Annotated in this window: 85 protein-coding genes and 2 tRNA genes (2 of these 87 running past the window's edge); 40 read left to right on the forward strand and 47 right to left on the reverse strand. The window is 52.3% G+C overall.

Annotated elements, in window-relative coordinates:
• Positions 1-249 carry the final stretch of an ATP/GTP-binding protein gene (locus ABDW36_RS00640; RefSeq protein ID WP_343699950.1) on the forward strand. 609 nt of this gene lie to the left of the window's left edge, so only the last 249 of its 858 coding nucleotides appear in the window; its start codon lies off the left edge, out of view; the stop codon is at positions 247-249.
• A 194-nt stretch (positions 250-443) separates the two neighbouring features.
• Complete coding sequence (locus ABDW36_RS00645; RefSeq protein WP_343699951.1) at positions 444-3,458, forward strand: two-component regulator propeller domain-containing protein; 3,015 nt, start codon at positions 444-446, stop codon at positions 3,456-3,458.
• Here the strand turns inward: ABDW36_RS00645 and ABDW36_RS00650 are convergent.
• From ABDW36_RS00650 to ABDW36_RS00665, 4 genes are read right to left on the reverse strand one after another with little or no spacing between them, the layout of a single operon-like run.
• Positions 3,455-4,858 (reverse strand): MBL fold metallo-hydrolase, encoded by a 1,404-nt coding sequence (locus ABDW36_RS00650; protein WP_343699952.1) that lies wholly within the window; start codon positions 4,856-4,858, stop codon positions 3,455-3,457. The genes ABDW36_RS00645 and ABDW36_RS00650 overlap by 4 nt on opposite strands.
• Positions 4,859-4,860: 2 nt before the next feature.
• Positions 4,861-5,349, reverse strand: a complete 489-nt coding sequence (locus tag ABDW36_RS00655) for a DUF4442 domain-containing protein (RefSeq protein WP_343699953.1) — start codon at positions 5,347-5,349, stop codon at positions 4,861-4,863.
• Between the two features lie 10 nt (positions 5,350-5,359).
• Complete coding sequence (gene ppk1 / locus ABDW36_RS00660; protein WP_343699954.1) at positions 5,360-7,342, reverse strand: polyphosphate kinase 1; 1,983 nt, start codon at positions 7,340-7,342, stop codon at positions 5,360-5,362.
• Between the two features lie 12 nt (positions 7,343-7,354).
• Complete coding sequence (locus ABDW36_RS00665; RefSeq protein ID WP_343699955.1) at positions 7,355-8,590, reverse strand: Pycsar system effector family protein; 1,236 nt, start codon at positions 8,588-8,590, stop codon at positions 7,355-7,357.
• A gap of 83 nt (positions 8,591-8,673) precedes the next feature.
• Between ABDW36_RS00665 and ABDW36_RS00670 the strand changes: the two genes are divergently transcribed.
• Together ABDW36_RS00670 and ABDW36_RS00675 are read left to right on the forward strand one after the other, a co-directional pair.
• Positions 8,674-9,531 (forward strand): hypothetical protein, encoded by an 858-nt coding sequence (locus tag ABDW36_RS00670; protein ID WP_343699956.1) that lies wholly within the window; start codon positions 8,674-8,676, stop codon positions 9,529-9,531.
• A 2-nt stretch (positions 9,532-9,533) separates the two neighbouring features.
• On the forward strand, positions 9,534-13,163 hold the full coding sequence (locus tag ABDW36_RS00675; protein WP_343699957.1) for a BamA/TamA family outer membrane protein: 3,630 nt from the start codon (positions 9,534-9,536) through the stop codon (positions 13,161-13,163).
• An 82-nt stretch (positions 13,164-13,245) separates the two neighbouring features.
• Here ABDW36_RS00675 and ABDW36_RS00680 read toward each other — a convergent pair whose 3' ends face one another.
• The 4 genes from ABDW36_RS00680 to ABDW36_RS00695 all read right to left on the reverse strand — a co-directional run bounded on the left by ABDW36_RS00680 (position 13,246) and on the right by ABDW36_RS00695 (position 17,999).
• The gene (locus tag ABDW36_RS00680) at positions 13,246-15,618 is read right to left on the reverse strand and encodes a hypothetical protein (RefSeq protein ID WP_343699958.1); all 2,373 of its coding nucleotides are present in this window, start codon (positions 15,616-15,618) and stop codon (positions 13,246-13,248) included.
• 79 nt (positions 15,619-15,697) lie between these two features.
• Positions 15,698-16,342, reverse strand: a complete 645-nt coding sequence (locus ABDW36_RS00685; RefSeq protein WP_343701693.1) for a DUF3267 domain-containing protein — start codon at positions 16,340-16,342, stop codon at positions 15,698-15,700.
• A 4-nt stretch (positions 16,343-16,346) separates the two neighbouring features.
• The gene (gene lysA / locus ABDW36_RS00690) at positions 16,347-17,573 is read right to left on the reverse strand and encodes a diaminopimelate decarboxylase (RefSeq protein ID WP_343699959.1); all 1,227 of its coding nucleotides are present in this window, start codon (positions 17,571-17,573) and stop codon (positions 16,347-16,349) included.
• A gap of 39 nt (positions 17,574-17,612) precedes the next feature.
• Positions 17,613-17,999, reverse strand: coding sequence for an RNA-binding S4 domain-containing protein (locus ABDW36_RS00695; RefSeq protein ID WP_343699960.1), 387 nt, complete (start codon positions 17,997-17,999; stop codon positions 17,613-17,615).
• A 125-nt stretch (positions 18,000-18,124) separates the two neighbouring features.
• Between ABDW36_RS00695 and ABDW36_RS00700 the strand changes: the two genes are divergently transcribed.
• Positions 18,125-18,541 (forward strand): DoxX family protein, encoded by a 417-nt coding sequence (locus ABDW36_RS00700; RefSeq protein ID WP_343699961.1) that lies wholly within the window; start codon positions 18,125-18,127, stop codon positions 18,539-18,541.
• 231 nt (positions 18,542-18,772) lie between these two features.
• Positions 18,773-20,182 (forward strand): cation:proton antiporter, encoded by a 1,410-nt coding sequence (locus ABDW36_RS00705; protein WP_343699962.1) that lies wholly within the window; start codon positions 18,773-18,775, stop codon positions 20,180-20,182.
• Positions 20,183-20,277: 95 nt separating this feature from the next.
• Here the strand turns inward: ABDW36_RS00705 and ABDW36_RS00710 are convergent, their stop codons facing one another.
• The 9 genes from ABDW36_RS00710 to ABDW36_RS00750 form a co-directional block, all read right to left on the reverse strand.
• The gene (locus tag ABDW36_RS00710) at positions 20,278-21,501 is read right to left on the reverse strand and encodes a lytic transglycosylase domain-containing protein (protein WP_343699963.1); all 1,224 of its coding nucleotides are present in this window, start codon (positions 21,499-21,501) and stop codon (positions 20,278-20,280) included.
• A gap of 16 nt (positions 21,502-21,517) precedes the next feature.
• The gene (gene gatA, locus ABDW36_RS00715) at positions 21,518-22,963 is read right to left on the reverse strand and encodes an Asp-tRNA(Asn)/Glu-tRNA(Gln) amidotransferase subunit GatA (RefSeq protein ID WP_343699964.1); all 1,446 of its coding nucleotides are present in this window, start codon (positions 22,961-22,963) and stop codon (positions 21,518-21,520) included.
• 97 nt (positions 22,964-23,060) lie between these two features.
• On the reverse strand, positions 23,061-23,285 hold the full coding sequence (locus ABDW36_RS00720) for a twin-arginine translocase TatA/TatE family subunit (protein WP_343699965.1): 225 nt from the start codon (positions 23,283-23,285) through the stop codon (positions 23,061-23,063).
• Positions 23,286-23,949: 664 nt separating this feature from the next.
• Positions 23,950-24,297 (reverse strand): 50S ribosomal protein L19, encoded by a 348-nt coding sequence (gene rplS, locus ABDW36_RS00725; RefSeq protein ID WP_343699966.1) that lies wholly within the window; start codon positions 24,295-24,297, stop codon positions 23,950-23,952.
• Between the two features lie 87 nt (positions 24,298-24,384).
• Positions 24,385-25,065 carry a tRNA (guanosine(37)-N1)-methyltransferase TrmD gene (gene trmD, locus ABDW36_RS00730; protein WP_343699967.1) on the reverse strand — a complete coding sequence of 227 codons (681 nt, stop codon included), beginning with the start codon at positions 25,063-25,065 and terminating at the stop codon, positions 24,385-24,387.
• Between the two features lie 12 nt (positions 25,066-25,077).
• Entirely contained in the window at positions 25,078-25,599 is a 522-nt protein-coding gene (gene rimM / locus ABDW36_RS00735; protein WP_343699968.1) for a ribosome maturation factor RimM, read from the reverse strand.
• A 73-nt stretch (positions 25,600-25,672) separates the two neighbouring features.
• Entirely contained in the window at positions 25,673-26,137 is a 465-nt protein-coding gene (gene rpsP / locus ABDW36_RS00740; RefSeq protein ID WP_343699969.1) for a 30S ribosomal protein S16, read from the reverse strand.
• Positions 26,138-26,311: 174 nt separating this feature from the next.
• Entirely contained in the window at positions 26,312-27,631 is a 1,320-nt protein-coding gene (ffh, locus tag ABDW36_RS00745) for a signal recognition particle protein (protein ID WP_343699970.1), read from the reverse strand.
• A gap of 131 nt (positions 27,632-27,762) precedes the next feature.
• Positions 27,763-28,632 carry an RNA polymerase sigma factor RpoD/SigA gene (locus ABDW36_RS00750; protein ID WP_074240841.1) on the reverse strand — a complete coding sequence of 290 codons (870 nt, stop codon included), beginning with the start codon at positions 28,630-28,632 and terminating at the stop codon, positions 27,763-27,765.
• Between the two features lie 398 nt (positions 28,633-29,030).
• Between ABDW36_RS00750 and ABDW36_RS00755 the strand changes: the two genes are divergently transcribed.
• Positions 29,031-29,411, forward strand: coding sequence for an START-like domain-containing protein (locus ABDW36_RS00755; protein WP_343699971.1), 381 nt, complete (start codon positions 29,031-29,033; stop codon positions 29,409-29,411).
• 34 nt (positions 29,412-29,445) lie between these two features.
• On the opposite strand, the gene ABDW36_RS00760 is transcribed toward ABDW36_RS00755, so the two are convergent.
• Positions 29,446-30,039, reverse strand: coding sequence for a hypothetical protein (locus ABDW36_RS00760; RefSeq protein ID WP_343699972.1), 594 nt, complete (start codon positions 30,037-30,039; stop codon positions 29,446-29,448).
• A 176-nt stretch (positions 30,040-30,215) separates the two neighbouring features.
• Between ABDW36_RS00760 and ABDW36_RS00765 the strand changes: the two genes are divergently transcribed.
• From ABDW36_RS00765 to ABDW36_RS00775, 3 genes are all read left to right on the forward strand, one after another.
• A complete protein-coding gene (locus ABDW36_RS00765; RefSeq protein ID WP_343699973.1) occupies positions 30,216-31,664 on the forward strand; it encodes an LptF/LptG family permease in 1,449 nt (482 codons plus the stop codon).
• A gap of 42 nt (positions 31,665-31,706) precedes the next feature.
• Positions 31,707-32,384, forward strand: a complete 678-nt coding sequence (locus ABDW36_RS00770; RefSeq protein WP_343699974.1) for a phosphatase PAP2 family protein — start codon at positions 31,707-31,709, stop codon at positions 32,382-32,384.
• Between the two features lie 68 nt (positions 32,385-32,452).
• Positions 32,453-34,081 (forward strand): glycosyltransferase family 39 protein, encoded by a 1,629-nt coding sequence (locus tag ABDW36_RS00775; RefSeq protein ID WP_343699975.1) that lies wholly within the window; start codon positions 32,453-32,455, stop codon positions 34,079-34,081.
• A 54-nt stretch (positions 34,082-34,135) separates the two neighbouring features.
• Here the strand turns inward: ABDW36_RS00775 and ABDW36_RS00780 are convergent, their stop codons facing one another.
• On the reverse strand, positions 34,136-34,858 hold the full coding sequence (locus tag ABDW36_RS00780; protein WP_343699976.1) for a superoxide dismutase: 723 nt from the start codon (positions 34,856-34,858) through the stop codon (positions 34,136-34,138).
• 676 nt (positions 34,859-35,534) lie between these two features.
• Between ABDW36_RS00780 and ABDW36_RS00785 the strand changes: the two genes are divergently transcribed.
• Genes ABDW36_RS00785 through ABDW36_RS00805 form a run of 5 tightly spaced genes read left to right on the forward strand, consistent with a single transcriptional unit; the run spans position 35,535 to position 41,130 of the window.
• Positions 35,535-36,638: a ThiF family adenylyltransferase gene (locus ABDW36_RS00785; protein ID WP_343699977.1), complete on the forward strand. Its 1,104-nt coding sequence runs from the start codon at positions 35,535-35,537 to the stop codon at positions 36,636-36,638.
• Between the two features lie 27 nt (positions 36,639-36,665).
• A complete protein-coding gene (locus tag ABDW36_RS00790; RefSeq protein ID WP_343699978.1) occupies positions 36,666-37,382 on the forward strand; it encodes a hypothetical protein in 717 nt (238 codons plus the stop codon).
• Positions 37,383-37,439: 57 nt separating this feature from the next.
• Entirely contained in the window at positions 37,440-39,617 is a 2,178-nt protein-coding gene (locus ABDW36_RS00795; RefSeq protein ID WP_343699979.1) for a 7TM diverse intracellular signaling domain-containing protein, read from the forward strand.
• A gap of 15 nt (positions 39,618-39,632) precedes the next feature.
• On the forward strand, positions 39,633-40,730 hold the full coding sequence (locus ABDW36_RS00800) for a hybrid sensor histidine kinase/response regulator (RefSeq protein WP_343699980.1): 1,098 nt from the start codon (positions 39,633-39,635) through the stop codon (positions 40,728-40,730).
• Complete coding sequence (locus ABDW36_RS00805) at positions 40,714-41,130, forward strand: response regulator (protein WP_343699981.1); 417 nt, start codon at positions 40,714-40,716, stop codon at positions 41,128-41,130. Before ABDW36_RS00800 ends, ABDW36_RS00805 begins: the two co-directional genes overlap by 17 nt.
• 74 nt (positions 41,131-41,204) lie before the next feature.
• On the opposite strand, the gene ABDW36_RS00810 is transcribed toward ABDW36_RS00805, so the two are convergent.
• The 3 genes from ABDW36_RS00810 to ABDW36_RS00820 form a co-directional block, all read right to left on the reverse strand.
• Positions 41,205-42,689 carry a trypsin-like peptidase domain-containing protein gene (locus tag ABDW36_RS00810; protein WP_343699982.1) on the reverse strand — a complete coding sequence of 495 codons (1,485 nt, stop codon included), beginning with the start codon at positions 42,687-42,689 and terminating at the stop codon, positions 41,205-41,207.
• Positions 42,690-42,768: 79 nt separating this feature from the next.
• Positions 42,769-43,998, reverse strand: coding sequence for a HAMP domain-containing sensor histidine kinase (locus tag ABDW36_RS00815; RefSeq protein ID WP_343699983.1), 1,230 nt, complete (start codon positions 43,996-43,998; stop codon positions 42,769-42,771).
• Between the two features lie 10 nt (positions 43,999-44,008).
• The gene (locus tag ABDW36_RS00820) at positions 44,009-44,686 is read right to left on the reverse strand and encodes a response regulator transcription factor (RefSeq protein WP_343699984.1); all 678 of its coding nucleotides are present in this window, start codon (positions 44,684-44,686) and stop codon (positions 44,009-44,011) included.
• Between the two features lie 160 nt (positions 44,687-44,846).
• On the opposite strand from ABDW36_RS00820, the gene ABDW36_RS00825 reads away from it, so the two are divergent.
• From ABDW36_RS00825 to ABDW36_RS00840, 4 genes are all read left to right on the forward strand, one after another.
• Positions 44,847-44,920: transfer RNA gene (locus tag ABDW36_RS00825), tRNA-Ala, on the forward strand.
• 102 nt (positions 44,921-45,022) lie between these two features.
• Positions 45,023-45,649 (forward strand): endonuclease III, encoded by a 627-nt coding sequence (nth, locus tag ABDW36_RS00830; RefSeq protein ID WP_343699985.1) that lies wholly within the window; start codon positions 45,023-45,025, stop codon positions 45,647-45,649.
• A 62-nt stretch (positions 45,650-45,711) separates the two neighbouring features.
• Complete coding sequence (locus tag ABDW36_RS00835; protein WP_343699986.1) at positions 45,712-46,119, forward strand: hypothetical protein; 408 nt, start codon at positions 45,712-45,714, stop codon at positions 46,117-46,119.
• A gap of 174 nt (positions 46,120-46,293) precedes the next feature.
• Positions 46,294-46,689: a response regulator gene (locus ABDW36_RS00840; RefSeq protein WP_343699987.1), complete on the forward strand. Its 396-nt coding sequence runs from the start codon at positions 46,294-46,296 to the stop codon at positions 46,687-46,689.
• A 67-nt stretch (positions 46,690-46,756) separates the two neighbouring features.
• Here ABDW36_RS00840 and ABDW36_RS00845 read toward each other — a convergent pair whose 3' ends face one another.
• The 5 genes from ABDW36_RS00845 to ABDW36_RS00865 are packed head-to-tail and all read right to left on the reverse strand — an operon-like array spanning position 46,757 to position 54,597.
• Positions 46,757-47,866 carry an efflux RND transporter periplasmic adaptor subunit gene (locus tag ABDW36_RS00845; RefSeq protein WP_343699988.1) on the reverse strand — a complete coding sequence of 370 codons (1,110 nt, stop codon included), beginning with the start codon at positions 47,864-47,866 and terminating at the stop codon, positions 46,757-46,759.
• Complete coding sequence (locus tag ABDW36_RS00850; protein WP_343699989.1) at positions 47,847-51,092, reverse strand: efflux RND transporter permease subunit; 3,246 nt, start codon at positions 51,090-51,092, stop codon at positions 47,847-47,849. Before ABDW36_RS00850 ends, ABDW36_RS00845 begins: the two co-directional genes overlap by 20 nt.
• Before the next feature lie 12 nt (positions 51,093-51,104).
• Positions 51,105-52,502, reverse strand: a complete 1,398-nt coding sequence (locus tag ABDW36_RS00855) for a TolC family protein (RefSeq protein WP_343699990.1) — start codon at positions 52,500-52,502, stop codon at positions 51,105-51,107.
• A gap of 38 nt (positions 52,503-52,540) precedes the next feature.
• The gene (locus ABDW36_RS00860) at positions 52,541-53,866 is read right to left on the reverse strand and encodes a HAMP domain-containing sensor histidine kinase (RefSeq protein ID WP_343699991.1); all 1,326 of its coding nucleotides are present in this window, start codon (positions 53,864-53,866) and stop codon (positions 52,541-52,543) included.
• Between the two features lie 47 nt (positions 53,867-53,913).
• Entirely contained in the window at positions 53,914-54,597 is a 684-nt protein-coding gene (locus ABDW36_RS00865) for a response regulator transcription factor (RefSeq protein ID WP_343699992.1), read from the reverse strand.
• Between the two features lie 160 nt (positions 54,598-54,757).
• On the opposite strand from ABDW36_RS00865, the gene ABDW36_RS00870 reads away from it, so the two are divergent.
• Positions 54,758-55,678, forward strand: a complete 921-nt coding sequence (locus ABDW36_RS00870; RefSeq protein ID WP_343699993.1) for a hypothetical protein — start codon at positions 54,758-54,760, stop codon at positions 55,676-55,678.
• Between the two features lie 53 nt (positions 55,679-55,731).
• Here ABDW36_RS00870 and ABDW36_RS00875 read toward each other — a convergent pair whose 3' ends face one another.
• From ABDW36_RS00875 to ABDW36_RS00895, 5 genes are all read right to left on the reverse strand, one after another.
• On the reverse strand, positions 55,732-57,735 hold the full coding sequence (locus tag ABDW36_RS00875; RefSeq protein WP_343699994.1) for a thioredoxin family protein: 2,004 nt from the start codon (positions 57,733-57,735) through the stop codon (positions 55,732-55,734).
• Between the two features lie 162 nt (positions 57,736-57,897).
• A complete protein-coding gene (locus tag ABDW36_RS00880) occupies positions 57,898-58,353 on the reverse strand; it encodes a protein-disulfide reductase DsbD domain-containing protein (protein WP_343699995.1) in 456 nt (151 codons plus the stop codon).
• Between the two features lie 44 nt (positions 58,354-58,397).
• Positions 58,398-59,090, reverse strand: a complete 693-nt coding sequence (gene purQ, locus ABDW36_RS00885; RefSeq protein WP_343699996.1) for a phosphoribosylformylglycinamidine synthase subunit PurQ — start codon at positions 59,088-59,090, stop codon at positions 58,398-58,400.
• 113 nt (positions 59,091-59,203) lie between these two features.
• Positions 59,204-60,184, reverse strand: coding sequence for a hypothetical protein (locus tag ABDW36_RS00890; protein ID WP_343699997.1), 981 nt, complete (start codon positions 60,182-60,184; stop codon positions 59,204-59,206).
• A gap of 15 nt (positions 60,185-60,199) precedes the next feature.
• Entirely contained in the window at positions 60,200-61,714 is a 1,515-nt protein-coding gene (locus ABDW36_RS00895) for a hypothetical protein (protein ID WP_343699998.1), read from the reverse strand.
• 215 nt (positions 61,715-61,929) lie between these two features.
• Here ABDW36_RS00895 and ABDW36_RS00900 point away from each other — a divergent pair, with 215 nt between their 5' ends.
• Positions 61,930-62,853 (forward strand): TIGR01777 family oxidoreductase, encoded by a 924-nt coding sequence (locus ABDW36_RS00900; RefSeq protein ID WP_343699999.1) that lies wholly within the window; start codon positions 61,930-61,932, stop codon positions 62,851-62,853.
• Here the strand turns inward: ABDW36_RS00900 and ABDW36_RS00905 are convergent.
• The 4 genes from ABDW36_RS00905 to ABDW36_RS00920 form a co-directional block, all read right to left on the reverse strand.
• Positions 62,850-64,055: an anthranilate synthase component I family protein gene (locus ABDW36_RS00905; protein WP_343700000.1), complete on the reverse strand. Its 1,206-nt coding sequence runs from the start codon at positions 64,053-64,055 to the stop codon at positions 62,850-62,852. The genes ABDW36_RS00900 and ABDW36_RS00905 overlap by 4 nt on opposite strands.
• Positions 64,056-64,154: 99 nt before the next feature.
• A complete protein-coding gene (locus ABDW36_RS00910) occupies positions 64,155-64,691 on the reverse strand; it encodes a hypothetical protein (RefSeq protein WP_343700001.1) in 537 nt (178 codons plus the stop codon).
• Positions 64,692-64,787: 96 nt separating this feature from the next.
• Positions 64,788-66,050 (reverse strand): adenylosuccinate synthase, encoded by a 1,263-nt coding sequence (locus tag ABDW36_RS00915; protein ID WP_343700002.1) that lies wholly within the window; start codon positions 66,048-66,050, stop codon positions 64,788-64,790.
• A 75-nt stretch (positions 66,051-66,125) separates the two neighbouring features.
• Entirely contained in the window at positions 66,126-68,360 is a 2,235-nt protein-coding gene (locus tag ABDW36_RS00920; protein WP_343700003.1) for a bifunctional (p)ppGpp synthetase/guanosine-3',5'-bis(diphosphate) 3'-pyrophosphohydrolase, read from the reverse strand.
• A 509-nt stretch (positions 68,361-68,869) separates the two neighbouring features.
• Between ABDW36_RS00920 and ABDW36_RS00925 the strand changes: the two genes are divergently transcribed.
• From ABDW36_RS00925 to ABDW36_RS00945, 5 genes are all read left to right on the forward strand, one after another.
• Positions 68,870-68,951, forward strand: a tRNA-Leu gene (locus tag ABDW36_RS00925).
• A gap of 613 nt (positions 68,952-69,564) precedes the next feature.
• The gene (locus ABDW36_RS00930; RefSeq protein WP_343700004.1) at positions 69,565-70,932 is read left to right on the forward strand and encodes a hypothetical protein; all 1,368 of its coding nucleotides are present in this window, start codon (positions 69,565-69,567) and stop codon (positions 70,930-70,932) included.
• On the forward strand, positions 70,890-71,552 hold the full coding sequence (locus ABDW36_RS00935) for a hypothetical protein (RefSeq protein ID WP_343700005.1): 663 nt from the start codon (positions 70,890-70,892) through the stop codon (positions 71,550-71,552). The genes ABDW36_RS00930 and ABDW36_RS00935 overlap by 43 nt, the downstream gene beginning before the upstream one ends.
• Positions 71,549-74,701: a hypothetical protein gene (locus ABDW36_RS00940; protein ID WP_343700006.1), complete on the forward strand. Its 3,153-nt coding sequence runs from the start codon at positions 71,549-71,551 to the stop codon at positions 74,699-74,701. The genes ABDW36_RS00935 and ABDW36_RS00940 overlap by 4 nt, the downstream gene beginning before the upstream one ends.
• A complete protein-coding gene (locus tag ABDW36_RS00945) occupies positions 74,698-75,624 on the forward strand; it encodes a hypothetical protein (RefSeq protein WP_343700007.1) in 927 nt (308 codons plus the stop codon). Before ABDW36_RS00940 ends, ABDW36_RS00945 begins: the two co-directional genes overlap by 4 nt.
• Before the next feature lie 136 nt (positions 75,625-75,760).
• On the opposite strand, the gene ABDW36_RS00950 is transcribed toward ABDW36_RS00945, so the two are convergent.
• From ABDW36_RS00950 to ABDW36_RS00960, 3 genes are all read right to left on the reverse strand, one after another.
• Positions 75,761-76,816, reverse strand: coding sequence for an NAD(P)-dependent alcohol dehydrogenase (locus ABDW36_RS00950; RefSeq protein WP_343700008.1), 1,056 nt, complete (start codon positions 76,814-76,816; stop codon positions 75,761-75,763).
• A gap of 164 nt (positions 76,817-76,980) precedes the next feature.
• The gene (locus ABDW36_RS00955; protein WP_343700009.1) at positions 76,981-77,346 is read right to left on the reverse strand and encodes a VOC family protein; all 366 of its coding nucleotides are present in this window, start codon (positions 77,344-77,346) and stop codon (positions 76,981-76,983) included.
• Positions 77,347-77,422: 76 nt separating this feature from the next.
• Positions 77,423-78,238: a helix-turn-helix domain-containing protein gene (locus ABDW36_RS00960; RefSeq protein ID WP_343700010.1), complete on the reverse strand. Its 816-nt coding sequence runs from the start codon at positions 78,236-78,238 to the stop codon at positions 77,423-77,425.
• Between the two features lie 120 nt (positions 78,239-78,358).
• On the opposite strand from ABDW36_RS00960, the gene ABDW36_RS00965 reads away from it, so the two are divergent.
• The 7 genes from ABDW36_RS00965 to ABDW36_RS00995 all read left to right on the forward strand — a co-directional run bounded on the left by ABDW36_RS00965 (position 78,359) and on the right by ABDW36_RS00995 (position 92,752).
• Positions 78,359-81,331 (forward strand): glycosyl hydrolase, encoded by a 2,973-nt coding sequence (locus ABDW36_RS00965; protein ID WP_343700011.1) that lies wholly within the window; start codon positions 78,359-78,361, stop codon positions 81,329-81,331.
• 42 nt (positions 81,332-81,373) lie between these two features.
• The gene (locus ABDW36_RS00970) at positions 81,374-81,964 is read left to right on the forward strand and encodes an RNA polymerase sigma-70 factor (protein ID WP_343700012.1); all 591 of its coding nucleotides are present in this window, start codon (positions 81,374-81,376) and stop codon (positions 81,962-81,964) included.
• A gap of 73 nt (positions 81,965-82,037) precedes the next feature.
• The gene (locus tag ABDW36_RS00975; RefSeq protein WP_343700013.1) at positions 82,038-83,192 is read left to right on the forward strand and encodes a FecR domain-containing protein; all 1,155 of its coding nucleotides are present in this window, start codon (positions 82,038-82,040) and stop codon (positions 83,190-83,192) included.
• Positions 83,193-83,395: 203 nt separating this feature from the next.
• Positions 83,396-86,725 (forward strand): TonB-dependent receptor, encoded by a 3,330-nt coding sequence (locus ABDW36_RS00980; protein ID WP_343700014.1) that lies wholly within the window; start codon positions 83,396-83,398, stop codon positions 86,723-86,725.
• Positions 86,726-86,770: 45 nt separating this feature from the next.
• Positions 86,771-88,354 carry a RagB/SusD family nutrient uptake outer membrane protein gene (locus ABDW36_RS00985; RefSeq protein WP_343700015.1) on the forward strand — a complete coding sequence of 528 codons (1,584 nt, stop codon included), beginning with the start codon at positions 86,771-86,773 and terminating at the stop codon, positions 88,352-88,354.
• A gap of 29 nt (positions 88,355-88,383) precedes the next feature.
• On the forward strand, positions 88,384-91,263 hold the full coding sequence (locus ABDW36_RS00990; RefSeq protein ID WP_343700016.1) for a glycosyl hydrolase: 2,880 nt from the start codon (positions 88,384-88,386) through the stop codon (positions 91,261-91,263).
• Between the two features lie 10 nt (positions 91,264-91,273).
• Positions 91,274-92,752 (forward strand): glycosyl hydrolase family 28 protein, encoded by a 1,479-nt coding sequence (locus tag ABDW36_RS00995; RefSeq protein ID WP_343700017.1) that lies wholly within the window; start codon positions 91,274-91,276, stop codon positions 92,750-92,752.
• A gap of 120 nt (positions 92,753-92,872) precedes the next feature.
• Here the strand turns inward: ABDW36_RS00995 and ABDW36_RS01000 are convergent, their stop codons facing one another.
• A complete protein-coding gene (locus ABDW36_RS01000) occupies positions 92,873-95,887 on the reverse strand; it encodes a glycosyl hydrolase (protein WP_343700018.1) in 3,015 nt (1,004 codons plus the stop codon).
• Positions 95,888-96,219: 332 nt separating this feature from the next.
• Positions 96,220-97,956, reverse strand: coding sequence for a glycoside hydrolase family 9 protein (locus tag ABDW36_RS01005; protein WP_343700019.1), 1,737 nt, complete (start codon positions 97,954-97,956; stop codon positions 96,220-96,222).
• A gap of 146 nt (positions 97,957-98,102) precedes the next feature.
• On the opposite strand from ABDW36_RS01005, the gene ABDW36_RS01010 reads away from it, so the two are divergent.
• A complete protein-coding gene (locus ABDW36_RS01010; RefSeq protein WP_343700020.1) occupies positions 98,103-99,515 on the forward strand; it encodes an arabinose isomerase in 1,413 nt (470 codons plus the stop codon).
• On the opposite strand, the gene ABDW36_RS01015 is transcribed toward ABDW36_RS01010, so the two are convergent.
• Positions 99,512-100,420, reverse strand: a complete 909-nt coding sequence (locus ABDW36_RS01015) for an AraC family transcriptional regulator (protein WP_343700021.1) — start codon at positions 100,418-100,420, stop codon at positions 99,512-99,514. The genes ABDW36_RS01010 and ABDW36_RS01015 overlap by 4 nt on opposite strands.
• Before the next feature lie 119 nt (positions 100,421-100,539).
• Here ABDW36_RS01015 and ABDW36_RS01020 point away from each other — a divergent pair, with 119 nt between their 5' ends.
• Entirely contained in the window at positions 100,540-103,266 is a 2,727-nt protein-coding gene (locus tag ABDW36_RS01020; RefSeq protein WP_343700022.1) for a family 78 glycoside hydrolase catalytic domain, read from the forward strand.
• On the opposite strand, the gene ABDW36_RS01025 is transcribed toward ABDW36_RS01020, so the two are convergent.
• From ABDW36_RS01025 to rhaT, 4 genes are read right to left on the reverse strand one after another with little or no spacing between them, the layout of a single operon-like run.
• Positions 103,253-104,599, reverse strand: coding sequence for an FGGY family carbohydrate kinase (locus ABDW36_RS01025; RefSeq protein ID WP_343700023.1), 1,347 nt, complete (start codon positions 104,597-104,599; stop codon positions 103,253-103,255). The two genes, ABDW36_RS01020 and ABDW36_RS01025, sit on opposite strands and share 14 nt — an antisense overlap.
• Positions 104,600-104,602: 3 nt before the next feature.
• Positions 104,603-105,877 carry a sugar isomerase gene (locus ABDW36_RS01030; protein WP_343700024.1) on the reverse strand — a complete coding sequence of 425 codons (1,275 nt, stop codon included), beginning with the start codon at positions 105,875-105,877 and terminating at the stop codon, positions 104,603-104,605.
• A gap of 11 nt (positions 105,878-105,888) precedes the next feature.
• A complete protein-coding gene (locus tag ABDW36_RS01035; protein ID WP_343700025.1) occupies positions 105,889-107,964 on the reverse strand; it encodes a bifunctional aldolase/short-chain dehydrogenase in 2,076 nt (691 codons plus the stop codon).
• A gap of 9 nt (positions 107,965-107,973) precedes the next feature.
• Positions 107,974-109,029 carry an L-rhamnose/proton symporter RhaT gene (rhaT, locus tag ABDW36_RS01040; protein ID WP_343700026.1) on the reverse strand — a complete coding sequence of 352 codons (1,056 nt, stop codon included), beginning with the start codon at positions 109,027-109,029 and terminating at the stop codon, positions 107,974-107,976.
• Between the two features lie 127 nt (positions 109,030-109,156).
• On the opposite strand from rhaT, the gene ABDW36_RS01045 reads away from it, so the two are divergent.
• The 5 genes from ABDW36_RS01045 (at position 109,157) to ABDW36_RS01065 (ending at position 114,224) form a co-directional block, all read left to right on the forward strand.
• Entirely contained in the window at positions 109,157-110,188 is a 1,032-nt protein-coding gene (locus ABDW36_RS01045) for a GntR family transcriptional regulator (RefSeq protein WP_343700027.1), read from the forward strand.
• 309 nt (positions 110,189-110,497) lie between these two features.
• On the forward strand, positions 110,498-111,871 hold the full coding sequence (gene tig / locus ABDW36_RS01050) for a trigger factor (RefSeq protein WP_343700028.1): 1,374 nt from the start codon (positions 110,498-110,500) through the stop codon (positions 111,869-111,871).
• A complete protein-coding gene (clpP, locus tag ABDW36_RS01055; protein WP_343700029.1) occupies positions 111,861-112,565 on the forward strand; it encodes an ATP-dependent Clp endopeptidase proteolytic subunit ClpP in 705 nt (234 codons plus the stop codon). Before tig ends, clpP begins: the two co-directional genes overlap by 11 nt.
• Before the next feature lie 206 nt (positions 112,566-112,771).
• Complete coding sequence (gene clpX, locus ABDW36_RS01060; RefSeq protein ID WP_343700030.1) at positions 112,772-114,016, forward strand: ATP-dependent Clp protease ATP-binding subunit ClpX; 1,245 nt, start codon at positions 112,772-112,774, stop codon at positions 114,014-114,016.
• A 10-nt stretch (positions 114,017-114,026) separates the two neighbouring features.
• Positions 114,027-114,224: a hypothetical protein gene (locus tag ABDW36_RS01065; protein ID WP_343700031.1), complete on the forward strand. Its 198-nt coding sequence runs from the start codon at positions 114,027-114,029 to the stop codon at positions 114,222-114,224.
• A gap of 249 nt (positions 114,225-114,473) precedes the next feature.
• Here the strand turns inward: ABDW36_RS01065 and ABDW36_RS01070 are convergent, their stop codons facing one another.
• Positions 114,474-115,343, reverse strand: partial view of a c-type cytochrome gene (locus tag ABDW36_RS01070; protein ID WP_343700032.1) — the 3' portion only. The gene runs 6 nt beyond the window's last position; 870 of the gene's 876 nt are visible here — the last part of the coding sequence; its start codon lies beyond the right edge, outside the window; it ends in the stop codon at positions 114,474-114,476.

The raw sequence follows: 115,343 nt of genomic DNA on the forward strand, positions 1-115,343 counted from the left end.
CTGGCAGACGTAGCCAAGGGAACAGATGGCATTGAACATGTGAGGGGCAATGAATACATCGTGTCTTGCTGGCAGGGCGAAATATTTTATGTAGACATCAAGGCCGGCACCGCCATCAAAATGCTGGACACGCAGGGCGAAAAGCTGCAAACGGCAGACATCGGGTATGATGCGCAGAAACGCATTGTATACGTGCCTACCTTTTTCGGCAACAAAGTGACCGCCTACCAGCTCAAACCGGTTAACTAACCGGCTGCATACGCTTTTTTGCGGGGCTGCCGCTTTACCGGCGCCCCCGCAAAAGGGCATCCGCCGTATCGCGGCCGCTTCGTACCTTTGCGCCAATGCGTTTCATCCGGATACTTATCTTACTGGCCTTATGGCTGCCCTGCCTCCGTGCGGGGGCGCAACAGCCTGATACCTATACCTTCTCTCACCTTTGCATGGAGGATGGATTGGCCGGGAATCATATTTCCGGCATCCTGCAAGACAAAAAAGGCTTTATCTGGATTGCCGGTACCGCCCTGCAGCGGTATGACGGGGAACACTTTCTCACCATCACCAATTTTGACCGCCTGCCAGGCTCCATGTACTATGAAGATATCGCCCTGTTTGAAGACAGGCTGGGGCGCATCTGGATAGGCACGCCTGACAATATCCGCATGTATGACCCTGTTACCGCCAGTGTACGCGCGGTGCCCATTGAAGAGGGGTTGCTTTTTGCCGGCAACGTGGGCTGCCACGCCATTTTGCAAGACCGTAACGGCGTTATATGGACCACCACCCGTGCCGGCCTGCTCATGCTTGACAGCAACACCAACAAGTTCCGCAAGGCGCCGGGCATACCAGACAGCATCCGCTCCCAGCTTAACAGCGCCATACTGGAAGACCATGAGGGCCGCCTGTGGCTGAGCGGCGCCAACAGCCTGTACCTGTACAGCGCCAACCGGAAAGAGGTGTACAGCGCGCATCACAACCCCGCAAGGCTTACGGCGCTCAACGTACGCCAGAGCATAAAAAAGCTGTACCAGGACTCCCGCCACCGCATCTGGATGGCCAGCCGCGGCAGCAAAGAGCTGTTTGCCTGGCACCCTGACAACAATTTCCTGCGCTCCTATCATTTCAAGGGCCAGGAGAATGACAGCGACCAGGTGTATGATATCAGCGAAGACCTGCAGGGCCGCATCTGGACGGCCATGCGGGAAAAGGGACTGTACCGCCACAACGACGCGCGCGATACCTTTGACCTCAACATACCCGGCAACAATGCAGACCCCCTGGGCCTGCATTTCAATTACGAGTCCAACTGCCTGCTGCATGACCGGGACGGCCACCTATGGGTGGGCACAGACAGGGGTATCAATATGATGAGCCTGCACAACCAGAGCTTTACCCGGCTGGACTACCGGCGGGGCTTCCCCGATTCGGAGGTAACAGGCATATACCGCGCCGCCAACGGGGATGCCTACATTGGCTATTGGGGCAAGGGTTTTGTATGGCTGCGCCCCAACCTCCAGCTGCAGCAGCATTTCACCTACCAGCCCGGTGGCCGCGGCGGCATCCCGGAGGCACGCGGGCAGGTGTGGAGCTTTGCCGGGCTCCGCAACGGGCGCATACTGATAGGGCAGGAAAATGGCTTCATCTCCGAGTTTGACCCTTCCACCCGCCGCTTCCGCCATTTTCAGCCCAAAGGGCTCTTTGACCAGACGGTGCTGACCATAGCCCCGGAAAAAGATTCCGTGATATGGCTGGGCATTTACAAACACGGCCTTGCCCGCTGGGACCCGCAGCAAAACACGGTGGAGAACTACCCGCAGCTGCTGCAGTTCATACAGCGCAATACATCTGTGATGGCCGTGGTGCCACAGGCAGATTCCGTTCTGTGGCTGGCCTCTACCAGCGGAGGTTTGCTGCGCTTCCATAAAAAAAGCGGGCTGGTGAAAAAACAGGTGATGTTCCGCCATCATAATGATACGGTACGCAACATCACCAGCTTGCTGCGGTATAATGACAGCCTGCTGGTAGCCGGAACAGACCATGGCATATTTTTCTACAACCTGCGCAGCGATACCTGGGAGGCCCAGGACATCAACGGGGAGCACTTTGACGAATGGATACTGAGCATGCACAGGGCCGCGGAAGGTGAAGCCATCTGGTTCACCACGCCCTATGGCTTTTACCGCCTGAACGGGAAAAACCGCACCTTTTCCGCCTTTGTGCAGAATGATGATATTATTGACAACCACCGCCGCGTACGCCGCAACATTGCCATCCTGGAAAACGGCCACCTGCTGGTGGGCGCATCAGACCACGCCGTATCGTTTTCCCCCCTGCACCTGCAGGAAAAACCTGCGCCGCCTGATGTAACCATTGTGGAAATGCGGGTCATGAACCAGCTGGTGAACACAGATTCCGTAGTGGGCAGCCAGCGCGCTATTGTGCTGCCGCACGACAGGAATTTCATCAGCATCTCCTTCAAATCCCTGCAATACCACAATGAAAATGCACGGTATTATTACAAGCTGGAAGGGGTAGACGCAGACTGGCTGCCGGCGGAAAGCCTGCTGATAGCGCGGTATACAGACCTCTCGCCCGGCAGGTATACCTTCAGGGTGAAAAGCATGAACACGGCCGGCATCTTTTCCCGCAATACCACTTTTGTAAACATTGTGATACAACCGGCCTTCTGGCAAACATGGTGGTTCAGGGCGCTGTGCATCCTGCTGCTGCTGGGCCTCATTTATGCCTACTTCCGTTTCCGCCTGTACCTCGTGAAAAAAGAGGCCAAAAACCGCGCTGCCTTCCGGGAAGAGCTGGCGCAGCTGGAAATGAAAGCCCTGCGGGCGCAAATGAACCCGCACTTTATTTTCAACGCCCTCAACTCCATCCAGACGTTCATGATGAAAAACCAGACGGAGCAGGCGCTGGCCTACCTCAGCCGCTTTGCCCGCCTCATCCGCAACGTGCTGGACACTTCGCAGCTCAACAATATTTCCATTACGCGGGAGTGCAGCATGCTGGAGAATTACCTGGAGCTGGAGAAACTGCGGCTGGACAATAAATTTGATTATACCATTACGGTAGACCCGCAGCTGGACAGTGACTTTGTAGAAATACCGGCCATGGTGCTGCAGCCCTTTGTGGAAAACGCCATCTGGCACGGCCTGCTGCATATGGAAGACCGCGGTCTGCTGAACATTGCTTTCATCAAGGAAAACGGGCGCATTCATGTAACGGTAACAGACAATGGCATTGGCCGCGATGCTGCTACCAGCATCAAGCAGTTCAGCCACCCCACGCACGTTTCCCGCGGGTTGCAGATAACAAAAGACCGGCTGCAGATATACAACAGCCGGTTCAATCTGGATGCTTCGTTTGACATTGAGGACCTGCAGAACGGAACGGGCAAGGCTGCCGGCACACGCGTCAACCTTTGGTTCCCGCTGCAGGAAGATTAACCCAGGCCAATTTCTTCATGCCGTTCGGGTATCTCCACATCACCATACCCTTTTTTGTGCAGCCAGTCTTTGAATACCGTTTGCACTTCATACTCCCCATGTACCAGGAACAGCTTTCTTACATCGCGCGGGTTCTGGCAAGCCAGCCACTGGCTCATATCCTCATAATCCCCATGCGCGCTCATGGAGCGGATCACGCCAACTTCCGCCTTCACTTCATGGCGCTCCCCGTAAATAGACACCTCCGTGGCGCCGCGCATCAGCCGCCCGCCCAGCGATTGCGGTTCGCAATAGCCTACAATAAGAATAGTATTTTTCCACTGTTCTATATTGTTGGCAATGTGGTGCTTCACACGCCCGGCCTCCGCCATGCCTGATGCGGAAATGATCACGCAGGGCTCCTTGCGGAAGTTGAGCATTTTTGATTCCTCTACGGTTTTGATATACCGCAGGCCGGGGAAGCTGAACGGATCATCGTCTACCTCCAGCATTTTGGCCACCTTGCGGTTAAAACACTCCGGGTGCATGCGGGTTACCTGCGTGGCTTCCAGGGAAAGCGGGCTGTCTACGAACAGGTCTACCGCCGGCAATTTACCTGCCAGCTGCGCGCGGTTGAGCGCGTACAATATTTCCTGGGTGCGGCCTACGCTGAAGGCAGGAATGATCAGCTTGCCTTTTTTAACTACGCAGGTTTCGTGTATGAAACGCAGCAGCTCATCATCTGCGGGCTCTACTTTGGCATGCAGCGTGCTGCCGTAGGTAGATTCCATGATGATGTAGTCTGCCTGCGGGAATACTTCCGGAGATTTGAGGATGGGGTCTCCATAACGGCCAATGTCTCCGCTGAAAGTAACCTGCCGCGTGGTACCACCTTCCGTGATACGCAGGTGAACGCAGGCGCTGCCTATGATGTGGCCCGCGTCTGTAAAGAGCACTTCCACGTCTTCATCTATCCGCCGCCATTCACCGTACGGCACAGGCGTTAGCTGGTCTACGGCCCGCTTGGCATCCTGCACGGTGTAAAGCGGCTGGATGTAAGGCTTGCCTTCCCTTGCGTTCTTTTTGTTCACGAACTTGATATCATCTTCCTGTATCTCCGCAGAATCCAGCAGCAATATTTCAGACAGGTCCCGGGAGGCGGGTGTACAATAAATGTTCCCTTTGTAACCCAGCTTGCAGAGGCGCGGCACCAGGCCGGAGTGGTCTATGTGCGCGTGAGACAATATCATGATGTCTACTTCCTGCGGATCAAATCCAAAATCGTGGTTGAGCGGCACCGTTTCCCGGCCCATGCCCTGGTACATACCACAGTCCAGCAAAATTTTCTTCCCGTTCTTCAGGGTGATCAGGTGCTTGGAACCGGTGACGGTCCTTGCGGCCCCATGAAATGCAATCTTCATAGTTATACTTTTTTAAAGCTCCAGGTGATCTGGAACCTGGCAATTTCTGTACCGTCTTCTGACTGCCCGGTAACCGAAATGGTAAGGGCGGCGGCCTCTCCCGTTTCTACGGTTTGCAGTACGGCCTGGCGGATGGCAGCGCCGGCATCACAGGTAAACCAGGTACGGGATTTGGCTTTTTTCAGAAAAATTCCTTCCATGCCGGTTACCAGCATGGATACACGTAAACCTTCCCCCTGCGTGTGGGCCAGGCCCAGCACGCCGGAGCTCATTTCTGCCGCCATGGCCAGGCAGGCAAAATAGGTGGAGTTGAAGGGGTTTTGTGACAGCCAGCGGTAGGGTACTACCGTGGTGCAGCTGTCTGCGTCCAGACGGGTAACCCGCACGCCGGCCAGCCATGCGCTGGGCAGCTTGTACAGCAGAAACAGGGAAAACCGGAAGCGGTTGTTCACCAGCCTGATAAAATGATTGTTGGTAACCGTTTGGGCCATATAAACATCATTACAGGTTATGTACATACGCCGCAATGGCTTGCTGCGCATTCACGTCCGGCTGGCCGGGCTGCTTTTCTACCGGCAGGTTATTGACTTGCCTGTCCAATATTACGGCATTTGTATTATCTACCAGTTGAATATCCAATATATCTTTTACCTGCCGGAAATATTCCCGGTCATAAACGGGAAAGCATACCTCTATGCGCCGGTGCAGGTTGCGGTTCATCCAGTCTGCAGATCCCATGTAAATTTCTTCGTTGCCCCCGTTGTGGAAACAGAAGATACGCGCGTGCTCCAGGTAACGGTCTACTATTCTGCGCACCCTGATGCGCGGCTGCGGTACAATGCAGCAGATGCTGCGCACTATCAGGTCTATTTCCACGCCTGCTTCCGCGGCCGCGTAGAGGGCCTCTATCATCTGTTTTTCCTGCAGGTTGTTGAGCTTGATCACAATGCGCGCAGGGCGGCCGGCACGGGCATTGTCTGCCTCACGGGCAATCAGCTCCAGGAAGCGGCCCATGAGGTTGAACTGCGCCACCAGCAGGTGCTTGAACGGAATAAACTGGTACCGCGCCGGGGCAATGCCGGTTTGCATGTACAGGAACAGCAGCTCCAGCTCCTGGGTCATTTCCCGGTGGGCGGTGAGCAATACATGGTCTGTATAAAAGCGGGCGGTGCTCTCATTGAAGTTGCCGGTGGCCATGAGGCCCACATGGTCCCAGACGTGGCCGCGCTGCCGTTTCACCAGCGCTACCTTGGCATGCACCTTCAGGTTGGGTATGCTGTACAGGATGCGGATGCCGGCCTCTTTCATCCTTTTGGCCCAGCGTACGTTGTTGGCCTCATCAAAGCGGGCCTTCAGCTCCACCATTACCGTTACCTGCTTGCCGTTTTGCGCCGCGCTGATGAGCGCATGCACTATCTGCGAGCCGGAGGCTACGCGGTAGAGGGTTACGTATATTTCTTTCACATCCGGGTCAAGCGCGGCCTCATTGAAATAGCGGAGTATATAGTCATAGTTCTGGTAAGGCACATGCAGCAATACATCCCGCTGCAACACTGCATCCAGCAGGCTCTCCGCCCCGTCAAGCAGCTTTACGCGGGCCGGGGTAGCGGGCGGGTAGAACAGCGAAGGGTCTTTGGCGGGCAGCGGCAGGTCTGCCAGGTGGCGCAGGTGATGATAGCGGCCTCCGGCCACCATTTCCTGCGGGGCTATACGAAAATATCTGGCCAGCGCAGCCTGCAGGCTTTCCGGCATGGCCGCATCAAACAGGAAACGCGTGGGTATGCCCAGCTCCCGCCTGATGAGCATGCTTTCTACTTTTTGCAGCAGGTGGCCGCTGAACTCGTCTACGTCAATTTCCGCATCGCGGGTGAGCTTGATGCTGTAGGCGCCTTGTATGGAACGCCCCGGAAACACCAGGTGCAGGTGGGCGCGCAACACATCGTCCAGGAACGCAATGCCGCCGCCTGACAGCTTCAGGAAACGGGGCAGCAGACCGGCAGGGATGTTCACAATGCCCGCGCCGCCGCCTTCAAAGCTGGCTACAAGGTATAGCGCATTGTTCTCCAGGAAAAGGTCTTCCGGCTTTTCCCACTGCAGCACTGCGGGCTGCAGCAGGCCCATGACGGTGGAGAGGAAGTAGTCTCTCACGGCTACATCTTCCGGCAACGGCGTACCGTAGTAGAGATGTATGCCCCGCTGCTGCAGATCTGCCAACACACCTTGCAAAAGGCGGCCAAAGAGGTTGAGTTGCCGCCCTATTTCCGCCTGCACGGCGGGCAACAGGCGGTTACTCGTTTCTTCCAGCTGCTGAAGGGCCAGCAGGGCGGGCATGCGCACGCGGAAAAACTCGTCCAGGTTGGAGGAAAATATAGAAAGGAAGCGGACGCGCTCAAACAAAGGCACCGCTTTATTATCAGCCATCGTCAGCACCCGGCAATTAAAGGACAGCCAGCTCAGGTCCCGGTCATTCAGTGATGTGTCCATCTTGTACAAATCCTATCCTTTTGTTGGGAAAAACAGCGCCGCTATGGTAAAAGCCAGCACGGAGGCAATGATGCCGAACATAAATGTATTGTAGGCAAAGCGGAGCAGCTTGTATTTGCGGCCCAGCACCACGCCCAGGTTGTAAATATCATGTATCATGTTGCTGTAGAGGTACTCGCCGTTGTTCATGATGGTTTCCATACCGTCTTCATATTCCTGGTAAGTCATCTGGTGGAAATTGCCGAAAAAGAGCAGGTTGGCTTTTTTGCTGCGGATATCCAGATCTGTGAAGCGGCCCGTAGTTACATTGGGCCGAGTGGCCAGCACGGAAAATACAATAGTGGTAACGCTGGTGGTCAGGAAGAGGATGGCGGGCAGAATGAAGTTCGGGTAGTCTTCCAGCTTGCGCAGCAGTACGCTGAGCAGCACGGAAATTATAATGGCATTGACCGATATCATGATGTTGGCCTTGGAGTCTGCCATGGAGCTGAGGCGGATGTGGTTGGTGGAAGTGGTGCGGAACATGGTTTCCACGCCGCGGTTGGAACGCTTATCTTTATCCGCTTTCTCTTTCTCCGTTTTATCTCCCTTCTGCTGCTTTCTTTCCTTTTCCCTTTCCTTTTCCTGCTCTTTCAGCACCTCGCTCTGCTTCTGCTCCAGCTTGCTGCGCAGCTTTTCAAGGTTCTCTTCTTTCTGTTGCTTCAGCAGCGTCTGGCAGTAAGCGGTATGGTACTTGTGAGATTCCAGGAAAAGGATGCTTGTTTTGGCCCAGTCCGTTCCGGAAATCTTGCGGCCCGTTGCCAGCTCTGTTTCCGCGCGCAGCAGTTTGTTGCGTTTGCTGAAGTCTTTGGTGCCCAGGTGGAACAGATCAGCGTCACACACTATCTGCTCCAGCAGGTTGTGCGGCTCCTGCGGCATGCGCGTGGCCAATATGCAATCAGCGATGGCCGCTGCAGTACTTTCCGGCAGGCCCTGCGCCAGCGCAAATGCGCGTGCCGCGTCTGCCCCGGCCTGTTCATGCTGCTGCCTGTCTCCCAGCAAATACCCCATGTCATGAAACCATACGGCCAGCATCACTATCATCAGCTCCTCTTCAGAAAGCCGGTAATAAGCCGTGATCTGCTCCGCCGCATGCACTACCTGCAGCGTATGTGCTTTGTTGTGGTATACCAGCACGGGTTCTGTATGCTGCTCGAACTGCCGGGTTACATGGGCTTGCGCTGCGGCTATCACTGAACTAATTTCCATTGGATATTGTATTTACAGAAGAAGAATTCTATTCCAAATTACGTCATTTTTTGCGTTAATTTTATTGTCTAAAGCCCGGTTTTATGAAGGTAATCAAGTACTACGCCCTGTTGTTGCTCTTTTTTTCCTGCCAGGCACTGGGGGAAAAACAGGATAAAACATACAGTTCTCCCCGTGGTTACCAGCTCACCAAGCCTGAACGCTTCAAGGTGCGGGAGTCTCTGCAGGAGATCTCCGGCCTGGTGTATAATGGCGATGAGAGCAACTTCATTGCCAATAATGACGAGCAGGGCAAACTCTTCCGTGTAGGGCTGCGCACTACCAGCCCTTACCCCTCCTGGAAGTTCGGCAAAGGCGGGGATTATGAAGAAGTGATACATACAGGGAAAGACTGGCTGGTGCTGAAAAGCAATGGTACGCTGTACCAGGTGCTCCACCTCTTTACAGACACCACGGAGTCTGCAACCTATCACCTGCCGGTACATGGCAAGAAGGAATTTGAAGCGGCGTATTACGATGCCGGCAAAAACACCACCTTCGTGATCTGCAAGAACTGTGAGGAAGACAAGGGGCAGAAAGCCACCAGCGTATATGCGTTCCGGATGGACAGCATGCGGTATGACTCAACGGCCGCTTTCCGCTTCATGCACAGTGACATCCCGGGCCTGAAAGAGTCTCCCTCCAAACACTTCAGGCCCTCTGCCGCCGCCGTTCACCCGCTGGAGAACAGGGTGTACATAGTGGCAGCCATCAACCGGCTGCTGGTGATCACAGACCTTTCCGGCAAAGTGCTGGAAACCCACCCCCTGCAGCGCAAACACTTTAACCAGCCGGAAGGCATTACCTTTGCACCTAACGGGGATATGTATATTTCAAATGAAGGAGATGAGGAGAATACGGCAGATATCCTCAAATTTAAGTACAACCCGCATTCCAAGTAATTATGCACACCAGCTTCCGTGTATTGCTCACCATATCCCTGCTGCTGACAGCAGGCGCTTACGCCCAGTCAGACAGCGTACAGCAGCGCATCATCCTCATCGGCGACGCGGGGGAAATGCATGACGGCAAAATTCCCGTGGTAGACGCCGTGAAGCGGAACATCAACCTGCAGCAGGGCAAGAACACCGTGCTCTTCCTCGGAGACAACGTGTACCCCCTGGGCCTGCCAGACCCCGCTGCCGGCAACCGCCGGGAAAAAGAGCAGATACTGGACTACCAGGCCTCCCTGGTGAAAGGCACGGCGGCACAGGGCATATTTGTACCCGGCAACCACGACTGGTCAAAGCACCGCCCTTACGGCTGGCGCAGCATAGTGCAGCAGCAGCTCTACGTAGACTCCATGCTGCAGCCCAACATACTCTTCCTGCCCAAAGAAGGCTGCCCCGGCCCGGAAGCGGTACCCCTGGGCAATAACGTGATGCTGATAGTGATGGACACGGAATGGTGGCTGTACCCGGGCAAAAAGCCCGGTATAGAATCCGGCTGCGAATGTAAAACCGAAGATGAGGTACTGACCGCCATAGCAGACATTGCCGCCCGCAACCCCGGCAAGCTGCTGGTTTTTGCCGGGCATCACCCCTTGCGCAGCCACGGCCCCCATGGCGGCTACTACACCCTCAAACAGCACATTTTCCCTTTAACCGATGCCAAACGCTGGCTGTACGTGCCGCTGCCGGTAATAGGCTCTGTATACCCGCTGGTACGGGGCGTGTTCGGCACGCGGGAAGACCTGCCGCACCCGCTCTACCGCAGAATGATCAGGGGCATTGAAGCCGCCATACCGGCCGACGCACCGGCCGTATTCGTATCCGGCCACGACCATACCCTGCAGCTCATACGCGAAGGCAGCCGCAACTTCATTGTGAGCGGCGCCGGCGCCAAGGAGAACCAGGTAAAAGAAGGCAAGAACACGCTCTATGCTACTAACCTCAATGGCTACACGGTACTGGAAGTATTGAACAACGGGAAAGTGTATGCCAAAATTTACGGAGACCAGGATGCCGCGCCGCTGTATACCAGCCTGCTGCTTGATATTGCGGCCTACCGCCGGCATGAGGAGGCCATAGCCGCCACCCCGCTGCCGGAACGCGTTACCGTGGCGGCAGACTCGCAGTACATCCATGCCAATGGCTTTCACCGGCTGATGCTGGGTAACAACTACCGCTCCGTATGGGCTACGCCCCTCACCTTCCCCGTAATGCGCTTTGATACCCTCAAAATACTGAAGCGCGGCGGCGGCCAGCAAACCCGCAGCCTGCGGCTGGAAGACCCTTCAGGCCGGGAATGGGTGCTCCGCTCCCTGAAAAAAGACCCGCTCAGCGCCATTCCCGAACCACTGCGGGAAACCTTTGCCCGCCAGGTGGTGCAAGACCAGATATCCGCCTCCAACCCCTACGCCCCGCTGGTGATTTCACCGCTGGCCGAAGCGGCGGGCGTACCCCATACCAACCCCCGCTTTGTATATGTAGCCAATGATACCGCCCTTCATATTTACCGGAAAGACTTTGCCAATGGCGTATACCTGTTTGAAGAGCGGGAGCCCGTGACGGCCTCCAAAACCTACAACACGCTGAAGGTGCTGGAAGAACTGGCCGGAGATAATGACAACAATGTAAACCAGCGCGCCTTTCTGCAGGCCCGCCTGCTGGATATTTTTATTGCAGACTGGGACAGGCATGAAGACCAGTGGAGGTGGTACGCGGAAAAAGATAAAAAGACGAAAACATTTTACCCCATTCCCCGTGACCGCGACCAGGCTTTTTTTGTGAACCAGGGCGTGATACCCCGCATTGCGGATGCCCGTTACATACTGCCCGCGGTACAGGGCTTCCGTAAAAAGATACCGGACGTTGCGGCCTGGAACTTCAACCCCCGTTTCCTTGACCGCAATATGCTCAACAACCTGGAAGACAGTACCTGGGAGCGCATGTCCCGCAACTTTGCGGCTATCATGACAGACAGCCTCATTGTAACCGCCGTGAACCAGCTGCAGCCCGCCATCCGCAAACAGGTAGACAGCATGATGATCTCTACGCTGCAGGCGCGGAGAAGCATCCTGCACAAAGAGGCCATGAAGTACTACCGCGCGCTGGCCAGGGGGGTGGACATCACCGGCTCCGTTAAAAACGAGCAGTTCACCATTACCCGCCAGCCCAACGGCTTCGTGAACGTTACGTCTGAAAAGATCAGCAAAAAAGGCGAGCTGGAACAAACACTGTACAGCCGCACCTTCAACCCCGCGCACACCAAAGAAGTAGCGCTGTACGGCCTCGGCGGGGAAGACCGGTTTGTGGTGCGCGGCAATGAAAAAAGCCCCATCCGCATCCGCATCATCGGCGGGCGGGAAAAAGACACTTACATAGACAGCAGCGGCCGCACCGGCGGCAAACGCATCCTGATATATGACCTGGCCAAAGGGGAAGACAGCTTTGCCGTAAACCGCAACGAGCGCCTGCGCCTTTCTTCAGACCCGGCCGTGATACACTACAACCGCCGCGCGTTCCAGTACAACACCCTGATGCCGCGCATAGCCGGCGGCTATAACCTGGATGACGGCATACTGCTGGGCCTGGGCCTGGAGTACAAAGGGCACGGCTTCCGGAAAGATTCCTTTGCCGTAAAGCATACCTTCTCCGGCATGCACGCCGTGGCTACAGAAGCCTACCAGTTCAAGTACCAGGGCCAGTTCAATGACGTGATAGGCAAGGCAGACCTCATACTTGGCGCGCTGGTACGCGCCCCGCACAACACGGCCAACTTCTTCGGCTTCGGGAATGAAACGGCATACAACAAGGAGATAACAGACCCGGCCATCCGCTACTACCGCGCCCGTTTCAACATCTATATGGGTGAAGTAACGCTGCGGAACAACTTTTCTCCCAACATCAGCGCCACCGTTACGCCTTCCATCACGGCGGTAACCCTGGAGCCGGAGCATAACGCCGGCCGCTTCCTCACCAATTATGACGCCAACAAGCTGGATTCTGCCCACCTGTTTGCCAATAAATACCATGCGGGGCTGCGCCTGGGTGTCAACTTCGATACGCGTGACAATGACCTGGTGGCCAGCCGCGGCCTGCTGTGGACCACCACCCTGCAGGGCAACACCGGCCTGAATGCGGCCAGCAACAATTACGCGCAACTGCGGTCAGACATGAGCATCTACGCCTCTACCGGCCTGCCGCCCAGCGTGGTGTTTGTAGTACGTGTAGGCGGCGGCGTTACCTGGGGCAAGCCGGAGTTTTTCCAGGCCCTTTCACTGGGCGGCTCTACCAACCTGCGCGGTTTCAGGAACAACCGCTTCACCGGCACCAGCATGCTGTACAACAACCTGGAGCTGCGCATCAAGCTGTTTGACTTTACGTCTTACATCCTTCCCGGCTCTGTGGGCCTCATTGCTTTTAACGACGTGGGGCGTGTGTGGGTGAAAGAAGAAACCTCCGGCCAGTGGCACAACGGCTTTGGCGGCGGGCTGTACCTGTCTCCCGTCAACATGTTCATTGTAACTGCCACTCTGGGGCATTCAAGAGAAGGCACCTTGCCGTATGTTACGTTCGGGTTCAAGTTCTAGGCAGCGTCTCTTCCGGACGGTCATCAATAAAACAGGGCTGACCATTGTGTTTGGCCAGCCCTTGCATATATCAAGCTTCCTTTTATTTCGCTTTGAGGCTTTCCGCTTTCACCAACCCTTCCATATTCACTGTTACCCGCAGGGCGCGCAGGCCGCTGATGCCCTGCACCTCTTCCAGGTCAAGCATTTCCAGCTCGGAAGTGAGTATGTTCTTGTTCTGCAGGAACTCAATGTATTTCCTGTACTCGTCCGCCTCACGAACGTAGGCGTATACAATGGCTATTTTGCCCGGCTGGGTGAGCCTTTCATTGGTACCGCGCACGCGCACCTTGTCAATCCGTTTTTTCATGATCTCGTACCGGATGTTGTAAGCCCCTTCCACATCAAAACGCCGTTCGTCTTTCCGGAAGCTGATGGTAATGGGGTTGCTGTGGGCCAGCACCAGCTGCGTGGTTTGCAGCGGAATGCGCAGCCTTGGCTCCAGCGCATGGGTGATGCGGGAAATGTGGGCCATGGACGATAGCTGCCACAGGCGCAGGTTGCGCAGGTAGATCATGTCAAACTTCTTCTCCGGCGCTATAGACTGGCCGATGTAAATGTTGTACTCCACACCGTCTGTTCTGTATTTTTCAAAATAGCAGGGAAAAGACCGCTGCAGCTCGTCCTTCTCCTTGTCCAGGTAACGGTTGATGGCCGTATTGATCTCCTGCAGGCTTTCTTCGTACTCCCGGCGGTGGTGGTAAATGTGGCCGCTGCTTTTGTCTATTTTTGCAAAGTACTCGTTCAGGATGGGTTTGAGGTTCTCTTCGCTTTCGTAGAGGTGGCGGAAGGTGGGCGCAATCTCGTAGTCAAGAAATTCATTGATGCGCACTTCATCTTCGGCAAACAGGGTTTCACGCATGTTGTTCAGCATGCGGTTGTTCTTGTACTGCAGCTCTTCCAGCAGGGGCAGATGCAGGCCGCCGTCAACCTGCCTGAACGTATCCTGTATGAGCAGCAGCTGCTCCCGCAGGTCGTTACGGATGGCGGAGCCTCTTTCTACGGAAGAGTTGCGGATGTCTACCGCGCCGTACAGCGGGTATACATCTTCAAACTGTATGTTGCCGATGGCTTTTTTATTTTCTTTCGGCAGGTGCAGGTATTCCCACGCTGCGTCTGTAAACTTCCATTCCACCGCGGGTTGCAGGGCGGTAAACTGTTCCTTGATCACTTCATTGATCCTTTCATTGGCCAGCTCCATACTGCGGCGCAGCAGCAGCGAGCCTACGGCGTAGCTGGGTTGCAGGCGGGCCATTATTTCCCAGTCAAGCGGCTCCCCTGCGGTAGCCGCCAGCTCCAGCATGCCCAGCATGCTCTTTTCATGGGTGATGGGAACCAGGATGAAACTTTTAACACCATGCAGGGGCAGGTATTTCAGGAAGGGGTACAGCGATACCGTTTGCCGGCTTACCTCCGGGATGACCAGCGGCTGCGGGTTCTTTGCCAGGTGCTCCAGCAGCTGTTCATGTATGGCGATGCGCTCCGCATCGTTACGGGCACTGGAAAAAATAATGCTCTGTGACACGTACACGTTTTCCATCACGCTCCTGTTGTTCACCTTCAGGAAAGGTGTGAGGTGCACGCTCATATCTGCCCGGCCGGCCAGCGTTTTCAGGTACTCGCGGGCCTGGGCGTAGGTTTTCAGCTCATTGTCTTTCCGGATGTTCAGCACCAGGTTTTTCATGCCGGCCACTACCCGGTCTTTCGTCACGTCCTGGATGGTCCAGATCACGAACCCTTCCAGCGCAAAATTCTCCAGCGGCAGCAGGCGCTTCAGGTCTTCTATGTTCTGCAGCTTGAAATCACCGGCGCAGATGTTGCCGCAATCCAGCGCAGGCAGGGTACCTTTCACCTTTACGTCTACAAAACGCGGGTCTATGTTCACCTTGATGTACTTCTGCAGGCCTGTTTCCGGGTGAATGATGTTGTGGATGATCTCCGCATCGTAATTGATGGGCAGGTCATACAGCCGCTCCAGGATGAGCTTGTACATCCATATCAGCTTGTCGTTCTTCACCTTTTCTTCCGAAATGCCCTTGGGCACGGCCTTCAGCTCGCCGCCTTCTTCCGCGAATATCTGCCGGAAACGTTCCGAGTAGTAGAATATAGAGAAGCGGTAGGGTACGCCGATGCCGAAAATGTCCCGCTTTTCGTCCATTGTAAGGGGAAATACGGTAGCCGTCAGCAGGTCAAGGTACTCCTGGTAGTCTGCCAGGTTCACATCTTCCTTCAAGGGCTGCTGCAGGGCGGGGTTGCTTTCAAAATGGCGCACAATTTCCCGGAAGTACGCCGCGCGGGCGCCTTCGGCATGTTCCACCTTTTCCTTCATAAACCGGATGAAGGGTACGAAAGATATATGGCTGTCAATCAACTCATCATCTTTAAACAAACGCGGGTGTGCAGTGAGTATCTTCATAAAAAAGTCATAAAAAGATCATCAGCGAACAGGAGACAGTGTGCAGGATAACGGCGTTGCCAGGGGAATTTCTGCAAAGTTACGCGTTTTCCGGATGCCGTGGTCCAGGAAGGGCATAAAAATAGGAAATGCGGTTGTCTGCATCGTCAAAGCTAACCGGGTTGCGGCGGCGGTACTTGTAAAAATAGGCGCACAGCCCGAAATCTCCCGCGCAGCAGAGCGTGTGGAAACAATACAGCCCCAGGAGCAAAGCCTGCCAGTTAACGGGTACAAAAGGAAAAACGGCCGCGCAAAGCAGGGAAATGACCACAAAGGGGGCCAGGGCAATGTAGCGGAACTGCCTGTATCCCACCACATAGGCATGGGCCACAGCGTAAAACATGAGGTACCGCCAGATAACGCCGTACCGCACGTCGCGGGCGCCGAACAGGCGGAACATCAGCCCGTGCAGCAATTCATGGAGGGGTATCAGTAAAAAGGTGGCGGGAATGCCCAGCAGCAGCCAGCCGCAAAGGGCACCGACAGACAGGGAGCCGGCCCCTATGGCAAAACCGGTGAACAGGCCGGCAAGGCCGCAGCCCAGGAAGAAGAACAGCCAGAACAGGAGGGTATAGATATTGCCGGTTTGCAAACCTTCCCGCAGGGGGATCACCAGTTCCCGGAAGCCGTACTGCGCCAGGGGCTCGTACCCCTTTTCCTTCAAGGTCCGTACCAGCGCCTCCATCACGTTACACGGGTATTTCCACCTGGTTTTTGAGCAGGTCTTCCAGCGTGTCACGCCGGCGTATCAGGTGCGCTTTACCGTCTTTCACCAGCACTTCAGCCGGTTTCAGGCGGGAGTTAAAGTTGCTGGACATTTCAAAGCCATAGGCCCCGGCATTGTAGAATACCAGGTAATCTCCCTCCCGCACTTCATTGATCTTGCGGTCCCAGCCGAAAGTGTCCGTTTCACAGATGTTGCCCACCACCGTGTAGATGCGGTCAATCCCCTTGGGGTTGGATATATTTTTGATGAGATGGAAAGCGTCATAGAACATGGGGCGGATCAGGTGGTTGAAACCCGAATTGACGCCCACAAACACCGTGGCCGTGGTCTGCTTGATCACATTGGCCTTTACCACAAAGTAGCCGCACTGGCTTACGAGGAACTTGCCCGGCTCAAACCAGAGCTGCAGCGGGCGTTTGTAAGATTTGGCAAAACCGTTGAAAGCATCGGTGAGCTTTTTGCCCAGCAGGTCTATATCCGTTTCAGGGTCTCCCTGCTGGTAGGCCACTTTAAAGCCGCTGCCCAGGTCAATGAACTCCAGGTCAGGGAAGTGCTCCGTCATTTCAAACATGATCTCCACCCCGCGCAGGAACACGTCTACGTCCTTGATCTCCGAGCCGGTATGCATGTGGAGGCCGGTTACCCTGAGTTTGGTAGATTTCACAATGCGCTCTATATGCCGCATCTGGTGAATGGAGATGCCGAACTTGCTGTCTACGTGACCGGTAGATATTTTGAAGTTGCCGCCGGCCATGATATGCGGGTTCAGGCGGATGCAGATGGGATAGCTGTCTCCGAACCTGTTGCCGAACTGCTCCAGGATGGAAATATTGTCTATGTTGATGTTCACGCCCAGCTCCTTGGCAGCCACAATTTCACTGAGGTCTACACAGTTGGGGGTGAAAATGATGTTTTTCGGGTCAAAACCGGCTTTGAGGCCCAGCTGCACTTCCTGGATAGACACTGTGTCCAGCCCGCAGCCAATGGAGTTGATATAGCGCAGCACGTTGATGTTGGTGAGCGCTTTACAGGCGTAAAAAAAGCGTGCGTCCGCCTTGCTGAAGGCGTTCTTTAACTTCTCGTACTGGATCTTGATCTTTTCCGCATGGTACACATATACCGGGGTACCAAACTCTTCCGCCACTTTCACCAGGAAATCGGCGCTGAGAACATCGCTTTGTTTAGCCATTGTATCGAATAAATTGAATGTGCGAAAATAATAAGAATATTAATCTTCCCGCATAAAATCGTCCAGGTCACGGCGCTCCTTTTTGGTGGGCCGGCCTATTTTGCTGGGGCGCTTGCCGGTGTGGAAGCTGCTGGCTATACGCTGGTTGAACTGTTTATCTTCTTCGGGCGTAATGTCCAGATAATACTTGATGGCTTCCGAATACTGCACGCGGTTGGCCAGCAGCCCGGTCACTTCTATCTTCCAGCGTTTTGCCTCCGTTTTCACCTCGTACTGGTCTCCGATGTTCACGGTCCTGGCCGCTTTCACGGCGGCGCCGTTCATTTTTACCTTGCCGGCTTCGCATGCAGCGGCGGCCTGGGTGCGGGTTTTGAAGATGCGGATGGACCAGAGGTACTTGTCAAGACGGAGTTTTTCTGCACTCATGGCGCAAAATTACGCAATCATTCCATCAAAATGTCGCATTCCCCCCTATAGAATGTCACGTTCAGGGCGCATGCCCCATGAGGCTTTCCGTTACTTTTGCTGCATCACCTTCAACTTGTAACACTATGAAAAAGATCAAGATCATTTACTGGATATTCACCGGCCTGATGGCCGCAGGCCTGGGCGTGGGCGCCATTTTTGACGCTATCGGCGTACCGGAGGCCATGGCCTATGTTACCAACCTCGGTTACCCGGCCTATATTGTGCCTTTCCTGGGCGTGGCTAAAATACTGGGCATTGTTGCCATACTGGTACCCGGCTACCCCCGCCTGAAAGAATGGGCATATGCCGGCCTCGTATTTGACCTGGTGGGCGCTACCTACTCGCATATCATGCACGGAGACCCCGCGGGCACCTGGGCGCCCATGTTCGTGTTCATTGCCCTGGTGTTCGGCTCTTACGTCTATCACCACAAGCTGCGCCGGCTGAAAGCGGCCGATAAAGCGTGGCAGGCCAGCCCCGAGGAGTCTTTCAGCTATTAGGCGCCTGCAAGGGCAAAATATAGCTGCCGCAAAGGTGTTGCAAACGGGCTGCGCCGGTTGCATCAGGGTAACAAAAGTCCCCCGGAATTTTATTCCCGGCAAGGGCTCTTGCACCACAACCGCGGGGACTTCCGTTGCATACCGGTGTAAAGAAGAAATATTTTTCCCGGCAAGGGTTCTTGCAACAACTACCACGGGGAGTTTCGTATATTTCGTGCATTGCATACCTGTATGAAAAAAAAGAACTACCTCCTCTACCCCGTTATCATCGGCATATTTGCGGCGCTCATCTGGTTCATTATTGCGCTGGGCCAGCGTTTGCAGGTACCGCAACACCAGCCCGCACAGGCCGCCGCTCCGGCCGCGCCTGCCAGCCTGCTGCCGGCTTTGCTGGAACATGCAAGGCATCCCCTGAGCCTGCTCCTGCTGCAAATCATTGTTATTCTCTGCGTATCCCGCCTGTTCGGCTATGCGGCCCGTAAAGTGCGGCAACCTGCCGTAGTGGGAGAGATAGTGGCTGGTATTGTATTGGGCCCCTCCCTGCTGGGCTGGTGCTGGCCGGAAGGCATGCAGGCCATTTTTCCCGCTCATGCTTTAAGCAGCCTGCAGTTCCTGAGCCAGATAGGGCTGGCCTTCTTCATGTTCATTGTGGGCATGGAGCTGGACATCCATAAAATACGCCAGAAGGCGCACGATGCGGTCATGATCAGCCATGCCAGCATTATTATCCCGTTTTTCCTGGGGGTATGCCTGGCCTATTTCACCTATGCCCAATATGCACCGGCGGCAGTCAGCTTCCTCTCCTTTGCGCTTTTTATGGGCATTGCCATGAGCATCACGGCTTTCCCGGTACTGGCCAGAATAGTGCAGGAGCGCGGACTTTCGGGCACCCCGCTGGGCAATATGTCTATCACCTGCGCAGCGGCGGACGATATTACCGCCTGGGGCATACTGGCCGTTGTAGTGGCCACCGTAAAAGCCACCGGCTTGCTGAGCGCCCTGTTCACCATACTGCTGGCCCTGGTTTTTGTGCTGGCCATGCTGCTGTTGGTACGGCCCTGGCTACAACGGCGGATGACGCGCCTCAAGGGCGTCAAAACCAAGGTGGCCCTGGGCTTTTTTGTATTGCTCATAGCCGGTTACCTGGCGGAAGTAATAGGTATTCACCTGCTGTTCGGGGCTTTCCTTGCCGGGGTGATCATGCCGGCGGAAGCCAATATCAAGGAGGTGTTGCGGGACAAGCTGGAAGACGTGAGCGTGGTGATCCTCCTGCCGGTATTTTTTGCCTTTACCGGCCTGCGCACACAAATTGGCCTGTTGAATGAAGGCAGCCTCTGGCTGGGCTTTGCGGCCATAATGCTGGTGGCCGTGAGCGGCAAGTTTGCCGGCTCCGCGCTGACGGCACGGCTGGTGGGCCAGCCCTGGCGGGAGGCGCTTTCCATTGGGGCGCTCATGAATACGCGGGGACTGATGGAGCTGGTGGTGCTCAACATCGGCTTTGACCTGGGCATTCTCAGCCCGCAGGTATTTGCCATGATGGTGCTGATGGCCCTGGCCACCACCTGCATGACGGGGCCGCTGCTGGATGTGATCAACCATTGGTACGGGTGGAAGGAACAAGGTTACCACAAGGCCGTTTAAGCCCTGCCATCACTCCGGGACCGGTAAGCCCGGCTTCAAAAAGAGAAGGCATGCTTTTACAGCATGCCTTCTCTTTTTCTATCTGTCGAAATAAGCTATTTCTTTCTTACCGTTTTTTTGGCCGGGGCTTTTTTAGCTACCGGTTTTTTCGGGTTGGCGTTCACCTCCGGTTTTTTAACCGGTGCGGGGAAGCGGGCCCTGTCTACCGTAGCGGCCTTGTCATCCAGCGTCATTTGCAGAGACTCTTTCAGTATCTCGTCTTTTTCTGCCTGGAATACCTTCATTTTTTCTTTCGGGATGCGCAGGTCATAGCTGTTAGACTCTCCTGCCAATACCTGTGCAAAGTCAGGGTTGAGGCGTTCCAGCTCTTCTTTTTCAATGTCCAGCTTTTTGGCAATAGCCTCCAGGCGGTATTTACCGGTAATATTGAACTCTACGGTGTTGAACATGTCATCATCCGTGAGGGGGGCCGGTTTCCTGAACTCAGGCGCTGCGCTCATTCTTGCGCCGGGAGCGGCCGCATAGCTGGAGCCTACGCCGAAGAAGGTGTTGAACCGGTCCAGTATATAACCGGTGGCAATGAATTTATACACATGGTTGCGTGATTCCGCCGGCAGAAAATACTGGATGCCCCAGAAATCGCTCCTGCCGCTGATACGCTGTGCGCGCTGCACGCCGCCGGCGCCGCAGTTATAGGCCGCCACCACCAGTAACCAGTTGTCAAACTGTTCGTACAGCTCGTTCAGGTATTTGGCGGCTGCCACGGTAGATTTATAAAAGTCTTTCCGTTCGTCTACTTTCCGGCCTACGTTCAGCCCGAAGATGCGGGCTGTGCTGCTCATGAACTGCCACATGCCCACGGCGCCTACGCGGGAGCGGGCGTTATAGGACATGCCGGATTCGATCACGGCCAGGTATTTCATTTCTTCGGGAATGCCATGATCCGAAAATATCTTTTCTATCATGGTAAAATAAGGCGCCGAACGCTCCACCATGGTAGCCAGGTGCTGGCTGTAGCGGGTAGCGTAATCATTCACATATCCTTTGATATAGTGATTGGTCATCTGCTCTTCATACACCTTGGGGGTGCGTACAATGGGCTGCATGGTTTGAGCGGCGCGCTTCACGGCCTGTGAGGCGGGCGCACCATGCACCACGGTATCTTTGGGCAGATGTGCAGACTTTTTTAAGGTGACGGAGGTGTCGGCGTGCAGGCCCTGCATAACAGGTACTGCCATCTCCTTAGGGCTCTCATCGGCGGCCGCCGCAACAGTGGTCATTCCCACGGCCGACAAGAGTAGTAAAAAGATTTTCGTCATACACGTTGTTTGTTAATTATCCTATGTTTACGGGCTGCTCATGCAGCACGCTATTGGCTATCTGTAACAAGTTCTCTTCGTCAAACTCCCTGGTGATGATCTGCAGGCCGTACGGCATCCCGTTTGAATGCCGGAACAAAGGTACCGAAATTGCCGGTACGCCGGTCAGGTTGGCCAGCACCGTGTAAATATCCGCCAGGTACATGGCTATCGGGTCATCTGTTTTTTCCCCGATCCTGAAGGCGGTGGCCGGTACGGTAGGCAGCAAAACGGCGTCATAACCGGCCAGTATCTGCTGCATCTTCTCCACGCACAGCCTTCTCACCTGCTGGGCCTTTGTGAAATAGGCGTCGTAATAACCGGCGCTCAGCACAAAGGTGCCTAATAAGATACGGCGTTTTACCTCTTTTCCAAACCCTTCTGACCGGCTTTTTTTATAAAAATCCGTCAGGTCCAGGTCTTTTCCGGGGGTACGGTAGCCGTATTTCACCCCGTCAAACCGGCTGAGGTTGCTGGACGCTTCGGCCGTTGTCAACACGTAATAGGCCGCCACTACATAGTCAAGGTAATTGAAATTGACCCCTTCCACGGTATGGCCCTCTGATTTCAGTTGCTCAAAAAAACTTTCGTATCCCTTCCTCATTTCAGGGTCGAGGCCTTCGTGGTGCAGGGCGTCTTTTAAATACGCAAATTTCCGGTTTTTATTGTGCCGGAGACCCGCCTGATAATCAGGTACTTCACGCTGGGAGGCCGTACTGTCGTATGCATCCGGCCCCGCTATAACTTGTAGAACCAAGGCCACATCCGCAATATTCGAGCCAAAAATGCCTATCTGGTCAAAAGAAGAGGCATAGGCAATAAGCCCGTGGCGGGAAATACGCCCGTAAGTGGGTTTCAGCCCCACAATTCCGCAAAAATCCGCCGGCTGGCGTACGGAGCCGCCTGTATCGCTGCCCAGGCTTACCTGGCAGAGACCGGCCTGCACGGCTACGGCGGAGCCCCCGGAAGAGCCTCCCGGCACGCGGGTATTGTCTAGCGCGTTGAGCACTTTCCCATAGGCCGAATTTTCGTTAGTGGAACCCATGGCAAACTCGTCACAATTAAGGCGCCCGATGATGATGGCGCCTTCAGCTAATAACCGCTCTACCGCGGTGGCAGAGAACAGGGAGGTGAACCCCTCCAGTATTTTTGATGCGGCCGTTACCTCATGGCCTTTATAGCAGATCACATCCTTGATGCCTACTACCACCCCGGCCAGTTGGCCGGGCCGCTCCCCGGCACGGATACGCCCGTCCAGGGCCCTGGCCTGCTCCAATGCATCTGCCCCAAATACTTCCAGGTAGGCATTGAGATGCCGCTGCTGCTCAATACGGTCCAGGTACGCACGTACGGTGGCCTCGCAGGTCGTTTTTCCGGCATACAACGCCTCATGAAAAGACGATATACTGCTGTATTCAGTCAAACCCAAACCAGTTTAAATCTTACAATGGGAGATCTCTATAATAAAAAAAACCGTAACTCCGCTACCCCCAGTAGTGTGAGTGGATGATCAGTTTTGCTTATTTCTGTTTTACTTCCGTTTCTTTCATGCCTTCTTCCATCTCGCGGCGCACGTTGTCTTTGGCATCTTTGAATTCGCGGATACCTTTACCAAGGCCGCGCATCAGTTCGGGAATTTTTTTGCCGCCGAACAACAGCAGCACTACGGCAGCAATAAGGATCAGTTCTGTCATACCCAGTTCCTGGAAAAGTAAAAGCGGTGATTTAATGAAAATAGCGGTCATCTCTGATTTTTTAAAATGTTCAGCTAACAAAGATAGGTTTTAATTTGGGGTTTTTCAATGCATGCGGGGCACTTTAATTAACTTTTAAGAATCATCTAATGCCCCGCCACCAGGGCGGATGATACGGTTGTTGAAGGGGTTTGAAGGCGATAACGTTATCACCGCCAGCCGGCTGCTTTCAGGCATCGCCTTTCTCCGGCCCTGGCCGTCCCCCTGTTCTCACCCTGCTTTGACCCTGTTTACACAGATGAAAGCAGGGTGAGAACAGGGTCAAAACAGGGTCAAGAGAGGGTGTAAACCCGGAGGCAGGGGGCACCCGGCGGGCAGGGTGGCATCTGACCCGGATCAGAGAAAAGCTATACCTGGCCAATACCTATGTTAGACCTAGTTCCTACCTATATCAGACCTATGTTAGACCTATGTTAGACCTATGTTAGACCTATGTTAGACCTATATCACACCTATATCAGACCTATGTTAGACCTATGTTAGACCTATATCAGCCCTGGTTCCTGCTTATATCGCACCTGGATCAGCGCAGCGGCCTGCCGCTGCTTTACCCCCTTGAAAGGCCGAATGCGACAAACCATTGGCGGGCTACCACAAAAAGAAAACGGAAGCCCAAAACCGGACTTCCGTTTCACTAATTTCCCTGTATAGTATACTAAACCCTTTTTTCCTTGATACGGGCAGCTTTACCCTGGCGGTCACGCAGGTAGTACAGCTTGGCCCTTCTTACTTTACCCACTTTATTGAGCACAACAGACTCAACGTTAGGAGAATAGAAAGGGAACAGCCTTTCCACGCCCACGCCGTCAGAGATCTTGCGTACGGTGAAAGAAGCGGTAAACCCGGTGCCCTGGATTTTCACCACGTCACCTTTGAAGGACTGGATACGCTCCTTGTTACCTTCAACGATCTTATAGTTAACGGTGACATTATCACCGGCTTTAAACTTCGGAAATTGCTTGCCAGCAGTCAACTGCTCGTGAACAAAAGAAATTGCGTTCATCTTTCAATTATTTATAGGACGGCAAAGGTAAGGAAGAATATCCAATAACCAAGCCCTTTTTCCCGGTTTTAATAAAATATCTTTTTGTCAGTCGTGCTGCAGCAGGTCCGGCCGGCGCTCCCGTGTGCGTTTCAGGGCCTCTTCATGCCGCCACTCCTCTATTTTCCGGTGATCCCCGCTCATCAGCACGGGCGGTACCTTCCAGCCGCGGAACTCCTCCGGCCGGGTGTACACGGGCGGGGCCAGCAGATTGTCCTGGAAGGAATCGAACAGTGCGGAGGTTTCGTCATTGAGCACCCCGGGCAGCAGGCGGCCTATGGCGTCTACCAGTACGGCGGCAGCCAGCTCCCCGCCGGAGAGCACAAAATCCCCGATGGAAATTTCCATGGTCACAAAATGTTCCCGCACCCTTTCGTCTATCCCCTTGTAGTGCCCGCAAATGAGCAGCAGGTTGCCTTTCAGGGAAAGGCGGTTGGCCATCTGCTGGTTGAAGGTATGCCCGTCAGGCGTGAGGTAGATCACCTCATCGTAGGTCACTTCCTTTTGCAGGGCCTCTATGGCATTCACCAGGGGCTCAATCATCATCACCATGCCGGCACCGCCGCCAAACTGGTAATCGTCCACCTGGTTTTGCCGGAAACTGGAGTATTGCCGCAGGTGATGCACGTTTACCTCCAGCAGTCCCTTGTTGCGGGCGCGCTTCATGATGGAGTGCGCAAAGGGGCTCTCCAGCAGTTCCGGTAATACGGTAATGATATCTATGCGCATTGATGGTATTTTTTATCCTAAATATACGTCCAGCAAGCCTTCCGGCAGATCGAGGTGCACCACCTGCTGTTTTTTGTCTACTTTCAGGAGGGTCTGCTCATTGAGGGGCAGCAGCATTTCCTTTTCCCGGTAGGTAACGCGGGCCAGCACCTGCTGCGGCATTTCAATGATCTCCTCAATTTTGCCCAGTTCCCCTTCATGTTTGTCTGTAGCCGTAAAGCCCAGCAGGGAAAGGGGCGCGGAGGCGGAGGCCAGGCCTTTGAAATCTGCCTCTTCCAGGTAAATGCCTTTTTGCAGCAGTTTGCGGGCTTCTTCCCGGGTGTGGATGCCTTCCAGCTTGAGGTAAACGTTTTCCGCATCCTTGGGCCTGGCCTTTTCTATAAAATAAGGCAGGAAGCTGTCTTTCCGCTCTTCTATGAACACGGCGGAAATGTCTTTCAGCGCCGTTTTCCTGCCCAGGCTGTGGCGGAGGATAAATTCCCCTTCCGTGCCGTATACGGCGGCCAGCTTGCCGATATTGAAATAATTAGCCATGCGGTAGTTATAAAAGCAAAAAGGGAATCTTTGCGAACAAATCTTCCCTTTTTGAAATATGATTTCCGGTGAATTATGCTTCAGCTTCAGGAGCTTCGCCTTCAGAAGCAGCGGGAGCAGCAGGTGCTTCCTCTACTTTCCTCACTACCGGTTGAGCGGCGCGTACAGCCCTTTTCTGGCTTTCGCGGCGTGCGGATACTTTTTCTTCGTGATCTGCCTGCCATTGCTCGAATTTGGTGTAAGCCGTAGGCTCATCGAACAGGCCCAGTTTCACGCCTCTGAGGAGGTGTTTCAGGTAAAGTACGCCTTTGAATGACAGGATCCTTCTAACGGTATCGGTAGGTTGTGCACCTTTCTGCAGCCAGCGGAGCGCTTTCTGCGTATCGATATTGATAGAAGCCGGTACGGTCAAAGGATTGTAGGTACCGATTTTCTGGATGAATTTACCATCCCTGGGGGCGCGGGCATCTGCCACAACAATAAAGTAAAAAGGTCTTTTTTTGGCGCCGTGTCTCTGTAATCTGATCTTTACTGGCATAAATAAGTCGAATTATTTGTTGCGAGTGGTTAAAAAATATTGTTTCTATTGGGGCAGCAAATGTAGCCCATAAATTCAAATTGCCCAAATTTTTTCAATTTCAAATTAGGTACCAAGAGTTGCAGATTGAAAACTAGTCTGTTACAAATAACCCGCTTTTCTCATCCTCCTGCCCTACCGCATCTTCAGTCCCTTGGCCCCGCCGGGTATCTTATTCATCATTTTCATCATCTGTCTCATCTGCTCAAACTGCTTCATGAACTGGTTCACATCCTGGATCTCCTTGCCGGCGCCCTTGGCAATACGCTTGCGGCGGCTGCCGTCAATCAGGTCAGGGTTGCCCCTTTCCTGCGGCGTCATGGAATTGATGATGGCCTCTATGCCCTTGAAGGAATCGTCACTGATGTCAAGGTCTTTCACCGCCTTGCCCACGCCGGGTATCATGCCCAGCAGGTCTTTGATGGAGCCCATCTTCTTGATCTGCTGCAGCTGCTCCTTGAAATCGTCGAAATCGAACTGGTTCTGCCGGATCTTTTTCTCCAGCTTTTTGGCCTGCTCTTCATTGAACTGCGCCTGGGCCCTTTCCACGAGGGTGGTAATGTCTCCCATGCCCAGGATACGCTGGGCCATGCGTTCGGGATAGAATACGTCCAGCGTGTCCAGCTTTTCGCCCATACTCACAAACTTGATGGGCTTCTGCACGGTGTAGGTGATGGTAAGGGCCGCACCGCCGCGGGTGTCACCGTCCAGCTTGGTGAGCACAATGCCGGAAAAGTCAAGCCGCTCGTTGAATGCCTTGGCGGTGTTCACGGCGTCCTGGCCGGTCATGGAGTCTACCACAAAGAGGATCTCCTGCGGTTTAACCGCATTCCGCACATTGCTTACTTCCGTCATCATGGCCTCATCTACGGCCAGGCGGCCGGCGGTATCCACGATCACTACATTATAACCGTTGGCTTTGGCTTCTTTTACGGCATTCTCTGCGATCTGCACGGCGTTCTTGTTCTCCGGCTCGCTGTATACTTCCACCCCTATCTGCCCGCCCAGCACTTTCAGCTGGTCAATAGCCGCGGGGCGGTAAATGTCTGCCGCCACCAGCAAGGGTTTCTTGTTCTTTTTGGTTTTGAGGAAATTGGCCAGCTTGCCGGAGAAGGTGGTTTTACCGGAACCCTGCAGGCCGGCTATGAGGATCACGGTGGGGTTGGCCTTCAGGTCAAGCTCCTCTTCCGTGGTACCCATCAGCTCTACCAGCTCGTCTTTCACGATCTTTACCATGAGCTGGCCGGGAGAGATGGCGGTGAGCACTTTTTCGCCCATGGCCTTGTCTTTCACCTTGTCAGTAAACTCCTTGGCAATTTTATAGTTCACGTCTGCGTCTACCAGCGCCCTGCGAATTTCCTTCACAGTAGTGGCCACATTGATCTCAGAAATGCGCCCTTCGCCCTTCAGCTGTTTGAAGGCCGACTCCAGCCGCTCCGATAATGATTCAAACATTGTAATAAAAAGTAATAAAGTAAAAACAATAACAGGATGGCAAAGTTAAGAAAACTAAAAGGCATCCAATAAAAAATGGTGAATATGTACGAATATTCACCATTTCAAAAAAGTTCCGTTCATAACGCGGCTCAGCCACCCAGGTAGTTGCGCAGCAGTTTGCTGCGGGAGGTGGTGCGGAGCTTGGTGATGGCTTTATCTTTGATCTGCCGTACCCTTTCGCGGGTGAGGCCGAATTTTTCTCCGATATCTTCCAGTGACATGGGGTGCTCTACGCCGATGCCGAAATACAGCATGATCACGTCTTTCTGGCGGTCTGTGAGGGTGGAAAGCGACCGTTCTATTTCGCGGCGGAGGGAGTCATGATGGTCCAGCTCCTCATCTGCGCTGACAGCGTTAGGGTTTTCCAGCACGTCCAGCAGGGAGTTGTCTTCCCCGTCTATAAAAGGTGCGTCCATGGATACGTGCCGTGCGGCCACGCCCAGGGTAGCTTCTACCTCTTCCGTATTGATCTCGAGAATGGTGGCCAGCTCGTCAGGAGAGGGCTCCCTTTCAAATTCCTGCTCCAGCTGGGAGTATGCCTTGCTGATCTTGTTGGAAAGGCCTACTTTATTGAGCGGCAGGCGCACAATGCGGGACTGCTCTGCCAATGCTTGCAGAATAGACTGGCGGATCCACCACACGGCGTAGGAAATAAATTTGAAACCGCGGGTTTCGTCAAAGCGCTGTGCGGCTTTGATGAGGCCGAGGTTGCCTTCGTTGATGAGGTCTGAAAGGGACAAGCCCTGGTTCTGGTACTGTTTGGCAACAGATACCACAAAGCGCAGGTTGGCTTTGGTTAGCTTCTCTAAAGCACGCTGGTCTCCCTGTTTAATGCGGATAGCCAGATTCACTTCTTCCTCCGGCGTAATGAGATCCACTTTGCCGATCTCCTGCAGATACTTTTCTAGCGACTGTGACTCACGATTGGTGATCGACTTCGTGATTTTGAGTTGGCGCATTGACATAGCACGGGAACAGTTACAGGTTAATAATAGTTAATTTAGAAGAATGCTAGACAAAAATAACTTTTTTTAGATACCACCCAAAAAAAATAATATCCTGTTAAAACCTTTTTAAGCTAAATCGATTGTTGCCCTATAAACCTTTAGTGGTAACTGCCCAGGGCCGCTGCTAATGCTGTTTTAGCGCATCAAGATGTGTTGAAGAGCGAACTGCGGGAATAAAGCAGTCAAATACTGCTAGATACATAGTTTAAAAACCATATATTTTAAAATAAATTCAGTCAGGAAACCGGTTTAGTTAATATATCGAAAAAAATTCAAAATTTATTTTGATAGAATAAATATTTTTCTATAATTGCAGGCAGATGATTTTGATTTTTTAATAATTCTGTGCGATGTCAAAGAAAGTGCAATATGAGTTAGAATATCCGGTTCGGTGCTCTCCAAGTATCTTATATGAATTTCTATCCACCCCCGCAGGCTTACAGGAATGGTTTGCAGATAAAGTAGATTTCAGGGACAATGTTTTTTCATTTTCATGGAACGGTTCAAGCGAAGAGGCAGAAGTGCTGGAACAGGAAGATGACGAATATATCCGTTTACGTTGGTTACACGCTCCCAAAAATGAATTTTTTGAATTCAGGATCCAGATATCTGAAGTTACCAATATGACCATACTGGTGATCAAGGATTTCGCCGAGAAAAAAGAAGTGGCGGACCAGAGCCAGCTCTGGGATTACCAGATCAAAGATCTTTTCCACCGCATCGGCAATTAGGCCGTGGCTACAGATCAGCAGCTAGTAAATTAACCTACCTTCTTTTTCCCAGCATCTTTAAAAGGGCCGTATAATCGGCCACAGCATTGGAAATAACGTTTTCCCAATCCTGCAGCGCGTACTTTCTGGCAAGCTTTACAAAAGCCCCCTGCATCAGGCCTTCCCATTCCCCGGCGGAAAGGGAGCCGGCTGCCCGGTAGTTGTCTGGTTCAAAGTGATGCTCCCAGGGGTTTTCCTGCACGCAAACATGCCAGTCTCCCAGTTGCTGCTGCAGCCCCGCCAGGCGGTTGCGGTAAGCATCCAGCGAGGCGCCGGCCAAATGCAGGGTAATGCTGAAAAAACGGCCCCACCAGAAAAAGCTGCGGCAGGCAAAAATATCATCCCGGCCAAACTGCCGGGGGTAATCCAGCACTACGTACGGCAGGCCCTGGTACTGCTCGCCTTTGGATATCTTGGCGGGCTGCCCCTCCGGCAGCTGCAGGCCCGCAATGGCCGGCTCCGCCTCCATGGCCTTCTGCAGCTCTCCAAACAGCACAAACACCTTTTCAATGATCCTGTTCTTCCGTAACAGGAAATCTGCGTCCAGCACCGTGCTTTGCTCTATTGTATTCAGTTCGTACGTTTCCATGAGCATCCGGTTTGCCCGCCGCGGCCGGCGGGGTTCATCATAAATTAACGCTTTTTTGTATCCCGCGCCCTTCCGCGCTTGGGGGATTCGTGTTAACTTTGCATGGCCTGTATGCAAAAGTATATTGAAAACCAGGCAGTTTTACATTTTACGAATGTTATTTTTATACAGCGGTTGTGAAGAAACTCGATAAACTGATCATCAAGACCTTTGTGGGGCCCTTTGTGGCCACCTTCTTCGTGACCCTCTTTGTACTGATCATGCAGTTTGTATGGAAGTACATTGACGACCTGGTGGGCAAAGGGCTGGATACGCCTGTGATAGTGGAGCTGCTGGTGTATACCAGCGCCAGCCTGGTGCCCCTAGCCATGCCCCTGGCTGTGCTGCTCTCTTCCATCATGACCTTCGGCAACCTGGGCGAGAGCTTTGAGCTGGTGGCCATCAAGTCTGCCGGCATTTCCCTGCTCCGCTTCATCCGCCCGCTGTTCATCTTTTCCGCCATTATTGCCCTGGGCGCCTTCCTCTTCTCCAACTACGTGATACCGGTGGCCAACCTCCGTGCCAAATCCCTCCTGTATGACATTACCAATGCCAAACCCGCCTTCAACATCAAACAGGGCGTGTTCTATACCGATATTGACGACTACGTGATCAAGGTAGGCCGCAAGGAGCCTGACAACCGTACCATTCACCAGGTCATGATCTATGACCGTACGCCCGGCAACAGCGGCAAAGACCGGCTGATACTGGCGGAGAAAGGCACCATGGAGCTTTCGGCAGACAAACGTTTCCTCAACTTTACCCTGGAGAACGGATGGCGCTATGAAGACAATGCCGAGGCCCGCGGCAATAGTAATAACGACCTGCTGCGCATGGGCTTTAAAAAGTACGTGATGCCGTTCAGCCTGGAAAAGCTGGCTTTCAGCCGACTGGATATGGGTCTTTTTGCAGACAACCAGCAAATGCTGAACATCCGGCAGCTGGACTATGGCATTGACTCCCTGTACCGGCGGGATTCCAACTACATCCGCACCACCAATGCCTACGTAACCAGCCGCTATCCCTTCTACAAATGGAAAGACACCGGCTGGGCAAGCAGTGCGCCCAGGCTGGCCGTAGACAGTTTTATACAGATCATTCCCGAAGCTTCCCGGCGTTACGTGCTGGAAAGAGTGGAATCCAACCTGCGGGAAACGGAAAGCTCCCTTTCCGGCACGGCCAAAGAGTATGCGGACAATTATGCCAAACGTTCCCTTTTCAAGGTGGAGTGGCAGCGCAAGTTCTCCCTGGCGGCGGCCTGCATCGTATTATTCCTGATAGGCGCCCCGCTGGGTTCAATTATTCGCAAGGGCGGACTAGGGACACCGCTCGTTTTTGCCGTTATATTCTTTGTGATCTTCAATATATTCTTTATGTTAGGGGAGAAAATGGCCAGGAAAGACGTGATGGCGTCCTGGAGCGGAATGTGGTTAGCCAACCTGGTGTTGCTCCCTATTGCCGGTTTCCTCGTTTACAAAGCGATGAATGACTCCCAGCTGTTTAACAAGGAATTTTATTACAGATCCTATCAAAAAATCAAAAAGTACATACAGAAGCGGCGTAACAAGCACGAAGTTAGCATATAGCCCCTTCTGACCTATATTTACGGACCTACAACTTTTACTTGCATGTTAAAAACACTGACGGCACTGGTGCAGTCTAACCGTTATTTTTACGTCCCGTTCTTCCTATGGGTTATTACCGGAGGCACCTTACTATCCCTCTTCTCAAAAGATCAGTTGTTTCTTGGCGTGAATGGCGCCCACTGCGCCCTGGCAGACTGGCTGGTAACAGGCAGCACCTACCTGGGAGACGGTATTGCCTTTGGCGTGATGCTGGCCATCTTCCTGGTGATGCGGCGCTGGCGGCTTTTCCTGATGGGGGCCGGTTCCCTGCTGTTCATTACCCTGGTGGTGCAGAGCATCAAACATTACGTGAACGATCCCCGGCCCATTGCCTACTTTGCGGACCCGGAGATGCTCCATATTGTGCCCTGGATCAGTGTTCACAGCGGGCTCAGCTTCCCTTCGGGCCATACTTCCACGGCCTTCGGCATGTTCTGCTTCATGGCCCTGATCTGGAACAACAAAAAAATGGGGCTGCTGCTGTTCCTGCTGGGACTTTCTACCGCCCACAGCCGCCTGTACCTCAGCCAGCACTTTTTTGCCGACGTATACTTCGGCAGCATCATCGGAACGCTGTGCAGCACCATGATCTACTGGCTGTTTGAATACAAGCGCAGCCAAACGCCGGGCACCACCTGCATACATGGTACCGTGGCCGCCCCGCCGGCCGGGATGGCATAATATTTAAATCCTTTAAATATTAAGGTTTCTTTGCGAACTTAGCGCTTCGCTTAAATATTTACATCCTGATGAAGTATCTGTTGATAGCTGTTGTAGCGGCCCTGTTGTTCATTCCCTTCCTGGGCGCGGTACATTTATTTGACTGGGACGAGATCAATTTTGCGGAAGCGGCCAGGGAAATGATCGTTACCGGCAATTACTCGCAGGTGCAGATAGACTTTGCGCCCTTCTGGGAGAAACCGCCCCTGTTCATCTGGATGCAGGCCATCAGCATGCAGCTTTTCGGCATCAATGACTTTGCGGCCCGTTTCCCCAATGCCATCATCGGCATTGCCACCCTGCTCACCTTTTACCACATCGGAAAAAAACAGGTAGACGAGCAGTTCGGCTTCTGGTGGGCACTTGTGTATGCAGGCTCCTGGCTGCCCCATTTCTATTTCAAGTCTGGCATCATAGACCCCACCTTCAACTATTTTATTTTCCTGGCCGTGTATTTCGCCTACCGGATAGGCTATGCGCCCAAACCAACGCGCATGGCTATTTTCAGTGGCATCAGCCTCGGCCTGGCCGTACTTACCAAAGGCCCCGCGGCCATCCTGATAGCGGTACTGGTGCTGCTCGTGTACTGGGTCTACAATAAATTCCGCATCCACATCAAAATTGTTCACCTCCTGTGGACCGTGCTGTGCTGTTTTCTCACCACCGCCCTCTGGTTCGGTTACGAGATCATTATGCACGGCTGGTGGTTCGTGAACGAGTTCGTGATCTACCAGTGGCGGCTGTTCAGCACACCGGACGCGGGCCATGGCGGGCCTTTCTTCTACCACTGGATAGTGCTGCTGGTGGGCTGCTTCCCGGCCAGCATCTTCCTGCTCAGCTACGTGCAGACCAGTCGCGCCAAATCCATTTACCTGAGCCAGCCGGCAGAGGCCAAAGACTTCAAGGTATGGATGTGGATACTCTTCTGGGTGGTGCTGCTGCTGTTTTCCATTGTGAAAACGAAAATTGTGCATTATTCCTCCCTCTGCTACTTCCCGCTCAGTTACCTGGCCGCGCTGCAGGTTTACCGCCTGCTGGAAGGCCGCTTCCGCCTGAAAGGCTGGAACATCAGTCTCATGCTTTTTATTGGCGTAGTGCTGGGCCTGGCCATCAGCCTGCTGCCGCTGGTGGGCATTTATAAAAACGAGCTGATCCCCCATATCGGGGACAAGTTTGCGAAGGCCAACCTGCAGGCAGACGTGCGCTTCAGCTTCGGGGAAATGGCCTATGGCCTTATTTATATATTGCTGGTAGTGATCAGCTGTGTAATGCTGTTTTCCGGCAAGGTGCGGCGGGGCTTGCTGTGCCTCTTTATCAGCACTATATTGATGATACAGGTAACGGTGCTGCACTTTGTGCCCAAGGTGGAAAAGTTCTCCCAGGCGGCCGCCATCGAGTTTTTTGAGCAATTCCAGGGAAAGGATGTGTACGTGAAGCCCCTGGCCTACTTCAGTTACGCCCACCTGTATTATACGCGCAAACAGCCGTCTACCAACCCTGAATACTATAAAAACAAGGAACAATGGCTGCTGGAAGGGGCTATAGACAAGCCGGCGTATTTCATTTGCCGCATTACGGACAGCGAGCCGTACCGCTCTCATCCAAACCTGGAGCTGATTGGCGAAAAGAACGGGTTTGTATTTTTCAAGCGGAAATAAACAACTGTCTTTATAAAAAAAGCGGTGGCATCAGATCTGATGCCACCGCTTTTTTTATTTCTTCACTGCGTTAAGGCGTTTCTCCACCTCATCCCAGTTCACCACGTTCCAGAAGGCCGTAATGTAGTCAGGCCGCTTGTTCTGGTGTTTCAGGTAGTAGGCGTGCTCCCACACGTCAAGCCCCAGGATGGGCGTTCCCGGTTCTTTTACCAGTTGCGTCATCAGGGGGTTGTCCTGGTTGGGCGTGGAGGTGATGGCCAGTTTCCCGTCTTTCTTCACTATGAGCCAGGCCCAGCCGGAGCCGAACACTTTTTTGGCGGCGTCCCCAAATTGCTCCTTGAACGCGTCTACAGAGCCAAATGCGCCGTTAATAGCAGCGGTGAGTTTGGAGGAGGGGCTGGTTTGTTTGGGGCTGAGCAGCGTCCAGAACAGGCTGTGGTTATAGTGGCCGCCGCCGTTGTTGCGGATGGCCGCATCTTTGGCGGTTACTTTGGCCAGTATGCCTTCCAGTGAAAGGCTGGCCAGGGGAGAGCTTTTCAGCGCGTCATTAAGGTTCTTTACATAAGCGCCATGGTGCTTGTCATGATGGATCTCCATGGTCAGCTTGTCTATATTGGGCTCCAGCGCATCAGGAGCGTAAGGTAAAGGAGGCAGCGTGAACGGTGCTTTTTGCGTTAACAGGGTTTCGCGCCCCTCTGCGGCAAACAATCCTTTCGGATCTGCCATAGCGGCCAACCCGGCGAGGCCGGCCACCTTGAGGAATTCTCTTTTATGCATGATGGGTATGATTAGTTCCTACAAATCTAAAAGATAGCGGCTAATTACTCGCAAATATTACACCAATCTCAATCGTGATATAATCGTTATTTTTGCAAAATCTGCAAAATAAAGCGGCTTGTTATAGTTTAATTTGAAATAAATTGCTATTTTACTTTTATATTCATGTGTTGTTGTCGTATATCTAATCATTCTCTAAAAAATGAAGCTATTTATCCCAGGCAAGAGGAATTGCCAAGCCCCGGCCCGGCAAAGGCCGGCTGAGCCCTATACTGTCTTCGCCGGTGATTGCCGGATATCGTCCATCCCCCACAATTGTTTAACAATAGCTGTTATGCGCGCTTTGCCAGAGAGGTGAAGTTTGGTTTGATCTTAGCTCATTTACAATAAATACCGTAGACACGGACAAGCAGTTCGCCCCCAAAGGGTTGGTGAGGTCTGATTTTTTTCCGTTTATGCCCGGAAACAACCATAAAAGAATTTTTATAACACTTTTTTATACTTATTAATGTATGATCTGGAGAAAGAAGGCGGGAAAATTTCCCCTTTCAGTGGGACGTGGTTTTGGTGAGGCGCTTGTACTTTGGCCCTTTAAAAATAACCTAACGATCAGTAACCGGGCATCATTAGAGGAGGCAACATCCATTCACCCGTAAAAAACCAGTCTGGAAGCAGCATGATAATTCAGGAACGAGTACTGCAGACAAGGCATGAGCACCTGACCCATATGCCAGTGTTTTATCATCCCGCAAATGGGGACGAGAAGGCCGCTTTGCTGCAATTACTGCGGAGCAACCCGCAGATCAGGGTTTATGACGAGCTGTACAGCCAGCTCAGGGAGCTGATAAAAAGCCTGCACCCCACCCGCGCGTTAACGCCGGAAGAGCTGACAGCCGCTGTTGAGCGGCACCTGAACGGTACCGCTCCCGAAGATTACGGGGTGTGGGTGTACTACCCCTGGGCGGAAAAGCTGGTGCATCTGCTGGGCCGCGAAGAGTTTATTGCCATGCGCACTTCCCGCAACCAGCACAAGATCACGCGGGAAGAACGGGACCTGCTGCAGCAGAAAAAAATAGGTATCATAGGCCTTTCAGTAGGGCAAAGCATAGCGCTTACACTGGCCATGGAACGCATTGGCGGAGAGTTGCGGCTGGCAGACTTTGACACCGTGGAGCTTAGCAACATGAACCGGCTGCGCACCGGCGTTTTTAACCTGGGCATGCCGAAGGTGATCATAGCCGCCCGGGAAATTGCCGAACTGGACCCCTTCCTCACCGTGAAGTGTTTTACAGACGGGGCTACAGAAGAGAACCTGGACGAGTTTATGACCGGCGGAGGCAAGCTGGACGTGCTGGTGGAAGAGTGTGACGGCATTGATGTGAAAATACTGGCCCGCAAAAAAGCGAAAGCTATGCAAGTGGCGGTAGTAATGGACACCAATGACCGGGGAATGCTGGACATTGAGCGGTATGACCTTGACCCCTCCTACCCGCTGCTGCACGGCCTGATACCTGATATTGCAGACCTGAAATCTCTCAAACACCTCACCAATGAAGAAAAAATACCCATTTTAGGGCCCATGGCGGGCATGGCCGATATGAGCCCCCGCATGAAATATTCTTTGGGAGAGATCGGGAAAACGATCACTACCTGGCCGCAGCTGGCATCTTCCGTAATGCTGGGCGGCGCCATGGTGGCAGACACCTGCAGGCGGATACTGCTTGGCCAGCTACGGTCTTCCGGCAGGTATTATGTGGACTTTGATCAACTTATTCAATAATGCCCCTATAAACTAAAAGAGCAATCAATGAGCGCACCGATCAATGTAAGGGCTTTTTTTGCACCGGATGACCCGGAAGCTTGCATGCGGTTTTACGAAGGCCACAGCAAACTGCTGCAGATCTATTTCGGGATCAATAAAATTACTTCCGGTAACCAGGACTGGATATCTCATAGAAACACCGTAGTGGTCATTGTGGAAGATGACACCGGCACCAAAACCTATGGCGGCGCCCGTGTGCAGATAGCAGACGGCGTGCTGCCGCTGCCCATAGAAATGGCCATCGGCAAATACGACCCGAAAATTTATACGGACGTGGTTCCCCGGCAGGGAGACATGCCCGGCAGTGCGGAGATCTGCGGTTTGTGGAATTCCAAGGAGGTGGCCGGCATGGGCATCGGCAGCCTCATTCTCAGCCGCGTGTGCGTGGCGCTGATGACGCAGCTGCCTGTAAAGAACGTGCACGTGCTTTGTGCGCCTATTACCACCCGCGGCGCCAAAAGGGTGGGCGCGGTGATAGACACGTCGCTGGGCAATGAAGGGGTGTTCTACTACCCGAAAGATGACCTGGTGGCCACCGCCATGATTATCAGGGATATACACGAAGTGTCCAGCGCGGAGCAGGTGGAGAAAGACCTGATCTTCAACCTCAGGGCCCAGCCCAACCAGATACGTACGGAAACAGGCCCCAAAGGCAGTTTTGAAGTAAGTTACCAGCTGGGCCTGCCCCAAATGGTACCATAAACTGTTATGTTTACTGCTATAACATCAGTAAATTGACATTGCAATTTTTTTATGCAGATGCTGATACGCTTTTTTGCCCTGATCATCCTTGCCCTGCACTGGCAAAGCACTGCCTTTGCAGAAACGCCGCGTGTGGTATTTAAAGACAGCACACAGCTCATGCAGGTAGGTCCGTACGTGGAGCTGTACCGTGACAATACCAACCTCCTGACAATAAACGACGTACGCAAGCAGACCTTTACCCTTTCCAAGACAGACGTGCCTAACCTGCAGATATCCCCTTTCAGCAACTGGGCCCGCTTTGCCATTACCAATGAAACCGGGCTTAACCGGCTGCTGCTGGAGGTGGAATACCCAACCATAGATGAGATCACCCTTTACGAAATACTGCCCTCGGGCGGGTACCGCGTAGTAGAGCTGGGCCAGTTCCAGCCTTACCGCTACCGCCCTTATGACCATCAGAACTATATTTTCCCGCTCATGCTGGCGCGCGGCGAAACAAGGGAGTTTTACCTCAAGGTAAAGGCCGGGGAGCAGGCCCAGCTCCCGATGTACCTGGGCGGAGAAACATCGCTGAACGTAAAGAACACGGAGCGTAACTTCATTTTCGGAGTGTACATCGGCATCATTCTCGTTATGGCCCTGTACAACCTTTTCATTTACCTCAGCATCCGCGACAGGAGCTATCTCATTTACGTGAGCTACATCATCTGCGTGGGCCTCACCCAGGCCTCGCAGCAGGGGTATACCTTCCGTTTCCTCTGGCCCAACAATATCTGGCTGGCCACGCACGACACGCTCATCATTCCCATTCTCAACGGTATTACGGCCGCCCTGTTCATCCAGTCTTTCCTCCATACGCGGGAAAAGTACAGAACAGGCCATCATATTCTGACCGGCGTGGTAATAGCCTATTCCCTGGTATTCATCCCCACTTTCCTGGATAAATACTTTGTGGCCAATATGATGGCGCAGATGACCGCCATGGCCGCTTCCCTGCTGGCCATTTTTGTGGGCTACAAGGTAGCGCGCAGGGGCTTTATACCGGCCCGCTACTTCCTGGTGGCCTGGGGCATCTTCCTTTCCAGCGTATGTGTTTTTGTATTGCGCAACTTCAACATACTGCCGTATAACGACTTTACCTATTACGCCCTGCAGATAGGCTCTGCGGCGGAAGTAACCCTGCTGTCTTTTGCCCTGGCCAACAAGATCAACATTTACCGGAAGGAAAAAGAGGAATCACAGGCCGTGGCCCTGCGCATATCACAGGAAAACGAGCAGCTGGTGCGTGAACAGAACATTATATTGGAAGCCAAAGTGCTGGAAAGAACGGAAGCCCTGCAAAACAGCAACGTAGAGCTGAACAAAGCCCTTACCAACCTGAAAAACGCACAGACGCAGCTGGTGGAAGCGGAAAAAATGGCCTCCCTCGGCCAGCTGACCGCCGGCATTGCGCACGAGATCAATAATCCCATTAACTTTGTAACATCCAATATCAAACCGCTGAAACTGGACTTTGAAGACCTCAGAAGCCTGCTCCGCCAATATGAAGCCATCGGGCCGGCAGACAACATCCAGCAAAAACTGGCAGACATTGAGCAGTTCAAGCAGCAGATAGATATAGACTACGTGCATAGCGAAATAGACACCCTCATCAAAGGCATTGAAGACGGGGCCAACCGTACCGCTGAAATTGTAAAAGGCCTGCGTACCTTCAGCCGGCTGGACGAAAGCGACCTCAAATTCGTTGACATTCACGAAGGGCTGAACTCCACCATGGTGCTGCTGCGCAACAACATCCCAAAAAACGTGGACGTGGTGTACAACTACGGAGAACTGCCCAAAATAGAGTGTTTTGCCGGAAAGCTGAACCAGGTGTTCCTCAACATCATCAACAACGCCCTGAACGCCATCAAGATGAAGCCGGAACAGGGGCAGGAAAAGCTCACCATCACCACCCGCTATTTTGAAGCGGAAAAACAGGTGAGCATCAGCATCAAAGACAGCGGCATAGGCATGACGGACAAAGTAAAAGAAAAGATATTTGAACCGTTTTTCACAACCAAAGACGTAGGTGAAGGCACCGGGCTGGGACTTTCTATTGTTTTTAGCATTATTGAGAAACACCACGGCAGAATACTCGTTGAGTCGGAGCCGGGTAAAGGAGCGGAATTTATTATATATTTACCACTTCATGTGCCAATAGTGCCCAGTGTTCAGAGTCATATGTCCTAATTAACAAGACCCTTCATGAAAAATAACCGTATCAGGATACTGTACATCGATGACGAAGTACATAACCTCAATGCCTTCCGCGCCAACTTCAGGCGCAGTTACGAGATCTATACCGCCAATTCAGCCGCGGAAGGGATGCAGGTGCTGAAGGGGATTGAGGTGCATATCATTATTGCTGACCAGAAAATGCCCACCACCACCGGGGTGGAATTTTTTAACGAGATCAAGGACGTATTGCCTGACCCCATCCGCATTCTGCTGACCGGTTATACAGACGTGGAAGATATCATAGACGCCATCAACAAAGGCCATATCTTCTCCTACATCAAAAAACCCTGGGACGAGCACGAGCTGTTCAAAACCATCAATAACGCATACGAGATCTATTCCGCCCGCAAGCAGCTCAAGGAAAAAGTGCTGGAGCTGGAAAAGACGAACGACGAGCTGAACCGCTTCATTTACTCTACCTCTCATGACCTGCGTGCGCCGCTCATGAGCGTACAGGGCATCATCAACCTCAGCCGGCTGGACAACAGCATGACAGACCCGCAGGGGTATATGGGCATGATTGAGGTGTGCATTACCCGGCTGGACAGCTTCATCCAGAAGATCATTGAATATTACCGCAACTCGCGGCTGGACCTGGAGTATGAAAAGATCGATTTTTCCACGCTGATCAGTGACTGTATCGATACTTTCAAACACCAGAACACCACTATTCATTTCAATACCAAAATTGACCAGCCTGTACCGTTCAAGGGTGACTTTTTCCGCATCAGCGTGATCCTGAACAATCTGATATCTAACGCCGTTAAATACCAGAAGCCGGATGAAACCAGTCCGCAGGTGAACCTGTCTGTAAAAGTAGAGCCGCACAAGGCTACCATCCGGATAGAAGATAACGGCATAGGTATACTCAGCGAGCACCTCAGCAACATTTTCAAAATGTTCTTCCGCTCCAAAAACAACAACAAGCCCGGCAGCGGCATAGGGCTGTACATTGTAAAAGAGGCACTGAACAAAATAGGTGGCACCATTGGGGTAGACTCCCGTTATGGGGAAGGCACCCAATTTGAAATCTCTATTCCGAACAGAAATGAATTCGATACCTGATCTGCGCGTCATACTGATCGATGACAACGATATCGATCTGCTGCTGCATGAACGGCTGATCTCCATTCAGCAGATCAGCAGGACCATCCTGTCATTCAGCAATGCCAACAAGGCGCTCGAGTTCCTGTCCAGCAACATCACCCTGCCGCATATTCCGCCCACGGTCATTTTGCTTGACATACAGATGCCTGAAATGGATGGCTTCGAGTTTCTCCGGTCTTTTGACTCCTATCCCAAAAAGATCAAAGACCAGTGCTATATCATCATGGTCTCTTCCTCGCTCGATTTCGGGGATATTTCCCGCACCAACGCCAACCCGCTGGTAATACGGCTGCTGAAAAAACCATTGCAGCCCAAGGAGCTGAAAGACGTGATAGAAGGTATTTTCAGGGAGCAATAAAAAAAGGCTTCCTCATGGAAATGAAGAAGCCTGTTCGCACTTAAAATTTAACCCCCTAGTTACTCAAATCTTTATTAATAGTCGTTAATACCGTAGTAATACACCTTGTTGCTGCCCGGGTACATCCCTTCTATCTGGAAGTTGCCCCTCAGGCGCTGCATGGCGGCTCTCAGTTCATCTACCGTGCGTACGGCCATGCCGCCCACGCGGGTGATCACAAAACCTTCTTTCATGTTGGTCTGGTCTGCCAGCACGCCTTCATTAATGGCCGTTACCTGTACCCCGCCGGCAATGCCCATTTTGCGGGCTTCCGCTGCGGGAAGGGTGGCAAAGTCTGCCCCCAGCTGCTGTATGGTTGCGGCAGGGCCGCCGGCAATTTCACCCATTTTACCTTTCAGGGTTACTTCCACATCCTGCTCGGCGCCGTTTCTCAGGTAGGTAAGCTTCAGCTTGTCTCCCGGTTTCTGGCGGGCAACCTGCTCGGACAGCTGCGCGCCGGAGTTGATGGCAGCGCCGTTTATTTTGGTGATCACATCGCCCTGGCGTATGCCTGCTGCGGAGGCCGCGCCGCTGGGGTCTATACCGGCCACGTACACGCCGTTGCCGTCATATTTGATGCCCAGCTCTTTTTTCTGCGCTTCATCCAGGTTTTCAGGCGCCATGCTAATGCCCAGGTAACCGCGCTGTACGCTGCCGAACTGTTTAATATCGTTCACCACCTTTTTCATCAGGTTGGAGGGGATGGCATACGCATAACCTGCATAAGAGCCCGTGGGAGATGCAATGGCCGCGTTGATGCCTATCAGCTCACCGTTAGTGGTAACCAGCGCACCGCCGCTGCTGCCGGGGTTCACCGCTGCGTCTGTTTGCAGGAAAGATTCCACGGGAGCGGCCGCCTGGCGGTTAATGCCAAGGTTGCGGGATTTGGCGCTGATAATGCCCTGGGTTACCGTTACATCCAGGTTCAGCGGGTAGCCTATGGCCATTACCCACTGGCCCAGCTTCACATCGTCAGAGTTGCCCACCGGCATCACCGGCAGGTTTTTACCGTCTACCTTGATCAGGGCCAGGTCCGTGTTGGGATCTGTACCAACAATCTCCGCTTTGTAGTTTTTACCGTTGCTGAGCGTTACGCTTACTTCCGTAGCGCCGTTCACCACGTGGTTATTGGTAACAATGTAACCGTCCTGGCTGATGATCACACCAGACCCGGAGGCCCGCTGCTCAGGCGGCTGGCGGAACTGGCGCCCGCCTCCGTCACCAAAGAAGTGGCGGAAAATATCGTCGTCCATTCCCTCAAAGGGGTTTTGCTGGCGCGCCTGTTTGTACTTCACTACCGTGCGGATATGTACTACGGAGGGCACGGCCGCGGAAGCCGCTTCTTCAAAGCTCACCGGCTGGTTGTTTACCGGCCCTGTATAGGCCGTGCGCACCAGCGGGGCGCTCTCCTCTCCCGTAATTGTATGATATAGGTTGCCGGATTTACCGCTCAGGGCGAAGCCGCCGGCAACAATTGCAGCTACAAGTGCAATAGCGGCAAAGAGTTTCTTTTTATTCATATCATCTGGTTTAAGATTGCCATAAAATTGGGCCGGCATTCTGAACAGATTCTGAATAAACGGGGTGGAATGGTTGTTTTTAACGTTTCATTACAATTCTGAAGGTATGCAGCGGAGGTTCAAAGCGGTAGGTAACCTCAAAACCGTACAGATCGCAGATCTTCCGCACAATTTCCAGTCCCAGGCCCATGCTGTCTGCGTCCGTGCTTTGTTTGCTGAAGCGGTGAAAAATACGGTCTTGCCGCAGCGCTTCTCCCTGCCCGGTGTTCTGTACAGTGAGCACATCCGCAGCCAGGCGGATGATGATGTTGCCGCGCGGTACGTTATGACGGATGGCATTGGCCAGCAGGTTGCCCAGCAGCACTTCCATGAGCGTGGGGTTGGCGTTTACCGTTACGTCTTCCACCCAGTCTTGCTGCAGCGTAAGCTCTTTCATTTGCAGCTGGGGCTGGTATTGCTCCAGCAGGTTGAGAACGGTTTGCTGTACAGATACCTGCCCGGTTTCGGGGAATTGCCCGTTCTGGATGCGGGTGAGGAGAATAAGGCCTTTGTTCAGCCGGGCCATGCGCTGGCTGGCAGTGGCCAGGTCTGTAATGAGGCCGGCCTGCTCTTCAGAAAGCGGGTTGGTTTGCATCAGCAGGTCCAGCTTGCCCTGGAAAATGGCCAGCGGCGTGCGCATCTCGTGCGAAGCGTTTTCCGCGAACTCCTTCTGGGCTATATAGGCCTGACGGCTGCGCTCCGCCAGCTGCTCTACTGCGGTGTTCAGTTCGGAAAATTCATTGACGGAGGAGGGCGCCAGCTGCAGCGGGGCGGGATCATCTACCTTGTAACTACGAAGTTTTTGCAGCGTTTTATAAAAAGGGTCCCACACCTTGCGGGAGAGGCTGCGGTTCACCAGCAGCAGGCCCGCCAGCAGGAAAGACAACAGCAGCACCTGCAGAATGATGATGCTGGTGATCAGTCTTTCATGATTGGCAATGGAAGATTTGATCTGGAGGCGGTAAGTTTCCCGGTTGATCACCAGGTGAGAGGTAAGCAGACGGTATGTGTCTGCCGTGTACAGGGAATCTCTCGCGGCGTTGGGGCCTACTTTTTCAAGGGTGATGTCGTTTCCCAGCACCGGCTCTCCGTTCTTGAACTCCATTACCCGCAAACGCGGTATCAGCTGGGTTTTGGTGGCCACCAGCCGTGCGTCTACATTGGCAATCACTATCTTCTTCAGCACCACGTAAAACACCGGGATAGCTACCAGCAACAAGATTACCGACAGCAGGAAATAATATTGTACCGTTTTATTCAGCAGTTTCATCAGCCTGTTTTTATGGCACTTCCATTTTATAACCCATCCCGTAGATGGCCTTGATCCGGTCTGTCCACCCGGCCTGCAGCAGTTTCTTCTTCAGGTTTTTCATATGGGCGTAAATGAAATCGTAATTATCGAACAGTCCCTCCCCGTCTCCGGACAAATGTTCTGCTATAGCCTGTTTAGACACCACGCGGTTGCGGTTGGTGAGCAGGTAGAGCAGCAGGTCATATTCTTTTTTGGTGAGGTCTACCGGCGTTTGCCCCACCTTCACCGTGCGCGCCTGCGGGTCCAGCAGCAGCCCTTCCGCCTCCAGCACGTTATTGCCGGCAAAGCGCCTGCGGCGTATCACAGCGGCAATGCGGGCGCTTAGTTCCGAAAGATGGAACGGTTTGGTCAGGTAGTCATCTGCGCCCAGCTGGAGCCCCTGGATGCGGTCATCGATAGAATCCCGGGCGGATATGATAATAACGCCGTCCGTTTTGTGGTTGGCCTTGAGGGCTTGCAGCACCTGCAGGCCGTTTCCGTCAGGCAATGAAATATCCAGCAGTATGCAGTCGTAGTCGAAAGCCTCTATTTTGTTGAGCGCCGTTTTTTTATCCGGCGCCAGCTCGCAGGTATAGCTCTCCGCCTCCAGGTAGGCGGCAATGCTTTTGCCAAGCGCAGATTCGTCTTCGATGATGAGGATTTTCATACCAGGGCCTTAAATTACGAAATTGCCGGAGAAAAGGCCGGCAGGGGCGAGACGAATGCTGTGAAAACCAGGCGCACAGGGCTGCGGGGCGGATAGTGCGGAGGGCAAAAAAATATTTTTTGTTTTGTCAAAAAAGCCGCTAAATTTGCACTCCATTCAAGGGGGATTAGCTCAGTTTGGTAGAGCGCTTGCATGGCATGCAAGAGGTCAGCGGTTCGAACCCGCTATCCTCCACAAAAGAACCTTGCAGTATTGCTGCAAGGTTTTCTGTTTTTATCCCCACTCATCTCCATCTTTTCTTTTTTTATGTAGATTTATCACCTAAACACGACCAACATGCCCACTGCCGTGAACTGGCCCGAGGCCATCAAACCCCTGCTTAAAAAATACAAAGGCACCAAACACCCGCTGGATTATGAAAACATTTACCAACTGGTGGTAGGCGTTGTGCTGTCTGCACAAGACTCAGACAGGAACATCAACAAACTGGGGCCAGAGCTGTTCCGCGCTTTTCCGAACATGCAGGCCCTTGCAAAGGCCGCGCCGGATGACCTGCTCCCCTACATCAGCAAGGTGCGCAACTTCGGCAACAAGGCCAAATGGCTGACCGGCATAGCACAACAGGTAAAAAAAGACGCCAACATTCCCCTCACACAGGAAACCCTGACGGCGCTGCCCGGCATCGGCCGGAAATCTGCCAATGTGATCATGCGGGAAGCAGGGGCCAAACCCGAAGGCGTGATCGTTGACCTGCACGTGGTACGGGTGGCCCCCAGGCTGGGTATTGCTACGGGTGCAGACGCCACTAAAATTGAAAAGCAGCTGATGGCGGTGCTGCCGCAAGACGAGTGGGACGCCGGCATGGCCATGTCTTTCCTGGGCAGGGAAATATGCCGGCCTACGCCCAAATGCGGGGAGTGCCTGATGAACCCGGTATGCGCCTATTATCAAAGCACAAAATAAATAGCCCCGCTGTAACATTCCGGCAGGAAGATCCGTTTTGACATTAACCAAAATCCCCATATATGTCACGCATTGTATTCATACTCCCTGTGCTGCTGCTTTGCCTTGCCTGTAGAAAAAACAAGAAAAATCAGGATGCTCCCGGCCTCTTTGCAGGCACCTATACGGGCGTTTATTACAAGGAAGCAGATAATGGCGCTATAGCCCGTACCAATGTTAAAGTAACTTTCACCGGAAGCCGGTTCAGCATTGATGCCAGCAATAACCCTCCGCAACTGGCCATTACGTTTACCCCCGGCATGCCAGGCCAGTTCCAGACCCGTGGGGCAGACAGTGTTTTTATGCAGGGGTTCAGCGCAATTTCCTCCTTGTATTCCCATAACTTTCAATACGCGCAGGCGGGCGATTCTCTTATACTGAAAGGATGGCGGGGTAATAACATTTATGAATACCTCCGTTTGAAAAAATAGTTCCGGATCCCGTTTATTGCACGCCAGCCTGATAGGGCCTGTTCGTCCGAACTGGTGCTGAGAAGCACGCCTGCAAAAAGATAATTGCCAGTGCAGCATTTTCTTTTGCCGCTTACAACCATGTGATCTTTTGATTATCTTTGGATGCAGTGTAAAAATCTTATGCACAACCCGATGAAAGCAAATCTCAAATGTTTGTTGATTGACGATGACAAGGATGACCAGGAGATATTCAAGCTAGCGTTGCAGGATATTAACGAAAACATTGTATGCATTACGGCGGACAACGCCATGGAAGGGCTGCAGATGCTGCAGGCCGATGAAAGCCTTGTTCCCGGCTACATTTTTCTTGACCTCAACATGCCGCGTATGAGCGGGAAAGACTGCCTGGCCGCCCTGCGCAGCATGCCCCGCCTGGCAGACGTACCGGTGGTGATCTACTCCACCTCCTCAGACCCGCGCGATATACGGGAAACCAGGGCGCTGGGAGCTACGGACTATGTGGTAAAACAATACAGCATGGCCTCCCTTAAAGAAATTCTCCGCCGCTATTTCAGCCAGGACCCCTGAAAAAATTAAAGGGAACAACGCCTATCACCGCGCTGTTCCCTTTCTTACTCCACACTATTGATCCGTACTACTTATTGACTGTTACTGCCGAGCCGTTCCTTACCTCATCATTGGCCTTTTCCATAAGCATATCTCCCGTTGTTAAATTGCCGAATATTTCCACCTTCCCGTCAGCTTCCCTGCCTTTCCGCACATCTACCCATTCTGCCTTCTGGTTATTCACGCGTATCACGAATATCTTTTCAGTAGAGTTCACCACTGCCGTTACGGGCACTATGAACACGCTGTCTGCCGTGTTCAGCGGAATGTTCACTTCCGCCACCATGCCGGGCAACAGCTTTTTATCGTTATTGGCAACGTCCATTTCCACACGCTGCGACCGCAGCCGGCTGTCAAGCGCGCCGGAGAGGCGGTTGATGCTGGCTTTGAACTCCTGCCCCGCCAGTGATTTTACGGTAAAGCTCACTTCGCTTTTGTTCTTCAGGTAGCTGGTATAGGCTTCCGGTACGGCCAGCACCAGGCGCAGCTTCTTTTGTTCCTGCAGCGTGAAAAGGGGATATTCAGACCCTCTGCCGGAGGGGCCTACATAGGCGCCGGCACTCACGTTACGCGCGCTGATGACGCCGCTGAAGGGAGCGCGTATCTGCAGGTAATTGCGGGTATCCGCCACCTCGCGGTAGGCGGCGCGGGCGGCCTCCTGCTGGGCATAGTCTGATTTCTGTTTAGCCAGCGCCAGGTCAAGGTCGTTTTGAGACACGGTGCCCGGTGTCTGGCTGGTTTTATACAAACGGTCATAATTGGCTTTGCTGGCCAGGTATACCGCCTCCTGGCTGTGCAGGCGTGATTCTGCGCCGGCCAGCTGGGCATTCAGCTCCGGGGCCTCAAGCGTGGCCAGCACCTGCCCGGCGGTAACGGTAGAGCCTACGTCTACATACAACTTCTGCACAAAGCTGTTCACCTTGGCGTAAAGGTCTACTTGTTGAAAAGCAATCAGCTCGCCCGGCATTTTCAGCGAAGCGGAAAAAATATCCTTTTCCAGCGCAAAGGCCTTCACCCCGGCGGGGGCCGCGGCAGCCGTTTTATCACTATCCGGTTTGCTTTGCGAAACGCCGCAACCTGCCAGCACTACGGCAGCCATCAGTGCCTGGTAAAGCGTTTTATTGGTTATTCTGATCATACAAGGAGGGTATATAGTGTTTACTTTCTTTGTTTTCAGGATTGAGGGATACGGAAACGGTAGAGGCGTTTTTCTGCACCCAGGCAAATACCAGCGGCAGTATCACCAGCGCGGCAAAGGTGGAGGCCACCAGCCCGCCAATTACGGCGCGGCCCAGGGGAGACACCTGGTCTCCACCCTCCCCGTGCCCGATGGCCATGGGTATCATGCCCGCCACCATGGCCAGGCTGGTCATCAATATAGGCCGCAAACGCAACGCCGCCGCTTCTTTGGCAGATGCCAGCGCATCCCCGTTGTGCCGCCGCAGATGTTCCGCATTGGTGATCAGCAGCACGGCGTTGGAGATAGACACGCCTACAGACATAATAATGCCCATGTAAGATTGCAGGTTCAACGTAGAGCCGGTAATGGTAAGCAGCAGCAGCGAACCCAGTATTACCGCGGGTACGGTGGTAAGCACCACAAAAGAAACGCGGAAGCTCTGGAAGTTGGCCGCCAGCATGAGGAAGATCACCACAATGGCCACCAGCAGGCCGGCCTGCAGGCTATCCAGCGTTTCATTGAGGGTTACAGACATCCCTATCGGCTCCATGGTAAGGCCGCGGGGCAGCTCTCCCAGGGAGGCTATGGCGGCCTGTACGTCTTTGCTGGCGGTGCCCAGGTCCATATCGTTCACGTTAGCCGTTACGGAAATCATGGGCATGGCGCCCAGGTTGTCATTTTCCCCGTAAGTGGTATCAGGCGTAATGGTAGCCACATCACTCAGCAGCGGGCGGCCGGCGTTTTTGAGCAGGGGTATCTCCCCTATCTCATGCATGCTGTTCATCTTATTTTCCGGTATCTGTACCTGCACGCTGTAGCTGAGGCCGGCTTTCTCATCTACCCACACGTTCTTTTCCGTGAGGCGGGAGGAAGAGGTGGAAGCTATGAGGGAGCGGGTTACATCCGTCATATCAGCACCCAGCTGCGCCAGGCGCGTACGGTCAATATCTACCTTGATGGCCGGGTATTTGGTAGACTGCATCAGCTGCACATCACGCAGGTAAGAAATTTCTTTCAGCTTCGCAATGATCTTGTTCGCATATTCCTCATTCAGCTTTTTATTACGCCCGCTGATGCGCACCTCCACCGGCGTGGGCGAGCCCTGGCTGAGTATCTTGTCTGTCAGCTCAATGGGCTCAAAAGATATCTGCACCTCCGGCGCGTTCTTTTTCAACCGGGCGCGTATCTTTTCTTTCAGCTCGTCCAGATCAGCATGATAATCCCTGCTGAGGCTTACCTGCAGCACCGCTTCATGCGGGCCGGGCATAAACAGGTAGATGGGGCTCACGGAAAACAGCGCAGGGTGCTGGCCTACGTAGGCGGAGGAGATAGACACGTTTTCTTTACCTACCACTTCTTCAATGGTACGCAGCACCACCAGCGTTTTTTCTTCGGTACGTTCCATACGCGTGCCTTCAGGCGCCCGCAGCCGCAGCTGGAACTGGCCGCCGTTGGTTTTGGGCAATACGTCCCGCCCAATATTGTTAAGCAGCAGCACGGCCAGCCCGCTGATCACCACCAGGTAGGCAATCACCACCGGCGCCCGCAGCGGCATGAGGCGGTTAATGAAGCGCATGAAACGCGCCCTGAATTTCTCGAAGCGGCTCACCTTGCCGTCAAGGTTGCTGTCTGCCCGCTCTACCAGCTGTTTCTTCTGGTCCCAGGTGTCATGCTCGTCTGCGGCGTTGGGCAGCACATCTTTTTTGCGGTGGCTTTTCATCAGCCAGTTGGCCATCACGGGCACAAAGGTCTGGGAGAGGAAATAAGACGTGATCATGGAAAACCCGATGGCCAGCGCCAGCGGCAGGAAGAGCGAGCCGGGAATGCCCTTCATGGTGAAGGCCGGCGCAAACACTGCCAGTATACAGAAAAGAATGAGCAGCTTGGGGAAGGCAATTTCCTTACAGGCATCCCAAATAGCCAGGGCCTTGGGTTTGCCCATATCCAGGTGCTGGTGTATGTTCTCTATGGTCACTGTACTTTCATCTACCAATATCCCGATGGCCAGCGCCAGGCCGCTCAGCGTCATGATGTTGATGGTTTGGCCGAACAGGCTCAGGAACAGCACCCCGGAAATGATAGATACCGGAATGGTCATGATCACAATGAGCGCGCCCCGCAGGTCTCCCAGGAAGAGCACCACCATCAGGCCGGTGAGTATGGCGCCGATAACGCCTTCGCTGATGAGGCTTTTTACGGCGTTCATCACGTAGGTGCTCTGGTCAAATTCGTAGGAAAGCGTTACATCTTCCGGCAGCTGCGCCTGCAGGCGGGGAATGGCTTTTTTTAATGTTTGCACCACCTCCCAGGTAGAAGCGTCTGCGGACTTGGCCACGTTGAGGTATACGGAACGTTTACCGTTTACCAGGGCATAACCGGCAGCGATGTCCGCTCCGTCCTCAACCGTGGCCACATCACGCAGGTAAAGAGTTTGCACCCCGCCCTTGAAAAGGGGTATGTTCTCAAAGTCCTTGATGTTTTTGATAGTGGTGTTGGTGGGGGTGATATAATTTTTGTCACCGATGCGCACGTTGCCGGACGGGGCCACCTGGTTGTTGAAACGGATGGCCTCCACCAGCTGGTCTGGTGTAAGCTGGTGAGAGCGCAGGGCTACGGGGTCTGCCTTGATCACCACGGTGCGGATGTTGCCGCCGAAAGGCGGCGGGGCCACCAGGCCGGGAATGGAGGTGAAGGAAGAACGTACGTATACGTTGGCCATGTCCATCAGCTCATTATTGGTGCGCTTTTCACTGCTCAGCACCAGCTCTCCCACAGGCAGGGTAGATGCGTCAAAACGGATAATGAAAGGCGGCTGCGAGCCCGGCGGGAAAATGGCCTGCGCCCTGTTGGAAAACGCAGATACTTCGGCCGCGGCCTGAGACATGTTGGTACCTTCATAGAAGCTGAGCTTCATGAGGGTGAGGCCTTGTATGTTTTTTGTTTCGATAGATTTTACGCCGTTCACGAACAGCAGGATGTTCACATATTGTTTGGCGAAGAAGGCCTCCATCTGGTCAGGGGTGTAACCGCCAAAAGGGTGCGCAATGTAGAGCACCGGCATGTCAAGCTTCGGAAAGATGTCCACCTTTACGTCCCGTACGGCTTTGATACCGAAGAAAAACAGGCCGGCCACCAGTACCAGTACGGTGATCGGTTTTTCCAGCGCGCTTCTGATAAGTCCCATTACGATATACAGTTAAAATTCGTTGATAAAAATCTCAAAGTTGCCGGCTGCGGCGGCTTTCAGCAGCAGGGCCTGCCATACGTTGCTGTAGGCCACGTCACGGTCTGTTTCAGCCCGGTTCAGGGAATAGAGCGCCTGCGTTACATCTACCAGCGTGGCCAGGCCGTTCTCGTACATCACGGATTTCTGCAGGTAGGCTTCTGATGCAGACCTGATCTGCACGCCTGCTTCGCGGTAGTTGTCTAACGCGTTTTTCATTTTCACGTCTGCCAGCACCATCTGGGCCTTCAACTGCTGATCTACCACCTCCATTTCGTTCTGCAGGGCTTTGGAAGCAAAGGCCTGCGCGGCAGACTGCTGCTTTACGCGCAGGGGCGAGGTCAGGTTCCAGGTAACGCCAATGCCCAGCAGGTAGTTGGTACGGGTAGGCTTTATGCCGTCCCAGTAGTTATGGGTGAACGCCGTCTGGTCTGTAGCATATGAAGCGCTGAAGCCCGAAGCGCGGGTTTGCAGCACGCTGAAAAACGAGAAGGCGGGGAAGTTGAGGGTTTTGATGTATTTCTCCTGCTCCCGGCTCAGGTCAATACGGCTTTGATAGAACTGCAGCACGGGGTGGCGGGCAGTGTTGAGTGTAACCGTATCTGTTGCCAGGGCGGGCAGGCGGGAGAGTATGCCGCTGTCCAGCAGAAAATTGCCCGGCGCCACGCCCATAAGCTGGGCCAGCTGGTTGCCCTGCTCCTGCTCCACATCCTGCGAGCGGGTGAGGGCAATGCGGGCATTGGATACTTCTGCGTTGGCCAACGAAGAGTCTACGCCGGCAATGAGGCCGTTGGCGGCCCGCCGTTTCACTACGGCCCTGAAGGTATCCGCCCGTTCCAGGTTGCGCTCCCAGGAGCGGGTGAGGCGCTGCGCGGCCAGCAGGTTCAGGTAGTTGGCCGCCACCCTCACTTCGTGCCGGAACTGCTCCTGCACCCGGTCTTGCTCGTCGCGGCTGGCTGCAGAGGCTGCCGTTCTGATCTTTTCTTTAGCGCGGCCAAAGGCAAAAAACTCCCAGTTGATGTTGGCCAGGTACAGGGCGCCGAAGGCAGCGTTCCAGTTCTGGTCTGGCAGCGGCAGGCCGGAGGAGGCCACGCCCAGGCCGCCAAATCCGTAAAGAGGGCCGTTCTGGCCGTTTACCGTGCCGTAGTCTTGCTGGGCAGACACGCTCAGGTTGGGTAAATAGTCTCTGCGGGCTTGCTCTGCCGTGGCTTTCGAAGCATTTGCGTAGTTGGCTTTGGCCTTGATCGTCCCATAGTTGTTCAGCGCTGTTTGTACGGCATCTTTCATGGTCAGCACCTGCCCCCTTGCGGCGGCGGCGCTCAAAAAACACGTTACCAGTAGAAGCAGATGAACAGGATAGCGTCTTGTCATCTTCGGTTAAAATGAGCGGTTATGATAGCATGGCAGCTCTAAAGCTGAATTTTCTCATGCAAATAGCGCTCATCATTTTGAAGTAATTTTGAAGAAGCGGCCCCAACCGGAAAGGCCACCTCCACAATATGCCGCTCAGAAGCATAGTGGTAGCGGATCTGGAAAGAATTTATATCGCATATCTGTTTTACGATAGAAAGGCCGATGCCGATGGAATTGTTGCACTGGCTGCCCTTTTTAAAGCGCTGGAACATGTCTTCCGTAGGCCCTTCCGGCGGCCGGCCGGTGTTTTTGATCACCAGGCAGCGGCGGTTGAGGCTTACCTCTATGCTGCCCTGGGGAATGTTGTGCCGGATGGCGTTGCTGATGAGGTTATTGAGCAGGATGTCTGCCAGTGAGGCATGCAGCTTAACGTCTACATCAGGGTCTATGTTGCACTCCAGGCGGAGGGATTTGAGGGCAATGAGGTCACCGAAGGCATTGACGGCCTCCTGTGCGTACCGGCTAAGGCTCACCTCCTGCTCGGTTTCGTATTCATTGTTTTCGAGGCGGGAAAGCAAAATGAGCGAGCGGTTGATGCGGGTCAGCTTGTCTACCGCGTTCTGCATGTCTGTGATCAGCGCCGCCTGGCCGCCCTGGATGTCTGACTCGGACAAGAGCTCCAGCTTGCTGCGGATGATGGCCAGGGGCGTTTGCAGCTCATGGGAGGCGTTCTCCGAAAATTCTTTCAGAGAAAGATAATCGTCTACCGCCTTGTCAGTCATTTTCTCCACAAAACTGTTCAGCTCTTTAAACTCTTTTACCCTGGTAGGCGGCAGCGTCAGCTTTTTCTTTGATTTGATGCTGAAACGCTGCAGCTTTTTAAGTGTGCCGTAAAACGGCGCCAGCACAATGCGGGAGGCCAGCCGCGCCGTCAGCACTACCAGGCCTATGAGGATGATCAGTTTCCACATAATGGAGGTGCGCAGGCCCGCCAGTATCTGCTCTGAGCGGGATACATAATCCCCGGAGGTAATGCGGTAATGTTTGCCGTTGATGGTATGATAGGAAGCTACGGTAATCTTGCGGTCGTTATCACGCAGTTCAGGGTCATGGGTCACGTCCCGCTCCGTGATCTCGTATTGATCTTCCGGAGTGGGGCCCAACCTGCTTTCCACCTTTATCCTGCAGCCCTGGGTATATTCTCCCGGCACCTCTCCTTTCTCCAGCTGGGCGGCCACCCGCACGTTCACATGCTTCAGCCGCTCAATGGCAGACTTGTCTATTTCCCTTTTGATGCTCTGGTAGGTGATGACACTGTTAATGGGGATAATGATCAGCGTAACGCCAAGGAACCAGAGCGTGAACTTGTCAACAAGTTTCATTTTCAACTATTTTAGAGGCTGAAGGAACATTCCGTGGAATGTTTCATTCACTGTTTTGATGTATTGAATTTATATCCCAGGCCGTACACTGTGCCTATATAGTCCGTTCCTTTGGCTGCGCTGATCTTCTTGCGGATGTTTTTTACGTGCTGGTATACGAAGTCGAAATTGGCAAGGTTGTCTGTATAATCTCCCCAGAGATGGGCCGCTATAGACTGGCGGGAAAGCACCCGGTTCTTGTTCACTATGAAATAGAGCAGCAGGTCAAATTCCTTGCGCGTCATGTCCAGCAGGGTGCCGTTTACATGCGCCTCCAGGGTGTCTATATTGAGGCTGATCTCGTTAAAGGTGATCATATTGCTGCCGTTCAGCTTTTTGCGGCGGTAAATGGCCCGCAGCCGGGCGTGCAGCTCAGGCAGGTGAAAAGGTTTGGTCAGATAATCATCTGCCCCTTCTTCCAGGCCGGCCACCTTGTCATCAAGCGAGTTTTTGGCGGAAAGGATGAGGATGCTGCTCTGGATACGCTCCTGCCGCATGAAAGACAATATCTGCAGGCCGTTGCCGTCCGGCAGCATAATGTCAAGCAACACACAGTCATACTGGAAAGAAATGAGCTTGTCTTGCGCATCGCGGATGTTATAGCTCACTTCACAGATATACCCCTCCCTGGCCAGAAATTCCGATATACTGCTGGCCAGTTCCAGGTTGTCTTCTATCAGCAACACCTTCATAATTTCCGCAAATTACACACAAATTTGAAGCAAATTTGAAGGCAAATGGGGCGGAATGTCCGTAAAAAAGCTTATCTTAATGTTTAAGCTATTGAAAACCAAAGGCCCATTAATCTAGCACAGGATTTGCAAGCTTACTGCCCGTAAAAAACCTATAAATATGAAACCATATCCGTTACTATTGTTGGGGATGGCCCTGTTGGCAGCATGCGCGGGCCCTTCCTCGGAAAAGAAAGCAGCAGAAGCAGCAGAAGACAGCGCCTCCGCCGCCACTGAAATAGAGCACACTACAGATATCAGCGCCTACATTGAGGGGGTGGACGACTATGCAGATAAAGGGGGGCGTATGCTCACCGCGCATGATTTTGCCGTTGGAGATAATTCTTCCGGCCTGGTAGGCATATACTCCGCCAGCGGAAAGCCCCTGCGCCTCTACCTCTACCCGGAAAGCCATCAGTCAGGCTACGCCACGGAGAGCTGGATCTACCTGGATACGCTCAACGGCAAACCCATCATGCTCCGGGAAATTATAAAAGAAACGAACAGGGTGCGGGAAAACAGCTTTTATTACCAGGGCAATGCCCTGGCGCACTCCGAAAGCCGTGTTGCGGCAGACCTGGCCGCGTTGAACAACGCGGAGTTTGGCCCTTATAAATCTCCCTACCCTGAAAATGACTACCGCCTGAAACCGGCGGACGTGAACACACTGGCCACGCAGGTGCTGGACGCGGTGCGCTCCCAGCGGAAAGACCTGAGCAAGGCAGCCAACGAAATGCGCCTGGCAGGCGCCTCCCACTGGGCCACGGGCAACGAACCGGGCTGGTCCCTGGCCATCATTCCGCATGAAAAGATCATTTTCACGGGCAACTACGGGGCGGACAAATTTGAGCTGCCGTACACGGATGCGCAGAAAGGCAATAAGGACGCTACCGAGTTCAGCACCAGCGGCAACGGGCATACCCTTTCCGCCCGCTTTGAACCGAAAAGGTGTACAGACGATGCGGGTAAAAAACATGAAATGACGGTGACGGTAACGGTAGACGGGAAGGAGCTGAAGGGCTGCGGGGATATGCTCTATTGATTTTTTTTTCATAAAAGTAAAACGGGCCGCCTGTTGAAAGGCAGCCCGTTTTTTTATTTCTTCAGCTTCGCAAACGCGTCCAGCCCGGATTTGAGCCAGTTGGCATAAGTGGGTATGTCCGGCGTATAGGCCACCGGGTAAGTGAGCAGCTGTTCATCAGGGCTGATCAGCACATACAGCGGCTGCGAGTTGTTGATAAAGTTGACCGTTTGCATGGTGGCAAATTTATTGCCGATGGTAATGATCTCTTTCTTTTTACCGTCAGGGAACTCGTACAGGAAGCGCTCTTCATCAGGCAGCTTGGCACGGTCATCCGTATAGAGCGATACCAGTATGTAGTTGTCTTTGATCAGCGCATGCACCTCGGGGTCTGTCCAAACGTTTTCTTCCATGTTGCGGCAGTTTACGCAAGCCCAGCCGGTGAAGTCTATCAGGATGGGTTTGTTCTTCTCTTTGGCCAGCGCCAGCGCTTTTTCATAATCATTGATCACATCCGGCTCTACAGCGCCTTTTTCATGGGCATTGTTGCCGTACCAGCTGTAAGACATGGGAGGCGCAAAGCCGCTCATGAGCTTCAGGCGGGCATATTTGGTATTGGTAACGCCCGGCAGCAGGTAAACGGTGAAGGCGCCGAAAAGGATGGCAAAGAACCACCTTACCTTGCTCATTTTTACGCCGGTGCGCTGCAGTTTCCAGTTGAAGCCTAACAGGTACATGGTGAGGCAGATGCCTATCAGTATCCAGATGAGGAAGAAGGTTTCCCTGTGCAGAATGCCCCAGTGGGTTACCAGGTCTGCATTGGAGAGGAATTTCACGGCAAGCGCCAGTTCAATATAACCCAATACCACCTTCACGGAGCCCAGCCAGCCGCCGGATTTGGGCAGGGAGCTGAGCCAGTTGGGGAACAGGGCAAACAGGGCAAAAGGCAATGCCAGTGACAGGCCGAAGCCTGCCATGCCGGCGGTAAGCAGCCAGGCGCCGCCATCTGAATTGAGAGAGCCTGCCAGCAGCGAGCCCAGGATGGGGCCGGTGCAGGAAAAGGATACCACCACCAGCGTGAGGGCCATAAAGAAAATACCTACCAGTGTGCCTTTGTTGGCCTTGGAATCTGCCTTGCTGGCCAGCCCGCTGGGCAGGGTAATGTCAAACGCCCCGAAGAAGGAGATGGCAAACACTACGAACACGGCAAAGAAGAACAGGTTCAGCCATACGTTGGTGGAGATGTTATTGAATATTTCCGGTTCGGCCGCGCCCGCAATATGGAAGGGCACGCTGAACAACACATAGATCAGGAAGATAAAAAAGCCGTACATGGTGGCATTAAAAATGCCTTTCTTTTTATCCTGCGCGCTTTTGGTGAAGAACGAAACCGTGAGCGGTATCATGGGGAACACGCAGGGCGTGATCAAGGCTACCAGCCCGCCCAGGAAGCCCAGCAGGAAGATGAACCAGGGGTTGGTTTCCCCTTCGTTGCCGATGCCGCCTACCTTGTTGACCGGGTTTTTCAGGTCTATGTTGGCGCGTTTCAATTCGTTGGCCTTGTCTGCGGAAGCCTGCAGGCCGCCTTTGCCCACGGTGAGGTTACCCGCCGGGTCTGCATTGAAGCGGAAAGGCGTTTCTTCCGGGTTGATCTCATCCCCTTTGATCACCATGTAGGTGAGCACGCCTTTGATATCTTTCACCGGGCCGTTGTACTGTACGGTGGCCTGTATGTCTACCCCGCCTTCAAAGTACTTGATCTCCATATTGTCCAGCACAGGCTCCGCGGCTTTTTTCAGCTCGCCGGCCTCTGTAATGCCGGTAATGGCGGCTCTTGTGGCGCTCAGGCTGTCCAGCACAATGCGCGTGTTGGGATCATCATCTCCCATGGTGGTGGAGAAGAGCCTCCAGCCCTGGCCCAGGGAGGCTTTGAAATGTAGCAGGTATACGCCTTCGCTTTTCTTTTCCGCCGCAAAATCCCAGTTCACCAGCTTAGGTATGGAATCAGCCTCCTGTGCCTGCGCCGCTGGGCGGAGCATGAGCAGGAAGCCGGTTATAAGGAGCAGTAATTGTTTCATAGTTTTTGTCTTGTTTCCTATACACCCGCCTGGCGGCGGGAATATTTCATATGTACGATAGACTTAACAGGCTATGCTGAACGTAAATGCAAAAACGAGTTCCCTGAAAAAGAACTCGTTCCTGTTATATCTGAAAGATATCCGTTGTAATGCTGGTCACCTTTATTTCCCTCCCAGGTTAACGGTAAAGGGCACTTCGGTGGGCGGAAGGCACTGATGGTCGTCACACACCATAAATTCAACGCTGCCTTTCAGCTTGGTGGCAGCTTTGCCTTTCACGGTCACTTTTTGTACAAAGGACACGGTATTTTCGTAATACTTCAGTTCTGAGTTGAAGTTCTTGTCAAATGCTTTATGGAGCTTGCCTTGTTCTTTGGGTTTACCGGCCACTGTTACCAGCGGGTTTTTGGTAAACTTGATGGTGGTGGGGATGGGCCCTTCTCCGGCTTCTTGTGCGTACAGGTGCCAGCCTTTTTCGATAGTAGCTTTTGCGGTCACTTCATACACCTGCCCGCCTACGTTCTTGGCTGAAAAATCCCATTTCACGGGGTTTTCTTCCTGGGCTACCGCCAATACGGGCAATGCGAACAGGCACAGCGCAACGAGTAATTTCTTCATAGTCCTTTTTTTTCTGGTTGGTGGTTGATCTGGTTTTTTAAACCTTAGTTGTTATTAATCAGGCTCTGGAAAATGAGCTGCCCGTCACGGTTGCCCAGCAGTTCATTGCTGGCCCTTTCAGGATGCGGCATCATTCCGAACACATTTTTTTCTTTGTTGCTGATACCGGCAATGTTGCGCACGGCACCATTCGGGTTAGCTTCTTCAATTATATTGCCAAATTCATCACAATACCGGAAAATCACCTGGTTATGTTTGAAGAGCCCGTCCAGCGTGGCCTCATCGGCATAGTACCTGCCTTCGCCGTGGGCAATGGGTATCATCAGCGGGCGCCCGGTCACGTCTTTAGTGATGGAGGTGTGCAGGTTTTCGCTTTTCATGTAGATATTCTTGCAGATGAACTGCTGGTTCTGGTTCTTCAGCAGCGCGCCCGGCAGCAGGCCGGCTTCGCACAAAATCTGGAAGCCGTTACAAACGCCTATCACACGGCCGCCCTTGTTGGCAAACTCCACCACGCTCTGCATCATGGGACTGAACTTGGCAATGGCCCCGCAGCGCAGGTAGTCTCCGTAAGAAAAGCCGCCCGGCAGCAAAATGCAATCTTCCGTACTGAACATGCTCAGGTCTTTGTCCTTATGCCAGAGGGAGATCACCTCCTGGTTCAGGTCGTACTGAAGGGCGTCAAGCATGTCTTGATCACAATTTGAACCGGGAAATGTAACTACTCCAAATTTCATCGCTATATATTTGTTTGAATATCTGCTTTAATGATTTGCTGGGAAACAGCAAAATTACTGACCATTACGCAATTTCCAATCACCGCTCATCAGATTTTATGATTCCCATAACATCAGTGGGAAAAATATTGCATAATAATTACATACGCCAGCACCAGGAAGTGCAGGGCGTTGGCGAAAGTATTATTGGTGATGGTCCAGAACACGTTGCCGGCAAAAAGTGACAGGGGCAGTATGGCCAGCACCCAGTAGGCGGGCGTAAAGCTGGCGCTGAAAAAGGGGATAAAAATGGCCACCAGTACGTATACGGCCATGGCAGACCAGATCTTGCGCCCTTGTATAAGCATTTTATTGAATGTACGCTGCAGCATGATCCAGCCGGTCACGAAAAACAGCAGGGAGACCACAAAAGCGCCCCATACCTTGTAATTCGTGATCATAGGCAGGTGGAAGCTGATACGGGGCAGGGCTTCAATCGCGTCCCACCGGTTGGTGAGGAACAGCCAGGTACCCAGCAGGTAAAACGGGCACAGCAGGCCCATCAGCCCAATGATCCACTCCGCCAGCCGGAAAGCGCGCATAATGAGCAGGCTGATGAAGAGCAAGGCTACAAACACAATGGCCGGGAAGTAGAACAACCCGCAAATGCCCAGCGCAAACCCTATGTTGAAAGCCACATCACGGGCGGAAGAGCGCATGTACAGGTCTGTAATGCCTGAAAATATCCAGAGCATGATGGTATTGACCAGCACGGCCGGCGAAAACACGTTCCAGCTTTCCAGCAGGGAGGTGAACAGCAGGAAACACATGGCCGGCAGGTAGGTGTCTTTGGCAAAGAGCCGGTGATTGTTGATGATGCGGGTCAGCAGCAGGGCCTGCAAAAATTGCAGGAGGATGGCCAGCGCGGTAAAAAAAATGGGGCTTTTGCCCGTCAGGCCTTCCAGCCAGGCCGTCAATGCCGTGTATACCAGCCCTTCAGAGCCGTCTGCGAGGTAAACAGACGGGTTGAGAAGATAGTAGAATTTAACGAACAGGGTGTATATGAACAGCAGCAATACCGTTAGGGGATTGCCTGATCGGAAAAAACGTATCACGGTGCAAAGGTGTGATTAAAAGTCAATTTTAGCAAAGCAAATATAATTCCTGTAAATACAGGGTATCAACACACTTCGCCCGCTGATCTGCTTGCCATAGCGGGGCATCCAGGTAAAGCCCTTGTCCAGGTTGCGCAGGGTGGGTTTGCGGTTCACCTTCCCGTCTGGCCCGATGGTATTTTCAGACAAAACGTACTGCCGGCGGTCCAGCTCGTTGAACAGGAAGTGCAGCTCGCTGCCCACATTCACCAGCATGTAGCTGAGGTAGAGGTCTGCCCCGTCGTCAAACTGGCTTTTGTGCACAAAGTTGCTGTATTGCAGCTCTCCCTGATCGTCAAAGGCCAGGATGGCAATATTGTCATAGTGGTAGCGGGTGCCCTGCCCGTCGTTCCAGCCGTAGGGATTGTAGTAATACGGGGAATAGGGCGAGTAGTAATAAGGATTGTACCCGCCGTAGCCACCGTACATGTAGTTCCAGCGGTTCCAGGGCTGGGTGCGGGAGGTGGTGTAATACGCTTCCGCCGTGAGCAGGAAGCCGCCGTTGCGGGTATTGACTATTTTGCGGATAAAATAATCGTTGAAGGCAGCGGCGGTGGAGGCGTCTCCACGGGCGCTCTGCTTCAGCTCGGGCTTGAAGGCCGTGGCTTTTTCAAACAGGCGGTTGCCGTTGGTACAGTCCAGCCGCAGCATGTACATGCCTTCCACATTGCCCCGCTTCTGCTTGTAATAAAAAGAGGTGATGAGCGCCTGTTTCTCCTGGTTGTTCAGCTTCAGCTTTACCTCATCCAGCAGCAGGTTTTTGCTTTCAAAGGGGTATACTTCAAAGCTGTCTATCACCGCCCGTTTCATCACCACGTTGCCGTTTACGATGTAGTCCCGGTTACTGGTGCGCTCCAGCTTGGTGAAAATGAGGTCTCCTTCGTTATTCAGGTTAAAGTTGCTGAGGAACTGGCGTTTGGCCTCCATGGGGAGAGACACGCGGCTGTTGTTCACCAGGTTGAAAGAACTGTCATACAAGAAGGTATAGAACACGTGGTTGTCTTCCTTGTCCTGGTTGATCTTGTACACCAGGATGCGGTTCTTGTCTTCCGATATTTCTACCGAGTATATCTTGTTTTCCCGTGAAAAGTTGCCGATGCGGGTGGAGTCTACCATAATGGGCGCGGCCAGGAACTGCCCGTCTCCGTTTACGGTGCCGCAGAAGCTGTACACCGCATCTCTCCGCTGAAACTGGTAGATCATGAACGCTTTATCCTGGTAATTCACAAAATCCACGCTGATCAGTTTTTTGGGTAAAAAGTCCAGCTTCACACGATCTTTCAGCTGCATGGCGTTATCATATACGGAGATATGATATTCGCCGCGGTCGGCCTTATACACCAGGATGTTCCCGGAAACCCTGCCGATGATCTCAAATTCCGTGGTTTTGTAATCGTCCCGCTCCGGTTCTGAATAAGTGATCTTTTGGGCAGTGGCCATCGTACTGCACAGCACGAACACACAAATTTGTACGATATGACGAATGCGCATGGATAATTATTTAAGATTTTGATATAGGATAAACGCTGTAATACCCGATTTTATGCAAGCTCTTGCTCCAAACCTACACGAAAATTGTGTGATTGCAAAGCCTGACGGGTTGCGCGGCATATATTTGGGCTGTACGGACATTGTTTTTAAAACAGGCGCAATTATTTCTGTAAATTTATCCCACCATTTATTCCAAAAAAGCTGGCGTTAATTATATGATGGATACGGTATTGGTTACGGGCGGCACAGGCCTTGTAGGCCGGGCACTAACGGCCTTTCTCATTGAAAGGGGATTTAAAGTGATTGTGCTCAGCCGCCGGAAAATGGCCTCAGACCACCCCCAGTTAGAGTACGCCCGCTGGGACCTTGACCGCAAGGTACTGGATACCACCGCCTTACGGCAGGCAGACCATATTATTCACCTGGCCGGCGCCAACGTGGCCCAGGGCAGGTGGACGGGCGCCCGGAAACAGGAGATCCTCAACAGCCGGGTGCAAGGCAGCCAGTTGCTGCATGACCACCTCCGCCTCCACCCCAACAAGGTGCGGAAGGTGATCAGCGCTTCCGCCACCGGCTACTACGGCCCCTATACCGGCAGCATTTTTACAGAAAACGACCCCGCGGCAGATGATTTCCTGGGCACCACCTGCCAGGCCTGGGAGAATAGCGTGCGGCAGATGGAAGAGCTGGGCAAAAAGGTGATCATCTTACGTACCGGACTGGTAATGAGCCTGCGGGGCGGCGCCCTGAAGGAGTTCTACAAGCCCGTTAAGCTGGGTTTTGCCGCCGTAATGGGCAGCGGGGAGCAGTGGGTAAGCTGGATACATTTGCAAGACCTGGTGCGGCTATATTTCAATGCGCTGGTAAACGACGACCTGAACGGGGTATACAACGCCGTGGCCCCTCACCCCGCCACCAATCATGAGCTGGTTACTTCGCTGGCGCGCGCGGCCAAGGGCAACAGTTTTGTTACCCTGCACGTACCTGCATTTGCGCTGAAGGTGGCTTTGGGAGAAATGAGCGTGGAGGTGCTGAAGAGCGTGAAAGTATCTGCCGGGAAAATACTGCAAACAGGTTTCCAGTTTTCTTACCCTACCGTGGCGGAGGCCATGGAGCAGCTTTTGCGGGAGAAACGCTAAAGCCCCAGCGCAGCTACCAGCGCCTTTGCTTTCAGGCCGCATTCTTCAAACTCCTTTTCCGCATCGCTGTAAAACGTAATGGCAGAGCCGGTCTGGAACGAAATATACTTTTGCTCGCCGTTGTAAAGGATGCTCCTGATCACTACGTTAAAATCAAAATCCCCCTCCGGCGTAATGTAGCCAACAGCCCCTGAAAACAGCCCGCGCCGCGTTTTTTCATATTGTTCTATCAGTTCCATCACCCGCACTTTTGGCGCACCGGTCATGGAGCCCATGGGAAAAGCATGGCGGATGGCGTCTGTGAAGTGGAACCGTTGTTCATCCAGCGTGGCAGATACGGTAGAGATCATGTGATGCACCTGCGGGAAGGTGTAGATGCCGAACAGTTCCTCCACCCGCACGCTGCCCTGCACCGCGGTACGCGAAAGGTCATTCCGCACCAGGTCTACGATCATCACATTTTCTGACTGCTCCTTGGCGCTGCTGCGCAGGGCCTGCTGCAGGGCCGCATCCTGCGCAGGGTCTGCCGCGCGTTTAGCCGTGCCCTTTATAGGCTGGGAAATAATGCGGCTGCCTTTTTTCTGCAAAAACCTTTCGGGGCTGGAGCAAACCAGGTAGCGGTGGTGCAGTTTGTAATAGGCGGCAAAGGGCGCGGGAGACAGGTGGTTGAGCCGGTGGAAGAGCTGCTGCGGGTCAGTGAGGCCGGTTTCCAGGAACTGCTCCCGGCAGAAGTTCACTTCGTAACACTCACCCTTGCGGATGTGCTCCCTCAGGGCGTTGACGGAATGGAGGTAATGCTCCCGGTTCATCCGCGCCTGCAGCGGGGCGGCATTGGTCAGCGCAAGCTGGCTGCCGGCGGGCCGCTCCTGCAGGCAGGCGTTAAATATCTGCTGCGCTTCCTGTGCAGTGAGGTCCCCGGCTTCAATGGTAAGCTTACCGGCGCCCAGCCGCAGCAAATAACGCGGCCTGAAAAAACAGAGGTCAGGAAAACCGATGCCGTCAATGTGGGAAGAAGTGAGCTTTTCCGTTTCGTTTTTCAGATCATACGCCAGGTGGCCAAAGAGCCAGCCGGGGCGGGCGGCATGCCACTCGCGGAGCTGATGGAAAGCCGTGCCGGCGGGGCACTGTAATATCTCTGCAGCGCCTGCGGCCAGGAGGGCCTCAGCACTGCCGCCGGGGAGGCGGTATTCATTATTGTCCAAAAAACAACAAATGTTGAACCGGTTACCCCAGCTCAACATTTGTTCTTTGAATGCGCTTATATTATTTACAGGAAAACTGTATGATAGCACGTTTACAGATTAGAAATCATCATCGTCATCATCAAAGCGGTCGTTAAACAAGCCCATATCCTTGAACTCGTCATCTATGCCCAGGTCATCATCGTCATCGGCAGATTTTTTACCGGGGCGGCCGCGTTTGCTTTTTGGTTTCGGCATATCAAACTCTTCAAAATCAGGATCGTAGTCCTCATCCTCCCCTTTTTCCCAGGCATCGTCATCGTCATCAAAGTCGTCATCATCCTCATCTTCATCATCGTCATCATCTTTCTTTTTTCTGCCGCCGGCTTTGGCTGGTTTCTTTGCACCTTTTTTCGGCGCATCGTCATCATCATCACCGTCGTCATCATCCTCATCATCTTCTTCTTTGGATTTTGCCGCAAGCTTATCTGATTTTTTTGAAGCAGCAGACTTCCGGGGAGCAACCTCCTCATCCTCCTCTTCATCCTCATCTACTTCCTTCTTAGGCTTTGCAGCAGCCTTCTTTTCAGAGGCTTTGTCAGTCTTTGGTGAAGTAGTTTTTTTAGTCTCTTTTTCTTTATCAGATTTTGATTTCATAATGGTACGTTACAATTAGATTCTAGGGTAAAGTTTTAACAGTTTTTTTGATTCGCCAAATTTTTTTTTGACTCTTTTTTTTGTATTTTTTTGACTTTACTTTTCGAGTATCTGATCCCGTCCAGGGCCGTTTGACACGTATTGTACAGGTACCCCAAGGTAGCTCTCCACAAAAGATAAGAATTTTTTCATTTCACCGGGCAAAGCATTGTACTCGCGGCTTGCAGCCGTAGGGGCAGACCAGCCGGAAAAGCTTTCCAGCACGGGTTTGATGGTAAGGCCGTTGATCTGGAAGGGCATTTCTTTCGTTTGCTTACCGTTGATTTCATATGCTACACAGGCATTCACGGTGTCGAAAGCGTCCAGCACATCACTTTTTGTCATCACCAGCTGGGTAACGCCGCTGAGCATGCAGGTATAATCAAGCGCTACCAGGTCTATCCATCCGCAGCGGCGGGGACGGCCGGTAGTGGCGCCAAACTCGTGGCCTGCCTGGCGCAGTGTTTCGCCGGTTTCATCTTCCAGCTCTGTGGGGAAGGCGCCGCTGCCTACACGGGTGCAGTAGGCTTTGGTAACGCCGATCACTTCGCGGATCCATTTGGGGGCAATGCCCAGGCCGGTGCAAACGCCGGCAGATATAGTGTTGGAAGAGGTCACAAAAGGATAGGTGCCGAAGTCAACGTCCAGCATGCTGCCCTGAGCGCCTTCTGCCAGCACTTTTTTACCGGCCTTCAAATGGTTGTTCAGCCAGTATTCCCCGCTTACGATGTTCATTTCCCGGAGGAAGGCCACCGCTTCAAAAAAGTCTTTCTCCCATTCGGTGATATCTTCGGTAAAGTCGTAGTTAGCCAGGAGCTGCAGGTGTTTGGCCTTGAGCTTGCCGTACAGCACCTCAAAGTCAGGATGCAGCACATCCCCTACCCGCAGGCCGTTACGGCCGGTTTTGTCCATATACGCGGGACCGATGCCCTTGAGGGTGGAACCGATCTTTTCGTGGCCTTTGGACAGCTCGGAAGCCTTGTCAAGCGCCCGGTGGGTAGGTACTATGATATGGGTCTTTTCCGCAATAAAAAGGTTCTTTTTCAGGTCAATGCCCAGTGCGGCCACCGTTTGGCATTCTTTCCTGAAAGTAACGGGGTCCAGCACCACACCGTTGCCAATGAGGTTGAGGGTATTGCCGTGGAACACACCGGAGGGGATGGTGTGCAGCACTACTTTCTGATTATTGACATACAGGGTATGCCCGGCGTTGGGGCCGCCCTGGAAACGGGCTATAATGTCATATTTGCCCGCAAAATAGTCTACGATCTTGCCCTTGCCTTCGTCGCCCCATTGCAGCCCCAGCAGTACATCTACCATTGTTTAAAAGTGATTTATGGTTTAAAAGAAGGAGCAAAAATAAGGCGATTGAATGAATTGTGCCAGGAAATTAAATTAATCTTCCAGCCGGCTTACGCTCTGGATGCCTTCCAGGCCCTTCAGGCGCTCCACCAGCTCGTCCAGCTCGTCCTTGTCATGCACGAACACCTTGATCAGCCCTTCAAAGAGGCCTTCCCTGGACTCAATAGTGAGCCCCGCAATATTGATCTTCAGCTCGCCGGAGATGATATTGGTGATTTTGTGGATCACCCCTACGTCGTCCATACCAATAATGCGGAGGCCTGTGAGGAAGGAGATTTCCCGGTTTTTCACCCATTTGGTCTTTACCACGCGGTGCCCGTAATGCGAGAGCAGCTGCGCGGCGTTGGGGCAATTGGTGCGGTGAATTTTCAGGCCTTCGCTGGCCGTGATGAAGCCGAACACGTCGTCTCCGGGAATGGGGCGGCAGCAGTTGGCCAGCTTGTAGGCAATCTTGTCCGAGCTTTCCCCGAAAATGATCAGTTCCGCATCCTTTTTGGAGGGCTGCTTGTGGTGCTCCTCTACCACCGGCTCATGCTGCTGCTTCACCGGCTTGGGCGGCTCCAGCTTGTCTCCCAGCACGTTGAACTGCTTCAGCTCCTTCAGGTCTATGTTGCGCACCGCCACCTGGTAGTAGAGGTCTAGCGGAGACGGCTGTTTGTAGAACTGCACCAGTTCGTTGATGTTGTACTGGCTGGGGGAGGCTTTCATGTGCTCCAGCTTGCGGTGCAGCAGCTCCTTGCCGTCCATGGCCACCTTCCGCTTTTCTTCCTTGAGCGCGTCCTTGATCTTGCTTTTGGCTTTGGCGGTGAGCACAAAGTTGAGCCAGTCTTCCGAAGGCTTCTGCTTGTTGGAGGTGATGATCTCCACCTGGTCTCCGCTGCGCAGCTTGTGGCTGAGGGGCACCAGCTTGTAGTTCACCTTGGCGCCAATACACTTGTTGCCCACGGCGCTGTGGATGGAATAGGCAAAATCAAGCGCGGTAGAGCCTACCGGCAGTATTTTGAGGTCTCCTTTGGGGGTATATACATAAATCTCTTCCGTGAACAGGTTGCTTTTAAAGTCCGCCAGGAAGTCAAGCGTATTGGAATCCGGGCTGTTCAGGATTTCCCTGATCTGGCTGAACCACTGCTCAAACTTGGACTCCTGCACGCTCTGGTTGCCTTCTTTATAGCGCCAGTGGGCCGCCACGCCTTTTTCCGCGTAGTCGTTCATACGCTTGGAGCGGATCTGCACCTCTACCCATTTGCCATTGGGGCCCATTACGGTCACGTGCAGGGCCTCATAGCCGTTGCTTTTGGGGTTGCTCAACCAATCCCGCGTGCGTTCAGGGCTGGGGTGGTAAAAGTCCGTAATGATGGAATACACCTTCCAGCAGTCTGCTTTTTCCTTTTCCAGCGGCGTATCCAGGATGATGCGGATGGCAAAGAGGTCATACACTTCCTCAAACTGCACGCCCTTGGTCTTGATCTTGTTCCAGATGGAATGGATGCTTTTGGGGCGGCCATATATCTCGAACTGGAAGCCTTCTTCCTGCAGCACTTCCTTGATAGGCTTGATAAACTCGTTGATGTACCGGGTGCGCTCGCGCTTGGTTTCCTTGAGGCGGCGGGCAATTTCGCGGTATTGGTCCTGTTCGGTGTATTTCATGGCCAGGTCTTCCATCTCGCTCTTGATGATGTAAAGGCCCAGGCGGTGCGCCAGGGGGGCGTAGATAAACACCGTTTCGGAGGCTATTTTCAGCTGTTTTTCGCGGCTCATGCTGTCCAGCGTGCGCATGTTATGCATGCGGTCTGCCAGCTTGATGAGGATCACCCTGGGGTCATCCGCCAGGGTAAGCAGTATTTTTTTGAAGTTTTCCGCCTGGGCGGTGCTGGTATTGGAGTCTATGACGGTTGAAATTTTGGTGAGCCCGTCTACAATATGGGCGATTTCAGTACCGAACTCCCGTTCCACGTCTTCCAGCGTTACTTCGGTGTCTTCCACGGTATCATGCAGCAGCGCGCAGATGGCGGAGCGCACCCCCAGGCCTATTTCTTCCACGGTGATCTGGGCCACGGCCAGCGGGTGGAGGATATAGGGCTCCCCGGACTTGCGGCGCATATCCTTATGGGCATCGGCAGCCATTTCAAAGGCGGTACGAACCAGTTCCCGGTCCCCCTTCTTGAGGCGGGGTTTGAGGGCTCGTAAAAGGGCCCGGTAATGCCGGACTATCTCTTTCTTCTCCTGCTCTTCGTTGAGGTTATATTTTTGAACGGTCACAGTTTCCATGCTAACTCCAAAATTACGAAATAGACGGCAGTATAAGAAGCGGCGGGAAAGGGTTGAGGTTCAATTCGTTACTTTTCTGTGGCGGGCGGATACTGCCGGTGACCTGGGGGGAAATTACCGTTTTGAACGAAGGAGTAACGAAGCTACCCTAGGTGAGCAACGAACAAGTAACGGAAAACTGCTTGTTCGTTACTTGTTCGTTACTCCTTCGTTACTCCTTCGTTCGTTTCGGCCTGAAGGCCTTGCCTGGTGAGGGTTTTAATGGCCCCAACCTTCGGAAAGCCGTTACTGGCAATGGTTTTGCATTTTTTCGACGGGCAGGATGCAAACTTGTTTGTGGGGGAATTTCCGGCGGGGTAAACAGCAGTTGGGCAGATGGTAAAGCGAAGCACGGCCGCATCCGGCGAGGGGTCAAACCGGGGTTTATGGGCCTTTGGCGGATATGTTATAAATATTTTTAAAATTGTCAAAAAAGGATACCTTTGCAGACCTTTTTCGGGAGGGGAATTGCGGATGTGGTGAAATTGGTAGACACGCCAGACTTAGGATCTGGTGCCGCGAGGCATGGGGGTTCGAGTCCCTTCATCCGCACAAGAAATTCAAAACCCGCTATTATGGCGGGTTTTGCTATTTTCAGAACCCAACGGGACTCTATGAGGCACGTGGATTCCATAATAAAATGTAAGTTGACCCACAGATTTACGCTAGATTGCTCTATATCTCCTATTCAAAAAATATCGAGGCGCGTAAAGATCTCAAACATTATGCCTTTGGATAGCTAAAGTAAAATACTTCCTCCCTCTTTAGAGGTATTTCCATCTAATAGGCTCACATAGGATTTACTTGAAATTATTTGCTACCAAATAAATGCATGGCTCCGTAAGGTTTCAACTACGATATCAAAGATTGAAAATTTGTCATCAAACATTAAATTTTTATTGTTAAATTGTCAAATAAAAATTGAGGCATATCCCCAGAAAAACCCATACGTGCGACTCCGAATAAGCACAATCATACAAATGCTTTAGGACAAACAATAAATTTTACTATAACTGATCCTCTAAGACTCCTACGAGGGTAGAGGAGTGATCTGAGTATAAGTATACGTCAAAGAAATATGCAATGTTAACAACGAAAAACAATACTTACCCAAAGTCTCTTTACAATGAATGTAACCAGTAGCAAACAAGATAAATCTATTAGCTTGGAACGTATTTTCCATTCGTATGGAGAACTATTTCCAACTGAATTCGAATTTTTAGTATTATATCATCTATATATTAATTACCCATCTTTAGAGATGCAGTATACGGAAATAAAACAGGCCATTGTGGATACCTCACGCCTGCCTTTTTTAGATACTGGTAAAGATCGGCAAATCGAAAGGACTTTCAAGGGACTATTGCGAACCTTTATAGAACGCGCTCCCTCCAAGTCAAATCAATTTATTCTTACTCCTCATGCTGAAAAGATTGTAGAAATAGCAATACATCGCATTAATAACCCTTATCTTAAATTTCCTCTAAAGGATACATTTGAAATGTATTTTAAACTACCTAATAATGCAACCGAAGATATAAGCAACCTGCAAAGCTGGTTTAAGTTTGGATTTCAGAATAATGCCCGTCAAATGGTGACAGGGCATCTGGAGGGCCTAAAATTATCAGTGGATGATGCCGTAAAAGCACTTAACCGAATATTAGAGGCAGATAATCTTTCTGCTATTCAAATTCTAGAGCAGTTTTCAGCCAACTTTCAAATACTGGGGGATAAAGCACGACAAATTACGGAAGCTATTAGAATGAAGGTGGAGGTCCATTACCAATTAAGAGATATCGTTGAGATTTTTGCTGGCAGGGTTGAGCAAGAACCATCAGCACACCGGTATGATGACCTTGAGTATTATCAGAAGATGCAACACAACTGTCAAACAGCCATTCGTATCAAAGAGGAAGTAAATACCTTCTTTGATAAAGTAGACAAGCAATTAGATGTGATTAATATGAAAATGGTTTTTGCTGGATCTAAAATAAAGGAATTGCAAGAGACCTTAAGAGTTCAGTCCCACTTCAAACTTAGTCTTAAAAAAATGCTAGTATATCTTTTAGAAAATAGTAAGGCTGATCAACCTCCACAATGGATAACATTACCAGATAGTTTTCCACGTAGAGATTGGGTGCAGCAGAAATTCCGCTTCAGAACGCTACGTTACTATGATCTGGGATTTTTGAAGCGAACAATACCTTTCGAACAGAAAACAGATGAAGAATACGAGGTTGATCAACAATCGCAGTTTGAGTTAGAATTGGCCAAACAAGCCCTTATACAAGAATATTTCGAACAAGCACAAAGGGACTTGGAAACTGCAAAGAGCATAGATCTAAGTAAACGAATATTTGAAATTACACAACAGGAAAATAGCATTGAGATAGGTGTTCAAACAGGATATGAATTTATTCGCAACCTCACTGAAGAGAACTTTATTGAAATAAAAGAAGAGCTACAAAGTAGTAATAACAGTCTTCATATATGGAAAGTAACAGTACGGAACAACAGGAATTTAGCTTCTTGAGCAATATTCAAGTACAACAACACTTTGCTGAATTGAATATCGAATTATTAAGAGGTAAGCATATTACGCCTTCCTTTCCATCCCTCTTTGCTTTGTTGGATGAATTTGAGAATGAGTTTGCATATTATTATGATACCCTTTACGGATTAAAGTTAGAAAGGCGAACGCATGATAATGTTGCCTATTTTTACCTTGAGTTTCCCATATCTGGCAAAGGAAGGCTTTCCAATCCTTTACTTTATTTAGAAATTGAGGCCAGGCAGACCATTGTTGCCTTCATGTTGGCTAACCTTTATTTTTCCAATCTATTCAGCTACGATAAGAAATTTCAATGGGACGACATCAAGTTTGAAATAGAACAAGGTGAACACAGGGAAGCTTATCAGCGGTTATTTTTTACTGATGTAAGACCTGATTATACAGATAAAGAATGGGAAATGGTGAAAAAGAACTTTGGAACAGTAATCAATTTCTTCCATAGAATTGGACTGATAGAAAAAGTGGATTCGGAAGAAGCCATTCACTTTACTATCCTACCCACTATTTATCATTTTATTGAAATCTATAAAAATGAAATCGAAAATATCGACGTGTTTTTGAAAGAAATAAAACCATTATGACTCCACTTTTATATTCAATATCCACTGTTTGCCTATTAAAGCACTATAACCAGGATTATCTATTACATGCGACAAGAACTGACTTTACTGGTTCTAACGGTGTCGGGAAATCCATTATAGCAGATCTTTTTCAAATTGTGTTCGTGGCAGACTCAAAGTATATAAAGTTCGCTACAGAGGGCATTGATAAAAAAGGCAGAAAAATAGAAAAACTTCCTTATGAAAGTGGAGTGGGTTATGTTTGCTTTAATGTTGAAGTGACAAAAGGTAATTTTATTGCTATTGGTGCTGCTATATTGACCCAAGGACTTCATTTAGTAAAACCCTTTATCATTACCGCTTCTATTGATCTTGCGGATGGCAAGCTGGATCAACATACATTTATTGCTGAAAAATTGCTTTTTAGTAATGATTTTCTAAGACCTAACAGAGAAGCATATACACTCGACGAATTGGCTAGGAATCTCCCCGAAAAGCATAACTTGTATATCCACTATTTTAGTACACGGGAGGAAAGAGGTGCCTATTATAGTTGGCTTTATCACAATGAATTATTACCTATTAATTTAGTGAAAGAAAGTAATTTGAAGGCGTTCGCAAAGGTAATTCAAGCTTTCTCTAAATCTAAATCTTTAGATATTGACAGCTCCAAAAGCCTTATTGAATACCTGTTTGAGGAAGACGAGATTGAAATCAACCAAGAATACAGCCATCAGGATCAGACTATTCGTAGACTACTACACCAATTTAAAGCAACAAAGGATCAGATAGTAGACATTTCAAATAAACAAGACGATTTAAGAAAGCTGAAAAAATACAATGAGGAAAAAAAGGATGCAGAGCATAAGCTTGATTACACTTCATGCTTGATAGCTTCTCATAATAGATTTAAAACACAAAAAGAGTTTATTAAACTTGATATAGAAATTAAAAACAAACAGGATAGACTTAAATTTTTATGTGACCGTTCAGATAAATTTACAAGATTAGTGGCTAGTGCAAACATAACTGCTCAAAAGGAATACGATACTTTTACTGATTTGATGGGAATGCAATCTTTGTTTGACTCACTAGAAGAGCTAAAAGAAGAAGAGCGGGTACTAAATAGCATTGAAACAGAAGGCCTTATGCATGAGCCACCATTTGATGGGGTTACCGGTCTTATGGAAAAGGATGCCAGGTACTATGAGGAGAATATTAATAAATCCAAATCAGTACTGCAACGATATGCTACAATTATTGGCATGAACCGTAAAAAAAAAGAACAAGATGACTGGCTAAGAAGCAGAATACGTGATCTGGAAAACAAAGAGTTAAAGCTTGCTAGTTTTAGAGAAGCCTTGCAGCAGGCAGCAAAGAATAATCTTTTTGTACAGGCATTATCATTAAATAAAACTTTGAGCCAAGCACAGCAGGCTGTCTTGGTACATCTGAGGACAGTGGCCCTTTCTAAGCCTGAAGCAGCCTTGGAAGGAACACGTTATACTGAATCTGCCAATTTAATACAAGATTTAGACATTACGGAAGATAAGGACAATAGGGGGTGGTGGTTCAAAGCAGGACCATTGAACGAATTTGTGCCGGTGTCATCAATGCTTATGCCTGATTCATCTAGAATGGAATTCAGTAGTATTACGCAATTGGAAGAATACCTTAATGACCAGGATAAGGATCTACAAAAGCAAAAGGACATCTATAGCAACTTGGATAATGGCAAGATACCTAAGGAGGCTTTTGATTATGATTTTGACATTGATTTATCTGATCCCACAAAAATTAGAGGGCATAGGCATGCTGCACAGCTATGTGCGGTCGTAAATTACAAAATAGTTGATCTGAGGGTGCGACAAAGAAAGGAGATGGAAAAGATAGAGAACGCCAAAAGGCAGTATGGCATTGCTATGGAAGGAGTAGAGTATCAAATCTTACTAGAAAAGATTAAGATTAGGGCTAAATTTGCTAAAAATCGTTACGAAAGCCTTAGCAAGCAATTTAATGGAGAACAATCGGAATTAAATAGTATTGATGGGAATCTGCCATTGTTAAAGAAAAACCACGAAGAGTCATTAGCTACACTAAAAGATGCTGAAACTGAATTGACAAAGCAGCACAAATTGTATCAAATTAAGTACCCGGAGAATCAATTGCCGGATGATCCTGGAGATGCCTCTCTATTTCAAGAAATCAAGAGTTTGCAATCTGCTTATGATGATGCAAACGGTAATTACATAAGTGAATATAGCCAAATGACGGGTAAGTATGAAGAAACAAAAGATCGTAGAGATATCCGTGTGAACGAACAGATTAGCAACAAGAATTTTTCCTTCGAAGTATTGGAACAAGCTTTACTAGGCTCTAAAATACGCACACTTGACGAAATTACTAGCCATCTTGAGGTATTAAATACTGAACTGCTGGCTATTACAGATGATCTATTGGGTAGCTTAATAAAGGTCTTCGGAAAGACGGAAAGTTACTTCGATAAATATAAAGAATTAGTACAATCCCTCAATGACTTTTTCAGAGGAAAACTCATAAGCAATCGCTTTTTCTTCCGTATTGATTTTAATCCAGCTCCCAAACTAGATATCAGGTGGATCGAACAACTTAGAAAATCAGCTCATAGCATCGCCGATACTGGTATAAATTGGGAAATGAACCCACAACAATTTGTAGAGAACTTTTATATGAATTTCTCCGGCAATAAATCTCGAGTAACCATAGAGGATCTTTTGAATCCCAAAAGATACTTTATGTTAAGGAGCAAGCTGACCGATGAAAAAGGCAAGGATATTCCAGGAAGCACAGGAGAAAGTTATACTGCGATTGCACTTCTAGGTATCGCTAGGTTATCTGTGGTACAGGATGGTAGCCGATCTGGCCTTAGATTCATTATTTTAGAGGAATCGGCAACCTTGGATAGTGTGAATTTTGGAATGTTTCCGATTCTTGCTAAAGAATATGGCTACCAAATCATTACTATGACACCGAAGCCATATGCAATTGGCGATGATGAAGGTTGGATCATACATCAACTTATCCCTGGAAAAGAAAATAAGGATATCAATTATCCTAAAGTAATGAGTTACTTTAGGACTAATAAATTTAGAATGGAATTAGATAATTACCTAAAATCGAGGATACAATGAATTGGCAATCCTTTAAGTCTCTACATGAACTTTACAAAAACGGAAGAACAAAGAATAGAACAACCTTAGCTGAAGATGCTGTATTCAGATATCATACGTATCAAACCAAAGAATTGCTATTTACTAAAAAAGATATACTCACTACTGCCAACGGCAATTTCAGAAACACTTTCGAAAATCGTTATCTAGATAAATATAATGAATGCCTTGAGTTATTAATTGCAATAGGAGAAGATACACCTCAGTGCAGATTTGAACTAGATGATATCTTGAGACTAAGAGAAATGAAGCGTCAGATGGATAATGGGGATTTGGAAGATATTCGTCAACAAATAAAAGATTCAAATGAGACACGACGGGGCGTTTCTTTGATGTTTTTTAAGCATGAAAAGCACCTCGATTCTAGCGAAGCGCTCGAGCGAGCCGTAAGGACGATTTTAAAAATAGACTCCTTTTCGGACAGTCGAGATTTTCAATATCTATATATTCTTCAATGTCATAATCCCAAGGCAATCGTGCTTTGTGAGAATTTATACTTTCTCAAAATGCCTGAAAGACCTAGGAAAAACAATATTGAACTATGGTACGCTGGTGGTAGGAATGTAGAGAAACTTATTTATTCGCAAAACAGGAACCTTCCCATTTATTATATGTGTGATTGGGATTATGATGGTTTAGATATCTTCCGGCTTGTAAAAGACAAGATTCCAACTATTCAACTATTAACCCCCAATGGAGAACCGAAAGATATTATAAAATCTGAACATAAGAGTTTATGGAAAAATCCAGAGGCTCCAACGCTTTTGTCAGGGCTGTCTGCCCATTTATACACCGAGAGCCAAAAGCAATTGATAGAAAAGCTCATTAGAGAAAACACATGGATCGTTGAAGAATCAAATGATTTAATGCTTTTACTCAGCTAGCGGAAGCCGAGCATAAGAACGTCGTTGATATTATATTGCCGCGTGGCATGGAGGTTCTAGTCCCTTCATCCACATCTGATTAAAAGCAACGGGCTGCTCAGTGTTGAGCAACCCGTTTGTTCTATAAGATGAAACTTTACTTCTTCAACGACGCCATATCAATCACAAACCGATACTTCACATCCCCCTTCAACAACCGCTCATACGCTTTATTGATATCCTGTATGCGGATCATCTCCACATCAGACGTAATATTATGCTCCCCGCAGAAATCCAGCATCTCCTGCGTTTCGCGGATGCCGCCTATCATGGAGCCGGCAAAGCTCTTCCGCATGGGAATCAGGCTGAACGGCGCAACCGGCAGGGGGTGTTCCGGGGCGCCTACCAGCGTGAGGCTGCCGTCCCTCTTCAGCAGTTTTAAATAGGCGTTGATGTTGTGGGAAGCGGACACACAGTCCAGGATGAAATGCAGGGTACCGGCGTTGCTCTTCATCTGCGCCTCGTCTGTGGAAAGGATGACTTCATCCGCCCCCAGGCGTTTGGCATCATCAATTTTTGCGGCGGAGGTGGTGATCACGACCACATGTGCGCCCATGGCCTTTGCCAGCTTCACGCCCATATGGCCGAGGCCGCCGATGCCAACGATGCCGACTTTCTGACCCGGCCCAACGTTCCAGTGCTTCAGGGGGGAATAGGTGGTAATGCCGGCGCACAGCAAAGGAGCCGTGGCGGCGAGGTCCAGGTTGGCGGGAATGTGGAGAACAAAGTCCTGGTCTACCACTACCCGTTCGGAATAACCGCCGAAGGTTTGCTGGTCAAGGTATTTTTCATGGCCGTTGTAGGTCTGTATGTTCCCTTTTTCGCAGTATTGCTCCAGCCCTTCCCGGCAGCTCTCGCATTCCCGGCAGCTATCTACCATGCAGCCCACTCCGGCCAGGTCTCCCACCTTGAATTTGGTAACGTCTTTACCAACCTTTGTAATGCGGCCAATGATCTCGTGGCCAGGCACGTTCGGGTAAACGGTGCCATGCCATTCGTTACGCGCGGTGTGCAGGTCGGAGTGGCAGACGCCGCAATACAAGATATCTATCTCTACGTCCTTTGCGGTTACCTCTCTGCGTTCTATGTTCATTTGCTTCAGGTCCGCTTCGGGCGCTTCTGTGCCAAATGCTTTTACGGTGAATCTGTTCATTGTCTGTGATTATTTAAATGCGAAACTACTGACCGAATTTAGTCAACTTTATTTACAAATCGATCTGGTAGCCGACTATTACAGGTGTTGCACCGGATACAAATACGCCAGCGCATGCGCTGGCGTGGCATCTATGTTTTTTTCGCTCTGGCCTGAAAAATGGGCTAACCTTGAGAATGCAAACCCAGCCTGTTCCCTTCCGTATCCATGAACAAGGCGTAAAAGCCTATATCCGGCCCTATTTCGCTTTTGGGAACAAGCACTTTACCACTTGCGGCCACCACCTTGTCCAAAATCGTTTGCAGATCATCTCCTCCGTTCAGGTAAACGATCACGCCTTCCGCCGAAGGTTTGTAATTCCCTTTAACCACAGCGCCAGATACCGCTTTGCCATCATTAGGGAACAGCCCCATCTGGATGCCGTTCATATCTACTACTTCGATGTCAATACCTAATATGGCCCTGTAAAATGATGTAGCCCTGGAAAAGTCAATTGCCGGGATCTCGAAAAACCAAATGAAGTGCTCCATGTGTTGTATTTTTTCTTTCACACAAAAATAGGACCCGGCTAAAGCGGAAAATTGTAAAAATGCGACAGGTCAGGGTTTATGTGTAGATGAGGGAGGATAAGGCCAATTCATCATTGCCGTAAAATTCCTTCGGGTTAACGCCGGTAAATTCCCTGAAGTCTTTTATGAAATGAGACTGATCGTAATACTGGCTTTCATAGGCAATACTGGTCAGGCTTTCATCCGGCTGGTTCAGCAATATCTTTAAAGCAGTCTGCAGCCTGATGATCCTGCCTAACTGTTTGGGGCTTAACCCCACCTGCTTTGAAAATTTCCTTTCCAGCTGCCTTCTCTTTGATACTTCCCCTTTCAGCAGCGAGCTGGTTGTTGCGCTTCCGCCGGCGGAGAGCAGCGTGTCTATGGTAGATTTCAGGATGCTGTCAATAACGATCTCTTCTTTCAATCTCTGTAAAAAGAAATCGTCCATAATTCTAATCCTCTCCTGTGTATCGGCAGCGTTCACAATGGCATGCTCCAGGTCTGCCGCCAGTTTTTCTTCAAACAGCAGCCTGATGGGCGTTTCTCTGTTAGCCAGGTCTTTCACGGGCGTTGTGGTAAAGTTGGCGAAGCTGTAAGGATAAAAACGGATGGCAAATGAACTGACCACGCCGGTTGGCTCAACAAAAAACGGTTCGCTGATCTGGCCAAGCAGCATAGCGCGCGGCTGGAGAATATATTCTTCTCCCGATGTATATCTTTTTACATCATCGCCCAGTATAAAGATCATTTCAATACACCCGTCAGGAAGGATGCGCTGCTTTGTTGCAGCCGGCTCCGCAGGCACTTCAAGTGTCCAGTAGCATTTTATCAATGCCTCCAGGTCCGGGTGGGGTTGAAATGTTTGATAGTTCATGCGTGACAGCTATTCCTTTCAAGTTACATAATACGGTGAAGAGTGCAAAAAACGGGGCAGGAAACTACAGGATGCCCAATCCGCCGCCAACAATTAACTTAGTTTCCGAATTGCCCCGTTATGATGAATTTCCTGCTTTTAATGCTGGCGCTTGCCAGTGGCCAACAGTCAGACAGCTTGAAAACAGGCTTCCTTAATCCGCCGCCCTCCGCCAGACCGGGCGTTTACTGGTATTTCATGGACGGCAACCAGTCAAAAGCCTCTATGACGGCAGACCTGGAATCTATGCAGCGCGCGGGCATCGGCTATGTGGTATTCCTGGAGGTGAACGTGGGCATTCCCCGCGGGCCGGTTGATTTTTTGAGCGAACAATGGCAGGAGCTGTTTGCCCATGCCATGCGGGAGGCTGAACGGCTGGGCATTGCCGTTACGCTGGGCGTAGGTCCCGGCTGGAGCGGCAGCGGCGGGCCATGGGTGCAGCCGCGCCAGTCTATGCAGCACCTGGTGGCAAGCAGCATCAATGTATCAGGCGCCTATCAGCAAAACATCCAGCTGCCCGTGCCTCCTCCCAAAAAGCCTTTCTTTGGCGAAGGCGGCTTAACGCCGGTTATGAAAAAACAGTGGAACGATTTTTATGAGGACGTGGCGGTGCTGGCCTTTCCCGCACCCTCACCGGAAGAGAGAATAACAGACGTGGATGAAAAGGCGCTTTACTACCGCGCGCCCTACAGCTCCGCGCCAAACGTTAAACAGTACCTGCCGGCGCCAGACACGGCCCGCCAGCCTGCGGGCATCCGGAAGAGCCAGATCGTAAACCTTACCAATAAACTGCAGCCGGATGGTACGCTCAACTGGAAAGTGCCGCCCGGCAACTGGACCATCATGCGTTTCGGCGTCCGCAACAACGGCGCGGTAACAAGGCCGGCGCCATTTCCGGGGCTGGGGTTTGAAGCGGACAAGCTGGATTCAGTAGCCATGAACGCCCATCTTGACGCTTATGTGGGGAAGCTGTTGCGCCGGGTAGGACCTCCAGATCCACAGCGGCCGGGAGGATTAAAAACACTCCACATGGACAGTTGGGAAATGGGTGCACAAAACTGGACGCCCGGCTTTCGGAAAATTTTTGCGCAACGGCGCGGCTATGACCCGCTGCCGTTCTTTCCCGTGTACGCGGGCCATATTGTGGAAAGCCCGGCCATCAGTGAACGCTTTCTCTGGGACCTGCGCCTCACCCTGCAGGAACTGGTGATAGCCAACCACGCGCAGCACCTGAAAAAATACAGTCACCGCCACGGCCTGCAGCTCTCCATTGAGCCGTATGACATGAACCCCACGGCAGACCTCGAGCTGGGCGCTGTAGCGGATATGCCCATGTGCGAATTCTGGAGCAAAGGCTTTGGCTTCAATACTTCTTTCAGTTGTATTGAAGCAGTTTCCATTGCGCACGTGAACGGCATTTCCCTGGTACCGGCAGAAGCTTTCACTGCGCAGAACAATGAATCATGGAAACAATACCCCGGCGCTATGAAGGAACAGGGAGACTGGGCTTTTGCCGCCGGCATCAACCGCCTGGTGTACCATACTTTCATTAACCAGGCGCTGAATGACTCCCTCCGTCCGGGCATGACCATGGGGCCTTACGGCGTGCATTGGGACAGGGGGCAAACGTGGTGGCCTATGGCCGGCGGTTATCATCAATATATTTCACGCTGCCAGTTTGTTTTACAACAAGGTCGCGCTGTGGCAGACATCCTTTACCTCTCGCCGGAGGGCGCTCCGCATGTGTTTCGTCCGCCGGCGTCCGCGCTTGAAGGAGATGAAGTATTGCCAGACCGGAAAGGCTACAATTTTGACGGATGCGCGCCCGGGCAGTTGTACGCGGCAAAGGTGGAACAGGGCAACATTGTATTCCCCGGCGGCGCCAGCTACCGCGTGCTGGTTTTACCGGATGCGGGTATAATGTCTCCCGCCCTGCTGGAAAAGATACGCAGCCTGATACATGACGGGGCTACCATAGCAGGCCCGCCTCCTGTAAGGGCGCCGGGCCTGACCGGCTACCCCGCTTCAGACAGGAACGTGCGCACTGTAGCCGGAACTATTTGGGGCAGTCTGCATCCGCCTGCGCAGCAAACCACCCGCCCTTATGGAAAAGGGAAAGTGATTTGGGGCGGCAACCTTTCCCCTGAAAAAGACGCACTCTACCCGGAATACGGGACCACCGCGGCGGTACTGCAGGAAATGGGCGTGGCGGAAGACTTTACATCACCAGGGCCGGTACGCTATACGCACCGCACCATGGCAGGCAGGGACATTTATTTTGTGGCCAACCGCACAGGCCAGCCGCTGCAAACGGATTGTATCTTCCGCACCACAGCAGGCGCACCTTCCCTGTGGGACCCATTGACGGGCAACATCCGCGCACTGCCGGAGTTTGATACAAGCAACAGCAGAACAACCATCCCCGTCACGTTCGCACCTTACCAGAGTTTTTTCATCGTGTTCGAAAAAGGTACTGCTACACCCACCGGTTCTGCTGTTAACTTCCCGGAAAATACGGTGGCCGCCACACTGAACGGCGCATGGACGGTATCATTCAACCCCAGGTGGGGCGGGCCGGCCAGCATAATTTTTGATGAGCTGAAAGACTGGACGCAGCGCCCTGAAGAAGGCATCAAATATTATTCAGGCATAGCCGTATACAAACAACAGTTCAACATGCCCGACATGGACACACCTCGTAAAATTTATCTTGATCTGGGTAAAGTAAACCACATGGCCCGCGTACGGCTGAACGGCCATGACCTTGGCGTGGTGTGGACGGCGCCCTGGAAAGTGGATATTACCACCGCCCTCCGGCCCGGCAGCAACCAGCTGGAAATAGAAGTGGCCAACCTCTGGCCCAACAGGCTGATCGGTGACGCCCATCTGCCTGACGATGGTGTGAAAAACGGGCAATGGCCCGCCTGGCTGCTGGAAGGGAAACCGCGCACCAGCGGGCGGTACGCTTTCGCCACGCACAATCCCTATAAAAAGGATTCGCCCCTGCTGCCATCCGGGCTCATGGGGCCGGTTACCATACAATATGAAAAGTGACTTTATTTTCTTTAAATTTAGTAACAAACCAATAGTAACAGTTTGGCCATAAAACCGGTACATAATGAGCCGCTACTACTGAAACAGGTTTCGCAGGGAGACCCGGAGGCCTTTGCACAACTGTTCAGGGCGTACCATCAGCCGCTGGCCGCGTACGTGCACCGGCTCACAGAATCCCTGGAGATGACGGAAGATATTGTGCAGGAAGTTTTCATCAAACTATGGGTGAAACGGGAAACACTGCCGGAGCTGGGCAACTTTGTACATTACCTGTTCATTCTCTCCCGCAATCATACTTTTAACTGCCTCCGCGAAAAAGCCAACAAACAGGTACGGCAGCAGCGCTGGGCCAGCCAGTTTGAAGAAGTGGCCACGCAGGACGTACCGGCCCCGGAAGAAGATTACCGGGCGCTGATAGACGTGGCGGTAGCCCAGCTGCCGCCCCAGCAGCAGAAAGTGTATTTCCTCAGCCGCTACCAGCACCTGAAACACAAAGAAATTGCTGCCCAGCTGGGCATTTCCATAGAAACGGCCAAAAAACATATGAAGCTGGCCCTCCGTTCCATCACGCAGTATGTACGGGCCCATATCAACATGCTCCTGCTATTTTTACTGATGCTGGTGAACCGGTAAAAAAAATTCCCCCTGCATTACCCCTTTTTTATTCCGGTGTGTCTTTAGTGTATAGTACCCTTAAACTTTCCGCATGTCAAATGAGAGGCTGACTTATTTATTCTTCCGGTACTTCGGGAAAACCGCCAGCCAGGAAGAGCTGGATGAACTGGCGCTGCTGCTCGGCCGGCCGGAGAATGAAGAAGCGGTGAAACGCCTGATGGAAGAAGCGTACAACAGCTTTGCGCCTACAGGGAAAGTTTTCACAGACGAGCAAAGTGAGGCGCTGCTGTCAAACATACAGCAGGCCACGGCGCCTGCAAAACGGCGTTCCCTCTGGCCGCGCATTGCAACTGCGGCCGCAGCGGCCGTGCTCCTGTTGATAGCGGGGTGGTGGGGCCTCAACAAACAGACGCCTGTAACAACAGCGCGTACGCAGCCAGTGGAAGACATACGGCCCGGCACCAACAAGGCCACGCTGGTATTGGCAGACGGCTCCGTAGTAACGTTAGACAGTGCAGGCAACCAGGTGATCCACCAGGGCAGCACCGTTATCAACCAGCGCAACGGGCAGTTGCTTTACAAGGCAGGCAATGGCACCACAGCGGTTACATACAATACCCTCACTACGCCAAGAGGCGGCCAGTTTGTGATAACGCTGCCTGACGGAAGCAGGGCCTGGCTCAATGCCGCCTCTTCCATCCGCTTCCCAACCGCCTTTACCGGCCGGGAAAGAAAAGTGGAAATGACGGGCGAAGCATATTTTGAAATTGCCAAAGATGCGCGCAAGCCCTTCATGGTAGCCGTTAATGATATGACCATAGAAGTGCTGGGCACCCATTTCAACGTAAACGCCTATACGGACGAGAATGTGCTGGCCACCACGCTGCTGGAGGGAGCCGTTCGGCTTACCAAAGGCACGGAAAGCGTATCTATCAAACCGGGAGAACAGGCGCAATGGAAAGCAGGCGGCAACGCCTTTACCATAGGCCATCCTGAAGTTGACCAGGTAATGGCCTGGAAGAACGGGTTTTTCCGGTTCAGCGGTGATAATATCACCGCTATTATGAAACAGCTGGCACGCTGGTATGATATAGAACCGGTGTATGCAGGCAATATGACCATGAAAGATTATGACGGGTATATTTCCCGGTCATCTAACATATCTGAAGTATTGAAAATGCTGGAACTGACGGAAGAAGTGTCTTTCAGGATAGAAGGCCGGAAAGTGACCGTAACAGCGAAATGATAAACCAATAAACAACCAAAAGAAAAGGCAAGCTGCATAAAAGCAGGAGCGCGGCCACGCCCCTGCCGGTATTGGGCAGCCTGTCAAAACCATCAGTTGCGATTTTTTTAACAAAACCCAAACACTACAAAAGTATGGATTCCTGTACAAAATGTAAAGGAGGAATTGCTATTGCCGCAAGGCCAGGTAAAATATTCCTTGTTATGAAACTGCTTGTTGTATTGCTTACCGCAACCTGTATGCAGGTGAGCGCACACGTATCAGCACAGATCATCACGTTTTCGGGTAAAAACGTTTCCCTGGGAAAAGTATTTGAGGAAATCAGGAAACAGGGCAACTACCAGTTCCTCTACAACACCCACCTGCTGAAACAGGCCAGGCGGGTAGACCTGGACGTAGAGAACATGCCGGTAACGCAGGTGCTTGACATCTGCATGAAAGACCAGCCGCTTACCTACGTTATTTCCGGCAACACCATCATCATCAAACAGCGCCCTCCCGCTGCCAAACCGCCGGCGCCGGTTATCCAGGAAAAAAGGGTGCAGGGGCAGGTAACCGTAAAGGCCTCCGGTGAAGGGCTGCCCGGCGTAACTGTTCAGGTGAAAGGCGTTCCCGGCCGCGGTACTACTACTGACGCCAGCGGGCGGTACTCCATTAATGTGCCTGACAACAACGCCGTGCTGGTATTCAGCTTCCTCGGGTACGGCACAAAAGAAGAGCCTGTGAACGGGCGCTCGGATATTCCCGTGGTAATGGAAGAAGTAGGCGCCAACCTGGAACAGGTGGTGGTAGTGAGCTACGGCGCGCAAAGCCAGCGGAGCATTACCGGTTCGGTTACCAAGGTGAGCACCAAAGAGGTGCAAGACATTCCCGCTGCGGAATTCGGGCAAAAGCTGCAGGGCCGCGTAGCAGGCTTGCAGGTGAGCCAGGTATCCGGTCGCCCCGGCCAGGGCATGACCTTCCGGATCAGGGGAGCTTCTTCCCTGCGCTCCGGCAACCAGCCCCTGATAGTAATAGACGGCCAGCCTATAGCAGGAGATAACATCAACGTGATCAATCCCGATGAAATTGAAAGCTACAGCGTACTGAAAGACGCATCCGCCACAGCGCTATACGGTTCCCGCGCCGCCAACGGCGTGGTGATCATCACCACCAAACAGGCCAGGGCCGGGCGCACCACCATGAACTTCAACACCTATTACGGCTGGCAAAGCGTTCCGCAAAGAGGAAGGCCGGATATGATGAACGCCCGCGAATTTGCTGACTTCATGCGCGGTTTTTATGAAGACAAGATCAGGTACGAAAACTGGAAAGACCCTTCCACCGGCCTGGCCCAGATACCGGCCGATTACGCCAACCCTTCCCAGTACGGCGAAGGAACAGACTGGTATGACGCCTTGCTGAGAACGGCCCCCATTTCCAACTACTCACTGAATATATCTACCGGAACGGAAAAGGTACTCTCCAGCACCACGCTCACCTACTTTAACCAGCAGGGCGTGATGTACAATACCGGCATGCAACGTTTCTCATTACGCAGCAACAATGAGTTCCGGCCAAATGATAAACTGAAGCTGGGCCTCAACCTGGCGCCCACCTACCAGCAAGACAATAATACACGGAGCACCACGCTTGACAATAACCGGCAGGCAATTTCAGGGGGGCTCATCAGCTCACCCCTGATCCCTGCGGTTAATCCGGACGGTACGTTGCCTACATCCGCCAGCTCTTACGGCATGTACAAGCTGCCCAATTTTTACCAGCAGCTGCTCATTATGAACCACAAGCAGAAAACACTCCGCCTGCTGGCCAACATCTACGGTGAGCTGGAATTATTGCCCGGCCTCACTTTCAGAACAACTTTCAATACAGACCTGATAGACGCAGATCTCAACAGCTTCTCTCCTTCCACCACCGGCCGCTTCGGCGCGCCCCCTCCCCAGCCGGCTACTGCCAACGCCACTTCCAGCAACACCGTTTCCTGGCTGAGTGAAAACATGCTGATGTACAAATTCAAGCTGGGCGGGGAACATAACTTTGACCTGCTGGCAGGCTACAGCGCGCAGAAATATGAGCAGAACAACAGGGTTGTGAACGGCACCAATTTCCCGAACGACCGCATTCCCTGGATCTCCGGCGCCGCCACCACTACCGGCAGTACCAATAACGACCAATGGTCGCTCGTATCGTGGTACGGCAGGCTTAACTACGGCTTTGCGGATAAATACTACGTGACCGCCAACATCCGGCGTGACGGTTCTTCCCGCTTCGGCGGCAACCGGAAATGGGGTTATTTCCCGTCCGCTTCAGCAGCCTGGATAGTGAGTGAAGAACCCTTCTTCCCCAAATCGAATACGCTTTCCCACCTGAAAATAAGGGGCAGCTATGGCCTTACCGGCAACAACAACATCGGCAACTACACACAAACCGCATTGCTGAGCGCTACCAACTACACCTTTAACGGCTCCACACTGGCGCCGGGCCAGTCTGTTGTCCAGATGGCGAACAACGACCTCACCTGGGAAACTTCCAAACAGCTGGACCTTGGCCTGGAATTGACCCTGCTGAACGACCGTATCACTTTCAGCTATGACTATTACCGGAAAACCACGGAAGACCTGCTCTACCAGTGGAGCGTTCCCTGGGCATCCGGTTTTCCGAGCGTGGCTTACAATGTGGGCACCTTCCGCATGTGGGGCCATGAGTTCCAGGTAAACTCCCGCAACCTCACCGGGGAACTGGAGTGGAACACATCTTTCAACATTGCGCTGAACGATAACAAGGTAACGGAACTGCAAACGCCCGGCTTCATTGGCGGCACCGGCACCTACGGGGATTTTAACCGCACCGCCCAGGGCCGGCGCATAGGCGAGCTGTGGGGTTATGTGTTTGACGGCATTTACATGACGCAGGATGAATTTAACCGCCAGCCCAAGCACGTTTCTTCCGCAGTAGGCTCCACCCGCATGAAAGACATTGACGGCAACGGCGTGATCAATGCGGATGACAGAACGTACCTCGGCAATCCCAATCCCCGCGTCATTTACGGCATGGCTAACGACCTGCGCTACAAGAATTTTGATTTCTCCGTTGTAGTGGCCGGCCAGGCAGGTAACAAGATCATGAACACCAACATGCAGAACCTGGTGAACATAGACGGCATTTTCAATGTAACGAAAGACATGGCCCACCGCTGGCGTTCCCTGGAAGACCCCGGCAATGGCCTGGTGCCCAGAACGCTGGCCAACACCACGGAACTGTACCGCCTGGGCAACAGCAACTGGGTGTTTGACGGAGACTATCTCACCATCAAAAACATCACGCTGGGTTACACCTTCGATCTCAAGCGGCTGAAATACCTGCAATCCGCCCGCCTCTATGGCAGCGTGCAGCAGGCTTTCGTGTTCACGAAGTATCCCGGCCAGAACCCTGAGGTGAATGATACCCGTGACCAGCAGATAACGGCCGGCCTGGACAACGGCTCCTTCCCCATTCCCAGAACGTTCATGATAGGGGCTAATATCAATTTCTAAAACGCATCTCCGATGTCTTCTGACCACAACATAAACAAGTTGCAAATGAAACAGAACAGATGGATGGCAATTATGCTGGCAGCCACACTGCTGGTAACTGCCTGTAAAAATAATTTCCTGAATGAATACCCGGAGGGACAGTTGAATGAAGGCAACTTCTTCATTTCAACAGACGATTTCAAGCAGGCGCTGACCGGCGCATACGTACCGTTAAGAGGCGCTATCAATCCCACCCGCGGTACTTACGAAGCCGGCTCAGGCATCAACAACATTGCTTTCTTCATGGACGAAATGCGTTCAGATAATACGCACTATGATTACAATGCCAAAGACCGTGGTGGTTCCGGGTATGAGCAGCTGGCAGATTTTATGGACGAATCTACCAACGGCGTGGTAGCCAGCCGCTACCAGGCCGCCTACGTAGGCATTTCCCGCACCAATGTGATACTGGACAGGATAGAGACCATCAATTTCCAGATGGAAGAAGCAGACAAGAAAATGATAGTGGGCGAAGCCAAAGCGCTGCGCGCACATTATTATTTTGACCTTGTTCGCCACTACGGCGCCGTGCCGCTGCATATACATGAAGTAAAGGCAGTGTCTGACGCATTCCTGCCGCGTACCGGCGCAGACAGCGTATACGCGCAGATCATACAGGATTTTACAGACGCGCTGGCGCTGCTGCAACCGCCTGCCGCATTCCCGCAATCCGGCCACATCACCAAAGGCATGGCGGCCACAGAACTGGCCCTCGTGTACATGACGCGGAAAAGGTTTGCAGATGCCGTTCCCCTGCTGCAGAGCGTTACGCAAATGGGATACGACCTGCTGCCAGAATATGCTTCCATATACGACCGCGCCAGCGAGAACAGCCGGGAATCCATTTTCGAGATCCAGTACAAGGAAGGCACGGAAGGGCTGCAGGGCAACCTCATTTACCGCTTCATACCGGTAACGCCTGATACCAAGGCCATCCTGGGTATTTCCTACAACAATAGCGACGGCGGCTGGAACGTGCCTTCAGATGATATTATGGCGGCCTATGAGCCGAATGACAAACGCCTGGATGCCAGCGTTGCCATTGCAGAAGGCCGCCTGGATGCCAACGCGGATTTTGTACCGGAAAAAGTGGTGAGCGTGGTGAACTACCCCGGGCCGCCCGCGGGCAAGGTTGCCAAAAGGTTTATCCGGAAATACCTGCATCCTCCCTACACCACCGTGAACAATACGGGAGACAACTGGCCCGTGTTCAGGTATGCGGACGTGTTGCTGATGCTGGCGGAATGCCTCAATGAAGGCGGCGCTTCCGGTGAAGCATTGCCACACCTCAACAGGGTAAGGGCAAGGGCCGGGCTGCCTGCTGTAAGCACCACTGACCAGGCGCAGCTCAGGGCCATTATTGCGCATGAAAGGAGAATAGAGCTGGCCTTTGAGAATCACCGCTGGCTTGACCTGGTACGTACGGAACAGGCTATTCCCGTTATGACGGCCTATGGAACTTATATGAAGGCGCATTACGGCTACCTGCACCCGTCTTCCTACAACGTAAACAACAACCGGCTGGTGTACGCCATTCCCTTCAGGGAAATGCAGTACAACAAAATGCTGGTGCAAAACAATGGATACTAGAACCGGATTTAAAAGATAAAAGAATACTGATGCAAAGAAGAGATTTCCTGTTAAGAGGTTCCCTCCTGACAGCCGGCTATACCTTTTTACATTCGCTGCCCGGGCTGGCACGCAACGCGGTAACCCATGCCGCTGCCGCCACCAGGGATATTTACCGGCTGTTTAAAGAGCCTCAACCCGTTTACCGGCCTTTTGTACGCTGGTGGTGGAATGGCGACAAGATAGAAAAAGACGAGCTGATCAGGGAGCTGCGCGTATTAAAAGAAAACGGCATTGGCGGGGTAGAGATCAACCCTATTAAATTCCCCGCCAGAACAGACGATATGGGCAAAGCATCCGTGATGTGGCTCAGCGACGAGTGGAATGACCTGCTGCTGGCGGCCCTGAAAGAAGCGCAGTCGCTCGGCATGGTGTGCGACCTGATAGTGGGCTCCGGCTGGCCCTTCGGCGCGGAATACCTGAAAGGTGAAGAACGCTCCCAGGTAGTGGTGATAGCCGTTAAAAAGCTGGAAGGCCCGCTGGAATATGAAACCTCCATGTTTGACCTGTTCAAGGAAGCAGACCCCGGCATCACTTCGCCCTACCCCGGCAGGACCATGGAAATGATGAAGGTGATGCTGGTGCCCGATCCGCTCAACAACCTGGAAGATGTAAAAGATCTCACCAGCCAGGTGCAGAACGATCATCTTTACCTCAGTGTTCCCAAAGGAAAATACGCCTTGTACGGGCTGGTGAAGATACACGGCTTCATGGAAGTGATCAACGGCGCGCCCGGCGCCAACGGGCCGGTGCTCAACCACTACAATAAAGAGGCCGTCAATAAGTACCTCAACCACATGACGGATACCATACAGAACCGCATAGGGCCGCTTTCCCGCTACGTGCGCGCGCTGTTCACAGACAGTATGGAGCTGGAAGGCGCCAACTGGTGCAGTGATATGATGGAAGAGTTCAAAAAACGAAGGGGGTACGACCTGTTTCCCTGGCTGCCCTTTGTGCTGCTGAAGATATCATCCATGGGTAACACCTACGACTATACGTACGGTGTTGCCCTTAGCCCCGAACTGAAAGACAAAACGGAGCGGATGCGGTATGATTTTGAATTGACCAAGGCGGAATTGCTGGAGGAAAGGTTTATACAACCCTTTGCGGACTGGTGCAGGAAGAACAACGTAAAATCCCGCGTGCAGGCATACGGCCGCGGGTATTTTTTGCTGGAAGGCAGTTTTGCGTTTGACCTGCCGGAATGTGAAACCTGGCTCAAATACGGCATCGGTACAAAAATGCCGGAAGACGACCCGCGTATTGGCAGGGCCTATACCATGATCAACAAATACGTATCCTCCGCCGCTCACCTGAAAGGAAAAAAATACATCAGTGCCGAAGAGCTCACCAATACCGACATGGTATTTAACGATTCCCTCGAAATACTGAAAATTGCCGGTGACCAGAGCACTATTTCCGGCGTTACGCACCCTATCTTTCACGGGTTCAACTACTCTCCCCCAGATGCGCCCTTCCCCGGCTGGATCAGGTACGGCGGGTTCTACAACGAAAGAAATCCCTGGTGGCCCTATTTCCGCCATTTCACAGACTATAAAGCGCGCCTGGCCGCACTGCTGCAACAGGGCGAAATGTTTGCTGACATTGCCGTATTGCCGCCCACCGCAGATATGTGGAGCATTTACAGCGCGCAGAACGAACCTTTCCCCCACATCATCCACCCGCCCTACCAGACGCTGGTGTGGGAAGCCATCCACAAAAACGGCAGCGGCTGTGATTATGTATCTGAACGGGTTATACAGGATGCGGTGATGAAGAACGGCCATATGCATTACGGCCCGCGGAAATATCATACGCTCTTCATGATAGAAGTGCGCAGCATGGAACCTGCCACCCTGCAAAAACTGTATGACTTCATACAGGCGGGTGGCCGCGTGTTCTGCATAGAGGCCTGCCCTGAAAAATCAACGGGCTGGAAAGATCATGAGCAGCGGGACGCACAGGTACAGGCGCTGGTAACTAAAATGAAGGCGCAGGCAGACCGTTTTATTTTGCTGAAAAAACCGCAAAAAGATTTCATTAACTGGTACAGGGATATACAGGAACAATACCACATCCCCCCCTACGTAAACATCCGGAACCCACATCCCTTTGTAACGCAGGTGCGTTACCAGACGGAAGATTCGGAGATATTGTTCTTCACTAACTCCCATATGGATGAGGCCTATACGGTAGATGTGCGTATCTCCAAAGCTGTAAGCGGCAACAAACAGGCATGGCTGTGGAACCCGGACAACGGGGAAAGGCATCACCTTTCCTCCTTCTCGGGGTTCATCCGGCTTGACCTTGGGCCGGCAGACTCCCGCCTGCTGGTGTTTGACAAAACCAGGAAAGGCCCGGAGCTGAAGCCGCTGCAATTGAACAACGGCGGTGAACCGCTGGCGGGCCCATGGAAAGTGGAGTTCCGGCACCTTACCGGCGCTGTGAACGAAATGGAAATGGCAGACCTGAAAGACCTGATAGAAATGGAGCCTTTCCGCCATTTCACCGGTATCATTAACTACCGCCACACCCTGCATGTAACAGACAAACAGGGAACGGCCTGGCTTGACCTGGGCAAGGCGCACGGCATTTCAGAAGTATTTGTGAACGGCCAATCCTGCGGGGTGCAATGGTACGGCCGGCGCGTGTACTACATAGGCGAGCACCTTAAACCCGGCAACAACGCCCTGCAGATAAAGATCACCACTAATATGGGCAACTACATGAAAACCCTGAAAGACAACCGTGTGGCCCAATACTGGACCAATGAAGCCCGGAAGAACCAGCCCATTCAATCCATGGGCCTCATAGGGCCCGTGAAAGTGGCGCCTGAAGAAGGGAACACACCTTATGTAAGAATCTAAAAACAGACATATGTATATCAAGAAACTACTGATTGTGCTTGCTTTTCTATTACCCTCTTTTCAGCTTGATGCAAAAGACTACCCCGCTTCGCTGTTCGGTATTTTTTCAGACGGCGTTACCCTCAATACCCGCTCCATCCAGTACGCCATTGACTACATTCACAACAACGGCGGCGGCAGGCTGGTGTTTCACGTAGGGCGGTACCTCACCGGCTCCATCCACCTGAAGTCTAACGTAAGCATACAATTGCAGGAAGGCGCGGGGCTCATCGGCTCCCTGAACCCGTGGGATTATGACCGCAAAATATTCACTGCCCTCATTTTTGCATATGACCAGGAAAACATTGCCATCACCGGCCAGGGCTTTATTGACGGCCAGGGCCGCCTCGTAGCTCGTAATATCGTAGATGTGATCCATAAAGGCTTGCTGAAAGACGGCTTCCGGTACGACAGGCCGGAGGCCGAAAGCAGGCCCATGCTGGTCAACTTCCGTAACTGTAAAAATGTGCTGGTACGGGGCGTAACCCTGAAAAACGCCGCCAGCTGGGTGCAAACATATGACCAGTGCAAAAACCTGCACCTGGACAGTATTACGGTAGACAGCAAGGCTTATTGGAACAACGATGGTATTGATATTGTAGACTGTGAAGACGTAAAGGTGACTAACTCCTACATCGATTCAGATGACGACGGCATCTGCCTCAAATCTCACGATGCGGCAAAGGCCTGCAAAAACGTGCTGATAGAGAACTGCACCGTGCGCTCCAGCGCAAACGGCATCAAATTCGGCACGGCTTCTTACGGCGGGTTCGGCCATATCAGGATCAGGAACATCAGGGTGTTTGACACTTACCGCTCGGCCATTGCCTTACAGGCTGTAGACGGCGGCTACCTGGAAGACGTGGAGGTAGACGGCCTGCAGGCCTACAACACCGGCAACGCCATATTTCTTCGGATAGGCGAACGGGTAGCCGGTAAAAAAGGCCGGCTGGAAAACATCCGCATATCCAACCTGTACGCAGAAATACCCGCCACCAAGCCAGACGCGGGTTATGAGTACGAAGGGCCTATAGAAGACATGCCCCGCAATATTTCGCCCTCCGCTATAGCAGGCATGCCCGATGCGCTCATTAGCAACGTTACGCTCAAAAACGTCACCATCAGCTACCCTGGCGGCGGCAGTCCGCATTTTGCCAAGGTGGCGCTTGATACGCTTAACCGGATACCCGACCGTGCCAGTGCATACCCTGAATTTTCCATGTTCAGGGAATTGCCGGCCTGGGGCTTTTTTATCCGTCATGCCAAAAACATCCAGGTAGACGGACTTACACTTACCTGTGCAAAAAAAGACTTCAGGCCCGCAGTGGTGCTGGACAATGTGCATGCCAGCAAAATGGCGGGCGTTACAGTAAAAGAGCCGGAGAAAAAAGATATCTACCACGCCAGCAGGTCAACAGGCATCAGCATCAACGGGCAGCCGGCCAAATAATAAAAAACGGCCGGGCGGCAAAAGCCCAGCCGGTATTCACAATGGTACCCACTTGCGCTTCCGGATCAAATGGAAGCGCAGCGCTCTTTTCAGCATACTATGATACGCTGTCATCATTTTTTATTGTATGCCCATGATGGTAACAGGCCCCAGCAAACCGGAGGGCAGCAGGGGCGCGTCACTTTTGAACGCAATATTGGTATGGGTGAGGCGTTGCTCCGGCGGCAGTGCCGCATCTTTGATGAGGCGGTTGGGCCAGAGGTTCACCACTTCTATTTCCAGCAGGTTGTTGCCCGGCTGAATGGCGGAAGTGATGTCTACCTGCCAGGGCGCCGTCCACACAATGCCCAACGGTTTGCCGTTCAGACGTACCTCGGCAATGTTTTTCACCACCCCCAGGTCAAGGACAAGCTTTTTACCGCGCTGCACAGTACCGCTGAACGTAAACTGCTTTATGTAAGTGGCTGTTCCGGAATAGTGTTTAATGCCATCCTCCGGCCGCTGCGTCCAGTCTTGCAAGCTGGGAAAATCCGCTTCAGCAGGGCCTCCCCAGGCGGTATCGAATTTCACTTTCCAACCGCCTTCTATGTCCATCAACTTTGACAGCTCCGGGAAATTTACCGGCTGCCAAGGCTTTTTGGGAGCCTGTTGCGGGAAGATGACGAAGAAAGACTGGAAGGGCGCAAAGTCCATGGCCAGCGTTACCTGGCTGCCGGCGGTGGAGTACACGGCGGGGCGCATCTCACCGGATACAGGGTCCCATATTTCAGGGCGGCGGCCCCTGATCCTGAATTTGCAGTCAACTCTTTCAGGGCGGTTATGGCGGTTGGCAACAAAATAGATTTCTGCCTCCGGGGTGGTGCGGTGAATAAAATCGATGAACGCCGCAGTGCCGCTGTGCTCAAAATCAGGCCCGGCGCCGTCTTTCTGCAGGATTTCTCTCAAGGGCGTATTCCAGCATATTTTTCCCTTGCCGAAGTTGTGTTGTTTTACCTGCTGGCCATCGCAATTACCCCACACTTCAGCCGCCAGCTTTTTCACCGTACCGTCACAGGCCGGGTAATTTTTCAGTCCCGGGTCTTGCTCCGGGCGCGGCCCTACCACGGTAGCGCCTTGCTGTACCAGTTCCTTTATTTTCTGCAGCACTTCAACGGGCATGCGCGTAGTGTCTGGCAGCACCAGCAGGCGGTAGCTCATGCCATCGGGCAATACCAGCCGTTTGTTCTTCACGGCCAGTCTTTGCAGCAATACTTCCGCGTTGCATACATCATAATCGTATCCCTTTCCCAGGGAAGGGTCTGTGTGTTTAGGCCCCACAATATTGGGCGCCCAGTCTCCATTGTAATACAGCACGTCTGCCACAAATTTGCCCGCCTGCAACAGGTACTGGCAGCGGGCAATGTATGACAGGAAAGCGCCTGATTTGTTCCACCACGTTACGTTCGGGTTGAAGTGCGTGCCTGCGCCGTATTCATAGCCGGGCTTGCCGTCTTGCGGGCGGGTGGCGGTGGAGGTATGTATCACAATGCGGTTGATGCCTTCACAGAAGGCGCGGTCTGCAGACTGCTTCAGGGAACCGGGGTAATCATTCCAGTGGCGGAAGGCGGTAAAAGCTTCTGCCGAAGCGGTTTTGCGGCCGTAGATATGCGCAGCGGAGGCTGTCATTTTCGTCACCTTGTTCTGGCCGAATTCCAGTCGGGATACGCCGTAAGACAGGTTGTCATCCAGTCCTCCTGCTTCATCGTGCTTCAGGCCCAGCCAGAATTCACCCATGGGCCTGTCGCTACGCCCAAGGTTTTTCAGCCCGTCCATACACATGGTACCGGAACGGCTGGGGCCTGCCGCTTCGTTTTGCACCTGTAGGCCATGCTCATGGCAAAGCTCTGCAAAACGCCGGTAGTGGCCGTCTGCCATGCAGTCTGCCACCGTTTTGCGGTAATCGTGCAGGAAGCGGTCAGATACTTCTGCGCTGGTAACAATGTAACCGGCCAACACCGGCAGGTAGGGAGCCGCATCGTAGCCGCGGTATTCCCGGAATTTTTCCAGTATCTTTTCCGTCCAGTTCGGGAAACCGTCTTCGAAACTATCGTCACAAAAATACCTGAGCGTGTTGCTATTCAAAGGCCCCGCCTCTTCCAGCAGTATTTTGCCCAGGTGCTTAAACTGCAGCTCCACCCCTTCACTGCTGAGCCAGCCAACGGAAAGACCATTTGCTTCTGGCGGCGCAATCATCAGTTTGGAACCTGTCATCCTGTGGCCGGTGCGCACAATCACCCATTCCCCTTCCGGCACGTCCCAGTCAAGATGCCCGTCTGCCGTCAGTTTGCCGGTAAGGTCAATTACCTGCGCTGCGGGAACGGGTTTATCTTCCGGCGCTGCCTGCCAGGGCGCCAGCACCGGTCCCATCAAATCTTTCGCTTTTATAAAATTGCTGGCGTCTTTACGGTTTGTTTTGGCCGGGATCAGTTTGGCCCTTTCGCCGGTTATTTTTGAAGCTCCCCTGGGGAAGGCCACCACCGCCGTATCCCGGTAGTCAAGCTGCTCCAGCGGCAGGTCTATGTACTCTTTGAAACCGGGCGGGTTGAACACATGGTCGTAGCCGGCCCGGTTACCGGGCAGCGGCAGCTTACCGGAGAACTTCATGGGGCCTTTCACCGTTGTTTCAGATTGCAACACCCAGCGGCCTGCATGCTGCGGCGGAATCCACGGCCCGCCCATACACCAGCCGGCGCTGAAGTTCACGCCTACTTCAATATCCAGCCGTTTGGCTTCCTGGATGGCATGGCGGTACAACGCTTTCCATTCTTCACCGAATAAAGGAACGCCTTTGGGCATTCTGGCGCCACCCAAGCCGTCTGATGTATTTACCAATAGCACACCGCCAATGCCCTTAGCCCTGAACTCCTCCAGGTCCCGCGTAATCCCTTCCTTATTGATCAGCCCGTTAAACCACCACCAGTAGCAGCAGGCCTTCACATCGTCAGGCGGGTTGCTGAACCCGCGGCGCACGTCATCTCCGGCTGCCGCTGCAAACATGCTGCCGCTGCTCAGGAAGCCGGGAGCTGCGGCATTTACGCCCAGGCTCAGCGTAGTTAGCGATCCTAACTGCAAGAATTTCCTTCTGTCTATATTCATGCATTCAATTTTTGGGTTGATCTCTTACGCGCCCCTGCCATTAATTGTGGCCTGGGTCCTGCATGAGATTTGAATTGAGGCTGCGTTTGTTAAACGAGCCCACGGGAACAGGCATACCGATAAAGCAAGGGCAGTTGTGGACCACGACCTGCAACTACCTTGTATCTCGGTCATCAAAAGAAGCGTTTTTAAATAAAATTAAAGTTGACAAAAAAGCATTTTTAATGCCCTTTTTGACATTTCTATATGAAATACAACAAATGACACTTCCGGCCACAAAAAAACTCCGGCAGAAATGCCGGTAGTTTATGGGGTTAACAAAGTGCAAAGTGCTATTTCCCGGCCGTGTAACCAACTTCCTCTTTCAATGCCTCCAGCGCATGTGCCAGGTATACCAGCGGCGCGTTCCAGTTGATGGCAATTTCGTTAGACGCGTAGGAGCACGCTACGTCTGCATAGGCGGTTTCCGTTTCGGTAAATTCATAGGTACATTTATCCTGCATACCCTTGTTGGGGCCGCCAACCAGCAAACCGGGCACGGGGTCTGTAATGCCGTCTGCTATAGAAAGGCGGTGATGCGGGAACATGGGCGTTTTACTGCCAACGCCGGTTACGAAAGAGTAGCCGGTGGCATTACGGCCCAGCAGGTAATCAAAGTTAGTAAGCGCATACTGGATGTACTTTTTGTCTTTGCTCAGCAGGTAAGCCCTCACCAGCAAAATGCCCTGGTTGGCAGCATTGGCATTGCCGCCCCAGTTGAAGTCACGGGCAGACTGGCCCATTACGGTGCCGAAAGCATTGGCGGCCGCTTTTTCAATATACCTGTCTGCCGTGCTGATGATGCGGTTTTTCAACGGTTCAGCTACACCATTCCCTTTCCGCAACAATGAATAATACGCCAGCATACCCACGTTAGACCAGGTTGGAAGCCCCACGCTGTCATTCAAATGCTTCTCCGCCACAGCACGGTACTCTTCCTGCTGCGTGGTAACGTACAGCTCCGCCGCAGCCCATAGCCATTCATCGGCAAAATGCCTGTCTCCATACGCCCCGGTTGAAATAGCAGGTTGATATTGTTCATTGAGCCGCTCCTGTTCATATGCCGCAGCGGGATGCATCCTTGCCCATTCCCACGCCTTTCCCGCAGCGCGCAGACAGCTGTCTGCCAGCCCGGGCAGCTCTTTTTTAAACGGCCTCAACACACGCGCCGCCTGCGCCATTACAGCCGCAAAATCAAGCGCGGCGGCAGTGCTCTTCTGCACCACGTACCGTGGCGCTGTTGCCATGGCAGGCATTATCATCTTGTCAAAGGCGGCGTTGGTACATTTATGATATACGCCGCCGTCATCCGGGCTTTGCATGGTGAGCATCCAGCGGAGGTTGAAGATCATTTCATCCAGTATATCAGGCAGGGCATTGCCGCTTTCAGGAATATTGGTGCGCACTTTTTTAAAATAGACAGGAAAATCTTCATAGGCAGACAGCAGCGTGCCCATGGTGATACCCGAATTGACGATGTATTTATTGTAATCGCCCGCATCGTACCATCCGCCGGGTGAGGCTATCACCGTACCGGCGGGCCGCCGGCCGTCTGCCGCTGATGCATGGATGAGCACGGCCGTATCAGGGTGGCCTGCGGGGCGGCGCCATTTGCCGGCATACTGTTCTTCCAGCGGCATGGAAGCACGCTGGTAATAATAACCTTTCAATGTGGCAACGGCCGTTTGCGCGGCGGCGTTATTACCAATCTCAAAAACGTAGGAATGCGCCAGGCCAGGCACCGCCAACATAAAGCGCCCTTTCTTTTGCAAGGCGGAAAAATCAGCCGCCCGCGTAACAGTGGAAGACCAGGCAGACTGCTTTTCCGGGCCCAGCTGCCCGGTAAACACCGTGTCTTTCCCGTTTTCAGAAAGCACATGGAAAGCGGTAGCGGCTACACGCCCGGTTACCACCGCTGTTTTGGGAGCACGGGTGTAAAACCCGGCCTGGTTCAGTTTGATCTGCCGGTTTTGTGCAAACGCGGCGATTGATAATATGAGCAAAGTACCTGTAGCAGACGGGATTTTCATCGTAATAATTTATCAGGCGCAAGCTGTTTGCGGCCTTTCATGAAAGATACTGCTTTGCCCCGGCAATTCATATCAAAAAACACATGCATCCGGCCAAATAAGGCATGCCAGGCATAGCAGCCGTTCCTAACTTTAAGATCAAAAACATGCAAATAGGACTGTTCAGCGTAGGACTGGAAGAATACTGGCATCAATTTGAAGGTTTACATAACCGGCTTCTTCAATATCATCAATACATCTGCCAGCGGCTGGAAGAAATACACGGCAGCGTGCTGGACCTTGGCCTGGTAGATACTGCGGATAAAGCTTTTGAAGCCGGTAAAAAATTGCGTACGGCTGATGCGGACATTATTTTTCTCTACGTGCCCACCTACGCCCTTTCCTCTACCGTACTGCCAGTGATCAGGCAGCACCGCGCCCCCGTGATCATCCTCAATCTTACGCCCGGTGAGGCCATCGACTATCAAAACTTTAACCAGCTGGGAGACCGCGTGCAAATGACAGGTGAATGGCTGGCCCACTGCGGCGCCTGCCCCGTGCCTGAAATAGCCAATGTATTCAAACGCACCGGCGTTCGCTTTCACCAGGTAACCGGCATGCTGCAGGAAGAAAGCTGCTGGAATGAAATAGCTGCCTGGGTAGAAGCTGCGAGGGTTGCACATACTATGAACAATAACCGCCTGGGCGCCATGGGCCACTACTATAGCGGCATGCTGGACATCTACAGCGATCTTACGCTGCAATACAAATACTTCGGTGGGCATATTGAATTGCTGGAAGTAGACGAACTGTCTGCCCTCCGCCGGGAAGTTACCCCGCAACAGGCAGAGGCACGTATTCGGGAGTTTCAGGCGGCATTTGACATGCAGCCGGACTGCGACCCCGCCGAGATACAGAAAGCGGCAGTTACCAGCGTGGCGCTTGACATGCTCACCGCAAAATATAAACTCGGCTCGCTGGCCTATTACTACAAAGGCACGGGCATCCCGGAAAATAAAGACACCATCAGCTCCATTATTGTGGGCAATTCCCTGCTTACCGCCAAAGGCATTCCCGTAGCCGGAGAGTACGAGATCAAAAATGCGCAGGCCATGAAGATCATGGACAGCTTTGGCTGCGGCGGTTCTTTCACGGAATATTACGCGGTGGACTATAAAGATGATGTAGTGCTGATGGGGCACGATGGCCCCGGCCACATCGGCATTGCGGAAGGGAAGATCAAGGTAAAGCCCCTGCGTGTATACCACGGCAAGGTAGGCAAAGGCCTGTCCGTTGAAATGTCTGTCAAGCACGGGCCGGTAACCTTGCTGTCTGTTGTGGAAAATGACCGCAATGAACTTTTTTTACTGGTAGCTGAGGGCGAGTCTGTACCGGGCCCTATTCTTGAAATAGGCAATACTAACAGCCGGTACCGTTTTTCATGCGGCGCCAGGGAGTTTATGGAACGCTGGAACAGCCATGGCCCGGCACACCACTGCGCGGCCGGCACGGGGCATATTTATCACAAGCTGGAAAAGCTGGCCCACATCCTGCAAATGAAGATCGTGAAGGTATGTTAGCGGGCTTCTTTTGCGCCCTTGCCTTTCTCCTGCTCACGGTAGGCTTTGGGAGATACGGCATGTTTTTTCTTGAACAATCTTGAAAAATAAAATACAGACTCGAAGCCGGTCTGATACGCCACCTCATTTACCGGTAAATGTGTAGAATCAAGCAGGTGCTTGGCTTTTTTGAGGCGCAGGTTGAGGTAATACTGGTTGGGAGATTCGCCGGTTACCTGCTTGAACATTTTCCTGAACTTGGAATAGCTGACGGGCAGCTCCTTCACAATGTCTTCAATATTGGTAGACTCTTCAATGGCCTCCCGCATCAGGAACTTTGCTTTCAGCACCAGGCTCTGCTCCTGGTCGTTATGCTGCTGGCCGTAATAAGAATGACTATGAATGCGCGCCATAATTTCCAGCAGGATGGAAGACAGTACCTGCGGGTAGCCCAGCTGCCCCTCTTCCACGGTGGCAAACAACTTGTGAAAGAGGATCAGTATTTCCTCATCCGCCCCCAGTTCTATCACCGGGCCGCTGTTGCGGAAAAAATCCTGCTTCATGAAATTATCCGGGTAATATCCTTTAAAGCCTATCCAGTACTCCGTCCACCCGGAATTTTCATGCGGCTTGTAACGATGCCACATGCCGGGGTACAATAAAAAACAGGTGCCGCCATACACCGGCTGCTGCGGTACATTGGCAGATTCAAACACACCGGTGCCGGACGTGATGTACACCAACTGGTATTCTTTCAGGGTACGCCCGGTTTTCCAGGTAAAGGCATGGCTGGAGGGATGTTCCCTTGTGGCGGGATATGTTTTGGCGTCTTCCGGCTCTATTTTGTTGCAACCGGTGGTGGTAAGGTAAAGTCCCCATTTTTCTTCCAGCGAAGTAACTGTGAAATACTTTCTGAAATTCTTCATACACGTGGCTATTAATGTCAAAAAGTACAAAAAATCCCGTAGTTTATATAAGCGCTGTAGTGCCTGCCTTATTATTTTTAATTTGATTGGACAAGCTCTCTATACACGAAACAGACCACATGCAAAAACTGATGATGCTGGCGCTGCTATTGCTGGTTAACGGCAGACTGTTATCCCAGCCTGTGCAGCTCCGCTGTGAATACCGCCAGGACCCTTTGGGCGTTACCGCGCCTTACCCGCGCCTTTCATGGGAAATACCGCCCGGCCGCAATGCAGAGCAAACGGCGTGGCAGGTAATGGTATCAGACGATTCTGCCGCCCTGGCGCATGGCCGCGCCGATGTATGGAACTCCGGCAAGGCAGACGGCGCCGCATCCATACAAATACCTTACAACGGCGATCCGCTTCACCCAGCCAAAAAATATTACTGGAAAGTGCGTTACTGGAACGGCAAAGGCAAACGCTCCCGCTGGAGTGAAATTGCCCACTGGCAAATGGGCCTGCCGGAAGCACAGCACTGGCAAGGCGCACAGTGGATAGCATATGAAGACATACCGGCCGCGGAAGTACGGGTACCGGCCGTGCATGGCGCCGGCAAAGCGGCCTGGGGGCCGGGCAAAAACACTTTGCCGCTGCTCCGGAAAACATTCACTGTTACTAAACCGCTGAAACAGGCTACTATATTTATTTCCGGGCTGGGGCACTTTGACCTGTTCCTCAACGGTCAAAAACACGGCGATCACTTTTTAGACCCCGGCTGGGTACAGTACCGGCAACAGGCACAATATGTCAGCTTTGACCTCACGCAACACCTGCAGGTTGGAAATAATGCGCTGGGCGTAATGCTCGGCAATGGTTTCTATCACATACCGCGCGAGCGTTACCGCAAACTGACCGGCTCTTTCGGCTATCCTAAAATGATCTGCAGGTTGCTGCTGGTTTACGAAGACGGCACGGAAGAAAACGTGGTGAGCGGAACAGACTGGCAAACCGCCCCCGGCCCTATCACGTATTCCAGCATTTACGGCGGTGAAAGTTATGATGCCCGCCTGGAGCAGCCGGGCTGGAACACAGCGGCCTTTGACGCGCGCGGCTGGAAAAACGCCATCGTTGTAAAAGGGCCACCTGTGCTCACCAGCCAAATGATGGAACCGCTCCGCATCATGGATACGCTTCATACGCAAAACATCCGCCAGCCAAAACCCGGCGTGTGGGTATATGACCTTGGGCAGAACGCCTCCGGCATACCGCGCATCACCGTGCAAGGCAATAAAGGCGCCGTGATACGCATTACGCCGGGCGAGCTGCTGGATGACAGCAACTTCGTTACCCAGAAAGCTTCCGGCGGCCCTTGCTTTTACACGTACACCCTGAAAGGCGGCGGCCCGGAAACATGGCAGCCGCAGTTTACGTACTATGGCTTCCGCTACCTGCAGATAGAAGGCGGCACACCCGGCAAGGAACTTGTTGCCGTACAAGGCCTGCACACCCGCCACGCCGCTCCCACCGCCGGCTACTTCAGCTGCTCGGATACCCTGTTCAACAAAATCTACCAGCTTATTCACTGGGCCATCCGCAGCAACCTGGCCAGCGTGCTCACAGACTGCCCGCACCGTGAAAAGCTGGGCTGGCTGGAAGTGCTGCACCTCATGGGCAACTCCATGCGGTACAACTACGAGCTGGCTCCTTTCCTCAAAAAAATATTGGGAGACATGCGCGGCTCACAACTGCCCAGCGGCCTGGTGCCCGATATTGCGCCGGAATACACGGTGTTTCATGGTGGCTTCAGAGATTCTCCGGAATGGGGCAGCGCCGCGGTTATTGTGCCCTGGGACGTGTACCGCTGGTATGGAGATACAACAGTGCTGCAAGAGAACTATCACATGATGCAGCGGTACGTAGATTACCTGGGCCACAAATCAACGCTGGATACGTTGAAGCATGGCCTTGGCGACTGGTTTGACATTGGCCCGAAAGGCGTGGGCGCATCCCAGCTAACGCCCATTGAGCTTACTGCTTACGCCACCTACTATGCCAACCTGCAGATCATGAGCGCTACGGCCGCATTGCTGCAAAAGCCGCAAGACGTACAGTATTACACCCGCCTTGGTGAAAAGGTGAAACAGGATTTTAACAAGGCCTTTTTTCACGCCGATACCAAACAATACGCCACCGGCAGCCAAACCGCCAACGCCATGGCGCTCTACATGGGCCTTGTACCGGAAGAGCATCAGCCTGCTGTATTGCAGAACATACTTGCAGATATTGCCAAACGCAACAACAGCCTCAGCACAGGCGAGGTGGGCTTCAGCTACCTGCTCCGTGTACTGCAGGCCGCAGGCCAGTCTGAGCTGATCTATAAAATGAACAACCGCTCAGATGTACCGGGCTATGGCTACCAGCTTGCGAACGGCGCCACGGCGCTGACAGAATCATGGCAGGCGTACCGTTTTGTATCCAATAACCACATGATGCTGGGGCACCTCATGGAATGGTTTTATGCAGGACTGGCCGGCATTGGCCAGGCAGACAGCAGCGTTGCGTTCCGCCACATCACCATACGCCCGCAACCTGCAGGCAGCGTTAACGCCGTAAAAGCCGGCTATCATACGCCTTACGGCATGGTACGCAGTGAATGGAACAAAACGGATAATACGTTTGAGCTGTACGTGGAAATACCAGCCAATACAACCGCTACGATATACCTGCCTTTAACCGGCGCCGGTACAGTTACAGAAAATGGCGAACCCATTGAACGGGCGGATGACCTGCGGTTTGTCAGGAAAGAAGGGGCAACCGCTGTATATGAGGCTGCCCCTGGCGAGTATCATTTCAGTATAAAGTGATCTGCTTGTCTGTTTTGTAGCGCTTCAGCTCAATAATGCCTTCAGGCAACGGCTGGCTGTTCCACGCGGCGTGCAGGGCCAGCGCTGCTCCCAGCGCGGTGGCCTGCGGTATGGTGGCGGCGTACACTTCCATATCAGGGAACATGGAAGCGAGCAGGTGCATATAGATCTCATTCTTGCCAAAGCCCCCGTCTACAAAGATCCGTTTCACCGGCCTGTCTTTCAGCACCAGTTGCGTGGAATGATATTGCTGCGCGGCAATGTCCAGCACCAGCTGGTGGTAAGCTTCCACGTCTGAAGAAAAAGTATCCAGGTCCCGCTGTTCAAACACGCCCGGCTTCAGCGTGCGCATAATACGGGCATCGTAAGGAATGGAGCGGTAATGCACCGCATGCTGGTTAAAATGTGCTGCAATGCGTTTCACCTGCTGCTCATGCTCGTTGCCGGCAAACAGGCGGGAAGCCTTTACTGGCCGGCCTTCATAAGAGAGATAACACAGGCAGTCCTGCGCCAGCTCTTCCTTGCTGAGCGGAACGTCGTTAAAAGGGTTGAGGCTGATACACCAGGTGCCGGTAGAAATGAGCACAAAGGGTTCCGGGAACTGCATCAGGTACGGGATCAACGCGGCTGAAGAGTCGTGCAGGCCGGTGCCGGCCATGAACGTGTGTTTGCCATAGCGCCCCGGCAGCTCTTTGTTGGATGGTAGTACAGGCGCCAGTTTTTCCAGCAGCCCTTCTTCTTTCACCCAGGCGTGGTACGCCTGCCGGTCAAAGTCCCAGAGGGCGGTATGGCAGCCTATGCTGGTAATATCAGAACAACGCGTGCCCGAAATGAGGGAGCTGATGTATTGCGGCAGGTGCAATGCATACTGCATGGCATTGAATACTTTGGGCTGCTCCGCTTTCAGCCGGTACAGCTGCAGCCCCGAGTTGAGGCTGCCCAGTGCGGGTGAGGCGGTTTGCCGGAGAAATTCATCCTGCCCGCCGTACTTGTTATACAAGCCCTGCTGCAAGGCGGCCGGGTATTGCTTCAAATAATTGTAAAGCGGTGCCAGGGGCTTCCCGTGCTCATCTACATACACAAGGCTGGCCCCATATGCTGACACATTCACCGCTTTTATCCTGAAATCTTTTCTTTCAAATACTTCGTGCAGGGAATCGTACACAGACTGGGTGAGACTTTCCAGGTTCTCGCAGGCATCTCCGTCTTCATCTGTTATTTCTGTGAACCGGGCAGTTCTTTCCAATACGATCCTGTACTGCTCGTCAAATACGAACAACTTTTTGTTGGTTTTGCCAACATCGAATACAACTATGACGGGTATTGCTTGCATGTGTTAAAGTCCTGTGGCAAATGTTTTAGCTCCTCTTTCGCTGATCAGTTCCGTTCTTACATTGGCCGCGCGGTAAACACCCAGCGGGTTGAGCGCCCCGCCGCTCCGCAGTCTCGCTTCTGCCGCCAGCGCCCTCACATCCGTACGGAAGGCCTTTTGCAGTATTTCCTGCGCCGCAGCCACGTCGTGCGCGGCCTGTGCGGCGGCCAGCGCCTTGCGGTCTACCAGCAGCGCCTGCGCATAAGCCAGCATAATAGCCTCAACGGATTGCAGCAGGTCTTCCAGCGGGTCTTTCACGTTGTGAGAGGCATCTATCATCCAGCCAAGGCCGGTGGCGTGATCCATGCCGCGTGCATCCATGCCTTCCACCAGCTCACAAAAGATAAGGAAAAGCTGGTAAGGTTTGATGCTGCCTACGGTCAGGTCATCGTCCCCATATTTGGAGTCGTTAAAATGAAACCCGCCGAGCTTGCCTTCCATCAGCAGCAAGGCCACTATCTGTTCAATGTTGGCATTGGGCAGGTGGTGCCCGAGGTCTACCAGCGTGTAAGCCTGCGGCCCCAGTTTGCTGGCGTAGAGGTAAGACTGGCCCCAGTCTCCCACCGTGGTGGAATAAAAGTTGGGCTCAAACGCTTTATACTCTACAAACATTTTCCAGTGGGAAGGCAGCGCCGCGTAAATTTCCTGCAAGCCTTCCAGCGTGTTCTGGAACGCCTGGCGGAAGTTGAGCTGACCGGGAAAGCAGGAACCGTCTGACAGCCACACCGTGAGAGATTCAGAGCCCAGCTCCACGCCATGCCTGATCACTTCAATGTTATGCTCCACCGCTTGTTTGCGGATGGCTTTATCTGTATTCTGCAGGGAGCCGAATTTGTAGCTCAGCGCCTGCCCCGGCTGGTCCTGGAAGGTGTTGGAGTTCATGGCGTCAAACCGCAGCCCCTGCTGTGCCGCCAGCGCCTTGATGTGTGCCGGGTTGGAAGGAATATCCCAGGGAATATGCAGCGAAATAGCGCCGCTGGAGCGGTTGAGCTGGTGCAGCAGCCCTATGTCTTCAATTTTTTCTTCTAGGCTGCGCGGCTCTCCCCCGCCGGGGAAGCGCCCGAAGCGCGTACCGCCGGTACCCAGCGCCCAGCTGGGAATGGCCACCTGGAAATCTGTGAGGCGGCTCACTATGCCTTCCGCATCGGGTATTTCTCCTGAAATGTAGGCAAAGGCGCGCTGATGCGCCGCCAATGCCTGATCGTTATACGCTTGTATCTTGTGTTGTTCTAGTTGCATTGCCTCATTTTTTACCGTACAAAAGCCATGGCCACACCGCCGTCTACATTCAGCACATTACCGGTAGACTTGTCCAGCAGGCCGCCCACAAAAGCATAGCAGGCGTTGGCAATGTCTTCCGGAAGGATCACCTGGTTCAGCAAAGTTCTTTTTGCATAATAGGCCGGCAGCTCTTCTACCGTGATGCCGTACGCCTTGGCGCGGCCTTCGGCCCAAGCGCCAGACCAGATGTGGCTGTCCGAGATCACCGCATCGGGGTTCACCACGTTCACGCGGATGTTGTCTTTACCCAGCTCTGCAGCGTTCAGGCGGCTGAGGTGCAGCTGCGCAGCCTTGGCGGAACCGTAGCCGGCGTTGTTGGGGCCGGAAACAAGTGCGTTCTTGCTGACAATGTTCAGCACATCACCGCCCATGCCCTGCTTGCGCATTATTTCCACACCGGCCTGCGTAACCAGGAACTGGCCTTTCACCAGTACATCGTACAGCAGGTCCCAGTCTTTTTCGGTATGTTCTTCAATGGGTTTGGAAATGGAAAGGCCGGCGCAGTTCACCACAATATCTACCCCGCCAAAAGTGAGCGCTGCCAGGTCAAAAGTGCGGGCAATGGTTTGCGGGTTGGTAACGTCCAGCACTTCCCCCGCAGACACATCTCTGCCAAATTCTTTGGTGAAAGCGGTTTTGGCAGTTTCCAGCCGGGCCGCATCGTTATCGCTGATCACCACTACGGCGCCTTCCGCAGCAAACTTGCGGGCAATGGCCTTGCCTATGCCGCCGGCGCCGCCGGTTACCAGCGCCACGCGGCCGGAAAGCGCGCGCGGCTTGGGCATCCGTTGCAGCTTGGCTTCTTCCAGCAACCAGTATTCAATATTGAACGCTTCCTGCCGGGGAAGAGCGGTGTAAGACGAAACCGCTTCCGCGCCTTTCATCACGTTAATGGCATTGATATAAAACTCCGCCGCTACCCGTGCCGTCTGCTTATCCTTGGCAAAGGTGAACATGCCCATGCCGGGGCAAAGGATCACTACCGGGTTAGGATCTCGCATGGCGGGGCTGTTGGGATGCTTGCACTTGTTGTAATATTCCGTGTACATGGCCCTGTACGCTTCAAACTGCGGCGTCAGGTCTTCTCCCTCCTGCAACACCAGCGGGCTGATCTTGGTACGGAGGAAGTGATCGGGGCAACTGGTGCCCAGCGGTGCCAGACGCTCCAGGTCATTGGAGTTGATAAATTCCAGCACCCTGTCATCGTCCGTAAAATGCCCTATCATTTTTGTATGGGAAGAGCAGTAGCCACGCAATACCGGCGCCAGCGCTGCGGCTTTGGAGAGGCGTTCTTCTTTCGGCAAGGAATTGATCTTTGCACCGCCGAACACCGGCCGCTTTTTACCGGTGTGCTGCTGCAGGTATTCAGCGCAGCGCTCCACAACTTCCAGCGTGTTCATATAACTTTCATAAGCCGTATCTCCCCAGGTGAACAACCCGTGAGAGCCCAGCATGATGCCACGGATGCCGGGGTTCTCATCCAGGCACTGCTTCATTTGCAGGCCCAGGTCAAAACCGGGGCGCTGCCATTCTACCCAGCCTATAGTACCCCCAAACAGCTCCTGTGTGATCTTCTTCCCGTCTTTGGCGGCGGCTATGGCAATGGCCGCATCGGGGTGCAGGTGGTCTATATGCTTGAAAGGCAGAAAGCCGTGCAGTGGCGTGTCTATGGAAGGCGCTTTGGAATGGAGGTCGTAGATGCAATGGTTGAACAGCTCTACCATTTCATCTTCCATCTCAATACCGCGATAGATCTTCTGCAGGCTCCGCAGCCGGTCTACGTACAAAGCCGCCAGCCCGCTGCGTTTGAGCGTGCCCAGGTCTCCGCCGGAACCTTTTACCCACATTACTTCCGTGGGCTCGCCGGTGAGGGGGTCCGGCGCCATTACTTTACAGGAGGTGTTGCCGCCGCCATAATTGGTTAACCGGAGGTCGGCGCCCAGCAGGTTGGAACGGTAGATCAGCAAAGCCACTTCATCGCCAGCCATGGCGGCGGCTTTTGCTTCATCCCACAAATAGCTTACATGTTTAAATTCTATAGTCATCGGATATATTTAATGGTTCAATGAACTGCCGTAGCCTACCAGCACCACAGACAGGATGATCATGGCCAATCCTGCCAGTATGGTGCGGTACGTTTTTTTGCTGACGCCTTTCCATTCCTTCAGCGTAAAGCCCCACATGCTGGATATCAGGATGATGAAGGCCATATGCAGGATCCAGGAACTGGCGCCGTTGCCTAATTTGCTTTCGCCCATGCCGTAGAAGAAAAACTGGAGGAACCAGGTAGTACCGGCTATGGCGGCAAAAAAGTAGTTTTTCAACAAGGGCGTTTGCGGGTTGGCATAATCACGGAAGGAGCGGTTGCGCACATTCAGTATCATGCACCAGATAAAGTTGGTGGTAAGCCCGCCTAACATGATCACAACAAAAATCACGTTGTTGCGGAACAGGGGATTGGCATTGTTCTGCACTGCCGCCTCTCCCATAGATTCTCCCGCAGAAATGGCGAAGCTCATGCAGGCGCTCAGAATGCCGGACACAATGGCCACCGCCAACCCTTTTTTCAGGTCAAACTCCTGGATGCTGGCCTTTTGCGCTTCGGAAGACAATTCTTTTTCCTTCCGCATGCCCGCCTTGCCGCTGATAGCAATGCCCACCAGGCATACTGCTACGCCCACCAGCACGAACAGGCCGCCGGTGCTGTGCAGCATGGCTGCAAAGTTATCAGGACTGTCTGTTGCCAGCCCGCGGTAAATGGGCGGTATCAGCGCTCCGAAAGCAGAGCAGAAACCCAGCGCCACCGCCATGCCCAAAGACATGCCCAGGTAGCGCATAGACAGGCCGAAAGTTAAGCCGCCAATACCCCATAAAACGCCCAGGAAATAGGTCCAGAACAAGGTGCCGCCGCCGGTAGATCGGATAATGCCCATAAAATCAGGCACGGTGAGCCAGGCAGCCACAAAGGGAACGATCAGCCAGGAAAACATGCCGCCTACTATCCAGTAACTCTCCCAGTTCCAACCTTTCACTTTTTTGTATGGGATGTAAAAACTTCCGGAGGCAAAACCGCCTATAAAATGAAAAAATATACCAAGGATAGCCAGCATAAATTTTAGTCGTGGATTCTATAAAGTTTGCTCAAAATAGTCAATGCCCTGTGGTCAACTGTCATGGGCTGTCCTGCCTCTGCTGCGTGTAATTTCGGTATTTATTGTGTACATTGTTGGCCTTGTTATGAAGCAATCAAATATTTTCAGGTACCTGTCCATAGACGACTATTCGGCCACGCCGAAATACCAGCAGCTGGCCAACGCCATCATCAAGGCGGTAGGTGAAGGAAAAATACAGCGGGACGAGATCTTGCCCTCCATCAACGAGCTGAGCTATGAGCTGGATATTTCGAGAGATACGGCGGAGAAGGCCTTCAAATACCTGAAGGGCCGCGGCGTGCTGGGCTCTGTGCCCGGCAAAGGATATTATGTGATGAACACCCTGCCCGGCCAGCCTTACAAAATACTGCTGTTGTTCAACAAGCTCAGCGAACATAAAAAGATCATTTACGATTCTTTTGCCGGCAAGCTGGGAGAGCAGGCCAGCATTGATTTTTACATTTACAACAGCGATTTCGGCCTGTTCAAGAAACTGCTCTCACGCAACCTGCAGGAGTACACCCACGTGGTGGTGCTCCCCCACTTCCGTGAGCGGCAGCAGCACCTGGAAGAGCTGGTCAACGCCATTCCCCGTGAAAAGCTGATCTTGCTGGACAAAAAGCTGAAAGGCCTCACCGGCGAGTACAGCGCGGTGTACGAGAACTTCAGGGGAGATATTTACCATGCGCTGGAGCAGGCGCGGGACCGGCTGCAAAAGTACCGTACGCTGCGCCTCCTGTTCCCGGAAAATACTTATTACCCTGAGGAGATCAGGGAAGGGTTCCTGCAGTTCTGCCAGGACTATGCCTTTCCCGGCACCGTAGTGTCAGACATTGTTCCGGAAACCATCCACCCCGGAGACGTGTTCATCAATGTACGGGAACATGACCTGGTGGCCCTGATAGAAAAGATACGCTCGCTGAACCTGGCCATTGGCAAGGAAGTAGGTATTATCTCCTACAACGAGACGCCGCTGAAAAAATTTATCCTGAACGGGCTCACCACCATATCTACAGATTTTGCCATGATGGGCGAGCTGGCAGCCGGCCTTATTACAGACAATACCATGGCCCAGATAGAGGTGCCCTTCAATGTAACCCTGCGGGAATCCCTCTAGGACAGTGTATTATTTACCTTTTCCCCAGGAAAAGGCCTTATATTTGCAGTCCTAAAGACAGGGTGATTTTTGCCTAAAAATTTAACAATCAAACAGTTAGGCAGCAAAAAGGATAACCGGTGCATTTTTGGCCGGAAAGCGTTTGACAGGAGGAAAGGCCGGTTTACACTGCCAACGCTTCATCTACGCCTGCTAAAAAGGCAGGCAGACCCTCTCCGCGGGCGCATGGCACAATCTTCGTGCTCATAGTGCTTCACTGGCCTGAACAAGCTTGTATATTCTGTGTTTTAATATATTAACAAAAAACAAATGGCAACCGTAACCAGAGAGAACATTGGTTTATTAAATGATAAGATCACTGTGAAAGTGAGCCAGGAAGACTATCTTCCCAATTTCGAGAAAGCAGTGAAGCATTTTTCAAAAAATGCGAACATCCCGGGATTCCGCAAAGGCCAGGTACCCGCCGGTATGATCAAAAAAATGAGCGGCCCGGCTATTTTCCAGGACGAAGTGCTGAAAACCGTAGAAAAAGAACTGATGGGTTACCTGCAGCAGGAAAAGCTGGAAATATTTGCCCAGCCCCTGTCTACAGACACGGAAGCCAAACAGCTGGACTATGCGCAGCCCGCAGAATACGACTTCAGCTTTGAAGTAGGCCTGAAGCCCACCTTTGAAGTAACACCGCTGAACGGCAAAACCTCCCTCACCCGTTACAGTGTAAAAGTAACTGACGACATGGTGAACCAGGAGCTGGAGCGGCTGCAGCTGAAAGGCGGTAAAATGACGGAGCCTGAAACCGTTACCTCTGAAGATAATGTACTGAACATCGAGTTCCTGGAAAGCGATTCCAAGGGCAATGTGGCCGAAGGCACTGAAAAGAAAGAGAACTCCCTGCTGCTGAAATACTTTGCTCCCGCCGTACAGGAAAAACTGCAGGGCAAAAAAGCAGGAGACACCCTGGTGATACAGCTTTCCAAAGCCTTTGACAAGGAACGCCTGGAGTTCATTGCCAAAGACCTGGGGCTGGATGCCAACGATAAAGACGCTGTGAAAAAATATTTCCAGCTCACCATTACCAAAGTGGGCCTGATAGAAAAAAGGGAACTGAACGAAGAGTTCTTCAAAGAGGTATATCCCGGTCAGGACATCACCACAGAAGAAGCATTCAGGGCCAAACTGAAGGAGGAGATCGGCAAATACTGGAAACAGGAAGCCACCAACCACCTCCACAACGACCTGTTTGAGACCCTGGTGCATGAAACACCCATCGAGCTTCCGAAAGAGTTCCTCAAACGCTGGCTGCAAAAAGGTGGCGAAAAGCCCAAAACAGCCGAGGAAGCCGAGCACGAGTACCCGAATTTCGACCATCAGCTGCGCTGGACGCTGATCAGCGATAAACTGATCCGCGAAAATTCCCTGGAAGTTTCCTTTGAGGAACTGAAAGAGAACGCCCGCGCCAAGATCATGGGATATTACGGCCTGGGCGGCGAACAGGCAGAGTGGCTGGACAGCTACCTGGAGCGCCTGCTGCAGGATGAAAAATATGTAGACCAGACCTACCGCGAAATGATCACACAAAAGCTGTTTGATTGGGCTGAAACCAAGGTGAACGTGAAAGAAGAGGAAATAACCGCAGAAGAATTTGTAAAATTACCTCATAAACACCACCATCATGAACATTAATAACGAATTTCGGAAATATGCCATACAGCACCGTGGTATCAGCAGCCTGGTAGTAGACAGTTATGCCCGTCACCAGATCAATTCCCTGACGCCCTACATCATTGAGGAACGTCAGTTGAACGTAACACAGATGGACGTGTTCTCCCGCCTCATGGCAGACCGGATCATCTTCCTGGGAGACCCTATTAACGACTACGTAGCCAACGTGATCACCGCACAACTGCTGTTCCTGGAGTCTGCAGACCGCAACCGGGATATACAGATGTACATCAACAGTCCCGGCGGCAGCGTGTACGCAGGTCTTGGTATCTATGACACCATGCAGATCATTTCCCCCGAAGTAGCCACTATCTGCACCGGCATGGCCGCCTCTTTCGGCGCTGTACTGCTGGTAGCCGGCACCAAAGGGAAACGCACGGCACTGAAACACGCCCGTGTAATGATTCACCAGCCCCACGGCGGCGCGGAAGGCCAGACCTCAGACATCGAGATCACCGCCCGCGAGTTCGTAAAGCTGAAAAAAGAGCTGAACGAGATCATTGCCTCCCACAGCGGCCAGCCCGTGAAAAAAGTGGAAAAAGACGGTGACCGCGACTACTGGATGACTGCTGATGAAGCCAAGGAATACGGTATTATCGACGACGTGCTCGATAAAAACCCGAAAAAGAAAGCAGCGGAAAATAATCCTCAATAATGCTGAAACGTCCCGCTCCGGCGGGACGTTTTTCATTTAGGGCGCCCAACATCCAAAAGCTTGTTAAAACCGGCATTTTCCGGGCACTAACCGGCAAAAAAGTGTAATTTTACCGTTCCGGCGGCAATGCCGGGGTTATTGAAAAGATATTTATAGCTAATGAAACGTAAGTTCCATCAGGCCTTTGAAAAGACAACAAATTGCTAATGAAAGATTCCAAAATACGCTGTTCGTTCTGTAACAGGAACAAAGATGAGGTGAGGATATTGATAGCCGGCGCAGAAGGGCACATTTGCGAAAACTGTGTGGCCAATGCGCAGGAGATCATTGAACAGGAGCTGAACCCCGGCGCGGAATCCCGCAAGCCGGCCGGCTCTTCCAACTTTGTACCCAAGGTGGCCAAACCTGTTGAGATCAAACAGTTTCTTGACGAATATGTGATCGGGCAGGACGACGCCAAGAAAATACTGGCCGTAGCGGTGTATAACCACTACAAACGCCTGAACCAGCAGGTAACGGATGATGAGGTGGAGATCGAAAAAAGCAACCTCATTATGGTGGGCGAAACCGGCACCGGCAAAACCCTGCTGGCCAAGTCTATCGCCAAACTGCTGAATGTTCCCTTCACTATTGTAGACGCTACCGTATTTACCGAAGCCGGGTATGTGGGAGAAGATGTGGAAAGCATCCTGACCCGCCTGCTGCAGGTATGCAACTACGATGTGGAAGCTGCGGAACGCGGCATCGTATACATAGACGAAATAGACAAAATTGCCCGCAAGAGCGATAACCCTTCCATTACCCGCGATGTGAGCGGCGAAGGCGTGCAGCAAGGCCTGCTGAAACTGCTGGAAGGCACGGAAGTGCTGGTTCCCCCGCAGGGAGGCCGCAAGCACCCGGAGCAAAAGCTCATCAAGGTAAACACGCAGAACATCCTGTTCATTTGCGGCGGCGCTTTTGACGGTGTAGACCGTATCATCAGCCGCAGGATACAAACGCACTCCATCGGTTTCACCGTGAATAAAGACAAGGAAGAGGATGCCCGCAAGCACATCCTGCGTTACGTCAACTCGCAGGACCTGAAGCAGTTTGGCCTTATTCCCGAACTGCTGGGCCGTTTGCCGGTGGTTACCTACCTCAACTCGCTTGACAAGGACGCCCTTACCGCCATACTCACCCAGCCGCGCAACGCCCTCGTCAAACAGTACAAAAAACTGTTCAAGGTAGAGGGTATTGAGCTGGAAGTGGCAGACGATGCTGTAGAGTATATTGTAGACAAGGCGCTGGAATACAAGCTGGGCGCCCGCGGCCTGCGCTCCATCTGCGAAGTGCTGCTGGCAGACGCCATGTTCCATATGCCTTCCGGTACCGAAAAATCTTTTGTGCTCAGCCGTGCCTATGCAGAAGAGAAGCTGGAAAAAAGCACACTGGTTACTTTAAAAGTTGCTTAAACCTACATTCATGCAAGAGCTGATCCAACAATTGAAAGACAAGGCCGGTATTAATGATGAACAGGCCGTAAAAGCCATAGAAGCGGTAAAAGACTTTGTGAAAAGCAAGCTGCCTCCTATGATAGCCGGCAATGTAGACGCCTGGTTTACCGGCATGGCCGGCGGGCCGGCGCAGCCTAAAAAGGCGGAGGACGATTTCCTTGACTAAGCCGTACGGAACAGGCGCAGCAGATCGTAAAACAGGCAAAAAGCCATGTTGCCCAAATTCCTGAAAAAAGCGATCACTAACAATAACATCATTTATATTTTAGGAAAGAGGCGCGCCTTATGGTAGCGCCTCTTCGGTTTTACAATATATCCGGCCGGGCTGTGCGGCCCCGCGGTGCTTATATGACGGCCGCCGCATGGTACCACCCCTATGCAGGAAAATTTCTTTTCCTGCAATCCTCCGCCATGGTTATAAAGTTTTAAGGTAGAGGTAGATGGCTTCCAGCTCGCCGTCTGTGTACTGGCTGGTCATTTTCCAGGGCATGTCTTCATTCTTCAGCTGCCGCCCGTCCGGCGTTTTGCCGGTACGCAGCGCCGTTACAAATTCCGGCATGCTCCACTTGCCTATATTGCCTGTGCTGGTGATGTCACGCACGGGCGTACCACCGGGAATGGGGCTGTCTCCTCCTTTGAGGCTGGGGCTATGGCAACCTGTGCAAGACATGGAGAGGTACTGTCCATATTCAACGGATACCGTTTTTTCCACCCGGGCCGGAGATTTAAAGCTGTGATCAATTTTATCTGCCGGTATCAGCGGAAGTTTATCCAGACCCGATAATACAGTGCCCAACGGGCCAAGCGTGGCAGCGGGCACTTCATGGTCAACTGGAGGAAGAGATTTAAGATAAGCCACCAGGCTTGAGATATCATGGTCAGACATTTTATAATATTCATAAGAAGGCATTACCAGCAGGGGCCTTGAATCTTGCCGGAGGCCGTGACGCAGTGCCAGCAGCCACTCCCGGTCTCCATAACCAGCCGGCCGGCCGCCTTTGCCGGTGGTCAGGTTAGTGCCCGAAATAGCGCCGATCATCTTGTCTTGTAAAAAAAATTTTCCTGCCCCATTGTCTCCATGGCAGTCTCCACAGCCCTTGGTGGCGTAAATATGCGCTCCCTCCGCTATGGTGGCTGAATCTGAGGGAATTTCCAGCATCCGTACTTCTACGTTGTAGGTTTTGCCTTTTTTGTTATTCACATAAATATGCATAACAAAATAAAATATAAGAAGGGCGCCGATGAGGGTGGCAATAATGCCGCCTGTCCATTTCAGTATTTTCCG

Origin of the sequence: Chitinophaga sp. (assembly GCF_039596455.1) — a bacterium.
In the GTDB taxonomy this organism is placed as follows: domain Bacteria; phylum Bacteroidota; class Bacteroidia; order Chitinophagales; family Chitinophagaceae; genus Chitinophaga.

Bases quoted from the DNA above. Each gene is read 5' to 3' on its own strand.
- ABDW36_RS00645 (WP_343699951.1), top strand. From the start codon at position 444: ATGGAGGATGGATTGGCCGGGAATCATATTTCCGGCATCCTGCAAGAC.
- ABDW36_RS00650 (WP_343699952.1), bottom strand. From the start codon at position 4,858: ATGAAGATTGCATTTCATGGGGCCGCAAGGACCGTCACCGGTTCCAAG.
- ABDW36_RS00655 (WP_343699953.1), bottom strand. From the start codon at position 5,349: ATGGCCCAAACGGTTACCAACAATCATTTTATCAGGCTGGTGAACAAC.
- ppk1 (WP_343699954.1), bottom strand. From the start codon at position 7,342: ATGGACACATCACTGAATGACCGGGACCTGAGCTGGCTGTCCTTTAAT.
- ABDW36_RS00665 (WP_343699955.1), bottom strand. From the start codon at position 8,590: ATGGAAATTAGTTCAGTGATAGCCGCAGCGCAAGCCCATGTAACCCGG.
- ABDW36_RS00670 (WP_343699956.1), top strand. From the start codon at position 8,674: ATGAAGGTAATCAAGTACTACGCCCTGTTGTTGCTCTTTTTTTCCTGC.
- ABDW36_RS00675 (WP_343699957.1), top strand. From the start codon at position 9,534: ATGCACACCAGCTTCCGTGTATTGCTCACCATATCCCTGCTGCTGACA.
- ABDW36_RS00680 (WP_343699958.1), bottom strand. From the start codon at position 15,618: ATGAAGATACTCACTGCACACCCGCGTTTGTTTAAAGATGATGAGTTG.
- ABDW36_RS00685 (WP_343701693.1), bottom strand. From the start codon at position 16,342: ATGGAGGCGCTGGTACGGACCTTGAAGGAAAAGGGGTACGAGCCCCTG.
- lysA (WP_343699959.1), bottom strand. From the start codon at position 17,573: ATGGCTAAACAAAGCGATGTTCTCAGCGCCGATTTCCTGGTGAAAGTG.
- ABDW36_RS00695 (WP_343699960.1), bottom strand. From the start codon at position 17,999: ATGAGTGCAGAAAAACTCCGTCTTGACAAGTACCTCTGGTCCATCCGC.
- ABDW36_RS00700 (WP_343699961.1), top strand. From the start codon at position 18,125: ATGAAAAAGATCAAGATCATTTACTGGATATTCACCGGCCTGATGGCC.
- ABDW36_RS00705 (WP_343699962.1), top strand. From the start codon at position 18,773: ATGAAAAAAAAGAACTACCTCCTCTACCCCGTTATCATCGGCATATTT.
- ABDW36_RS00710 (WP_343699963.1), bottom strand. From the start codon at position 21,501: ATGACGAAAATCTTTTTACTACTCTTGTCGGCCGTGGGAATGACCACT.
- ABDW36_RS00720 (WP_343699965.1), bottom strand. From the start codon at position 23,285: ATGACCGCTATTTTCATTAAATCACCGCTTTTACTTTTCCAGGAACTG.
- rplS (WP_343699966.1), bottom strand. From the start codon at position 24,297: ATGAACGCAATTTCTTTTGTTCACGAGCAGTTGACTGCTGGCAAGCAA.
- trmD (WP_343699967.1), bottom strand. From the start codon at position 25,065: ATGCGCATAGATATCATTACCGTATTACCGGAACTGCTGGAGAGCCCC.
- rimM (WP_343699968.1), bottom strand. From the start codon at position 25,599: ATGGCTAATTATTTCAATATCGGCAAGCTGGCCGCCGTATACGGCACG.
- rpsP (WP_343699969.1), bottom strand. From the start codon at position 26,137: ATGCCAGTAAAGATCAGATTACAGAGACACGGCGCCAAAAAAAGACCT.
- ffh (WP_343699970.1), bottom strand. From the start codon at position 27,631: ATGTTTGAATCATTATCGGAGCGGCTGGAGTCGGCCTTCAAACAGCTG.
- ABDW36_RS00750 (WP_074240841.1), bottom strand. From the start codon at position 28,632: ATGCGCCAACTCAAAATCACGAAGTCGATCACCAATCGTGAGTCACAG.
- ABDW36_RS00755 (WP_343699971.1), top strand. From the start codon at position 29,031: ATGTCAAAGAAAGTGCAATATGAGTTAGAATATCCGGTTCGGTGCTCT.
- ABDW36_RS00760 (WP_343699972.1), bottom strand. From the start codon at position 30,039: ATGGAAACGTACGAACTGAATACAATAGAGCAAAGCACGGTGCTGGAC.
- ABDW36_RS00770 (WP_343699974.1), top strand. From the start codon at position 31,707: ATGTTAAAAACACTGACGGCACTGGTGCAGTCTAACCGTTATTTTTAC.
- ABDW36_RS00775 (WP_343699975.1), top strand. From the start codon at position 32,453: ATGAAGTATCTGTTGATAGCTGTTGTAGCGGCCCTGTTGTTCATTCCC.
- ABDW36_RS00780 (WP_343699976.1), bottom strand. From the start codon at position 34,858: ATGCATAAAAGAGAATTCCTCAAGGTGGCCGGCCTCGCCGGGTTGGCC.
- ABDW36_RS00785 (WP_343699977.1), top strand. From the start codon at position 35,535: ATGATAATTCAGGAACGAGTACTGCAGACAAGGCATGAGCACCTGACC.
- ABDW36_RS00790 (WP_343699978.1), top strand. From the start codon at position 36,666: ATGAGCGCACCGATCAATGTAAGGGCTTTTTTTGCACCGGATGACCCG.
- ABDW36_RS00795 (WP_343699979.1), top strand. From the start codon at position 37,440: ATGCTGATACGCTTTTTTGCCCTGATCATCCTTGCCCTGCACTGGCAA.
- ABDW36_RS00800 (WP_343699980.1), top strand. From the start codon at position 39,633: ATGAAAAATAACCGTATCAGGATACTGTACATCGATGACGAAGTACAT.
- ABDW36_RS00805 (WP_343699981.1), top strand. From the start codon at position 40,714: ATGAATTCGATACCTGATCTGCGCGTCATACTGATCGATGACAACGAT.
- ABDW36_RS00810 (WP_343699982.1), bottom strand. From the start codon at position 42,689: ATGAATAAAAAGAAACTCTTTGCCGCTATTGCACTTGTAGCTGCAATT.
- ABDW36_RS00815 (WP_343699983.1), bottom strand. From the start codon at position 43,998: ATGAAACTGCTGAATAAAACGGTACAATATTATTTCCTGCTGTCGGTA.
- ABDW36_RS00820 (WP_343699984.1), bottom strand. From the start codon at position 44,686: ATGAAAATCCTCATCATCGAAGACGAATCTGCGCTTGGCAAAAGCATT.
- nth (WP_343699985.1), top strand. From the start codon at position 45,023: ATGCCCACTGCCGTGAACTGGCCCGAGGCCATCAAACCCCTGCTTAAA.
- ABDW36_RS00835 (WP_343699986.1), top strand. From the start codon at position 45,712: ATGTCACGCATTGTATTCATACTCCCTGTGCTGCTGCTTTGCCTTGCC.
- ABDW36_RS00840 (WP_343699987.1), top strand. From the start codon at position 46,294: ATGAAAGCAAATCTCAAATGTTTGTTGATTGACGATGACAAGGATGAC.
- ABDW36_RS00845 (WP_343699988.1), bottom strand. From the start codon at position 47,866: ATGATCAGAATAACCAATAAAACGCTTTACCAGGCACTGATGGCTGCC.
- ABDW36_RS00850 (WP_343699989.1), bottom strand. From the start codon at position 51,092: ATGGGACTTATCAGAAGCGCGCTGGAAAAACCGATCACCGTACTGGTA.
- ABDW36_RS00855 (WP_343699990.1), bottom strand. From the start codon at position 52,502: ATGACAAGACGCTATCCTGTTCATCTGCTTCTACTGGTAACGTGTTTT.
- ABDW36_RS00860 (WP_343699991.1), bottom strand. From the start codon at position 53,866: ATGAAACTTGTTGACAAGTTCACGCTCTGGTTCCTTGGCGTTACGCTG.
- ABDW36_RS00865 (WP_343699992.1), bottom strand. From the start codon at position 54,597: ATGAAGGTGTTGCTGATAGAAGACAACCTGGAACTGGCCAGCAGTATA.
- ABDW36_RS00870 (WP_343699993.1), top strand. From the start codon at position 54,758: ATGAAACCATATCCGTTACTATTGTTGGGGATGGCCCTGTTGGCAGCA.
- ABDW36_RS00875 (WP_343699994.1), bottom strand. From the start codon at position 57,735: ATGAAACAATTACTGCTCCTTATAACCGGCTTCCTGCTCATGCTCCGC.
- ABDW36_RS00880 (WP_343699995.1), bottom strand. From the start codon at position 58,353: ATGAAGAAATTACTCGTTGCGCTGTGCCTGTTCGCATTGCCCGTATTG.
- purQ (WP_343699996.1), bottom strand. From the start codon at position 59,090: ATGAAATTTGGAGTAGTTACATTTCCCGGTTCAAATTGTGATCAAGAC.
- ABDW36_RS00895 (WP_343699998.1), bottom strand. From the start codon at position 61,714: ATGCGCATTCGTCATATCGTACAAATTTGTGTGTTCGTGCTGTGCAGT.
- ABDW36_RS00900 (WP_343699999.1), top strand. From the start codon at position 61,930: ATGATGGATACGGTATTGGTTACGGGCGGCACAGGCCTTGTAGGCCGG.
- ABDW36_RS00910 (WP_343700001.1), bottom strand. From the start codon at position 64,691: ATGAAATCAAAATCTGATAAAGAAAAAGAGACTAAAAAAACTACTTCA.
- ABDW36_RS00915 (WP_343700002.1), bottom strand. From the start codon at position 66,050: ATGGTAGATGTACTGCTGGGGCTGCAATGGGGCGACGAAGGCAAGGGC.
- ABDW36_RS00920 (WP_343700003.1), bottom strand. From the start codon at position 68,360: ATGGAAACTGTGACCGTTCAAAAATATAACCTCAACGAAGAGCAGGAG.
- ABDW36_RS00935 (WP_343700005.1), top strand. From the start codon at position 70,890: ATGGAAAGTAACAGTACGGAACAACAGGAATTTAGCTTCTTGAGCAAT.
- ABDW36_RS00940 (WP_343700006.1), top strand. From the start codon at position 71,549: ATGACTCCACTTTTATATTCAATATCCACTGTTTGCCTATTAAAGCAC.
- ABDW36_RS00945 (WP_343700007.1), top strand. From the start codon at position 74,698: ATGAATTGGCAATCCTTTAAGTCTCTACATGAACTTTACAAAAACGGA.
- ABDW36_RS00950 (WP_343700008.1), bottom strand. From the start codon at position 76,816: ATGAACAGATTCACCGTAAAAGCATTTGGCACAGAAGCGCCCGAAGCG.
- ABDW36_RS00955 (WP_343700009.1), bottom strand. From the start codon at position 77,346: ATGGAGCACTTCATTTGGTTTTTCGAGATCCCGGCAATTGACTTTTCC.
- ABDW36_RS00960 (WP_343700010.1), bottom strand. From the start codon at position 78,238: ATGAACTATCAAACATTTCAACCCCACCCGGACCTGGAGGCATTGATA.
- ABDW36_RS00965 (WP_343700011.1), top strand. From the start codon at position 78,359: ATGATGAATTTCCTGCTTTTAATGCTGGCGCTTGCCAGTGGCCAACAG.
- ABDW36_RS00975 (WP_343700013.1), top strand. From the start codon at position 82,038: ATGTCAAATGAGAGGCTGACTTATTTATTCTTCCGGTACTTCGGGAAA.
- ABDW36_RS00980 (WP_343700014.1), top strand. From the start codon at position 83,396: ATGAAACTGCTTGTTGTATTGCTTACCGCAACCTGTATGCAGGTGAGC.
- ABDW36_RS00985 (WP_343700015.1), top strand. From the start codon at position 86,771: ATGAAACAGAACAGATGGATGGCAATTATGCTGGCAGCCACACTGCTG.
- ABDW36_RS00990 (WP_343700016.1), top strand. From the start codon at position 88,384: ATGCAAAGAAGAGATTTCCTGTTAAGAGGTTCCCTCCTGACAGCCGGC.
- ABDW36_RS00995 (WP_343700017.1), top strand. From the start codon at position 91,274: ATGTATATCAAGAAACTACTGATTGTGCTTGCTTTTCTATTACCCTCT.
- ABDW36_RS01000 (WP_343700018.1), bottom strand. From the start codon at position 95,887: ATGAATATAGACAGAAGGAAATTCTTGCAGTTAGGATCGCTAACTACG.
- ABDW36_RS01005 (WP_343700019.1), bottom strand. From the start codon at position 97,956: ATGAAAATCCCGTCTGCTACAGGTACTTTGCTCATATTATCAATCGCC.
- ABDW36_RS01010 (WP_343700020.1), top strand. From the start codon at position 98,103: ATGCAAATAGGACTGTTCAGCGTAGGACTGGAAGAATACTGGCATCAA.
- ABDW36_RS01015 (WP_343700021.1), bottom strand. From the start codon at position 100,420: ATGAAGAATTTCAGAAAGTATTTCACAGTTACTTCGCTGGAAGAAAAA.
- ABDW36_RS01020 (WP_343700022.1), top strand. From the start codon at position 100,540: ATGCAAAAACTGATGATGCTGGCGCTGCTATTGCTGGTTAACGGCAGA.
- ABDW36_RS01025 (WP_343700023.1), bottom strand. From the start codon at position 104,599: ATGCAAGCAATACCCGTCATAGTTGTATTCGATGTTGGCAAAACCAAC.
- ABDW36_RS01030 (WP_343700024.1), bottom strand. From the start codon at position 105,877: ATGCAACTAGAACAACACAAGATACAAGCGTATAACGATCAGGCATTG.
- ABDW36_RS01035 (WP_343700025.1), bottom strand. From the start codon at position 107,964: ATGACTATAGAATTTAAACATGTAAGCTATTTGTGGGATGAAGCAAAA.
- rhaT (WP_343700026.1), bottom strand. From the start codon at position 109,029: ATGCTGGCTATCCTTGGTATATTTTTTCATTTTATAGGCGGTTTTGCC.
- ABDW36_RS01045 (WP_343700027.1), top strand. From the start codon at position 109,157: ATGAAGCAATCAAATATTTTCAGGTACCTGTCCATAGACGACTATTCG.
- tig (WP_343700028.1), top strand. From the start codon at position 110,498: ATGGCAACCGTAACCAGAGAGAACATTGGTTTATTAAATGATAAGATC.
- clpP (WP_343700029.1), top strand. From the start codon at position 111,861: ATGAACATTAATAACGAATTTCGGAAATATGCCATACAGCACCGTGGT.
- clpX (WP_343700030.1), top strand. From the start codon at position 112,772: ATGAAAGATTCCAAAATACGCTGTTCGTTCTGTAACAGGAACAAAGAT.
- ABDW36_RS01065 (WP_343700031.1), top strand. From the start codon at position 114,027: ATGCAAGAGCTGATCCAACAATTGAAAGACAAGGCCGGTATTAATGAT.